The sequence below is a fragment of the Polyangium spumosum genome (assembly GCF_009649845.1).
Taxonomy (GTDB): Bacteria; Myxococcota_A; Polyangia; order Polyangiales; family Polyangiaceae; genus Polyangium; species Polyangium spumosum.
In genome coordinates, this window is record NZ_WJIE01000010.1 from 171,501 (window position 1) to 284,869 (window position 113,369).

At 69.6% G+C, this 113,369-nt stretch carries 98 protein-coding genes (2 of these 98 cut by a window edge); 54 read left to right on the plus strand and 44 right to left on the minus strand.

Annotated features, from left to right (window positions below; all coding sequences use genetic code 11):
• Nucleotides 1-529, minus strand: the 5' portion of a protein-coding gene (locus GF068_RS30090) for a hypothetical protein (protein WP_153822938.1). The gene continues 236 nt to the left of window position 1, outside the view; 529 of the gene's 765 nt are visible here — the first part of the coding sequence; the start codon lies at nt 527-529; the stop codon falls past the left edge of the window.
• A 114-nt stretch (nt 530-643) separates the two neighbouring features.
• Between GF068_RS30090 and GF068_RS47185 the strand changes: the two genes are divergently transcribed.
• Both GF068_RS47185 and GF068_RS30100 read left to right on the plus strand, forming a co-directional pair.
• Nucleotides 644-1,363 carry a VOC family protein gene (locus GF068_RS47185; protein ID WP_153822939.1) on the plus strand — a complete coding sequence of 240 codons (720 nt, stop codon included), beginning with the start codon at nt 644-646 and terminating at the stop codon, nt 1,361-1,363.
• A gap of 69 nt (nt 1,364-1,432) precedes the next feature.
• Nucleotides 1,433-1,801, plus strand: a complete 369-nt coding sequence (locus GF068_RS30100; RefSeq protein ID WP_153822940.1) for a copper-binding protein — start codon at nt 1,433-1,435, stop codon at nt 1,799-1,801.
• 14 nt (nt 1,802-1,815) lie between these two features.
• Here GF068_RS30100 and GF068_RS30105 read toward each other — a convergent pair whose 3' ends face one another.
• Complete coding sequence (locus tag GF068_RS30105; RefSeq protein WP_153822941.1) at nt 1,816-2,871, minus strand: C2 domain-containing protein; 1,056 nt, start codon at nt 2,869-2,871, stop codon at nt 1,816-1,818.
• 46 nt (nt 2,872-2,917) lie between these two features.
• The gene (locus GF068_RS30110; protein ID WP_153822942.1) at nt 2,918-4,825 is read right to left on the minus strand and encodes a multicopper oxidase family protein; all 1,908 of its coding nucleotides are present in this window, start codon (nt 4,823-4,825) and stop codon (nt 2,918-2,920) included.
• Between the two features lie 291 nt (nt 4,826-5,116).
• Between GF068_RS30110 and GF068_RS30115 the strand changes: the two genes are divergently transcribed.
• On the plus strand, nt 5,117-5,485 hold the full coding sequence (locus tag GF068_RS30115; RefSeq protein WP_153822943.1) for a hypothetical protein: 369 nt from the start codon (nt 5,117-5,119) through the stop codon (nt 5,483-5,485).
• A gap of 150 nt (nt 5,486-5,635) precedes the next feature.
• Here the strand turns inward: GF068_RS30115 and GF068_RS30120 are convergent, their stop codons facing one another.
• Nucleotides 5,636-6,331, minus strand: coding sequence for a LamB/YcsF family protein (locus GF068_RS30120; protein WP_170319750.1), 696 nt, complete (start codon nt 6,329-6,331; stop codon nt 5,636-5,638).
• A gap of 107 nt (nt 6,332-6,438) precedes the next feature.
• Here GF068_RS30120 and GF068_RS47435 point away from each other — a divergent pair, with 107 nt between their 5' ends.
• Together GF068_RS47435 and GF068_RS30130 are read left to right on the plus strand one after the other, a co-directional pair.
• Nucleotides 6,439-6,579 (plus strand): NAD-dependent epimerase/dehydratase family protein, encoded by a 141-nt coding sequence (locus GF068_RS47435; RefSeq protein ID WP_153822945.1) that lies wholly within the window; start codon nt 6,439-6,441, stop codon nt 6,577-6,579.
• A 93-nt stretch (nt 6,580-6,672) separates the two neighbouring features.
• On the plus strand, nt 6,673-7,437 hold the full coding sequence (locus GF068_RS30130) for an SDR family NAD(P)-dependent oxidoreductase (RefSeq protein WP_153822946.1): 765 nt from the start codon (nt 6,673-6,675) through the stop codon (nt 7,435-7,437).
• A 34-nt stretch (nt 7,438-7,471) separates the two neighbouring features.
• Here GF068_RS30130 and GF068_RS30135 read toward each other — a convergent pair whose 3' ends face one another.
• The 3 genes from GF068_RS30135 to GF068_RS30145 all read right to left on the minus strand — a co-directional run bounded on the left by GF068_RS30135 (nt 7,472) and on the right by GF068_RS30145 (nt 10,298).
• Entirely contained in the window at nt 7,472-8,164 is a 693-nt protein-coding gene (locus GF068_RS30135) for an amino acid ABC transporter ATP-binding protein (protein ID WP_153822947.1), read from the minus strand.
• Between the two features lie 11 nt (nt 8,165-8,175).
• Nucleotides 8,176-9,765, minus strand: a complete 1,590-nt coding sequence (locus GF068_RS30140; RefSeq protein WP_153822948.1) for an ABC transporter substrate-binding protein/permease — start codon at nt 9,763-9,765, stop codon at nt 8,176-8,178.
• Between the two features lie 92 nt (nt 9,766-9,857).
• Nucleotides 9,858-10,298, minus strand: a complete 441-nt coding sequence (locus tag GF068_RS30145; RefSeq protein WP_153822949.1) for an acyl-CoA thioesterase — start codon at nt 10,296-10,298, stop codon at nt 9,858-9,860.
• A 313-nt stretch (nt 10,299-10,611) separates the two neighbouring features.
• Between GF068_RS30145 and GF068_RS30150 the strand changes: the two genes are divergently transcribed.
• From GF068_RS30150 to GF068_RS30160, 3 genes are all read left to right on the plus strand, one after another.
• Nucleotides 10,612-10,836 (plus strand): hypothetical protein, encoded by a 225-nt coding sequence (locus GF068_RS30150; protein ID WP_153822950.1) that lies wholly within the window; start codon nt 10,612-10,614, stop codon nt 10,834-10,836.
• Between the two features lie 112 nt (nt 10,837-10,948).
• Nucleotides 10,949-11,887, plus strand: a complete 939-nt coding sequence (locus GF068_RS30155) for a DODA-type extradiol aromatic ring-opening family dioxygenase (protein ID WP_240807596.1) — start codon at nt 10,949-10,951, stop codon at nt 11,885-11,887.
• 122 nt (nt 11,888-12,009) lie between these two features.
• The gene (locus GF068_RS30160) at nt 12,010-16,989 is read left to right on the plus strand and encodes an AAA family ATPase (protein WP_153822951.1); all 4,980 of its coding nucleotides are present in this window, start codon (nt 12,010-12,012) and stop codon (nt 16,987-16,989) included.
• Nucleotides 16,990-17,135: 146 nt separating this feature from the next.
• On the opposite strand, the gene GF068_RS30165 is transcribed toward GF068_RS30160, so the two are convergent.
• Nucleotides 17,136-19,184, minus strand: coding sequence for a serine hydrolase domain-containing protein (locus GF068_RS30165; protein WP_153822952.1), 2,049 nt, complete (start codon nt 19,182-19,184; stop codon nt 17,136-17,138).
• A 132-nt stretch (nt 19,185-19,316) separates the two neighbouring features.
• Here GF068_RS30165 and GF068_RS30170 point away from each other — a divergent pair, with 132 nt between their 5' ends.
• The gene (locus tag GF068_RS30170; protein ID WP_153822953.1) at nt 19,317-19,865 is read left to right on the plus strand and encodes a hypothetical protein; all 549 of its coding nucleotides are present in this window, start codon (nt 19,317-19,319) and stop codon (nt 19,863-19,865) included.
• A 9-nt stretch (nt 19,866-19,874) separates the two neighbouring features.
• Here the strand turns inward: GF068_RS30170 and GF068_RS30175 are convergent, their stop codons facing one another.
• A complete protein-coding gene (locus GF068_RS30175) occupies nt 19,875-21,428 on the minus strand; it encodes a vWA domain-containing protein (RefSeq protein ID WP_170319751.1) in 1,554 nt (517 codons plus the stop codon).
• Nucleotides 21,429-21,612: 184 nt separating this feature from the next.
• Here GF068_RS30175 and GF068_RS30180 point away from each other — a divergent pair, with 184 nt between their 5' ends.
• The 5 genes from GF068_RS30180 (at nt 21,613) to GF068_RS30200 (ending at nt 28,271) form a co-directional block, all read left to right on the plus strand.
• Nucleotides 21,613-23,748 carry a monovalent cation:proton antiporter family protein gene (locus GF068_RS30180; protein ID WP_153822955.1) on the plus strand — a complete coding sequence of 712 codons (2,136 nt, stop codon included), beginning with the start codon at nt 21,613-21,615 and terminating at the stop codon, nt 23,746-23,748.
• A 16-nt stretch (nt 23,749-23,764) separates the two neighbouring features.
• On the plus strand, nt 23,765-24,895 hold the full coding sequence (locus GF068_RS30185) for a hypothetical protein (protein ID WP_153822956.1): 1,131 nt from the start codon (nt 23,765-23,767) through the stop codon (nt 24,893-24,895).
• Nucleotides 24,896-24,987: 92 nt separating this feature from the next.
• The gene (locus GF068_RS30190) at nt 24,988-25,581 is read left to right on the plus strand and encodes an SRPBCC family protein (protein WP_153822957.1); all 594 of its coding nucleotides are present in this window, start codon (nt 24,988-24,990) and stop codon (nt 25,579-25,581) included.
• 130 nt (nt 25,582-25,711) lie between these two features.
• Nucleotides 25,712-26,878 carry an alcohol dehydrogenase-like regulatory protein ErcA gene (gene ercA / locus GF068_RS30195; protein ID WP_153822958.1) on the plus strand — a complete coding sequence of 389 codons (1,167 nt, stop codon included), beginning with the start codon at nt 25,712-25,714 and terminating at the stop codon, nt 26,876-26,878.
• Nucleotides 26,862-28,271, plus strand: a complete 1,410-nt coding sequence (locus tag GF068_RS30200; RefSeq protein WP_153822959.1) for a GAF domain-containing sensor histidine kinase — start codon at nt 26,862-26,864, stop codon at nt 28,269-28,271. Before ercA ends, GF068_RS30200 begins: the two co-directional genes overlap by 17 nt.
• Here the strand turns inward: GF068_RS30200 and GF068_RS45525 are convergent.
• From GF068_RS45525 to GF068_RS30225, 5 genes are all read right to left on the minus strand, one after another.
• A complete protein-coding gene (locus GF068_RS45525) occupies nt 28,268-29,788 on the minus strand; it encodes an EGF domain-containing protein (RefSeq protein WP_170319752.1) in 1,521 nt (506 codons plus the stop codon). The genes GF068_RS30200 and GF068_RS45525 overlap by 4 nt on opposite strands.
• Before the next feature lie 81 nt (nt 29,789-29,869).
• On the minus strand, nt 29,870-30,355 hold the full coding sequence (locus GF068_RS30210) for a hypothetical protein (protein ID WP_153822960.1): 486 nt from the start codon (nt 30,353-30,355) through the stop codon (nt 29,870-29,872).
• 71 nt (nt 30,356-30,426) lie between these two features.
• On the minus strand, nt 30,427-31,734 hold the full coding sequence (locus GF068_RS30215; protein WP_153822961.1) for a hydroxyacid-oxoacid transhydrogenase: 1,308 nt from the start codon (nt 31,732-31,734) through the stop codon (nt 30,427-30,429).
• Nucleotides 31,735-31,738: 4 nt separating this feature from the next.
• On the minus strand, nt 31,739-32,737 hold the full coding sequence (locus GF068_RS30220; protein WP_170319753.1) for an NAD-dependent epimerase/dehydratase family protein: 999 nt from the start codon (nt 32,735-32,737) through the stop codon (nt 31,739-31,741).
• Between the two features lie 530 nt (nt 32,738-33,267).
• Nucleotides 33,268-33,870, minus strand: a complete 603-nt coding sequence (locus tag GF068_RS30225; protein ID WP_153822963.1) for a glutathione S-transferase family protein — start codon at nt 33,868-33,870, stop codon at nt 33,268-33,270.
• Nucleotides 33,871-33,973: 103 nt separating this feature from the next.
• Here GF068_RS30225 and GF068_RS30230 point away from each other — a divergent pair, with 103 nt between their 5' ends.
• Nucleotides 33,974-34,720: a hypothetical protein gene (locus tag GF068_RS30230; RefSeq protein WP_153822964.1), complete on the plus strand. Its 747-nt coding sequence runs from the start codon at nt 33,974-33,976 to the stop codon at nt 34,718-34,720.
• A gap of 9 nt (nt 34,721-34,729) precedes the next feature.
• On the opposite strand, the gene GF068_RS30235 is transcribed toward GF068_RS30230, so the two are convergent.
• Entirely contained in the window at nt 34,730-35,506 is a 777-nt protein-coding gene (locus GF068_RS30235; RefSeq protein ID WP_153822965.1) for a crotonase/enoyl-CoA hydratase family protein, read from the minus strand.
• A 174-nt stretch (nt 35,507-35,680) separates the two neighbouring features.
• Between GF068_RS30235 and GF068_RS30240 the strand changes: the two genes are divergently transcribed.
• On the plus strand, nt 35,681-38,128 hold the full coding sequence (locus tag GF068_RS30240; protein WP_153822966.1) for a hypothetical protein: 2,448 nt from the start codon (nt 35,681-35,683) through the stop codon (nt 38,126-38,128).
• Between the two features lie 361 nt (nt 38,129-38,489).
• Entirely contained in the window at nt 38,490-38,855 is a 366-nt protein-coding gene (locus tag GF068_RS30245; protein ID WP_153822967.1) for a response regulator, read from the plus strand.
• A gap of 74 nt (nt 38,856-38,929) precedes the next feature.
• Here the strand turns inward: GF068_RS30245 and GF068_RS30250 are convergent, their stop codons facing one another.
• A complete protein-coding gene (locus GF068_RS30250) occupies nt 38,930-40,171 on the minus strand; it encodes a serine/threonine-protein kinase (RefSeq protein ID WP_170319754.1) in 1,242 nt (413 codons plus the stop codon).
• A gap of 143 nt (nt 40,172-40,314) precedes the next feature.
• Between GF068_RS30250 and GF068_RS30255 the strand changes: the two genes are divergently transcribed.
• Nucleotides 40,315-41,076 carry a glucose 1-dehydrogenase gene (locus GF068_RS30255; RefSeq protein ID WP_153822969.1) on the plus strand — a complete coding sequence of 254 codons (762 nt, stop codon included), beginning with the start codon at nt 40,315-40,317 and terminating at the stop codon, nt 41,074-41,076.
• Nucleotides 41,077-41,078: 2 nt separating this feature from the next.
• Here GF068_RS30255 and GF068_RS30260 read toward each other — a convergent pair whose 3' ends face one another.
• From GF068_RS30260 to GF068_RS45530, 5 genes are read right to left on the minus strand one after another with little or no spacing between them, the layout of a single operon-like run.
• Nucleotides 41,079-41,489, minus strand: coding sequence for a SpoIIAA family protein (locus GF068_RS30260; protein WP_170319755.1), 411 nt, complete (start codon nt 41,487-41,489; stop codon nt 41,079-41,081).
• Between the two features lie 34 nt (nt 41,490-41,523).
• Nucleotides 41,524-44,103: a hypothetical protein gene (locus tag GF068_RS30265; protein WP_153822971.1), complete on the minus strand. Its 2,580-nt coding sequence runs from the start codon at nt 44,101-44,103 to the stop codon at nt 41,524-41,526.
• A complete protein-coding gene (locus GF068_RS30270; protein ID WP_153822972.1) occupies nt 44,103-45,404 on the minus strand; it encodes a tetratricopeptide repeat protein in 1,302 nt (433 codons plus the stop codon). Before GF068_RS30270 ends, GF068_RS30265 begins: the two co-directional genes overlap by 1 nt.
• 17 nt (nt 45,405-45,421) lie before the next feature.
• Nucleotides 45,422-47,146, minus strand: coding sequence for an SBBP repeat-containing protein (locus GF068_RS30275; RefSeq protein WP_153822973.1), 1,725 nt, complete (start codon nt 47,144-47,146; stop codon nt 45,422-45,424).
• A 9-nt stretch (nt 47,147-47,155) separates the two neighbouring features.
• On the minus strand, nt 47,156-48,652 hold the full coding sequence (locus GF068_RS45530) for a serine/threonine protein kinase (RefSeq protein ID WP_338046641.1): 1,497 nt from the start codon (nt 48,650-48,652) through the stop codon (nt 47,156-47,158).
• 494 nt (nt 48,653-49,146) lie between these two features.
• Between GF068_RS45530 and GF068_RS30285 the strand changes: the two genes are divergently transcribed.
• Nucleotides 49,147-52,761, plus strand: a complete 3,615-nt coding sequence (locus tag GF068_RS30285) for an amino acid adenylation domain-containing protein (protein WP_153822974.1) — start codon at nt 49,147-49,149, stop codon at nt 52,759-52,761.
• On the opposite strand, the gene GF068_RS30290 is transcribed toward GF068_RS30285, so the two are convergent.
• Both GF068_RS30290 and GF068_RS30295 read right to left on the minus strand, forming a co-directional pair.
• The gene (locus tag GF068_RS30290) at nt 52,713-53,594 is read right to left on the minus strand and encodes an aldo/keto reductase (RefSeq protein ID WP_153822975.1); all 882 of its coding nucleotides are present in this window, start codon (nt 53,592-53,594) and stop codon (nt 52,713-52,715) included. The genes GF068_RS30285 and GF068_RS30290 overlap by 49 nt on opposite strands.
• Nucleotides 53,595-54,086: 492 nt before the next feature.
• Complete coding sequence (locus tag GF068_RS30295; RefSeq protein ID WP_153822976.1) at nt 54,087-54,668, minus strand: RICIN domain-containing protein; 582 nt, start codon at nt 54,666-54,668, stop codon at nt 54,087-54,089.
• A 111-nt stretch (nt 54,669-54,779) separates the two neighbouring features.
• Here GF068_RS30295 and GF068_RS30300 point away from each other — a divergent pair, with 111 nt between their 5' ends.
• Nucleotides 54,780-55,682, plus strand: a complete 903-nt coding sequence (locus tag GF068_RS30300) for a DUF6687 family protein (protein ID WP_153822977.1) — start codon at nt 54,780-54,782, stop codon at nt 55,680-55,682.
• Here GF068_RS30300 and GF068_RS30305 read toward each other — a convergent pair whose 3' ends face one another.
• Both GF068_RS30305 and GF068_RS30310 read right to left on the minus strand, forming a co-directional pair.
• A complete protein-coding gene (locus GF068_RS30305; protein WP_153822978.1) occupies nt 55,683-56,777 on the minus strand; it encodes a quinone-dependent dihydroorotate dehydrogenase in 1,095 nt (364 codons plus the stop codon).
• Nucleotides 56,778-57,165: 388 nt separating this feature from the next.
• Nucleotides 57,166-57,888 (minus strand): methyltransferase, encoded by a 723-nt coding sequence (locus GF068_RS30310; protein WP_153822979.1) that lies wholly within the window; start codon nt 57,886-57,888, stop codon nt 57,166-57,168.
• 66 nt (nt 57,889-57,954) lie between these two features.
• Here GF068_RS30310 and GF068_RS30315 point away from each other — a divergent pair, with 66 nt between their 5' ends.
• Both GF068_RS30315 and GF068_RS30320 read left to right on the plus strand, forming a co-directional pair.
• Nucleotides 57,955-58,782 (plus strand): lysophospholipid acyltransferase family protein, encoded by an 828-nt coding sequence (locus tag GF068_RS30315; protein ID WP_153822980.1) that lies wholly within the window; start codon nt 57,955-57,957, stop codon nt 58,780-58,782.
• Nucleotides 58,783-58,842: 60 nt separating this feature from the next.
• Nucleotides 58,843-59,460, plus strand: coding sequence for a hypothetical protein (locus GF068_RS30320; RefSeq protein ID WP_170319756.1), 618 nt, complete (start codon nt 58,843-58,845; stop codon nt 59,458-59,460).
• 104 nt (nt 59,461-59,564) lie between these two features.
• On the opposite strand, the gene GF068_RS30325 is transcribed toward GF068_RS30320, so the two are convergent.
• Both GF068_RS30325 and GF068_RS30330 read right to left on the minus strand, forming a co-directional pair.
• Nucleotides 59,565-61,127 carry a GMC family oxidoreductase N-terminal domain-containing protein gene (locus GF068_RS30325; RefSeq protein WP_153822982.1) on the minus strand — a complete coding sequence of 521 codons (1,563 nt, stop codon included), beginning with the start codon at nt 61,125-61,127 and terminating at the stop codon, nt 59,565-59,567.
• Entirely contained in the window at nt 61,124-61,633 is a 510-nt protein-coding gene (locus GF068_RS30330; RefSeq protein WP_153822983.1) for a hypothetical protein, read from the minus strand. Before GF068_RS30330 ends, GF068_RS30325 begins: the two co-directional genes overlap by 4 nt.
• Before the next feature lie 177 nt (nt 61,634-61,810).
• On the opposite strand from GF068_RS30330, the gene GF068_RS30335 reads away from it, so the two are divergent.
• The 4 genes from GF068_RS30335 to GF068_RS30350 all read left to right on the plus strand — a co-directional run bounded on the left by GF068_RS30335 (nt 61,811) and on the right by GF068_RS30350 (nt 65,126).
• Nucleotides 61,811-62,392: a superoxide dismutase gene (locus tag GF068_RS30335; protein ID WP_153822984.1), complete on the plus strand. Its 582-nt coding sequence runs from the start codon at nt 61,811-61,813 to the stop codon at nt 62,390-62,392.
• Nucleotides 62,393-62,787: 395 nt separating this feature from the next.
• Complete coding sequence (locus GF068_RS30340; RefSeq protein WP_153822985.1) at nt 62,788-64,071, plus strand: AAA family ATPase; 1,284 nt, start codon at nt 62,788-62,790, stop codon at nt 64,069-64,071.
• Nucleotides 64,072-64,074: 3 nt separating this feature from the next.
• On the plus strand, nt 64,075-64,404 hold the full coding sequence (locus GF068_RS30345) for a hypothetical protein (RefSeq protein WP_153822986.1): 330 nt from the start codon (nt 64,075-64,077) through the stop codon (nt 64,402-64,404).
• A 38-nt stretch (nt 64,405-64,442) separates the two neighbouring features.
• Nucleotides 64,443-65,126 carry a hypothetical protein gene (locus tag GF068_RS30350; protein ID WP_153822987.1) on the plus strand — a complete coding sequence of 228 codons (684 nt, stop codon included), beginning with the start codon at nt 64,443-64,445 and terminating at the stop codon, nt 65,124-65,126.
• 6 nt (nt 65,127-65,132) lie between these two features.
• On the opposite strand, the gene GF068_RS30355 is transcribed toward GF068_RS30350, so the two are convergent.
• A complete protein-coding gene (locus GF068_RS30355) occupies nt 65,133-65,876 on the minus strand; it encodes a class I SAM-dependent methyltransferase (RefSeq protein ID WP_170319757.1) in 744 nt (247 codons plus the stop codon).
• A gap of 114 nt (nt 65,877-65,990) precedes the next feature.
• Here GF068_RS30355 and GF068_RS30360 point away from each other — a divergent pair, with 114 nt between their 5' ends.
• From GF068_RS30360 to GF068_RS30370, 3 genes are read left to right on the plus strand one after another with little or no spacing between them, the layout of a single operon-like run.
• Complete coding sequence (locus tag GF068_RS30360; protein WP_153822989.1) at nt 65,991-66,305, plus strand: hypothetical protein; 315 nt, start codon at nt 65,991-65,993, stop codon at nt 66,303-66,305.
• A 48-nt stretch (nt 66,306-66,353) separates the two neighbouring features.
• Nucleotides 66,354-67,331: an aldo/keto reductase gene (locus tag GF068_RS30365; protein ID WP_153822990.1), complete on the plus strand. Its 978-nt coding sequence runs from the start codon at nt 66,354-66,356 to the stop codon at nt 67,329-67,331.
• A complete protein-coding gene (locus GF068_RS30370; protein WP_153822991.1) occupies nt 67,328-68,122 on the plus strand; it encodes a phytanoyl-CoA dioxygenase family protein in 795 nt (264 codons plus the stop codon). Before GF068_RS30365 ends, GF068_RS30370 begins: the two co-directional genes overlap by 4 nt.
• 40 nt (nt 68,123-68,162) lie before the next feature.
• Here the strand turns inward: GF068_RS30370 and GF068_RS30375 are convergent, their stop codons facing one another.
• From GF068_RS30375 to GF068_RS30390, 4 genes are all read right to left on the minus strand, one after another.
• Complete coding sequence (locus GF068_RS30375) at nt 68,163-68,636, minus strand: hypothetical protein (RefSeq protein ID WP_153822992.1); 474 nt, start codon at nt 68,634-68,636, stop codon at nt 68,163-68,165.
• A 66-nt stretch (nt 68,637-68,702) separates the two neighbouring features.
• Nucleotides 68,703-69,917, minus strand: coding sequence for an alanine racemase (locus GF068_RS30380; protein WP_153822993.1), 1,215 nt, complete (start codon nt 69,915-69,917; stop codon nt 68,703-68,705).
• A 5-nt stretch (nt 69,918-69,922) separates the two neighbouring features.
• Entirely contained in the window at nt 69,923-71,965 is a 2,043-nt protein-coding gene (locus GF068_RS30385; RefSeq protein WP_153822994.1) for a hypothetical protein, read from the minus strand.
• Between the two features lie 40 nt (nt 71,966-72,005).
• Entirely contained in the window at nt 72,006-73,760 is a 1,755-nt protein-coding gene (locus GF068_RS30390) for a DEAD/DEAH box helicase (protein WP_153822995.1), read from the minus strand.
• Between the two features lie 233 nt (nt 73,761-73,993).
• Here GF068_RS30390 and GF068_RS30395 point away from each other — a divergent pair, with 233 nt between their 5' ends.
• A complete protein-coding gene (locus GF068_RS30395) occupies nt 73,994-75,181 on the plus strand; it encodes a type 1 glutamine amidotransferase domain-containing protein (protein WP_240807599.1) in 1,188 nt (395 codons plus the stop codon).
• Here GF068_RS30395 and GF068_RS46530 read toward each other — a convergent pair.
• Complete coding sequence (locus GF068_RS46530) at nt 75,134-76,405, minus strand: ferritin-like domain-containing protein (RefSeq protein ID WP_153822996.1); 1,272 nt, start codon at nt 76,403-76,405, stop codon at nt 75,134-75,136. The genes GF068_RS30395 and GF068_RS46530 overlap by 48 nt on opposite strands.
• Before the next feature lie 411 nt (nt 76,406-76,816).
• On the opposite strand from GF068_RS46530, the gene GF068_RS30405 reads away from it, so the two are divergent.
• From GF068_RS30405 to GF068_RS30425, 5 genes are read left to right on the plus strand one after another with little or no spacing between them, the layout of a single operon-like run.
• Nucleotides 76,817-78,001 (plus strand): imelysin family protein, encoded by a 1,185-nt coding sequence (locus tag GF068_RS30405; RefSeq protein WP_240807601.1) that lies wholly within the window; start codon nt 76,817-76,819, stop codon nt 77,999-78,001.
• Nucleotides 78,002-78,006: 5 nt separating this feature from the next.
• Nucleotides 78,007-79,398: a di-heme oxidoreductase family protein gene (locus GF068_RS30410; protein ID WP_153822997.1), complete on the plus strand. Its 1,392-nt coding sequence runs from the start codon at nt 78,007-78,009 to the stop codon at nt 79,396-79,398.
• A 35-nt stretch (nt 79,399-79,433) separates the two neighbouring features.
• Complete coding sequence (locus GF068_RS30415; protein ID WP_170319758.1) at nt 79,434-80,522, plus strand: imelysin family protein; 1,089 nt, start codon at nt 79,434-79,436, stop codon at nt 80,520-80,522.
• Nucleotides 80,509-81,918 carry an HTTM domain-containing protein gene (locus tag GF068_RS30420; protein ID WP_153822999.1) on the plus strand — a complete coding sequence of 470 codons (1,410 nt, stop codon included), beginning with the start codon at nt 80,509-80,511 and terminating at the stop codon, nt 81,916-81,918. The genes GF068_RS30415 and GF068_RS30420 overlap by 14 nt, the downstream gene beginning before the upstream one ends.
• 39 nt (nt 81,919-81,957) lie before the next feature.
• The gene (locus GF068_RS30425) at nt 81,958-83,025 is read left to right on the plus strand and encodes a M28 family peptidase (protein WP_153823000.1); all 1,068 of its coding nucleotides are present in this window, start codon (nt 81,958-81,960) and stop codon (nt 83,023-83,025) included.
• Between the two features lie 4 nt (nt 83,026-83,029).
• Here the strand turns inward: GF068_RS30425 and GF068_RS30430 are convergent, their stop codons facing one another.
• Both GF068_RS30430 and GF068_RS30435 read right to left on the minus strand, forming a co-directional pair.
• Nucleotides 83,030-84,328 (minus strand): hypothetical protein, encoded by a 1,299-nt coding sequence (locus GF068_RS30430; RefSeq protein WP_170319759.1) that lies wholly within the window; start codon nt 84,326-84,328, stop codon nt 83,030-83,032.
• Between the two features lie 11 nt (nt 84,329-84,339).
• Nucleotides 84,340-84,687 (minus strand): hypothetical protein, encoded by a 348-nt coding sequence (locus GF068_RS30435; protein ID WP_153823002.1) that lies wholly within the window; start codon nt 84,685-84,687, stop codon nt 84,340-84,342.
• 112 nt (nt 84,688-84,799) lie between these two features.
• Here GF068_RS30435 and GF068_RS30440 point away from each other — a divergent pair, with 112 nt between their 5' ends.
• From GF068_RS30440 to GF068_RS30480, 8 genes are all read left to right on the plus strand, one after another.
• A complete protein-coding gene (locus GF068_RS30440) occupies nt 84,800-86,188 on the plus strand; it encodes an APC family permease (protein ID WP_153823003.1) in 1,389 nt (462 codons plus the stop codon).
• 47 nt (nt 86,189-86,235) lie between these two features.
• Entirely contained in the window at nt 86,236-87,096 is an 861-nt protein-coding gene (locus tag GF068_RS30445; protein ID WP_153823004.1) for a class I SAM-dependent methyltransferase, read from the plus strand.
• A 161-nt stretch (nt 87,097-87,257) separates the two neighbouring features.
• The gene (locus GF068_RS30450) at nt 87,258-88,427 is read left to right on the plus strand and encodes a cytochrome-c peroxidase (protein WP_153823005.1); all 1,170 of its coding nucleotides are present in this window, start codon (nt 87,258-87,260) and stop codon (nt 88,425-88,427) included.
• 43 nt (nt 88,428-88,470) lie between these two features.
• Nucleotides 88,471-89,919: an adenylate/guanylate cyclase domain-containing protein gene (locus tag GF068_RS30455; protein WP_153823006.1), complete on the plus strand. Its 1,449-nt coding sequence runs from the start codon at nt 88,471-88,473 to the stop codon at nt 89,917-89,919.
• An 83-nt stretch (nt 89,920-90,002) separates the two neighbouring features.
• On the plus strand, nt 90,003-91,604 hold the full coding sequence (locus GF068_RS30460) for a right-handed parallel beta-helix repeat-containing protein (protein ID WP_170319760.1): 1,602 nt from the start codon (nt 90,003-90,005) through the stop codon (nt 91,602-91,604).
• A 166-nt stretch (nt 91,605-91,770) separates the two neighbouring features.
• Nucleotides 91,771-92,172: a hypothetical protein gene (locus GF068_RS30465; protein ID WP_153823008.1), complete on the plus strand. Its 402-nt coding sequence runs from the start codon at nt 91,771-91,773 to the stop codon at nt 92,170-92,172.
• Nucleotides 92,173-92,282: 110 nt separating this feature from the next.
• Complete coding sequence (locus GF068_RS30470; RefSeq protein WP_240807603.1) at nt 92,283-93,212, plus strand: SDR family NAD(P)-dependent oxidoreductase; 930 nt, start codon at nt 92,283-92,285, stop codon at nt 93,210-93,212.
• A gap of 556 nt (nt 93,213-93,768) precedes the next feature.
• A complete protein-coding gene (locus tag GF068_RS30480) occupies nt 93,769-94,329 on the plus strand; it encodes a hypothetical protein (protein WP_206079583.1) in 561 nt (186 codons plus the stop codon).
• Nucleotides 94,330-94,362: 33 nt separating this feature from the next.
• Here GF068_RS30480 and GF068_RS30485 read toward each other — a convergent pair whose 3' ends face one another.
• Genes GF068_RS30485 through GF068_RS43800 form a run of 4 tightly spaced genes read right to left on the minus strand, consistent with a single transcriptional unit; the run spans nt 94,363 to nt 96,871 of the window.
• Nucleotides 94,363-94,995, minus strand: coding sequence for a hypothetical protein (locus GF068_RS30485; protein ID WP_153823011.1), 633 nt, complete (start codon nt 94,993-94,995; stop codon nt 94,363-94,365).
• Nucleotides 94,992-95,600 carry a hypothetical protein gene (locus GF068_RS30490; RefSeq protein ID WP_153823012.1) on the minus strand — a complete coding sequence of 203 codons (609 nt, stop codon included), beginning with the start codon at nt 95,598-95,600 and terminating at the stop codon, nt 94,992-94,994. Before GF068_RS30490 ends, GF068_RS30485 begins: the two co-directional genes overlap by 4 nt.
• Before the next feature lie 26 nt (nt 95,601-95,626).
• Nucleotides 95,627-96,229 carry a hypothetical protein gene (locus tag GF068_RS30495; protein WP_153823013.1) on the minus strand — a complete coding sequence of 201 codons (603 nt, stop codon included), beginning with the start codon at nt 96,227-96,229 and terminating at the stop codon, nt 95,627-95,629.
• 57 nt (nt 96,230-96,286) lie between these two features.
• Nucleotides 96,287-96,871 carry a hypothetical protein gene (locus GF068_RS43800; RefSeq protein ID WP_170319761.1) on the minus strand — a complete coding sequence of 195 codons (585 nt, stop codon included), beginning with the start codon at nt 96,869-96,871 and terminating at the stop codon, nt 96,287-96,289.
• Nucleotides 96,872-97,047: 176 nt separating this feature from the next.
• On the opposite strand from GF068_RS43800, the gene GF068_RS43805 reads away from it, so the two are divergent.
• The gene (locus tag GF068_RS43805) at nt 97,048-97,587 is read left to right on the plus strand and encodes a DUF4142 domain-containing protein (protein ID WP_170319762.1); all 540 of its coding nucleotides are present in this window, start codon (nt 97,048-97,050) and stop codon (nt 97,585-97,587) included.
• A gap of 31 nt (nt 97,588-97,618) precedes the next feature.
• On the opposite strand, the gene GF068_RS30510 is transcribed toward GF068_RS43805, so the two are convergent.
• Nucleotides 97,619-98,392 (minus strand): VOC family protein, encoded by a 774-nt coding sequence (locus GF068_RS30510; RefSeq protein ID WP_153823016.1) that lies wholly within the window; start codon nt 98,390-98,392, stop codon nt 97,619-97,621.
• 150 nt (nt 98,393-98,542) lie between these two features.
• On the opposite strand from GF068_RS30510, the gene GF068_RS30515 reads away from it, so the two are divergent.
• From GF068_RS30515 to GF068_RS43810, 4 genes are all read left to right on the plus strand, one after another.
• A complete protein-coding gene (locus tag GF068_RS30515) occupies nt 98,543-99,610 on the plus strand; it encodes a prephenate dehydrogenase/arogenate dehydrogenase family protein (RefSeq protein WP_153823017.1) in 1,068 nt (355 codons plus the stop codon).
• 66 nt (nt 99,611-99,676) lie between these two features.
• Nucleotides 99,677-100,810, plus strand: a complete 1,134-nt coding sequence (locus GF068_RS30520) for a 3-deoxy-7-phosphoheptulonate synthase (protein ID WP_153823018.1) — start codon at nt 99,677-99,679, stop codon at nt 100,808-100,810.
• Nucleotides 100,807-101,649 (plus strand): prephenate dehydratase, encoded by an 843-nt coding sequence (gene pheA, locus GF068_RS30525; RefSeq protein WP_153823019.1) that lies wholly within the window; start codon nt 100,807-100,809, stop codon nt 101,647-101,649. The genes GF068_RS30520 and pheA overlap by 4 nt, the downstream gene beginning before the upstream one ends.
• Nucleotides 101,650-101,694: 45 nt before the next feature.
• Nucleotides 101,695-103,143: a lamin tail domain-containing protein gene (locus tag GF068_RS43810; protein WP_170319763.1), complete on the plus strand. Its 1,449-nt coding sequence runs from the start codon at nt 101,695-101,697 to the stop codon at nt 103,141-103,143.
• A gap of 7 nt (nt 103,144-103,150) precedes the next feature.
• Here the strand turns inward: GF068_RS43810 and GF068_RS30535 are convergent, their stop codons facing one another.
• Nucleotides 103,151-104,086, minus strand: a complete 936-nt coding sequence (locus GF068_RS30535; RefSeq protein ID WP_170319742.1) for a sigma-70 family RNA polymerase sigma factor — start codon at nt 104,084-104,086, stop codon at nt 103,151-103,153.
• Entirely contained in the window at nt 104,083-105,411 is a 1,329-nt protein-coding gene (locus GF068_RS30540) for a phytoene desaturase family protein (protein WP_153823020.1), read from the minus strand. Before GF068_RS30540 ends, GF068_RS30535 begins: the two co-directional genes overlap by 4 nt.
• Nucleotides 105,412-105,637: 226 nt before the next feature.
• Here GF068_RS30540 and GF068_RS30545 point away from each other — a divergent pair, with 226 nt between their 5' ends.
• A complete protein-coding gene (locus GF068_RS30545) occupies nt 105,638-106,678 on the plus strand; it encodes a hypothetical protein (protein ID WP_153823021.1) in 1,041 nt (346 codons plus the stop codon).
• 35 nt (nt 106,679-106,713) lie between these two features.
• On the opposite strand, the gene GF068_RS30550 is transcribed toward GF068_RS30545, so the two are convergent.
• On the minus strand, nt 106,714-107,001 hold the full coding sequence (locus GF068_RS30550; RefSeq protein ID WP_153823022.1) for a hypothetical protein: 288 nt from the start codon (nt 106,999-107,001) through the stop codon (nt 106,714-106,716).
• A 107-nt stretch (nt 107,002-107,108) separates the two neighbouring features.
• Here GF068_RS30550 and GF068_RS30555 point away from each other — a divergent pair, with 107 nt between their 5' ends.
• The 5 genes from GF068_RS30555 to GF068_RS47190 all read left to right on the plus strand — a co-directional run bounded on the left by GF068_RS30555 (nt 107,109) and on the right by GF068_RS47190 (nt 112,067).
• The gene (locus tag GF068_RS30555; RefSeq protein WP_153823023.1) at nt 107,109-108,281 is read left to right on the plus strand and encodes a hypothetical protein; all 1,173 of its coding nucleotides are present in this window, start codon (nt 107,109-107,111) and stop codon (nt 108,279-108,281) included.
• Entirely contained in the window at nt 108,278-108,682 is a 405-nt protein-coding gene (locus GF068_RS30560; protein ID WP_153823024.1) for a hypothetical protein, read from the plus strand. The genes GF068_RS30555 and GF068_RS30560 overlap by 4 nt, the downstream gene beginning before the upstream one ends.
• A 572-nt stretch (nt 108,683-109,254) precedes the next feature.
• On the plus strand, nt 109,255-109,962 hold the full coding sequence (locus GF068_RS30565; RefSeq protein ID WP_153823025.1) for a hypothetical protein: 708 nt from the start codon (nt 109,255-109,257) through the stop codon (nt 109,960-109,962).
• Between the two features lie 246 nt (nt 109,963-110,208).
• Nucleotides 110,209-111,369, plus strand: coding sequence for an FIST signal transduction protein (locus tag GF068_RS30570; RefSeq protein ID WP_153823026.1), 1,161 nt, complete (start codon nt 110,209-110,211; stop codon nt 111,367-111,369).
• Nucleotides 111,370-111,371: 2 nt separating this feature from the next.
• Nucleotides 111,372-112,067 (plus strand): STAS domain-containing protein, encoded by a 696-nt coding sequence (locus tag GF068_RS47190; RefSeq protein WP_153823027.1) that lies wholly within the window; start codon nt 111,372-111,374, stop codon nt 112,065-112,067.
• On the opposite strand, the gene GF068_RS30580 is transcribed toward GF068_RS47190, so the two are convergent.
• A protein-coding gene (locus tag GF068_RS30580; protein WP_153823028.1) for an ATP-binding cassette domain-containing protein crosses the window boundary here: on the minus strand, nt 112,036-113,369 show its 3' portion. The gene runs 187 nt beyond the window's last position; 1,334 of the gene's 1,521 nt are visible here — the last part of the coding sequence; its start codon lies off the right edge, out of view — the gene reads right to left on this strand; the stop codon is at nt 112,036-112,038. The genes GF068_RS47190 and GF068_RS30580 overlap by 32 nt on opposite strands.

A 113,369-nucleotide genomic window follows, 5' to 3' on the forward strand; every position in this document is an offset into this window, starting at 1 on the left:
GCACCTGATCCGGCGCGTCCTTGCTCTTGCCCGCGGTTTTTCCCTTTTTCCCCCACGAGAGGATGTCGTCGTCGTCGTCGTCGTCGTCCTCGCCGTCGAAGCCGGGCAGGCCCTTCTTGTCCTCGATGCGGGCGAGCATCTCCTCGACGGGGACGAGGGGCACGGCGTCCGGGAAGAGGAGCGCGCCTTCCCCGACGCGCGGCAGGAGGTAACGCAGGGTCGAGACGACGCCGCGGCACGGGCCGGCCTCAAGGTCGGCGACGTGCTCGAGGGTGATGACGGACTTGCAGGCGCGGTACCGCGCGAGCAGAGGCTTGGGGAGCGGGCGCTTGGCGAGCGCGTACGCGGCCTGGAGCTCGGCGACGGGCGGGACTTCGCCGCCGGCCACGACATCGGGGACGGTCTCGTCCTCGTCGATGCGCTCGACGTTCTCGTCGATGTACGCCTCGAGGTGACGCTCGTACTCGTCGGCGAGCGCGGAGATCGCGCGGGGCGAGAGGGGGCTGTAGAGGAACCAGGTGGCGCTCACGGAGCCGTCCCATACCACGTGGCGACGTTCGTGCGAGCGGAAGCGGGCGCGGAAGCACGAGGCGGCGGCGGCGCAGTTCTTGCGATGCCCCCGCGTCCCGCGTAGCCTGCGCGCGTGAAGACGGCGAACGGCGCGTTTGGCGGGTACGAGCTCCGGACCACGAACCCGGGCGCAGCGGTGGACTTTTATGCCGACGTGCTCGGGTCTCAGGTCGGGAACACGCCGGGCCTCGGCGTCTCGCCATTGCCGGAGCGCGCCGCGGCCCTGGGGGCGCCGGCGCATTGGCTCGGGCACATCGCCGTGGCGGACGTGGACGGGGCGGCGCGTCGGATCCTCGAACAGGGCGGCGAGCAACGCGGGCCAACACGAACCACGAGCGACGGCCAGGCCACGCGCGTGATCCTGCGGGACCCGTTTGGCGCGATCGTGGCGGTCGCCGCGGAACGGGACGAGCCGAGCGGCGCCGTCGCCTGGCACGAGCTCCACGTGCGGGACCACGCGCGTGCCTGGGCCCTGTACGGCGAGATGTTCGGCTGGAGGAAGACCGAGGCGCTGGATCTCGGTCCGGCGCTGGGCTCGTACGAGATGTTCTCGTTTGGCGAAGGTGGCCCGAGCGTGGGGGGCATGGTCAGCAGCGCGCGGATGCCCCAGGTCCACACGCACTGGCTCTTCTACTTCCGGGTCGACGACCTCGACGCGGCCCTCACCAGGGTCCGGGCGCGTGGTGGCAACGTCCTCGAGCCGAGGCGGCTGCCAAGCGGTGATCGTCTGGCCCCGTGCGAGGACCCGCAGGGCGCGGCGTTTGGCCTGTATTCGTCCGCGGCGCGTGCCTAGCGTCGTCCGCCCCCGCTGCCGCTGCTGCTTCCGCTCCCGCTCCCGGCTCCGTGGTGGTACAGCATCCCCATGCGCGTGATTTTCAGTCATCGAACGAGCCCGGCGGTCCTCATGACGATCGCGGCGCTCTTGCTCGCGGCCGCGCCTGCCTGCTCGCGCTCGCAGGAGCCCACCGGCGGCGGGGCCATCCCGACGGCGGCCCCGAGCGCGACGTACACGACACGCGGCAAGGTGCGCGCGATCGGGGAGAAGAAGGACAACATCACGATCGCCCACGAGGAGATCCCCGGGTACATGAAGGCGATGACGATGATGTTCGAGGTCGCCAAGCCCGACCTCCTCCGCGACGTGAAGATCGGCGACGAGGTGTCGTTCACGTTCTCGGATCGGGACGGGCGCCTGTTCGTCGAGTCGATCGCGCCGGCGCCTCCGAAGTAGCGGTCACATCTCGCTCACGGAAACGACCCGCACGGCGTCGTCGTCTTCCCCTCGGCCCACTCCGCGGCGAGTGGCCCGGCCACCTTCACGGTGAACGTCGCGCTCCCCTCGTTGTTGCGTGGCTCCGCGTCGTTCAGCCCCACCCACACGAGCCCCGGCGTGCGGGCCACGAGCCGCGCGCAGGGCGCGACGATCGCCCCCATCCGCGCGTCCCCGCCGCCGACCGCGGCGATGCCCGCTCCGTGGGGCGCCGATCGGAACGGCTCGTTGTCGAAGTTCGGATCGTGCGCCTCCTTCTCGAAATACCCGCGTGGATCGATCCACGCGCCGCGCCCCGTCCCGATCCGGTATTGCCCGCGCGCCGAGATCTCGACCACCTCCCCGGCGCGGATCGGCCTCATCGGCACGAGCGCGCCGCCCATCGCGGCGGTCACCGGCACCTCGACCGTCTCCATCGCCTCGGTGTAGGGCATCACGGCGAAATCCATTCGTGTCACGCCTCCGCCGCGCCTCGAGAACACGGGCTGCGTCGCTTGTGCTGCGAGCAGCTCCTGCCTCCCGAGCTTCACCCCGCCGATGACCTCCGCCCCGTCCCCGTCCCGATCCACCACGGCCAGCGTGATCCCCTCCGGCGGGATCGAATTCGTCGGGATCACGAATTCACCGTTGAACGTGGCCTGCATGGCGTCGTGCGCGGTCGGCGTCTGGTAATGGGCGGCGCTGCCCACGCCGAGCAGGACCACGAGATCGGGCAGGCGCGGATCGGCGTTTTGGGGCCTCGGACGGGGATCGACGGCGCAGAGGGACTCGGCGCCTTTGCCCGTGATCGGATCGGTCGTGGCCATCACGCGGCCGAGCATGCCGCACGCCGCGCCGTCGGTCGGCTGCGGCTCGATGTCGTCCCACGGCACCTGCGTGCCCGGGCGGAGCGGCGTGACCTCCACGGCGTCGACACGAAGGACGAGCCATGGCGGCTCCTTCCACGTGCTCGGGGTCCCGGGCTCTCCCATCGGCTCGGCGCAGGCCGCGGCGAAAAGGAGCACGAGCGAGGCGAATCCGATCCGGCGCATGCCCCACCGTACGCCAGAACGAGCGGGAAGGGTAGGGAACGCTTGATTACGGCCCGCAGAGCGCGGGGTTCGGCGCCGGCGGGAGCGGGAAGGCGTCCGTGGCCTCCTTCGCGAACTGGCACTGCAGATCCTCGGCCTTGCACCCGGCCTGGCTGATGCAATTGCCCTCGGCGTCCGTGCCCTGGCAGAGGCAGGAGGTGTCTCCCGCGGGGCAGATCTCGACGAGCTCCATCATGCCCATGTCCTCGTGGTTCAGCTTGTGGCAATGCAGCACGAACTGGCCCGAGAACTTGCGGAAGTTCGTCAGGATCTGCCGCGGCCCGTCCTCCGCCTGCACCCAGAACGTGTCACGCCAGTGCGGGAAGTTCGGCTCCTTGTTCGAATCGTTCGCGCAGACGAGGTACGGGTTGATGTGAATGTGGAACGGGTGCCCGTCGAACGCGCGGATCTCCCATTTTTCGGTCGTGTCCACCTCCATCACCCGGTCGCTGCGGTACCCCCAGGCGCGCCGATCGTCGAAGCGGCGGCAGCTTATGTTCGGCGCGGGGCAAATACACGTGGGCGCGTCGGGATCGACGCCGTGCATGTGGTCGCCCGGGTTGCACGAGCCGAGCTCGGACGGCTTCATCGGATCGGGTTCTTCTCCCGGCGTGGGGACGAGCAGCGCCACCTTTTGATGGATCTTCTCCACCGACTCGCAGCTCACCTCCTGCATTTGCCCGTCGACCTTGCCCACCCACGTCGTGGGGGGCGCGATCGCCGCGAGGGCCGACTCTGCCGGCATGTTCGTCTCCGTGGGCTCGCCATTTTCGGGATCCACGTCGAAGATCGCCACGACGCTCCCGAGCGGATCGGCCGGGCGCCGCCCCACGAGGCATAACGTCGTCTTCTCGGCCGGCATCTTCACGAGCGCCTCGATGCGATACCCCGGCGAGACCCACATCGTGTCGCTCACGTAAAACTGCGGCAGCGTGAGGCCGTCGCGCGCGATCTGCGTGATCTCCATCGGGCGGAGCACGTCGAACGTGCCGCACGTCGGGTCGTCCGAGGGGTGGATCTTCATCCCGAGCTCGTTCGGGGTGCCGGCGTGCACGATCCGGAGGCGCTCGACCTGGTTCGGCGAGGTCTTGATGTGCGGCCGGAGCTTTCCATTCACGAGCGTCGGCTTCGACTCGCTCTCCGCGCCCTCGAAATCGTTCGCCGAGAGCGTATCCTCGGTGCACGCCTCGCCGTCCGCGAGCGGCCGCGTCGTCTCCACGCCGATGGGCACGCCCCCGAGCACCAGGATGCGCTCCTTTGCGAGGGCGACGCCGGGGACCTCGTCGAGATCACCCTCGATGATCAGCGCGCCCGCGGCGCCGTTCGTCACCTGGACCGCCGTCGAGCCGTGGATATGCGGGTGATACCAGTTGAAGCCCGCGTGGTGGTGCCCGTCCTCGTCGAGGTCGAAGCGATATTGCGCCATCTCGCCGGGCGGGACCTCGTGGAGCACGTCGTCGCCGTGATATCGCGTATCCGGCCCGCAGCCGTTCCCCTCGCAGGGATCCCCCGCGACGGGCGTCGCGTAGTTGGGCTGGACGTGCAAGCCGTGCGCGTGCAGGTTCGTCAGGTTGAAATCGTGGCACGTGACCGCCGACGTGTTCGCCGCCCCCGCCACCAGGCGATAATCGGACCGCTCGAAATCGTTGTGCAGATCGACCCGCACCTTGCGATCGCTGCCCGCCGGCACGCGGATCGTCGGCCCCGGGATCGATCCATTGTAGGTCCGCAGGCAATACCGCTTCCCGCCGATCGTGACCTCGCTCGGCGCGAGGCGGAGCTCGTGGACCCCCTCTGCGTTCGGAATGGACTCCCGCGGATTCTCGAACACCTCCGGCGGCCCCGCCGGCGCCTCGGCTCCGTCCGAGCAACCGGCGAGCGCCGCGCCCAGCAATACAAGGATCCCGTACCTCATCATTCCCTCCACCCCCCGGAGATCCCTGTCTCCGGGGCGAACGAGGACGAGTGTACAGGGGCCACGCGCCGCTTGGTTGGCCAAAGCTGGGCCGTGGTTGGACGGGATCTGGACATCGAGGCGGAGCGGGCGCGGCCCTCTCGTTTTACCCCTTGATGGAAAATCGGGCCCACCGTGCCGGCGCCTCGAGCGCTCCTCCCTCCGCGCCCAGCTACCGATCGCGACACGAGAGCGTACATTTCGATCCACCGATGGCCCCACGATGGCGTCCATTTGACAGGAGGTTCTCGTATGAATATCAAATTTTCTCTCGTGCTCAGCGCGGCGCTGTCCATGCTCGCGCTCTCCGCCACCGCGTCCGCCGCCGCGCCCTGCACTGGAATCTGGCGACTGGATGCCAACAACCACCTTTTCGACCTCGTCCTCGTTCGGGCCGCCGGCAGCACCGATATCCAGGGGGGCTTCCTGCAACGTGACTCCGGCCGGACGGAAGGCGGGGTGATCGGGGCTTGCAATGGCGAGTCCATCACGTTCACGCGAGGCAACCAGCAGTACACCGGGATCGCAGACGGGAACAACTGGCGCGGCACCTTCGTCAGTCGCGGGGTCTCTTATTCCTGGAAAACCGCCGCCTTCATCGCTCCACAATGCTCGCAGTAAGCGCGCGGCACCTCGCGGCGCCACCGCTGTCCGACGGGAGCGGGCGACTGTTCACCGCGACGCGACCGCTGTCGGTCGTGACCCAACCGCTGCAGGTCGCGACACGACCGCTGTACCTCGCGAAGCGACCGCTGCAGCTCGCGAACCGACCTACCGCGAGAGCAACCCCTGACTCTCCAGCGCCGTGCGCACCGTCCCCGCGATCTCCACCGCGAGCGGACCTTCGCCGCGCACCCCGATCACGTCGAACCGGCTCGTCCTCGCCAGCTTGAGCGCGTTCTCCGCCGCCTCCGCCGCGCTCGCGACCTGCGCGCCCGGCTCGCCCTCCGGGATCAACGTCACGTCCGCGCGGTAGCCCCGATCCGCGTACGCCTCCCGCAGATAGTCCAGGCCGCCCGTGCGCACGTAGTCGAGCATCGGCCCCTCGAACGGGCCGATGAAGGGCACGTCCATCGAGAGCCCCTCGAACGCGCCGTCCAGGATCGCGTCGGCGATCTGCCGGTTCGCCGTCCCCGCGGCGAGCAGCGGATCCGTCGCCTTCACCGCGAAGATCCGCGCGCCTTGCCACTCGGCCACACGGAGCATCGCCGTGCACTGATCACGCACGACGTTCCGCACGTCCTCCGGCTCCACGTTCGGAGGGATCGGCCCGCCGTGCGCAGGGAACGAGACCAGCGCGACGATCTTCGCCCACGACTCCTTCGCCTGCTGGATCGCGCGCTTGATCGAACGCTCGTCGACGCCGGGGCCCCCGCAGGTGATGCTCGCCATCGTGGCGAACTTGTAGAGCTCCCGTGGTTCGTCCGGCCGATGGCCCACGGGGATGTTGAGGCTGACCGCGCGCATGAGGACGACCATCGTAACGCAGGGCGCCGCCGCCTGGATAGTCTCATCACGCGCCGCCACGCGAGCGCGCGCTTGACGCCGCCGGCCCGGCGTGGTTTCCGCGGCACATGCATCCGAGCGGCGCCCGCGCCCGTGCCCTCGTCCTCGGCGCGACAGGGCACATCGGACAGGCGATGGTGCGCGAGCTGCTCACGCACGGTTACCACGTCACCGCGGCCACACGCCGAAGAGGGCGTCCGCCCGCTTGACGAAACGTCGCGGGATGCGATTGCGTGGTACCGCTCGCAGCGCGGTTTTTCGAGGTCGGGGTGGGTGGATTCGCAACGAAGGAGATCGTCCCCATGGGTCGGGTAGAGGGCAAGGTCGCGCTCGTCACGGGCGCGACGGGCGGGATTGGCAGGGCAACGATGGAGAGGTTCGTGCGAGAAGGCGCGCGTGTATTCGCGTTCGCTCGCCAGGAAGCGCCGCTGCGCGACGCCGTGGCGCAGTACGGCGCCTCGGTCGCCTACGCGACGGGCGACGTGACCGAGGAGGCGGACGTGGCGCGCGCGGTCGCGTCGTGCCTGGAAGCATTCGGGCGGATCGACGTCGTGTTCGCCAATGCCGGCGTCGAGGGCGTGGTCAAGCCGCTCACGGACGTCACGGCGGAGGAGCTCGACGAGGTCTATCGCGTCAACGTGCGCGGGACGTTCTTCACGTTGAAGCACAGCGCTCCCCCGATGGTGAAGCAGGGCAAGGGCAGCATCATCGTCAACTCGTCGATCCTCGGGATCACGGGGATGGCCGGGCTCAGCGTCTATGCGATGAGCAAGCACGCGGTGACCGGGCTCATGCGCACGGCGGCGCTCGAGCTCGCGCCCCAGGGCGTGCGCGTGAACTCGATTCACCCGGCCCCGATCGACAACCGCATGATGCGCTCGATCGAGCGAATGGCGGCCCCGGACGCGCCGGACGCCGTGCGGGACAAGTTCACGAGCTTCATCCCGATGGGTCGTTATGGCACGAACGAGGAGATCGCGGATCTCGTGCTTTTCCTCGGGAGCGACGAGTCCTCGTTCTGCAGCGGCGCGACGTTCGCGGCCGACGGGGCGTTCGGCGCGTTCTGATGGTTTTCACGCCCCGGGCAGGGGACGAGAATGGTCACGCGGCCTCGGCGATCACCTCTTCCGGCGGGCCGAAGGCCGCGACGCGCCCCCTGTCGAGCACGAAGACGAGATCCGAGGACTCGCGCGCGACGGGCAGATCGTGCGTCACCACGATCTGCGTGACGCCCGTGCCGGCCACGCGGCGCAGCGTCCGGCCGACCTCGTGTTTCAGCGCCGGATCCAGCGCGCTCGTCGGCTCGTCGTACAGCAAGACCGAAGGCTCCATCGCGAGGGCGCGGGCGATCGCCACGCGTTGCTTCTGCCCGCCCGAGAGCGCCTCGGGGTAGGCCTTCGCCTTGTCCTCGATGCCGAGCTCCCGGAGCAGATCCTTCACCCGCGCCTCCGCGCGCGAGCGCGCCTCGCCCCGCACGACGCGCGGCGCGAGCGTGCAGTTGTCGAGCACCGAGAGGTGCGGGAAGAGCTCGAACGTCTGGAAGACGAGCCCGATCTTCCCGCCGAAGGAGCCGTGCTTCGCGCCCGCGCCGAAGGTCACGCCCGAGACCTCGATCGTCCCGCCGTCGAAGGGATCGAGCCCCGACAAACACCGCAGCAGCGTGGTTTTCCCCGCGCCGCTGCGGCCGAGGACGCTGGCGATCTTGCCCGTCGGCACCTCCATGCAGAGCCCCGCGAGCGCCGGCGCCGCGGCGCCGGGGTGTCGCTTGACCAGATCGGTGACGCAGATCGACATCGTTCCCTCCTTCAAGCGGAAGCCGGGCGCCGGACCTTGGATCCGAGCCGCTCCTCCACGCTGCGCGACAGGCGCGCGAACGGGAGGCTCAAGCCGAGGTAAAAGAGCGCCACCACGAGCCCGAGGCCGAGGTGATCTCGCATGGCGCTCGCGAGGCTCGTGTACGTCTTCGTGAGCTCGGTCAACGTGACGACCGAGATGAGCGAGCTGTCCTTCAGCAGCGCGATGAAATCGTTCGTCGTCGGCGGCAGCGCCACGCGGATCGCCTGCGGCAGCGCCACGTGCCGGAGCGCCTCGAGCTTCGAGAGCCCGAGCGTCCGCGCCGCATCCATCTGCCCCGCCGGCACGCTGCCGAGCCCGGCCCGGTAGTTCTCCGCCTCGGCCGCCGCGTAGTTCAGCCCGAGCGCGATCACGCCCGCGACGAAGGGCGAGAGCGTCACGCCGAGCTCGGGCAGGCCGAAGTACACCATCGTGAGCTGCACGAGCAGCGGCGTGCCGCGGAAGAGCTCGATGTACCCCACGGCGAGCCATCGCAGCGGCTTCGGCCCGTAGACCCGCGAGAGCGCGAGGACCATGCCGAGCGTGACGGCCACGGCCATCGCGAGGATCGAGACCACGAGCGAGAGGGCCGCGCCACGCGCGAAGAGGCCGAGCGTCTGCGGGTAACGCTCCGTCACGCGTGACCAGAAGGGCAGGGGTTTGCCCACGGCGGCGCGCCACGCGTCGTGCGCCTCGGCGACGGTCGTGGAGGGAGGCTTCGGTCCGCCGAGGAGCTTCTCCGTTGGCTCGTTCCACAGGCCCCAGCGCGCGTAGAGCGTGGCGAGCGTGCCGTCCTTCGCGAGCTCCTCGATCGCTCCGTTCACCGCGGCCCGCGTCTCCTCGTCTCCCTTCGGCACGCCCACGGCGTACGAGACTTCGCCGAACGAGCCGTCGACGACCTCGAGTTCGGGATCGATCGCCCCGTAGTAGAGCGTGATGGGATCGTCGAGCAGCACCGCGTCGGTGCGCCCGATCCGGAGGTCGTCGTAGATGTCGTTTTGCCCGCCGTCGTACGTCTTCACCTCGGCGCCCGCGCGCTCGGACAGACGCGCGGCGAGGGAGCCGGGCAAGGTGCCGACCTTTCGCGCGCGCAGGGCTTCGAGCGTGCGCGGCGCGGCGGCGTCGCCCTTGCGCACCGTGAGGCGCATGGGGGCGACGTAATAGGGGCGGGAGAGCTCCGCGATGCGCTTCTTCTCCTCGGCGACCTCGATCCCGTTGATGACCACGTCGAAATCGCCACGCGCGAGCAGCGCGAGCAGCCCGTCCCACGGCCCCTGCACGGGCCTCGCGCGCACGCCGAGCTTCTTCGCGAGCGCGGCGGCGAAGTCCACCTCGAAGCCGATGAGGTGGTTCGGATCCATCGGATCCTGGAAGACGTACGGCGCGCCTCCTTGCGAATCGTTGCCCCATCGCAGCTCGCCGCGCGCGCGGGCCTCGGCGACGGCGCTCCTCGCCGGCGCGGGATCCGTCGTGGGCTCCTCGGCGAGCGCCCTCGTCGGGGCTACGAGCGCGAGGAGCGGGAGCAAGAGAAGAAGCGCGACCACGAGGCGACGCTTGTGCATCTTTTTCTTCGAGCACCTCCTACCGGGAAGGATCCCGAACGAGCGCGAAGGATGCGGGACGGGCCGGACGAACGCAAGACCTTTGGCCGGTCTCACACCGAGGAGGGCACGACGAGCCGCTCGAGCGCCGCGCGGATCCGATCCGGGATCGGCGTGGGCTTGCGCGTGGCGCGATCCACGAAGACGTGGACGAAATATCCCTCCGCGGCCACGAGGGCCTCGCCGCGCGGGAAGAGGCCGATCTCGTACCGCACGCTGGAGCGGCCGAGCTTGCCCACGCGGAGCCCCGCGTCGATGTCCGTCGGGAACGACACCCCGCGCAGGTACCGACAATGCGACTCCGCCGCCACGCCGATCACGTCGCCGCGCTCGATGTCGAGCCCGCCTTCGCCGATGAGCCAGCGATTGATGACGGTGTCGAAATACGAGTAATACACGACGTTGTTGACGTGGCCGTAGATGTCGTTGTCCATCCACCGCGTGGGAATGACCAGGAAATGCGGGTAACCGTCGCGCGAGGCCGTTTCGCTCATGGCGAACTCATACACGAAACGGGCGCGGATGCGAGCCGGCTCGGCGCCGGGAGGTTCTCTGCGGCACATTGGCGCGCCGGGATCTCCATCGCCGTGAGGCCCGGCGCCTCCGCGCGGATCGATCCCGCGGAAAAACCTGTGCGTCGCGCGCTTTGTCCTTGAATTTCGGCCCGCCCCGCCGCTAGAACGTAGGAGCTCCAATGATCGGCGCACCCTCTTTCCCCCCCGGCGTCACCGGTGCCCGCCGCGCGAAGCGGCTGGGAGGGGCTCGTCGCTCGTCGCGCTCGTATTTGCATGGGTTCGGAGTGGGACATTGCACGTGATCGTTCAGATCGATGGTTTGACCGTTCGTTGTCCGGAGGACGAGGTCGAGCGGGTGCGCTCGCTCGTACGCGCAGCCGACGGGACCGGTGAGGTCCCCGCGAAGGTCCTCGTCCTTTTGTTCTCATGGCATCGGGAGCGCCACCGGACGACGTCCCTCACGACCGCGCTTGGCTGGCTCGGGGCCGAGATCGTCACGGAGGGTCCTGCCGGCTGATTGTCGCTGCGGGCAGAACAGTGTGTCTCTCCCGCGTGGGCTTTCACGAACGACGGAAAACGCGCATCCTTGGGAGGCGTCTTCGTCGAGTCCCACGCGAGGAGAGAGAGTCATGAGCGAACGAGAAGAGGGCCTCACGCGCCGCCAGGCGATGGTCGCGGGCCTCGCCGGAGCAGCCACGATCGCGGCGATTCCGGCCGCCCTCGGCGGCGCCGCCGATCCATCGGAGCGCGGGCGCCCCGAGGATCCGGTCCCGGGGCGCTTGCCCGTGGTGTTCTTGCCGCACGGCGGCGGGCCGTGGCCGTTCGTCGATGTGGGGATGCGCCCCGCGGAGCACGCGGAGCTCGCGGGGTACCTGCGCTCGATCCGGGAGCTCCCGAAGGCGCCCCCCCGAGCCTTGCTCGTGATCTCGGCGCACTGGGAGGAGCCGGTGCCGACGGTCATGACGGCCGAGCGGCCGCCGATGTATTACGATTATCACGGCTTCCCGCGGGAGTCGTACACGATTCAATGGCCAGCGCCCGGGGCCCCGGAGCTCGCGGCGCGCGTGCGCGAGCTGCTCGGCGCGGCGGGCTTCCCGACGGCGGCGGACCCGAAGCGGGGCTTCGATCACGGCACGTTCGTCCCGCTCATGCTCACGTACCCGGACGCGGACGTGAAGACGATCCAGCTCTCGTTGAAGCTCGGCCTCGACCCGTCAACGCACCTCGCGATGGGCCGCGCGCTCGCGCCGCTCCGGGACGAGGGGGTCTTCATCGTCGGCAGCGGGATGACGTACCACAACATGCGCGGCTTTCGGGATCCGAATGCGCGTCCGATCGCGGAGACGTTCGACGCGTGGCTTCGCGAGACGATGACGCTCGAAGCAAAGGCGCGGGACGAGCGGCTCATCGCGTGGGCAAACGCGCCCGCCGCGCGGCTCTCGCATCCAAGGGAGGAGCACCTGCTCCCGCTGATGGTGGTGGCCGGCGCAGCAGGGGCCGACCGGGGGACGACGGCCTACAATGGTTCGGCCTGGGGGATACGTTTGTCGGCCTATCACTTCGGGTGAGAAGGCGGCCATTTCGTCGATACGGAACCATTGTCATGCGCGCCCGTGCCGGAGGGCACGGATGCGCGCAAAACACGATCACGCTTGGCATCCGCCGGGAAGCCGTGTTTTGCTGATACGTTATGGTCTACCGGATCGTCGGGCCCCCCATTCACGAAGGATCGAATACTGTCATCTATCGTGGAGAGAGGGATGACGGTCAGAACCAGGTCGTCATCAAGCTCCCTCGCGGCGACGTCGCCCCGCGGGACATCGACCGTCTCCGGCACGAGTATGCGATCCTGAAAGCCATCGACGCGCCCGGCGTCGTGAAGGCCCTGGCCCTCGAGCCCTCCGAGCGGGGCGTCGCGCTGGTGTTGGAGGCCCTCCCGGGTGAGACGCTCGCCGCGCTCCTCCGCGCGCGGCGCCTCGACGTGCCGGCGGCGCTGACGATCGCCCGGAGCATCGCGGGCATTCTCGGGGGTGTCCACCGGCTCGGGATCGTCCACGGGGACGTGAAGCCACAGAACATCCTTTATCGACCGGAGACGGGCAGCGTCCACCTCATCGACTTCGGTCTGGCCAGGCGGATGTCGGCGAAACCCGAGCGCGTCGCGCCGGACGCGATCGAGGGGACCCTCGCGTACATCGCGCCCGAACAGACCGGCCGCATGAACCGGCCCGTCGACCACCGCGCCGATCTCTACTCCTTCGGCGTCACGCTGTACCAGATGCTCACCGCGGCCCTGCCGTTTTCGACCACCGACGCCGTCGAGCTCGTGTTTAGCCACATCGCCCGCGTCCCCGCCGCGCCGCGGGAGGTCGACGGGCGTATCCCCGACCTGGTCTCGGCGCTCGTCATGAAGCTGCTCGCCAAGGCGCCCGAGGATCGATACCAGACGGCCCGGGGCGTCGAGCTCGACCTCGACGCGTGCCTCCGGCAGATCGAGGCCACGGGCACCACGTCCGAGCTCACGCTCGGGCGGCACGACGCGGCCGGCGTCCTGCGCCTCCCGGATCGTCTTTATGGTCGAGCGGGGGAGGGGCGGACGCTCCGCGACGCATTCGAGCGGCTGCGCCGAGGGGCCGCGGAGCTCGTCCTCGTCGCGGGCCCGTCCGGCGTCGGCAAATCGGCGCTCGTCCACGAGCTCCGCCGGGGCCTCGCGCGGGACGAGGCGCGCTTCATCGCCGGGAAGTTCGATCTCCTGAGCCGCAGCGTCCCGTACGGCCCCCTGATTCACGCCTTTCGTGAGCTCTTGCAGCAGCTCCTCGGCGAGAGCGCGGCCGAGCTCGAGGACCATCGGGCGCGCCTCTCGCACGCGCTCGGCGGCAATGGGCAGGTGATCGTGGAGCTCGTCCCCGAGGCCAGACGCCTGCTCGGCGAGCAGCACCCGCTCCCGGCCGTCGGGCCGACCGAATCGCAGAACCGCATGAACCTCGCGCTGAAGAGCTTCGTGCAGGTGTTCGCGAGCGCGACGCGGCCGCTCGTCCTGTTCCTCGACGATCTGCAATGGGCCGACGCGGGCTCCCTCAAGCTCCTCGAGGTCTTGCTCGTGGGTCGGGATTGCCCCGGCCTCGTGATCCTCGGCGCGTACCGCGACAACGAGGTCGACGCGGCGCATCCGCTGACGGCGACCCTCGCCGCGCTGCGGAAGGAAGGCGTCGTGGTGAGCGAGATCGGCCTCGTCCCGCTCGGCGCCGCGGAGCTCGGCGATTGGCTCGCCGACGCGCTCGTGGTGGACGCCGCCCGCGTGGCCCCCCTGGCCCGGGCGATCCACGCGAAGACGCAGGGAAACCCGTTCTTCGTGGGCCAGTTCCTCCACGCATTACACGAAGGGCAGCTCCTCCGGTTCGACGCCGAAGCGAGCGCCTGGTGCTGGGACATCGCGGCCATCGAGGCGCGCGAGGTCACCGACAACGTGGTCGATCTGATCGTCAAGAACATCACGATCCTGGCTCCGGAGACGCGGCGCGTCCTCCTGCTCGCCTCGTGTATCGGGCACGAGTTCACGCTGCAAACCCTCGCGACCATCGACGCGTCGACGTTAGATCAGGTCGAAGGCGCGCTCCTCCCCGCGGCGCGGGAGGGGCTCGTGGCGCCGGGCGAGCGAGGCGGCGTGTACCGATTCCTGCACGACCGCGTGCAGCAGGCCGCGTACGCGCTGATCGAGGACGCGGACCGGGCCGCGACGCACCTGCGTATCGGCCGGCTCCTCCTCGCAGGTACGGAGGCGCGTGACGAGGCCCTCTTCGAGATCGTCGAGCACCTCAATCGCGGCGAGGCGCTGATGACGGATCCCGCCGAGAGGATCGAGCTCGCCGAGCGGAACCTCCTTTCGGGCCGGAAGGCGAAGGCATCGAATGCGTACGACGCAGCGGCGCACCATTTCCGCGTCGGCACGACCCTCCTCCCGGAGTCGGCCTGGGCAGACCTCTACCCGCTCACCTTCGCGCTGCACCAGGAGCTCGCCGAGTGTGATTACCTCTGCGGCCGCTTCGAGCAGGCCGAGGCGCTCTTCGAGCGTCTCGCGGAGCGGGCGCGATCCAGGGTCGATCTCGCGAACGTGTTCGCCATGGAGCTCCGGCTCTACCAGGTCGCGGGGAGGTACGCCGAGGCCGTCGATCTCGGCTTCCGGGCATTGCGGCGGTTCGGCGTCGAGTCGCCCGAGACCGACGAGGCCGTCCAGGCGGCGACGAGGCGCGAAATGGAAGGGATCCAGGCGCTCCTCGGAGACAGGCCCATCGAGTCGCTCGTCGAAGCGCCCGTGATGGCCGATCCCGAGCACAACGCGCTGATGGGCATCCTGAACGAGCTCCTGTCCTGCTCGTACATCGGCAGGCCCGCGGTGTTCCCGCTCAGCGCCATGCGGGCCGTCTCCTATTCGCTTCGCCACGGCAACTCCCCCGAGTCCTGCTTCTCGTATAGCTGCTACGCCATCCTCCTCGTGGCGTTTGGCCAGATCCCGACGGCCGTCGCGATCTCCGAGCTCGCGCTGGCGGTGAACGAGCGCTTCGGCGACGCCGCGACGAGGGGCCGCCTGCTCCACGTGCACGGCAATCACATCCAGTTCTGGCGCAAGCATTACCGCGCGTGTTTCCCCGTCATCGAACGCGCGTTCGAGGCCTGCCTCGCCGTCGGGGACTTCGTCCACGCGGGCTTCATCTCCCACGCGATCACGTGGCTCTCCGTGGAGCGTGGTGAATCACCCGCCGACGTCCTCCGGACTTGCGAGCGCTTCGCGGCGTTCGCGAGGCAGAGCCGGAACGAGCCTATCTTGCTGGGGATCCGGACGGTGCAGCAGTTCGTGAAGAGCCTCGAGCGGCACGCGCACCCGGAGAGGCCCCTCGACGACGAGCAGTTTCGCGGCGAGGATTGCCTCGCGGCCCTCGGGCGCGCGGGCTTCGGCCCCGGCGTCGCGTTTTATCACATCATGGTGCTCGTCCTGCATTACATGGCCGGGCGCCACGACGAGGCGCTGGCCTCCGCCGAACGCGCGCGAGAGATCCTCGGCTGCGTGATGACCTTGCCCATCGAGGTCACCTTTCATCTGCACGAGGCGCTCGCCCTGCTCGCGCGGGGCCCCGCCGCGGATCCGGAGGCCGCTCGCCGGGAGCAGCAGCGGATCGACGAGAGCCTCGACAAACTCGCGCGGTGGGCCGAGCACGGCCCCGAGAACTACGAGCACAAGCATTGCCTCCTGCGCGCGGAGGCGGCGCGCGTCGCCGGGCGCCACCTCGAGGCCGACGACCTCTACGATCGGGCGATCGTGTCCGCGCGGGAAGGTGGCTTCACGCAATACGAGGCCCTCGCGAACGAGCTCGCCGGCAAGGCCCTCCTCGCGCGCGGCAGGCGACACCTCGCGCCGGTGTACCTGCGCGCGGCGCACGCGGCCTACGTTCGATGGGGCGCGGCGCAGAAGGCCGAGCGCCTGGCGGAGGCGTATCCACAGATCGTCCCCGCCGGTCCCCTGCAATCGCCTGCGACGTTGCAATCCTCGACCGCCGCGAGTGGCTCGGGGGCCCGTGGGATGAGCGGCGTCGTCGACACCGCCACCGTCCTGCGCCTCGGGCAGGCCCTCGCCGGGGAGACAGAGCTGCCGAAGGTGATCGAGCAGCTCATGCGGATCGTGCTCCACAATGCGGGCGCCTCGCGGGGATGTCTGCTCCTCGACAGGGGCGGCGTGCTCCGGATCGAGGCGACGATCGCGGTCAGCCCGGACGTCGTCACAATCCGCGACGGCGGCCCGATGGAGGAGAGCGCCGATTGGCCCGTCTCCGTGCTCCGGTATGCGGCGCGCACCCGGGAGGTCGTGGTGGTGGGCGACGCGGCGGCCGATCCGCGCTTCACGAAGGAAAGATCCTCGCCCGGCCGCGGGCTCCTCTCGATTCTTTGTGTCCCGCTCGTGCATCGGCGCCGCCTCGTGGGCTTGCTTCATCTCGAGAACGGCCTCGCCCGTGACGCCTTCGGCGCCGAACGGATCGAGTTTCTGGAGCTGCTCTGCGGGCAGGCCGCGACGGCGCTGGAAAATGCGCTCCTCTTCGGGCGCCTTCAGGAGACGAGCGACGCGCTCCGGCGATCGAACGAGCGGCTGGAGGCCGACGTCGCAAAGCGGACCCAGGATCTGCGCGAGGTCAATACGCGGCTCACGGAGGAGCTCGAGGAGCGAGCCCGCGCCGAGCACGAGCGCGCGGCTCTTCAGGAGGAGATCATCCGCGTGCAGACCGATCTCCTCGCCGAGCTCTCCACGCCGCTCATCCCCATCACGGACGACATCCTGGTGATGCCGCTCGTCGGCGCGATGGACGCGCGGCGCGCGGAGCGGGTGATGGATACGGTGCTCGTCGGGGCGTCCACGAGCGGGGCAAAGGTGGTGATCATGGACATCACGGGGATGAAGACGGTCGACGACGAGGCCGCGTCCGCGCTGATCCGCGCGGCCTCCGCGCTGCGCCTGCTCGGCATGCAGGCGTGGCTCACGGGCGTGCGAAAGGAGGTCGCCCAGACGCTCATCGAGCTGGGGATCGACCTCGGCGACATCCTCACGTTCGGGAGCCTGAAACGAGGCGTCGCGCACGCCGCGCGCCTCGCGCGGGAGAACCCGCGGGGGAGGGGGGCGCGCTGAGAGGGTATTCCACAGGCTGCTGCGCGGCGCGATGCGTCGGTCGGACTCGCTCAGCGTACAAAGTACGCCTCGCTCGCCCTCCCTAGCCTCGCGCCGCTCGCGACGCCTGTGGAACACCCTCTGAGGACGCGCCCCTCCTCGGGGGCTCACTTCTCGTCGAACACGTATTCGTGCTGCGCGTCGCGGATCGTCAGCGTCCGCTTCTTCTCGCCGCTGCCCACCACGAACTCCAGGCCCGTCATCCCCGGCGTGATCGTGAGGAACGAGATCGAGCCGTCCGGGTTCTTCCGCGACGCGACCTCGCCCTTCCATTCACCGAAATCGAACGTCGTCGCTCCGCCTGCCCGCGAAACCTTCACGTCGCCGAGCGCCGCGTTCGTGTAATGGGCCGCGAGCTTCGCGGATTCGGCGGCGTCGGCGGGGATGGTGAGCAGCTTGCGGTCGGCCGCGAGCTGGTCGAAGAACATCTTGCCCATCGTCGTGATCTCCGCGTCGGCCTCGGGGCGGCCATTGAAGAGCACCTCGAGCAGCTTGCGCTGGAAGATGGTGCGGATGAGCCAGCCGGGGTCGCCGTTCGTCAGCACCACCGCGCCGACGCCGTGCTCGGGCAGCCACATCATGTCGCTGTGAAAGCCGATCATGTCGCCGCCGTGGTGCACCACGGTCACGCCCCATTTCTTGTCGACCATCAGGCCCATGCCGTAACTCGCGTCCCGGTTCAGCGCGACCTGCGGCGCGCGGCGCGCGAGCAGCGGCTCCTTCGAGATGTATTGCTTGCCGTCCGGCAGCTTGCCCTCGGCGAGCTCCATCTGGACGTATCTGAGCACGTCGTTCACCGTGCTCCAGGCGCCGCCCGCCGGGCGCACCGGGATCACGGCCTCGTTCACCACGCCCACCGCCTTCGCCGGCTTGCCGTCGACGTCCGGCGCGTGCGCGACCGCGTAGTTGCCCGTCTGCCCGCGCTTGAAATCGAAGGTCGCCGACTTCATGCCGAGCGGCTCGAAGACCAGCGTGCGCATCGCCTCGTCATACGCCCGGCCGAGGTCGAGCTTCGGGAACACGACGTGCCCGCCGATGAAGCCCGCCGCGGCGGCGAGCGGGTTCGAATACTGGAAGAGCTCGCCGAACTTGCTCGTCGGTTGCATCGTCCCGAGCGTCGTCATCGCGCCCTCGGGCGTCACGCCTCTCCACTGGAAGAGCCATTCGAGGTCCTGCCGCGGCAGCCCCGTGCACGCGCAGATCAAATGCTTCACGAGCACCCGGCTCGTCGTGTCCGCGTCCCCGAGCTTGAACGAAGGCAAGAGGCTCGTCGCCGTCGTCTCCCAGCCGAGCTTCTTCTCGTCGACGAGCTTGGCGAGCATGAGCGTCGTCAATGCCTTCGTGTTCGACGCGATGATGTATTTCGTGTCCGCGTCGACGGGCGTCTTCTTGCCGAGCTCCCGCACGCCGAAGCCGCCCGCGAAGACCACCTTGCCGCCCTGGACGAGGCCGATCGAGACGCCGGGCACGCCGAGCTTCTGCTGCGCCGCCTCGACGAACTTGCCGAGCTCCGCGATACGCGCCTGATCGAGCGGGTTCGCCGTCTTGCCCGCGAACGACTCGCGCTCGCGCCCCTTGGGCAAGAGGCGGCCGTAGATCAGCCCGGTCTGCGAGGCGCGTTTCTCGCCGACGGCCTGCGCCATGTCGTAGATGATCACGGTCCACATGTCGTTCGCGAACCGGACATTGACCCCGACGTCGCGCTTCTCGTTCGGCGACGTCTGGTAGTCGTAGAAACGAATGCGGGTCCAGCCGTCCTTGTCGGGCGCGTCGAGCGTCGTCTTGAGCGGCCATTTCGGCTCCTGACCATAAGCCGCCCACGCGAGCGCGAGGGCGGCGTCCGCGTCCTTGGCCTTCACGTCGACGAGCACAATGTGGTTGCCCGCCTCGGGCGCCTCCAGGATCGTCGCCTGGCCCCGCACCGTCATCGTCCAGCCGGAGGGCGCGATGAACGTGTTGCCTGCGGCGGTGGTCTTCGGCGTATCGGCGGCGAGTTTTTCGCTCGCGAGCGCGGCCGGCGAGGGGGCGGGGGACGTGGTGGGCGCGGCGGTCGCGGCGGGCGAGCCGGTGGGCGCCGGCGATGCGGTCGGAGCCGGCTGCGGCGAGGATGAACAAGCGGCGACGGTGACGAGGGCGAGTGGCAGGAACGAGCGCATGGCGCGCAATCTACACGCGCTTGGTCCCGGGGCAAATCCGACCTGGGGACGCTCGCCGAGACCGTGCTTGCTTCGTAGCCCGAACGAGCGGATCATGCGCCTGTCGAGTCGAGCTCACCAGGAGAGATGAAGATGGCACAGAGGGCGATGTACAGCTTCAGGGGAGATACCCGCGACGACGCGACGGTCCGGGATCATGGCGGCTTCGCTCCGAAGTTCATGCTGGAGAAGCACGCCGGTGGGTTCGACGGTTACGTCGCGTGCGGGAACAAGACCGCGCGAAGACTCGGCTGCAACTGCCCGGGCACGACCGAGGCGGATCTGTTGCGAGGGGGGCGCAACGAGTTCCTGAAGATCATGGAGAAGCCCATCAACCTCCAGGCCCACGTGATGTTCAACAAGGCCGGGTACATCTCGACCGCGCTCAACGCGGACGAGACCTACGCCGGCCATCAATACAGGATGGGCGGCCTGATGTACGAGTATTCGATCCAGGAGGCCGCCGCGCGGTTCCGCATCGCGGCGAAGATCCCGGGGCTCGTCAACGGCTGGAGGGTGTACCTCGACCACGTGAACATCGGGCAATCCGAGCTCATCGCCATCACGCCGCGCGGCGGGGTGGAGTTGACCTTCATCTCGCCGGTGCCGTACAGGTACATCACGCACGTCGGGTTCAAGTGAGCGCCCCGCTCACTCGTGGTGGGCCCGGGGCAGCTCGTATTCGAGCAGGATGGCGCCGCCGGCCTCCGTGAAGAACAGCGTCTTCAGATCGATCAGCGCCCGCGCCGGCTGCGCGCCGCCCTCCGTCGTGACGCCGTAGGCGCGCACGAGCTCCGCGCCGATCCCCTGCACGACCACGCCGACGTTGAAATCGTAGGCCACGGGCGTCACCAGGTAATCGAACGCCTGGAAGTACCGGAGCATGTCCTCGCCCGACTGCACGAACAGGTAATTGCCGCCGCGGCTGCTCGAGATCGCGTGGATCACCGATTGATGGAAATTCTCGCCGACGCCGAGCGCGGTCAGGCCGACGCGGCGACGCGCCTGCTCCTGCACGAGCCGCTCGAGCGAGGTGGTGTCCGTCACGCCCGTGTTGAGGCCCGCGTCCGAGATGAGGATCACGCGGTGCTCGTAGCCGGGCAGGCGGTCCACGTTCTCCCGCACGAGCGTGAACCCGTCGCGCAGGCCGGCCTCGAGGTTCGTCGAGCCACGCGTCTGGAGCGCCCGCACCTTCGTGATGAGCGCCTCCTTGTCGCCGACGGGCGCGGGCCGGACGAGGATCTCGCTGTTCGTTTCGAAGAGGACGATGGAGAGGACGTCCTCCTCGTCGAGCTCCTCGATCGTCCGGACGAGCGCGTCCTTGGCCCATTCGAGCCGCGATTTCTCGGTGCCGTCGTCGGCGCTCATCGAGCCGCTGACGTCGAGCACGACCGAGAGGTTCAGCGGATCGCGCTCGAAGAGCGCGGCGGTCATGGCGGAGCTCATGCCGAGCTGCACGTAAAGCCGTCGTTTCTCGGCATCCACCGCCACGGCGGGATTCACGCACACGAGGGCGCGGCAATCCGCGGCGCGGGTGAGGGGGAGGGAGAATTCGCGCAAGAACCCCTCGATGGTGAGCACCTCGGCTTTGGGCACGTGCTGGTCGCGCACGAGCTTTCGGAAATACCCGAAGCCCTGCGCCCCGCCGCCGGTCACGGCGAGCCCCCCCGCGGGCGCAGCCGCCAGGAAGAACCCACCACCACCCCACGTGCGCAGGCGCGTGGGTTGCGTGTATCCGCCGACGGGATCCCGGGCCTGCTCCATGTTCGCGGCGAGGGCGCGCACGAGGTCCATGACCTCCGCGATGTCGCGATCGGCGCGGAGGCGCGAGTTTTGAAGGATTTGCGTGTTCAGGGTCCGTATCTCGTTCTGCAACGAGGAGGCGACGGCCTTGCGGGGCGCGGCGCAGCCGGTCGTGATGTGATCCCAGGGGAGATGGATGGGGCGCGGGCAGGCCTTTTCGTATCGGCCGAGGAAATCCACGACGGTCTGGGCCGTCTGCGCCAGGAAAATCGTCTTCTCGATGCCAGGATCGGTGGCGACGAGGCCGGGAGGCCCGAGCGGAGGGATATTGACGAAGCGGGTCTCGGATTCGACGCGTGCAGTATCTGCGCGCTCGTAGCGGTAGGTCACGTCGACGCGAGGTTCGGCGAGCGCAGGCTGCGCGAAGAGGACGAGCGTCGCGAGGAACAAGATGATTTGCATGGACACCTCCTTGCCGGGCTGGGCCCGTTGGAGAGGAGGAGGCAAGAGAGGCGCCCCGGGGCAGGGGCGCGTGCCCGCCGCCGCAGCCCGGCGACGCGCTCCGGTCGGCCGTTGGGGCACAAAGTTCTCGCCCAGGGCCATGCCCCCTTGATGTCCCCGGCGCGTGGGCGCTACGTCCCGAGGGATGCATGACGTGCACGAGTTCCTCAAGACCCTCGCCATCGTGCTCGGGGTTGCGGCCATCACGACGGTCGTCTTCCAGCGAATCCGCAAGCCCGTCATCCTCGGCTACCTCATCGCCGGGCTGATCGTCGGGCCCCACCTGCCCTTGCCGCTGAACGCGGACCCCACGACGGTCCGTACCCTCTCGGAGCTCGGCGTCATCCTGCTCATGTTCGCGATCGGCCTCGAGCTCAACATCGCGAAGCTCGTGCGTGTCGCGCCCACGGCGGGGGTCATCGGCGTCCTGCAGGTCGCGCTGATGATGTTCGCCGGGGTCGCCGTGGGCCGCGCCTTCGGCTGGACCCAGATCGAGAGCATCTTCGCCGGGGCCGCGATCGCGATGTCGAGCACGACGATCATCGCCAAGGTCTTCGAGGAGCTGAAGGTCGCCCCCGCGCTCCGGGAGCTCGTCTACGGCGTCCTCATCGTCGAGGACATCCTCGCGATCCTGCTGCTCGCCGTGATGACCACCGTCGCGAGCGGCAGCGGGCTCGACGCGACCACGCTCGCCGTCACGACCGGCAAGCTCGTCGCGTTCCTCGTGGGGATGGTCGTCGTCGGCCTGCTCATCGTGCCGAAGCTGATGCGCGCGGTCGTGAAGATGGGCAGGCCCGAGACCACCGTCGTCACGAGCATCGGGCTCTGCTTCGGCCTCGCGCACGCATGCGCGGCCATGCATTACTCCGTGGCGCTCGGCGCCTTCGTCGCCGGGGTCCTCATCTCGGAGTCGGGCGAGGGGCACACCGTCGAGCACCTGATCGTCCCCATCCGCGACATGTTCGCGGCGATCTTCTTCGTGTCCGTCGGCATGCTGATCGACCCGGCGCTCGCGCTCCAGAACTGGGCCGCGGTGCTCGTGCTGACGGTCGTCGTCATCGTGGGCAAGGTCATCGGCGTGGGGCTCGGCGGCATCGTGACGGGCTGCGGGGTCCGGACGAGCGTGCAAGCGGGCCTCGGCCTCTCGCAGATCGGCGAGTTCTCGTTCATCATCGTTGGCCTCGGCGCGACCCTCGAGGTCACGCGGCCCTTCCTGTTCCCCGTCGCCGTCGCGGTCTCCGCGATCACGACGCTGACGACGCCGGCGCTCGTCAAGCGCTCCGAGGCCGCCGCGAAGTACGTGGACGACCGCGTCCCCCGCAGGATCGGCGCGTTCATTTCGCTCTACAGCGCGTGGGTCGAGCGGGTGCGGAAGGCGCCGCGGTCGTCGACGACGGGCGCGCGGCTCCGCAGGCTCGCCGTGTTGCTCGTCCTCGACGCCGCGGCGCTCGTGGCGCTCCTCGTCGGCGGCGGGATGTTACGCGGGCGCATCGAGCAGGCGGCCGCCGCGTATTTTGGCCTCGGCCCGCGCGCCGCGCAGCTCCTCGTCTTCACGGCGGCGGCGCTCGTCGCGCTGCCGTTCGTCTTCGGGGTCGTCCGGTTGACGCGTGGGATCGGCCTCGCCGTCGCGGGCGTCGATCGCGCGGCAGCCCGGCCCATCGCGCTCGTCGTGCAGCTCGGGCTGCTCGTGGCGGTCGCGACCGTCTCGATCACGGCCGTCGAGCCCTTCGTGCCGGCGGGCCTCGGCTTCTTGCTGCTCGTGGTGCTCGTCGGCCTCGCCGTCGTCGCGTTCGTCCGGACCGCCCGGCAATTCGAGGTCGAGGTGCAAGCCGGGGGGGGCCTGGTGCTCGACCTGCTCAAATCGAAGCTCGGGGGCGAGGGAGCGGCGCGGGCGGCGCATGCGGAGGGCCACGCCGCTCTCGGGTCGGCCGGGGCGAACGAAGCTCCCGCGTTGCTCCTCGGGCTCGGCGCGCCGCGCCTCCTGCGTATCGTCGAGGGCAGCTCGGCCGTCGGGCGCACGCTGGGTGAGCTCAACCTGCGCGCGACGACGGGCGCCGCCGTCCTCGCCATCGTCCGCGACGGCCAGGCCTCGATGATGCCCGGCCCCACGGATCGACTGGAGGTCGGCGACGTCGTCGCGGCCGTCGGCTCCGAGGAGGCGCTCTCGAGCGCGGAGGCGCTCTTCAGCGCGACGGAGCCGGAGCCGGAGCCGTATGCAGACGCGGCGGAGTCGGGGACACGGCCACGCGCGACGACGAAGGACGATCCGCAGCCTGCGTGATACCGTCGGCTCCCTCATGCCCCGCCTGCCGTCTCTCCCGCTGCTCCTTCTGCTCGCGAGTTGCGCCGCCGCGCCGCTGCCTGCGGAACCTCCGCTGCTCGTGAACCCTCCGCCGCCCGTCGCCGCCGCGCCGCCGGCGGATCCTGCGCCCCCGCCTGCGCCGCCTCCGCCTCCGGAGACACCCCTCCCTCCGCTCGTCGCGCTCGACGCCCCGATCGCCTGCACCTTCGACGCGCCCCGATGGAGAGGCGCCACGGACATCGCCGAGCTCGCGCTTCGCCTCGGCGGCAAACCTTTTGTACGTATCACGGGCGGCGCGGCGCGGCTCTCGGTCCCCGTCGGGCCGGCTGGCGACACCGTTTTGCAGATTCAGGACGCGGGCTTCACCGTCCAGGGCCACCTCCCGGCCTCGGCCTCCTCGCTCGGCCCGAACGAACCTTTCGTCCTGAATGGTTTTGCCATTCCCACGATATTCGCCCGCCTCGCCTGGTCCGAGGGCAAGGACGCGTCGCTCGCCGTGACACACGCCGGATCCGACGATCTCGAGGTGCTCGATCCGCCGCTCCGCGCGACGCGGCCCTGCGCGGACGTGGGCCTCGACGGGCGCTCCTTTGTCGCGGACGAGGCCGTCCCAGGCGGGGGAGAATCGAAGAAGCAGGACGTCAAGGCCTTCTTGCCGGGCAGCCGCGTGGCGATCGCCGTCGAGCCGAAGGGAAAACCCGTCGCTCGGATCGCCGTGAAGGAAGCGACGCACGTGACGGTATTCGAATCGCGGGGCGGCATGTCCCGCGTGTCCTTGCCGGTGGGCACGCTCGTCGTGTTCGGCTGGGTGAAGACGTCGGACCTGAAGCCGGCCGGTTCGCTCAGCGGATATGGCACCGGTAGCGGCAGGAGGGGCCTCCGGCCGCCCGAGGTCGTCGTGAAGGAGCGACTGCGCTGCGAGCACGACGTGCCGCTCGTGGCGGAGGTCGAGGGCGAGCGGCGGACGGTGGGGGCGATCGGGAAAACGACGCCCATCGAAGTGCTGGAGCGCGTGGGCGACGAGGCGCGCGTGCGGGTGTGGACGAAGGCGATCCACGCGGCGGCGGGCGCGCTCTTTCTGGTGAGGGCCTTCGATCTGCACGGGTGCGCGGCCGTCCAGGGCTGAGCTACGGCTCGCCTTCCCGAGAAGAGAGATCGCCTTGACGCGCCCGTGCTGCCGCCGTAGCAAGGTTTGTCCCTACACTCGGGAGGTCTCGTTTGAAAAAGATCGCCATCCGCGTCGGCATCGGCCTCGGCGCCGTGATCGTGGTGCTCCTGGTCCTGATCCTGCTCCAGCCCTCCACGTACCGCGTCGAGCGTCACGCCACCGTCGCGGCGCCCGTGGACGTCGTGTTCGACCAGGTCGAGGATTTTCGAAAATGGGGCCCGTGGTTGCCCTGGGCCAAGCTCGATCCGCAGATGAAGACGACCTTCGGCGGCACGCAAGGCGCGGTCGGCGCGACGTACGCGTGGGAGGGCAATGACGACGTCGGCTCGGGCCGGATGACCGTCACCGCCATCAAGCCGAACGAGCGCATCGACATCGAGCTCGCGTTCATCGAGCCCTTCGCGTCCAAGGCCGACAACGGGTTCACGGTCGAGGCCGCGGGCCAGGAGACGAAGATCACCTGGTTCATGGCCGGAACGAACGATTTCATGGGGAAGGCGTTTTGCCTTTTCATGGACATGGATGCGATGATCGGAAAGGACTTCGAGAAGGGCCTCGCCGACCTGAAGAGGGTCGCGGAAGAGGCCGCGAAGGCGCCGAAGCCTGCGGACGCAGGCACGGTGAACGCCGCCGCGCCCCAGTGATCCCCGCCTGCGCCTCCCCGCCACGCTTGCGCTGATCCCCGACGGGCCCCAGATGCCGGTGTCGGTGGGGATCTCTCCCGAAGTGAGGCCGGGCTCGCTCGGCGGGGGGCCCGCCTGGGCGAGGTGCCTCATGAGAGAGCGGGTCGGCCACGAGCTGCGCAAGTTCGTGAGTCCTGAGTTGATCTTCGGCGTCGACGCCCGCCTGAGCGCGGGCCGCGCTTGTCGGAACCTCGGCGCGCGGCGGGTCCTCGTGGTCACCGATGTCGGCGTCATGGCCGTCGGGTGGGCGGCCGACGTCATCACTTCCATCGAAGAGGCCGGCTTCGAATGCTCCATTTATTCGGACGTCTCGTGTAATCCACGCGCCGAGGAGGTCATGGCCGGGGCCGAGTTCTACCGGACCGAGGGCTGTGACGTCATCGTCGCCGTCGGGGGCGGCAGCGTCATCGATTGCGCCAAGGGCATCGGCATCGTCAGCTCGAATCGACGGCACATCCTGGAGTTCGTCGGCGCCGACAGGGTCCCCGCGCCCATGCCCCCGCTCGTCTGCGTGCCGACCACGGGCGGCACCTCGGCGGATCTCTCGCAGTTCGCCATCTTCACCGATCTGCACGCCCGCACCAAGGTCACCATCGTCAGCAAGGCCGTCGTGCCCGACGTCTCGCTCGTCGACCCGCGGACGCTCACGACCATGGATCCCTACCTGACGGCCTGCACCGGAATGGACGCCCTCGTCCACGCCATCGAGGCCTTCGCCTCGAACGCACACTCGCCGCTGACCGACGTGCACGCCCTCGAGGCCATCCGCCTCATCCGCACGAGCCTCCCTGCCTGCATGCGGGACTCCGCGGACATCGAGGCGCGCACCGGGATGATGCTCGCGAGCCTGGAGGCGGGCCTCGCCTTCTCGAATGCAAGCCTCGGCGCCGTACACGCCATGGCGCACAGCCTCGGCGGCGCGCTCGATCTGCCGCACGGGGAGTGCAATTCGATCCTGCTCGCCCACGTGGTCGCCTTCAATTTCCCGGCGGCGAGCGAGCGATATGATCGTATCGGCGAGGCCCTCGGGCTCGACTGGCGTGGCCTCGGCGTGAAGGAGAAGGCGGCCCGGCTCGTCGCCGCCGTCGACCACCTGCGCGCCGAGGTCGGCATTCACGCGACGCTCGGACAGCGCGGCGTCCGTCGCGTTGACATCCCCGATCTCACGCGCAAAGCGTTGCAGGACGTCTGCATCGTCACCAACCCTCGCCGGGCCAGCCAGCGCGACGTCGAGCTGGTGTATGAAGAAGCCCTCTGATCCACCGGACGCGGCCGAGCCCTCCGACGAGCTGCGCGCGAAAATCATGGGCCTCGGCGAGCGCTCGGCCCGGAAGAGTTACTGGCCCGAGCTGCGCGTCCGCCTCGAGGAGCTCGAGCGCGCCCAGCGCGCCCTGCAGTTCCTCGCCGACGCGGGGGCCGCCGTGTCGAGCTCGCTCGATCTCGAGACCACGCTCGCGAACCTCGAGAAGGTCGCGCTGCCGGAGCTCGGGGATGTCTGCGTGGTGTACCAGCGGGGGCACTCCGGCGCGATCCGCAGGCTCGCCGTCAAACACGCGGGCGCGCGGGGGGAGGCCGCCGCGCGCGGGCTCGCCGAGCACGCCGAGCAGGGCGGCCACGTCGCGCACGTCGTCACGCGGGTCCTTTCGCGCGGGCAAGGGGAGCTCCTTTCGGACGGCGAAGGGCTGCGCGAGCTCGGCCTCGTGTCGCTCCTCTGCGTGCCTTACGACGCGGGGCCGCGCACCGCCGGCGCGTTGCTCTTCGCCGCGGCCGTGGGCTCGCGGCGGCGTCATGACGCGCTCGATCTCGAGGTCGCGCGCCAGCTCGCCGAGCGCGTGGCGATGGCCCTCGAGCACGCCCGGCTCTACAACGAGGCCCAGGAGGCGAGCCGGCTCAAGGACGATTTCCTGGCGATCGTCTCGCACGAGCTCTGCACGCCGCTCACGGCCATCCTGGGGTGGTCGAACCGGCTCGCGTCGGGCCGGCTCGGAGAGATGTCCATCCCGCGGGCCGCGTCCTCCATCGAGCGGAATGCGCGCGCGCTCGGCGCGATCATCGACAACCTGCTCGACGTCTCGCGCATGGCCGCCAACCAGCTCGACGTGGTGCTCGCGCCGATGGCGCTCCCGCCCGTCGTCCAGGCCGCCGCGGACGCGGCGAGGCCGGCCGCCCTGGCGAAGCAGCTCGATTTCGAGGTGTCGATCACGCGGAGCCTGCCGCCGATCCTGGGGCACGCGTGGAGGTTGTCGCAGGTCGTGACGAACCTGCTCGGCAACGCCATCAAGTTCACCCCGCCGGGCGGGCGGGTCGAGCTCGTCCTCACGCGGGGCGAGGAGGGGGCCGAGCTGCTCGTGCGGGACACGGGCTGCGGCATCCGGCCCGATTTTTTGCCCCACATCTTCGAGCGGTTCCGCCAGACGCAGGGCGTCGTCGACCGCGGGCGCGCCGGGCTCGGCCTGGGGCTCGCGATCGTGCGCCACATCGTCGAGCTGCACGACGGCGAGGTGCACGCGTCGAGCCCCGGCGAGGGCCTCGGCGCATGTTTTCGGGTGGTTTTACCTTATGCCCGGAGCGAGGCGCTCACCGGCCGTTGTGGCGTGACGTGTCACGAATGCCTGGCGTGTCCGGCGGCGGCGGCCGAGGCCGAGGACTAGCGGCTGGTGTTGCGGGACGATCGGCGGCGCAGGGCGACGGCGAGCGAGAGCAGGCCCGCGGCGAACGCGAGGTCGCCGCCGCTGTCACGTGATCCCGGGACGCTGCACGCGCAGCTCCCCTCTGCGATCGGATCGTCCGCGCATTGCCCGTCCGGGCAGGGGTTCGTGGGGGTGCAGGTGCTCGGCACGCCGGAGCAGGCGAACCCCTCCTCGACCACACACGTGCTGGAGCAGCCATCTTCGCTCGTGGCATTGCCGTCGTCGCAGCCCTCGACGCCGGCGAGGATGCCGTCGCCGCACGCGCCGGCCTCGCAGACCGAGGGTGCTCCGCCGCAGGTCCAGCCGCCTTCGACGACACACATCGCGTGGCAGCCGTCGCCGCTCGTGGTGTTACCGTCATCACACGCCTCGTTCGCCGCGACGATACCGTCGCCGCACAGCGAGGCGCAGGAGACGCCGTTACCTTCGAACCCCGCGTTGCAGGTGCAGGTGAACGAGCCGGGCGTGTTCGTGCACGTGGCGTCCTCGTCGCAATCGTCCGTGCCTTGCGTGCATTCGTCGATGTCCGCGCACGTGACGCCGTCGCCCTCGTAGCCCGGGTTGCAGGTGCACGTGAACGAGCCGGGCGTGTTCTCGCATCGCGCGTCATCGTGGCAGTTGGCGAGCTCGAGGCTGCATTCGTCGAGGTCCACGCACGGCATGCCGGACACCTCGCACGTGTATCCGGGCTCGAGCTCGCACGTGATCGAGCAGCCGTCGCCGGGGGTCGTGTTGCCGTCGTCGCAGGCCTCGCCCATCTCCAGCACGCCATTGCCGCAGACCACGAGGGGTTCGCATCCGGGCGCGTCGCTCGGCGCGTACGAGCACGTGGGCGCGTTGCACGTGTCGGTCGTGCACGGATTGCCGTCATTGCAGTCGGCGTTGGTCACGCACTGCGCCGCCCCGCTGGGCACGCCGGCCATGGTCAGGTCGAACTCGCAAGATCCGGTCGCGATGTTGCCGCCGACGCGCACCCTCTGTGTCGTCGCGCCGAGCGGCAACCCGAACCGGCTGAGATCAACCGGGACCAGGGCGAGCGTGTTGCCGCCGCAACCCGTCCCCGCCCCGAGCGGCGTCTGCTCGTTGACCGCCCACGTGTCGTAGTTCGTCCATACGCCCGGCGCGCTCTCGACGGCGATCGACGCCGCGTCGATGGAGAAACGCGAGTCGAACACGACGAGGTCGACGCCCGGGCCGTTCGTGATGAAGGTGTTGCCGAAGAACAGCTCCACGTAGGTGCCGGGAGCGCACTGGAGGTTCGCCGCGCAGACCGAGGGCGAGTGGCCCACGACATTCTGGGCGCAGTCCCCGTTCGGGTACGGGTAACAGGATCCGGCATCTCCGACCGCCGAGGCCGACGTGACCCAGCTATTCGCGTCGAAGGTGTACGGCCCGTACGTCTGCGCCTGCGCCACGCGCGGCGCGCCGAGCGCGACGAGGGTTGCGACGACGAGGCCCGATCGAAGAGGGAAGCGCATGGGACTCCTTTTGCGGCCGAGGTTATCAGCCTGGAGTCCGCGACGGCGAAAAAAAGCGGGAGAGACGAAAAGGAGGGGAGGCTAAAGCGCCTTCGGCGCCAGCGTGCGGCACAACTTCGCGACCGAGTCCCTGTCCTCGGCCTTCGCTGCCTTGATGTTGCAATGCAGCCAGCTCTCCTTGCTGATCGGATAGGCGTATTCGGCCACGAAGAAGCTCTGGACGCTGGTCTTGTACGAGCCCTCGCGCGCGGCGGAGCCGTCGGGGTTCTTCTCGTCCTTGTCGACCTTCACGTCGCTCGAGCCGGGGGGCGCGAGGTCGCCCATCGGGCCCACGGGCGTCATGGAGATGAGCATCCCGTCGAGCTTCGCGTTTTTGCCCTTCTCGACGATCCAGAACCCGGACGCCTTCGCGTCGACGATCTCCATGTTCGCCGGGATCGCGACCTCACACTTCGCCTCGGGCACCTTCACCCGCACGAGCTCCGCGGAGCCCTCCCCCTTGTTGCAGCCCACGAGGGCGAGGGCCACGACGAACAACGACCCGATGGCATACCTGGATGTCTTCATGAGGCGGCCTCCTACCAGACACCGAGATGCAAGGAAACAGGAATTTTGTAGGCGTCCTCGACCCGCGCCCCTCACCAATAGGTAAACGCCCCCCGAAACAGCGCCCGCAGCCCCTCCTCGTCGACCCCACACGGCGCGTTTGCCACGAGCCGCGCCTGCACGATCGTCCCCGCCGCCAGCGCCTCCACGTCCGCCTCGCCGTATCCCACCCCGGCGAGGCCATTCGGCACGCCCGCCGCGCGCATCATCCCCGATAGATGCGTCGCCAGCACCTCGCCGGCGTCCTCCGGCCCGGCGCCTCGTGTCTCCGCGCCGAGCATCGCCGCCGCTTCGAGGTGCCGCGATGGGTTCGTCTTCGCGAGCGCTCGGAACACCGAGGGCGCATTCACCACCACCGAGACCCCGTGCGGCACGAGCGGCTCGCCCTCGGGATACCCCGGCATCGTGAAGGAACGGCAGAGCCCCGAGACCGCGTACGACATCGCGTGTGGCAGGTGCACGCCCGCATTGCCAAACGCGATCCCCGCGAGCGTCGCCGCCCATGCCATTGCTTCGAGCGCCTCCTCGTCCTCCGCGTCCGCCACCGCGCGCAGCAGATACCGGCCCGCGAGATCCAGCGCGCTCTTGCAGCCCATGTCGCTCCACGGGTTCGCCCCCTGGCTCATCGGCCGCTGGTTCGCCGCGCTCGCCCGCGGCCGCGTCGAGAACGGCCGCGCCGTGTACGACTCGAGCGCGTGGCTCACGACGTCGAAGCCGCTCGCCGCGACCACGCTCCTCGGCATCGTCCGCGTGGCCGAAGGGTCGACGAGGGCCCGCGTCGGCCGGAGCCTGCGCGAGGCGATGCCCGTCTTGGCCTTGCGGCGCGTGTCGTCGAAGACCGCGATCCCCGTGCACTCCGCGCCCGTGCCCGTCGTCGTCGGGCAGGCGACGTGCGGGGGCAAGGGGCCCGGCACCTCGCGCCCCTCGCCGATCGGTCGATTGACGTACGCATCAAAATCGGCCGGATACGTGGCGTAGAGCAGCGCCGCCTTGCACGTGTCGATGACCGACCCGCCGCCCACCGACACATACCCGTCGAACCGGCCCTCCGCGGCGAACCGCGCCGCCTCCACGAAGGAACGATCCGTCGGCTCGATGTGCACCTCGTCGTACACGACGACGTCAATGCCTGCGCGTTCGAGCGAGCGGCGCGCCTCGTCCACGGGCGGGAGTTTTCCGATCCGCGCGTCCGTGAAGAGGGCGACCCTCCGCAGGCCGAGCGAAGTGGCCTCCGCGCCGACCTCGGCGAGCGCGCCCGGGCCGAACGTGACGGCCGAGGCGTCCATCGAGAACGCCGCGTCGCCGCCCTCGATCAGCGCGTAGCCGAGGCAATATCCCATCGCTTCAGACCCACTTCTCGCGCCGGTACCATTCGAGCGCGAGGCGCACGCCCTCGCCGAGCCGCACCTTCGAGCTCCAGCCGACGGCCTCGCGCAGCGCGTCGCTCTTGCACGTCCACGCCTCCTGCGCGCCCATCTTGGCCTTCTGCCGGTTGAACAGGCGTGGCTTCTTGTCGAAGCGCGTCGCGATCTCGCCGCCGAACGCCGCCACGTCGACGAGCATCTCCGGCAGATCCACGGTGAGCACGCGCCGGCCGCTGGCCTCGACGATCGCGCCCTGGAACCGCTCCCAGGTCATGGGGTCGTTGTCGCAGACGAAAAACGCGCGGCCCTTCGCGCCCTCGTGTGTGGCCGAGGCGAGCGTCGCCGCGACGAAATCGTCGACGTAGATGCCCGAGAACCAGCGCTTCTTGTTGCCGAAGAACACGTTCCGGCCGCGCTCGACCTCGCGGAACAGGTTGAAGTAGTCGACGTCCCCCGGGCCGTACACGCCGCCGGGGCGCAGGATCGTCCAGGGGATCACGTCGCCGGCGCGCTCGACGACGCGCTCGGCTTCGAGCTTGCTTTGCCCGTAGAACTCGATGGGGCGCGGCGCGTCGGTCTCGACGTGCGGGCGCGTGGCGCTCGAAGGGCCGTAACTCGCGAGGGAGCTGACGAGCACGAAGCGGCGCACCTCGGGGTGCTTCTTGCGCAGCGCCTCGAGCAGGTTCTCGGTGGGCATCACGTTCGCGCGGCGGAAGTCGTCGTACGCGACGCCCTTCGTCGCGCCCGCGACGTGCAGCACGTAGTCGGGCTTCTCCTCTTCGATCAAGCGCTCGAGGCCGGCGCGGTCGTCGTACTCGACCTCGACCGATCGGCCCCGCTTCGCGGGCGGCGAGCCGCGGCGCCGGAGCGAAACGACGTCGACGCCACGATCGACGAGGGCACTTTGCAAGCGCCCGCCGATGAAGCCACTCGCGCCGGTGAGAAGGACCTTTCCCGCTGCAATTCCGTGCTCTTCCACGTCGCCGCTTTGCCTCAACCGGGGCGGGGCGGCAAGAGCTCATCCGAGGGGGCGAGCCGTCATGGGGGTGTCGAGGCTCGATGCAGGTGGTGGGTCGAGCCTGAGGGAGGGTCGTTCAACGAGATGGATGTCGTCGATCGAGCCGGGTGGAAGGTCGATCAACGAGATGGATGTCGTCGATCGAGCCGGGTGGAGGGTCGATCGACGAGATGGATGTCGTCGATCGAGCCGGGTGGAGGGTCGATCAACGAGATGGATGTCGTCGATCGAGCCTGGCAGAGGCTCGATCGACGCGATGGATGTCGTTGTTCGAGCCTTCGGGAAGCTCGATCGACGCGATGGATGTCGTCGATCGAGCCTTCGGGAGGCTCGATCGGCTCGATGGATGTCGTTGATCGAACCTGGCAGAGGCTCGATCGACGCGATGGATGTCGTTGAACGACCCTTTTGGAGGCTCAGGCGACTCGATGGATGTCGTTGAACGACCCTGATGGAGGCTCAGGCGGCTCGATGCAGGTCGTTTCGACGTCTCAGCCCCGCTTCGCGAGGTACGAAGCGACGCTCGGCAGGGCCCGGAAGCGGTCCGCGAGGGCGCGGAGCTTGGGGAAGTCCGCGAGGCAGTCGGCCTTGAGGCCGACGTGGCTGTCGAGGGTGTCGAACGCGAGCACGTCCGCGAACGTCGGCGCGTCGCCGCCGCCGAACCACTTCGTGTCGCCGAGCAGGCCCTCGACCGTGCGCAACATCCCCGGCAGATCCGACCAGTACTTGTCGATCACGGCCTGCTCGGTGTTCATGAACGCGGCGAAGACCACGGGCGCGAACCGGCTGCGCCAGTCGTTGATCGTCTCGGCCGCGACGTCGGCCTTCGTCTTCTCGACCTCGTCCTTGCCGTCGAGGCCGAAGCTCCGCGCGAGGTGGCGGATGATCGCCATGCTCTGCGGGATCTGGCGCTCGCCGGACTCGCTCCGCTCGACGAGGACGGGGAGCTGGCCGAGGGGCGTCTTCGGCTTGAGGTCGGGCCAGTTCGTCACGCCCGTGTTGGTGAAGGCGACGTTCGCCAGGGCGAAGGTGAGCCGGATGGGCTCCGCGCGGCCACGGAGCGGGAAGTAGAGCAGTTCGTAGGAGGTGGACATGGCCCGAGCTTCTACCAGGAAGCGGGGAGGCCGAGAAGCCTCCCGATTTTCCCGGTGCGAAGCCCCACGAGTTCTTCTACCGTTCGCCGCTCGGAGGACACGTATGAGCGACGAGGACACGGACGATCTCGAGGGCGAGGACGAAGGGCACGAGGACGACGAGGGCGAAGGCGAGGAGGAGGAGAGCGAGCACGAGGTGCTGTTCGACGAGGAGACCGAAGGGGTGCTCGTCGCGGGCAAGCGCTTCAGCGCGAGCGGGATGACGCGCAGGCAGCTCGGCGAGCTCGCGTCGCACGTCGAGAAGGTCGCCGAAAAGACGGGGATCGCGCTGACGGTCGTGCCCGGCGGCGACTACACGGACACGGGGCCGTCGCCGGACGATACGGTCTACACGGAGGTGGTCGTCGGCCTCGAAGGCGGGCGCGGCGGGACGTACGGCCCCGATACGATCGCGCGGGACATGGCGCTACGCGCGCTCGAGAAGGCGAAGGTGATCCCGGCCGAGGTGTGGGCGGAGATCAGCGAGAAGCTCGAAGGGCGCGAGCGGCAAGGCCTGAGCGAGGCGGAGGTGCGTATGCACTTCGTGTGCGTCGGGCCCCTCGCGGCCGCGACGCTCGCATTCGGCGTGCTCGGGACGGAGGACGCCCCAGGGCCCGGCAAGTACATGCGCGGCGTGGACATGGAGCAGATGCCACACACAGAAGGCGTCTGGGGCCTGCGCGTCGCGTACGTGCAGTACGAGGGGCCCGAGAGCGAGGAGGTCGATCTCGGCGAAGGCGCGCACGCCGAACGCGTGAAGGAGCTCGGCGCCGCGGACGCGCGGTATTTCATCCTCGCGCGTTACGATTGACGGTCGGCGTCAGCGGCCGGAGAACCGGCCCGCGCGCCTCTCCACGAACGATCGCATCCCCTCGGCCGCGTCCTCGGTCTTCATGAGGACGCGGGCCCGCGCTTCGAGGCGCTTCGCCTCCACGTCGGGGCCTTCGATCATCGCAGCACGGCAAGACGCGAGCGTCTCGCGGACGGCGATGGGCGCCTGCGCGGCGACACGCTCGCAGAGCCACGCGGCGCGATCGAGGAGCTCGCTCGCGGGGACGACCTCCTGCACGAGCCCGATCCGATACGCCTCCTTCGCGTCGAAGACGTCCCCCGTGAGCAGCCATCGCATGGCATTGCCGTGCCCCGCGAGCGCCGGGAAGCGGAGCGTGGCGCCGCCGAACGGGAAGATGCCGCGCTGGACCTCGAGCTGCGAGAATCGTGTATCCTCGGCCGCGACGCGGATGTCGGCGGCGAGCGCGAGCTCGATCCCGATCGTGAAGCAATACCCCGAGACGGCCACGACCATCGGCTTCGTGAGGCGCCGCGCCCCGATCGCGAGCGGATCCACGCTGCCCGGCGGGTAAAGCGCGCGGCCCGCGGCGACGGCGGGGCCGACCTCCACGAGATCGAGCCCGCCCGTGAAATGGCCGCCGTGGGCGAACAGGAGGCCACAGCGGAGCCCCTCGTCCTCCTCGTACGCCGTGTAGGCCTGCGCGAGCTCGTCGAGCATGGCCAGATCGAATGCGTTTCGTTTCTCCGGTCTGTTCAGGCCGATGCGGACCGTACGACCGAGGCGCTCCACCGTGACACGTGCCATGGGCGGACCTTACCACACCCGAGGGCCCGTCCGGGCCGTGAACCTGCGCTCCCCGGACATCACGAACCTTCGCCCGGGGCGCCGTGGTCTGTCACCATTGAACAATGAAATATTTTCGTTACCAGGATCGGCGCGCCCCGGGATTTCAATTCGTACATTGCTATGCTGAAGAGCATGGAATGGAGCACGTATTTTTCCGGTCACGCTTCCATCCGTCGTGTCCTCGTGGTCCCTCTGCTCGCGTTCGTCATCGCTTTGACGCTGGCCTGCGCGCCTGCGGACACGGAGAAGCCGGCAGGCGCGAGCGTGGGCGGCGCGAGCGTGGGCGGCGGAGGCGGGACGGCGGGCAGCGGAGGCGGGACGGTCGACGAACGGCCGTTCGTGTTCCGCGCGGGCGAACATGGCTTCGAGCTCCGCGTGAGGGGCCGGGCGTTCGAGCCGTTCTGGCCGATCGGCGTCAATTACAGCCACGCGATCCCCGGCACGTCCCCGGGCGAATTCGTGGCGACGCGCGAGCAGATCGCCGAGTGGATCGAGGCCATCGCGGAGCTCGGCGTCAATGCGGTGCGCGTCTACACGGTGCAATCGCCGATCTTCTACGAGGAGCTCCTCCATTACAACACGAAGCACCCCGAGCGTCCCCTCTTCCTCTTGCAGGGCGCCTGGCTGAAGGAGCCCGAGGAGGACCCCGATTTCCACGGCATCCCCGACTACCTCGACCCTTCGATCCGGGACTGGTTCCGCGACGAGATCGAGAAGGTCGTCGACGTGGTCCACGGCAATCGCGAGATCCCCCACGGATCACCCGAGATCCCGATGAACTACGGCCGCGCCTTCGGCAGCTTCACGGCGGACGTCTCCCCGTGGCTGCTCGGCTGGCTCGTCGGCCGCGAGGTCGAGCCGCTCACCATCGTGAGCTCGCACCAGAAATACTACGACGAGAACTGCCACGGCTTTCCGTGCAAGGTCTCCTACGCAGGCACGTGGTTCTCCATCGAGGGCGCGTCGCCCATCGAGGCGTTCGTGACCGAGTACCTCGATTACCTCACGACGTACGAGGAGGAGGGGTACGGCGAGAAGCACCCCATCGGCTTCTCGAACTGGCCCACGCTCGACCCCATCGACCACGTGGTCGAGTACGAGTTTCCGGAGTCCGTCGACGACATGGAGCAGCTCGATCTGCTGAAGATCGAGGTCTCACCGAGCTTCACCCCGGGGCTCTTTTTCTCGTACCACGCCTACCCGTATTACCCCGAGTTCATCCTCCACGAGCCGCAATACGACATCAAAGACGACTTCGGGCCGAACTCGTACCTCGGCTACCTCCGTCACCTCCGGGAGGTCTACGCCGGCCACACCCTCATCATCGGCGAGATCGGGCATCCTTCGAGCCAGGGAACCGGGCATTACGCGAAGTCGGGCCTGCACCACGGCGATCTCGACGAGGTCCAGCAGGCCGAGGCCATCAAGCGATCGCTGCGGACGATCGACGAAGCCGAGCTGGATGGCGCGTTCCTCTTCGCGATGATCGACGAATGGTTCAAGCGCGCCTGGGTGGTCGATCGCGTGGAGCTGCCGGCGGACCGGCGGCGGGTCTGGTACAACGCGATGAACCCGGAGCAGAACTTCGGCCTCATCGCGATGCGACCCGGCGCGGAGGGGGTCCACCACGTGCTCGACGGGAAAGGGGACGATTTCCTGGTCGTCCCGACCGCCTGGCAAGAGGGCCCGGCGCTCGCCCCGCAAGGCGACGGGCACGACGCGGCCCGCACCCTGCGCACGATCAAGGTGGACCACGACGAGGGATTTTTACATATCCTGCTCGAGGTCGAGTCGCTCGATCCGGACGGCAACGGAGAGGTCGACTGGGATCACGTGGATTACCTCGTCGGCATCGACACGTACCTGCCCGAGGCGGGGGACGCTTGCCTCGACGAAGCGTGTTCGCTGCGCACCGAGCGGCGTATCGAGTTCCTCCTTCGTATCGAGTCGGAGGACGACGTCGCCCTCCACGTCGACGAGCCTTACGATCTTTATGGCCTCTGGCACAGAAATCGGGAGGATTGGCAGCTCTACCGTACGGCCCCCAACGACGACGGCCTGTTCAACCTGGTCCAGACCATCACCAACAACTCGTTCTGGCACAAAGGGGAGATGCTCGCCCCGATCATCGCGCAGAAGACGGGGCAGTTCCGGACCGGCACGGAGGCGATGCGCTCGACGAGCAATTTCTGGTATTCGATCGCGGACGGGACGCTCGAGGTCCGCATCCCCTGGAACCTGCTCAACGTGACCGACCCCTCCCAGCGCCTGGTGGTCGACGATCACGTGCCCGGCGTGAAGACCAAGGAGGTCGAGCTCACCGTCACGAAGACCCCCGAGCTCGCGATCCTGGCGGTCGCACTCGGAGGCGCCGCCGAGGCGGAGACCGCAGTCGTCGACACGTTGCCTCGCGCCCATCAGGTCGGCGGCACCTGGGTCATCCCCGCGGACGGGGTCGCGAGGTACACCTGGGCCGAATGGGAAATTCCGACCTACCACTCGTACCGCAAGCGCTCTTACAACATCGTGAAAGCGGCGCTGCCGAAGATCGTCCCGGAGAGCGCAAACGTTTCGCCCTGAAGCGCACCACGCGCCTGCCGCGATCGCCGCGTCGTCCCGGCACCTGCAGCGCGACCCTTCATGAAGACCTTGCAAGGCCGAGGATGCCAGGGCCTTCCGAGAATCAACACGAGGTCCTTCGAGGAACCACCCGATCTCCAAGGCATTTGGGGTGTAGCTGGGATCCCGCACGACTCCCCATCCGCCCCCGCCGCCCGCGTGGCGGAACCTGCGGTCCACGCGACTCGGGCTGAGGTCCAGACTCCGCAGGGAGAACACCTCCTCGTACGCGTGGTGGCGTACGTCTCGTCGCACTTCGGAGGGCCACACGACGGCATGACGATTGCAATCAGGTCGGCGCTACTACGAGAGGTGCGGACTCATGGCGCGTGTCCTGCTCATCGACGACGATCACGACCGGACGGAGATCATCGCCCGCGGATTGCGAGCGGAAGGGCTCGAGGTGGTGCACGTCGGCACCCGGCGCGAAGCCTTCGTCGCGCTCGACGGCCCGGGTCGGTTCGACGCCGCGCTCGTCGTGCTGGCGCTCCCGACGGGCGACCGCTTGGAGCTCGCCAGGGAGCTCCACGCGCGGTTCCCGGGCCTGCAGGTGGGCCTGGCGCGGGGGCACAAGCTCTCCGTGCGTCCGAATGAACATACGAGCGAGCGCACCCTGCGCTTCGAACCCGTCCCCGAGGACGGCCAGAAGCTCGCGCGCGCCCTGCGGTCGCGGCTCATCGCGGCCTGACCCAGCTCGCCCCGCGTGTCAGTTGCCTGGCACGTGTGTCAGCACGTGCCCGGCACACGTGCCACCTTCGTACGCTACGTAACGATCATCCAGACGAGCTGCACGAAGGCGAGGATCACCGTCAGGAAGGTCCCCACGAGGGCGCCGAGCATCAGTCGGGGGTGCGTGTCCACGGTCCGCGCCGCCTCGCGCAGGAACCGCTTGGTCATCGTGCGGGAGCAGGACACGTCCATCCGGCCCTCGAGGATCTTCTGCAGGAGCTCGATCATGCGCGCCGCGGACGGGTATCGCCGCTCCGGATCCTTGGCGAGCCCGCCCACGGCGAAATAGACGAGCTCGGGCGGGTGCCCTTCCTGCGAGCGGTGGCACGAGTGCACGTACGTCCTGGGGTCGATCTCGTGATCCATTACACCTGACAGGATGTCACCGAGCGTCTGCTTGTCTGCCAGGTAGTGCCGGAGCGTGACGAACTCGTGGAAGAGGACACTCGCGCTGTAGAGGTCGCTTCGCGTATCGACCTTGTCCACCTCGCCGCGCGCTTGCTCGGGGGACATGTACGCGGGGGTGCCGACGAGCGCGCCGACGTGCGTCATGAACATCCGTCCGCGGTCGCTCTCGCCCAGCGTCGCGTCCGTGCCCCGGGCGAGGTCGCGCTCGGCGGTGATGGGCTTGGCGATGCCCCAATCCATGAGGACGACCTCGCCGTAGCGGCCCACCATCACGTTCGCGGGCTTCACGTCGCGGTGCACGACGCCGTTCGCGTGGGCGTAGGCGAGCGCGGAGAGGACGGCGATGAAGATCTCGACGCGGCGTTCGAAGGTGTACTTGCGGTGATACGCGGGATCACCATCGGCGAGCCTTTGGATGATGGTCTCGAGGGTCTCGCCTTCGACATACTTCATCACGAAGAAGTACCGGCCGAGCTCGTCGACGCCGACGTCGTGGATGGGGACGATGTTCGGGTGCTCGAGGCGGCCGACGGTGCGGATCTCGTCCACGAAGCGGGCGAGCATCACCGGGTCGCTCGCCTCGGGCAACAAGCGTTTGACCGCGACCTTGCGGGCGATGTCCTGATCGTGCACGAGCACGACCTCGCCCATGCCGCCCGCGCCGAGCGTCTTGATGGGCTCGTAGCGTGATTTCTCTTCGGTCACGAGCCGGACCTCGGCGCCTTCCCCTTCGACACGCGGGAGCACGGTCGTGCGCAGAACGGCGGAGGGAGGCGGCAGGGAGGAGACCGGCGCACCGGTCGGCAGGGCGGTCTTGGCCAGAGCGAGCCCAGCGTCGCCGGGGGCGAGCAGGGTCGCGGCGTTCATGGTGGCGAGGGGGGTCATGGCGAGGTCGGCGGAGCGTAACCACGCAGGTCGGGCACGCAAAGGCGTTTGCCCGTCCGGACCTTGCGTAGCGTCACTTGCGGCGATCTTGACACGGAGCGGGCGGCTCCGCTCTCCTCCGGGCCATGCAGCGATTCGAGGGGAAAGTAGCGCTCATCACGGGGGCCGCGTCGGGGCTGGGGGCGGCGGCGGCGCGGCGGCTGCACGCGGAGGGGGCGCGTGTGGTGATCACGGACCGGGTGCGCGAGGGAGGTGAGGCGCTCGCGGCGGAGCTCGGGGAGCGGGCGGAGTTTCACGTGCTCGATGTGACGCAGGAGGGCGCGTGGATCGAGGTGATTGACGCGGTCGTGGCGAGGCACGGGCGGCTCGACGCGCTGGTGAACAACGCGGGGGTGGGCGTCGTGGGTGACGTGGAGTCGACGACGCTGGAGCAATGGCGTTTCGTGCACGCGGTGAACACGGAGGGCGTGTTCCTCGGCTGCAAGCACGCGATCCGGGTGATGAAGGAGCGCGGGGGCGGGGCGATCGTGAATGTGTCGAGCGTGGCGGGGATGATCGGCGCGCCGAACCTCGCGGCGTATTGCTCGAGCAAGGGCGCGGTGCGTACGTTCACGAAATCGGCGGCGATGCATTGCGCGCGGAGCGGGTACGGGATCCGGGTGAACTCGGTGCATCCGGCGTTCATCGACACGCCGATGGTGGACGCGATGGTGCAGAAGGCGGAGGATCCGGCGAAGGCCAAGGCGAACCTGGCGAAGGGGATCCCGATGGGGAGGATCGGGGAGCCCGCGGACGTGGCGGCGGCGGTGGCGTACCTGGCGTCGGACGACGCGAAGTTCGTGACCGGGACGGAGCTTTTGGTGGACGGGGGGATGCTGGCGATTTGAGGTCAGCGTAGGTCGCGGCGGAGGTCGTCGATCCAGGCGCGGGCTTCGGATTCGGTGTCGAAGAACTGGATGGGGACCGCGTGCGCGGGGTTCAGGAGGGCGGAGGCGCGGCTGACCATGATGCCGAGGACGCGGAGGTGGAAGCTCGCGCCGACGACGGCATTGGCGCGGACGGGCAGGACGATCTTCCCGTCGTGCGGCCCCTGCGCGGCGATACGTCGCGCCTCGGGGGCAAAATGGCCCAGCCGGTGGACGTCGATGAGGACGAAGGCGTGGGATCTGCCTTCGCAGAAGCGCACCTGCGCGTCGTAGAGGTGGCGGATGTCGTCGGCGGAGACGTGCCCGACGAGGCGCCAGACGATGAGGTCGGGTTCCTCGTTGGTGGCGAAGCTTTCGCCGGGAGCGGGGGGCATCGGCGGGGAGGGTAAGGGGGCGGGGAGGAGGGGGTCAGGGGTCCTTGCACTGGTCCGGGCCCGGGTGGCAATAATTGCTCGCGCACTCGTTGTTGTTCGTGCACGCCTGGTCATTGTCGAGCTTGCACGCGCCGGACCCGTCGCAGCTCATGTTGCCGGTGCAGGTATTCGCGGGGAAGGTGTCCTCCACCTTCTGCGCGACTTCCACGCAAGCACCGACGCTGCCAGACTTGTTGCACTGGTAGCACGTGGCCGTGCAGGCGGTGTCGCAGCAGACGCCGTCGACGCAATTGCCGCTCTCACACTCGGAGCCCGCGGAGCACACAGCGCCGTCGTCCTTCTTGCATGCGCCATTGCCATCGCAGGACTGCGTGGGTCCGGTGCACATCATCGCACCGTTATCGTCGTCCTGGCCCGCGGGCACGTTGATGCACTTGCCTTCGTCTCCGGACACGTTGCAGGCCATGCAAGTGCCCGTGCAGGCATTCTCGCAGCAGACATTGTCGGCGCAGGTCCCGCTCAGGCAATCCGACTGCATCGCCGGGCAGGTCTCGCCGTTCTTGGTCTTGCAAACCCCACCAGCACACGCCTGCGTGCCCGAGCAAGCGCCATCCTCCTGCCCCGTCGGGACGTTCACGCACATCCCGAGGCTCCCCGCGACGTTGCACGCCTGGCACGTGCCGTTGCAACCGTTGGCGCAGCAGACGCCGTCGACGCAGAACCCGCTCACGCATTCGTTGTTGTTGCCGCCGCACCCCTGGCCGGTGGCCCTCTTGCAGGTACCGCTGCCGTCGCACTGGTTCGCGCCCGAACACGCGTTCGCCGGCACATTATCCGTCTGCCCAGCAGGCACATTCACGCATTTCCCGACGTTCTCCGCCACGTTGCACGCCTTGCACGTGCCCGTGCACGAATTCTCGCAGCAAACGCCGTCGACGCAGCTCCCGGACAGGCACTCGTTGTTCGCCGAGCAACTGACGCCCTGCTCCTTCCTGCACTGACCATTCCCGTTGCAGGAGTTCGACGCGCCCGTGCACGTCGGCGCATCGTCCTGCCCCAACGGCACGCTCGTGCACGTCCCGAGGCTGCCGGACACGTTGCAAGCCTGGCACGAGTTGCCGCACGTGCTGTTGCAACAGACCGCGTCGGCGCAGATGTTCGCCGCGCACTCGCCGTTCGCCGAGCAGTTCTTCCCGTTCGACTTCTTGCACTGGCCATTGCCGTTGCAGATGTCGCCGCCGTTCACGTTGCAGGTGAAGCCGAAGCTCTCGTTCGGGTACGAGCTGTTGCCCTGCGCCGTGCACTGGTTCTTCGTGCACGGGTTGCCGTCGTCGCCGGCGTCCATCGTATCAGGCCGGATCACGAAATTGCCCGCGCCATCGCAGACCTGGACCTTACAATCGCCCGTCGTCTGCCCGCTCGGCGTCTGCGTGCCGTCGGCCTTGTAGTTGAACCCGCAGACCCCACCGTTGCAGGTGCGCGTCTTGCAGAAATCGTCGGTGCCAGGGCACTGGCCCGCGCTGGTGCACCCGACGCATTGCCCCTCCCCGTTGCACACGTTCGAGCCGCCGCAATTCGTGTTCAGGGCGGCAGGATCGGAGTCGGCCTGGCCGTTCGTGCAGAAATCGATCGTGCAGGGGTTGTTGTCGTTCGGCTTGTCGTTGTCGTCGTTGACCAGCACGGTGCCGCCGTCGACCCCGTTGCAGACGGCCCGCTTGCAATCCCCCGGCAACTGCGAGGCCGGCCCCGCGGTCGTCTCGTTGCCGAGGTACGTCACGACGCACTGGTTGTTCACGCAGGCTCGCTTCGCGCAATCGGTCTCGACGATGCCGGTGCAATGCTCGGCCAACGTGCACTGGACGCACGCCCCATTGCCGTCGCAAACCTCGGGCATGCCCGGCGCGCAATACGTGCCGGAGGCCGTGTTCGGGTTCGACGGCACGCCGCTCGTGCAGACGTTGTCCGTACAGGGGTTCACGTCGACGGGCACGTCCGTGTCGTCCGTGACGTCCGTGTCCTTGCCGCTCACGCAGAGCTTCTGCTTGCAATCACCCGGGTTCTGCGTGACGCCCGGGGTGGGCAGGCTGTCGAGGTTCGTGAAGACGCACGTGCTCGTGCCGAAGTTGCAGAAGTCGTCCGTGCAGGGGTTGTCGTCGTCGCACGGGGTCTGCGCGTCGCACGTGATCTGACAGACGCCCGCCTCGCACCTGCCGCTCTGGTTGCCCCGCTGGCACGCGCTGCCGTCGGCCACGGGTATATTACTCGCCGCGCCGGACACGCAGGCGTCGACCGTGCAGGGCTCGTTGTCGTCGGGGATGTCGTCGGCGTCGTTGACGAGGACCTCCTCGCCGCCCGCGCAATCCAGCCGCTTGCAATCACCCGCGGTCTGGGCCGGGTTCGGCCCGTCCGCGATCGGCGTGAAGACACAAATCTTCAGGTCGCCGCACGTATCGACGGTGCAAGCTCTCCCGTCATCGCAACTCGCCGCCGTCTCGCACGGCACCTCGGCCCCGGGCAAACCATCCACGCTGTAGGGATTGTCCCCCTCGAGGATCTGCACACAACTCGCCGCCGTGACCAGCATCCCGACCCAGAAGAGCTTCCACGTTCGCATCAGAACGCCCCTTCCACGCCCAGATACCCGGCCCCCGGCCCCGCCAGGCCCCGCACCCGCACCGTCGCGTCCTTCTGCGCGTTTGCCTTCGGCGCCAGCACGAAGAGCGTCACGCCCGTCGCCAGCACCACGCCCCCCACGATGAACGTCGCCGTGCTCGCATTGCCGAGCGCCCAGAATCGCTCCACCGTCTTCATCCCCTCGACGCCACACGCATATCGCGCGTCACACGCCGCGTCGACCTCCCCCTTCGCCCCCATCGCGAGCCCGCCGAGCACGCTGCCCGCGACGATCCCCGCGCCGCCCAGGCCCATCGCCGCGATTCCGCCGATCTTCCACGGATGCATCCCAGGCTCCCGCGGCTCGACCGGCTGCGCCGGCTTCGGCGCGAGCTCCTTCGGCAAGGGCTGCACCTCGTCCTTCGCCTCCTGCGTCGCGCCCGGCGTCAGCTCGAGGATCTTCCGATCCCCCTTCGCCAGCCGCACCTTTCGCTCGTGCAGCGCCCGCCCCGGGACCTCCACCATGAATGCGTATTCCCCCGGATCCATCGGCATCGATGTGCCCAGGTCCTTCGAATCGAACGGCGTGGTCCCCCGCGAGATCACGGTCCCCTCGGGCACCTCGCCCGCCCAGACGAGCTTGAGCCGCGGCACCTCTGCGTCGAGCTTCTTCCGTTGCACCTCGGCGATCCGCGCGCGCTCGGCGTGGCGCTCGCGCAGCGGGCTCCTCATCGCCGCATATTGCGCGAGGTACGCCGTGTAATGCCCGAGCGCCGTCGCGATCCGGCCTCGCGTCGACTCACACTCGGCGAGCGAATACACGGTCCCCGGCGTCGGATCGATCCGCTGGCTCTCCTCGAGCGCGGCGCAGGCCTCGGCGAGCCGGCCCGCTTCCCGGTGCGCGACGGCCTGGTTGAAGAGGATCTCCGCCTGGATCTTCTTCACCTGCTCCTCGGCGCTCCGCGCGCGCGCCTCGTGTTTCTCGCGCAGCGGGCTCTTCATCGCCGCGTAGAGCGTGAGGTACTCCTTGTAATGCGCGAGCGCTTGATCGAGCTTCTGGATGTTCACCTCGCACTCGGCGAGGGCGTGCAAGGTCCCGGGGGTCGGATCCAGCACGTTGCTTTGTTCGAGCAGCGGACACGCCTCGGCATAACGGCCGGCTTGCACCTCGGCGACGGCCGCGTCGAAGAGCCGGCCCGCCGCGGCGACCTGCGCGGGCGTGGGCGCCGCCGAGGACGTGGCAGCGGGGAGGATGAGGGCTGCGGAGGAGAGCGCCACGAGGAGCCAGCGTGCGGAAAACATGTCGTTTCTACCTTTGCTCACGGGGAGAGCCGGACGGCAAAGAGATCGGCGCCGCCGGTGCTCGTGACGATTGGGAGGGGAGCGCCGACGACGAGCTGGTCGTAGAACCCGCCTCCCACGACGGCATTTCCCTTCGCGTCGATCGCCATGTTCCAGCCGAACTGGTTGCCCTGTCCGCCAAGCTGCCTGGTCCAGAGATGGGTCCAGTTCTCTGGCGAGAACTTCGCGACGAAGACGTCCCATCCGCTGGCCGTGACCACGGCGCCGCCGAAATCGACCGTCCCGTCGAAATGACCAACCACCACCACGTTCCCGGCGTCGTCCGCGGCGATCGCGGTGCCGCGCGTCGTTCCGGTGATCCCGAAGCGCCTGCTGCGCAAGTGGCCGCCGTCCGCTGCGGCGAGCTCGGCGACGTACATGCTCGTCGTACCCATGGGGGCCATCATCGCGCCGCCGCCGAAATCGATCGCCTCCGAGAAGCGGCCCGTGACGAGGACATTGCCATTCGGCGCGAAGGCGACGCTCCCATAACGCTGGTCGCCGTTCCCGCCGAAGAGCTTGCTCCACGCGTGAGTGCCGTCTGCGCCGTTGTACACGCCGACCACGACATCCTCGCCCATTCCGTCGGGCATCTCGCCGCCTCCGAGGTTGGTGTCGTCGTCCGTCGCGCCGATGATCGCCACCCGGCTGCCATCGGGCGTGACCACGATGCGCCGCCCGCGCTGCTCGCCATTGTTGACGAAGATGTGGCTCCAGCGGTGGTTGCCCGTCGGGCCGTAGCTCGCCACGAACACGTCGTCGTAGAAGGGATCCACGGTCGCGCCGCCGAGGCTCACGGGATCGGCGTAGACCCCTCCCGTGATGTACACGTTCCCAGCGTCGTCTACCGCCACGTCTTGCCCTGATTGCGTACCGGTCGCGCCGTACCGCTCACTCCAGACGTGCGCACCTGCGGCGTCGAGCTTTACCAGGAAGATGTCGCCGGACTGATCGGGCGTCACGAGATCATTCCCGCCGAAATTGACCGTTCCGGTGAACTCGCCAAGGAGGACGACATCTCCCGTGTTGCTGACGGCGACGCCGCGGGCGATGGCGACGGTGCTCGGAAAGTCCTTCTCCCATACGAGCGCGCCGTCGGCGCCGATCTTCGCGACGTACGCGGCGCCGCCGGTCAGCCCGAAGAAATCCCCTCCGAGCGCGGTCTTGACCACGCCCGCGACCACGTACCCGCCGTCGGGCGTGATCGCCACGTCGTAGATCGCCTCGTCCATCGAGCCCATGGTCTCGCCGGCCGGCGTGAACGCCTCGAGCGGCGCGCCCGTACACCCATCGATGCCGTCACAATCCTCGTCCCCGACGATCGCGCAATCCTCAACGGGCTCCGGCATGACCTCGTTCGCGCAGATGCCCCACGCCATGCCGTCGTCCCCGCAAGTCTCCACGCCGGCTTTGCAGTTGCCGACGCCCTCCGTGCCCGCGGGCCCCGCATAACACGGCCTCGTCTCGCCCGGGGTGCACGACACGCCGCCCCCACCCGCGCCGCCGCCCCCTCCGGTCGAGCTCGAAGACGAACCTCCCGCATACCCCCCGGCGCCGCCCGTGCCGCCCGATCCCACCGCGCTGGCCATCCCCCCGGCGCCCCCCGGCTCTTCTTCGTTATACGGATTGTCCCCGCCGAGCACCTGCACGCAACTCGCCGCGCTCGTCAACACCACGACAAGGAGTGACTTCCACGCTCGCATCCGCGCACCTCAATCCCTGCTCCACGTCGTCTTCGGCCTCGGCGCCTTCACCGTGGGCTTCACGCTCGTCGACTTCGGAGCCTCTTTCACCGCCGCCGCCGTCGCCGTCGCCGTCGCGCTCACCACCGGCGCCGCGCTCGCCGACGCCGTCGGCGCCGCCTCCACCACCGCCGCCGCCGCCGCCTCCACCGTCGCCTCCGGCTCCACCACCGGCGCCGCGCTCGCAACCGGCTCCTCCGTCGGCGCCGCCGTCACCGCCGCCGCCGGCGCCGCCGCCTCCTCGCCGCCCGAGAGCACCACGAAGAGCACCACCGCCACCAGCAAACACGCGAGCCCCGCGCCCGCCGCGATGAGCCCCACCGGCGACTTTCGCCCCGCCGGGACCGCGGTCATCCCGCTCCCGAGCGGCGTCAGCACCGGGCCCATCGGCGTCCCGGCCTGCCCCACCGGCGTCTGCATACCAAACTCCGCCCCGCTCCCCATCGGCGCGCGCCGCGGCGCCATCGGCACCGTCGCCTGCGTGTCGAGCGTCCCTATCACCACCTCCGCCGGCTGCGACGCGAACGTCGGCCGCGGAATCGATCCCGGCGGCAGGATCCCCGATCCGAGCATACCCGGCTGCGGCAATCCGAGCGCCTCGGCCAGCGCCTTCACCGCGCTCGAGGCCGAAGGAAACCGCTCCCCAGGCGCCTTCGCCGTCGCGCGGGCGAACCACCCGTCGAACGTGGGCGGCAACGTCGCGCCGAGCCGCGCCGCCCGCGCCGTCGCCGGCTCCCGCGGCCCGAGCGCCGCATGCGCCGCGAACGCGAAGACGTTCGGGCCCCCGCGCGACTCCTCGAACCAGTAAGGTTTGCCCACGAGCAGCGTGAATGTGATCATCCCCAGCGCAAAGATGTCCGTCGCGGGGGAGACCGACGAATCCATCAAGAATTGCTCGGGCGCCATGTAGAGCGGCGTCCCGAGTGATTGCGTCGCGCCCGCCCCCGTCGCGCCTGCGGCCACGATCTTCGCGATGCCGAAATCGAGGACCTTGACGCGTGGGGGGCCGTCCTCGCGCTCGCAGAGGAAGAGGTTGTCGGGCTTGAGATCGCGGTGGACGATCTGCGCGCGGTGCGTCTTGTCGAGCGCGAGCGAGGTCTGGTGCAGGTGCGAGAGCACCTCCTCCGGCGGCAAGGGGCCCACGCGGCGCAGGCGCTTGCCGAGCTCCTCGCCGCGGAGCAGCTCCATGACCAGGAAGGGCATCCCGCTCGTGTCGTCGATGCCCGCGTCGAAGACGTCGACGATGTACTCGCTCTCGATCTCCGCGGCGACACGCGCCTCTTGCCGGAAGCGGCCGCGCAGGTCGTCGCTCTGCACGAAGTTCGCGTGCATCACCTTGAGCGCGCGGCGGCGGTTCGTCTCGAGGTGGACGACCTCGTACACGGCCCCCATGCCCCCCGACGCGATACGACGCTCGACGCGATAACGCCCGGCGAAAATGGCCCCGACTGCCAGATCTGACGACACGATCCGCTCCCTCGACAAGGATCCCGCCACAGCTTGTTTGCCTGCAAACGGTTCTCCGTCGCAGTAAACGACCAGTCGCGGGCGGAGTCAAGCATGCCGCGGACAGGGTCGATCGACGGTGCGGGCGGCTTCCTCGATGCCGCGGACAGGGTCGATCGATGGTGCGGGCAGGGTCGATCGATGGTGCGGGCAGGGTCGATCGATGGTGCGGGCAGGGTCGATCGATGGTGCGGGCGGCCTCCTCGATGCCGCGGGCAGGGTCGATCGATGGTGCGGGCGGCCTCCTCGATGCCGCGGGCAGGGTCGATCGATGGTGCGGGCGCCTTCCTCGATGCCGCGGGCAGGGTCGATCGATGGTGCGGGCGCCTTCCTCGATGCCGCGGGCAGGGTCGATCGATGGTGCGGGCGGCCTCCTCGATGCCGCGGGCAGGGTCGATCGATGGTGCGGGCGGCTTTCTCGATGCCGCGGAATCAGGTAGATCCTGACGTCAACGATGAACATCACCTCGAAGCACCAGGAAGAGCTACCACGCGATCAGCCCAATGACCGGGCGGTGACGGTCTGGGGGATGATCACGAAGCAGGCGAGGGCGCATCCGGAGCGGACGGCAATCATTGATGGTGTGACGGAGATCGATTACGAACGCCTGACGAATCGGGCGAACGCGATTGCAGGCGAGCTCGTGGCGCGGGGCGTGGAGCCGGGGTCGCTGGTCGGCGTGTGCATGCGCCGCACGTGGGAGCTCGTGGCGACGCTTGTCGGGGTATTACGAGCGGGGTGTACGTACGTGCCGCTGGATCCGGCGTATCCGCGGGAGCGTGTGCGCTACATGCTGGAGCACGCCCGTGCAAGGGGCGCCATCGTGGACCACGCGGAGATGGCAGCGCTCTGCGAGGGGGTGCCCGAGCTCGTACGGCTCGAGGAAATCGGGGAGCGGACGGCGGACGGCGTGGCTGGGCCTTCGGCGCGGGACCTCGCGTATGTCATCTACACCTCGGGCTCGACAGGGCGACCGAAGGGGGTCGCCGTCGAGCATCGAAGCGTCGTCGCGATGAGCCGGTCCATGCGCGAATTGCTGGATGACGAGGAGCTCTCGGGTGTGCTCGCGGCGACCTCCATCTGCTTCGATCCCTCGGTCATGGAGATCCTGGGCACGTTGTCGCTCGGCGGGACGGTGGTGCTTTCGGAGAACGTGCTGAAGCTCCTGGAGTTGCCGTCGGCGAACCGGGTGAGGACGTGTATCATGGTGCCGTCGGCGATGCAGGTTTTGCTCGCGACCGGACGGCTGCCCGAGGGAATCCGGTGCCTCGTCTTTGGAGGCGAAGTGCTGAAACGGTCGCTGGTGGAGAAGCTCCACGCGCTCGCGCCGCGGCCGCGGGTGGTGAACGTCTATGGGCCGACCGAGGGGACGGTCTATGCGACGGCGACCGAGGTCTCCGCAGGCGTGGAGACGATCACGATTGGCCATTCGATCGCGAGCGCTCGGTCCTACATCCTGAACGATTCCATGCAGCGGGTTCCCGCCGGGGTCCCGGGAGAGCTGTATCTGGGGGGAGACCAGCTCGCGCGTGGGTACCTGCACGACGAGGAGCTCACGAAGGAGCGGTTCATCGAGGTGAATCCGGCCGGGCCCATCCCGGAGGAGCGGCTGTACAGGACAGGAGATCTATGCCGGTGGAGGGAAGACGGCGAGATCGAGTTCCTGGGCCGGGTCGACCAGCAGGTGAAGATCCGAGGCTTCCGGGTGGAGCTCGAAGAGATCGAGTCGACGCTGGAGTCGATGGAAGGCGTGAGCGGCGCAGCGGCGGCGGTCGTGGACGGGGGAGGCGACCAGAAGATACTCGTGGTGTATGTCGTGACGCGGGACGAGGCGGTGACGCGTGAGGCGGCGCGAGCGTACCTGGCCGAGCGGCTGCCCAGGTACATGTTGCCTCAGGTCGTGATGCACCTCGACGAGCTGCCCCGGTTGCCGAGCGGCAAGCTCGACCGCAAAGAGCTCCCGAAACCGGAGGTCCGTTGCGCCGGCGCCGACGTCACGAGCGACGCCGGCGGCCTGGCGCGCCGTCTGGCGGGTCTTTCGAGGGACGAGAGGCATGCGGCCCTGTTATCGATCATCCGGGGCGAAATCGCCTCTCTCCTCCGTCTTCGTGCGCCCGAGCAAGTACCGCCGGACCGCCCCCTCGACGAGCTGGGCCTCGACTCGTTGATCGCGGTGGAGCTCAGCAATCGGCTCGCCGCGATCACAGGTCAAAAGATGCCGGCGTCCGCGGTCATCGAGCGCTCGACGCCCGCGGGCCTGGCCAATGACGTCCTCGATTCGATGGGGAGCGCCACGGAGCAAACGTCGACGAAGAAGGCACGAGCTGGAGCCGCCGATACACTCGGTCGATTTCAGGCGCAGCTTCAGTCCAGCCACCCGCCCTTCCTGGCCGCGAAGGCGCCCTCCTGGTCCGCGACCGACAAGGCCACGCTCGTCCGGGAGCTCAAGCGCCTGGTCGGCCGTGCCGGCCGCGACCCCTACAGCAAGCTGCTACGTACGGGGAGCGCGCACAGAGGTATCGTCGCCCATGCAGACACCGGGGAAGAGCGCGAGGCCATCATCTGGACCACCAACCTGTACCTCGGCCTGAACCGTGATCCGGAGGTCATCCAGGAGGCCAGGGCTGCCCTGGAGCGCTTTGGCGCCGGAATGGGGACATCCGCAGCGGCATCCGGCCTGACCGATCTCCATCTGGAGTTCGAACGAGCCTTTGCCGAGCTGGTGGGCAAACCTGCCGCATGCCTGTTTCCCACGGGGTTCACCGCGAATGTCGGCGTCGTCGCGAGCCTGCTCGGCGAAAACGATGTCATCGTGATGGATCAGCTCTGCCACGCCTCCATCGTCGACGGCGCTCGGCTCTGCGGCGCGACGATGAGGACGTTCCAGCACAACAATCCATCCGACCTGGAGTCGGTCCTCGCGGCCGTCGCGTCGCCCTACCGAACGGTCCTCGTCGTCCTCGAGAGCGTGTACAGCATGGGCGAGGGGACAGCGCCGGTATCGGACATCGTGCGCGTGGCGAAAAAATACGATGCGCTCGTCCTCGTGGACGAAGCCCATTCCTTCGGTTTTTATGGCCCACGAGGCGCCGGCCTTTGCGCGGATCGAGGTGTCACCGACGAGGTGGACTTCATCATGACGACCCTCAGCAAGTCGCTCGGGAGCCTCGGGGGTGTCGTCGCCGCCCGGGAGGAGCACATCGCCCTGCTGAAGTCGTCCGCGAGATCCTATATCTTCCAGGCGTCCGCCAGCCCTGCCGATATCGCGGCGGCGCTCGCCGCCTTGCGCCGCCTCCGCGCGGACGACACGCTGCGAGAGCGCCTGTGGGGGACGACCACCTACATGCGGAGGCGGTTCTCCGAGGCTGGGTATGATCTCGGGACGGGAGACGGCCCCATCGTCACTCCGCATTTTGCCGATAAAGACAAGCTCTATGCGATCGTCCACGGCCTGTACGCGCGTGGTGTTCACACGGCGGCTGTCACGTACCCCATCGTGGAGAGCGGACGTGGTCGCCTGAGGTTCATCTGCTCGGCTTCGCACACACGAGAGGACGTCGACAGGACGCTCGAGGCCCTCATCGATGCGGAGCGCGAAGTCGAGGCGGGCCTATCGGGTGGAAGTCGTCACGTCGCTCGTGCGGCTGGCCAGCGAGCCGGAGATGGGTCGAGGCGAGCCGACGTGGAGGCATGGGCCAAAGCCTTTTCTGCCTACGTGAAGGAGACGCTGGCCAGGGCCCCTGGCCCGACGCCGGATCTCGCCGTGTCCGTCGGGCTTCCCGATCAAAACACGCCGATCACGATCGTGATCCATGCGCGAGACGTCACGCTGCGTGATCCCGGGACAACGGCGTTGCCGCTCTGCACATTGCTCCCCGTGGACAACCAGGCGGTCTCGAGCTTGTGCTCGTCCGATGTGCAGGGACTTCTTCACGACATTTGCAAGGGCACATGCGTGCTGAGCGGCCAGGTCGAGCCGTTCATCTGGCTCATGGGGCGAATGGTCGACTGGCAACGTGATCAGCCGTCACCGAGCTCCGTCGTGGTGCGGAACCCGAAGCCCGAGTAGAGGTTGATCAGCCGGTCCGCGATGCCCATCCCGCCGGCCTGGAGCTTCGCCTTGTCGCGCACCACGGCGCCGATACGCCGCATCCACGCGAGCTCCTCCTCGCTCATCGGCCCCTCTTCCAGCGCCTTCAGCGCCTCGTCGATCTGCGCCTTGTCCTTCGGCCCCGCCCAGCAGGCGCCGATGTTCGGGCTCGTGAGCGCGAATCGGTAACAGTCCGCGGCGCGCGGCAGGCGCTCGCCTGCGGGGACGAGCTTGCGATTGAGGAGCTGGCCCCACGAGGTCGAGGTGTAGGTGACGACTCCAGGTCGCGGATCGGTCAAATGCGGGAACACGTCCCTGTCCGCGCCGGGGTGGGCCGCGTTGTAGCGGAGCATCAAAAGGTCGATGCGGGAATCACGGGCGAGGTGCTTGAAGGCGGGGCGGTTGTGGCAGGAGACCATCACCTTGCGCGCGCGGCCGCGGCGCACGAGATCAGCGGCGGCGTCGAGGATCGCGTCCTTCGGCGGCAGGTTCCACCAGCCGAGCAAGAGGACGTCCGCGTAGTCCGTCTCCAGCTTGCGGAGCGCCTTTTCGAGGGATTTGCCGATCCCGGTCGGCGAGCGCGAGTAGCTCTGGACGACGAGCTTCATCCGCTCGCGGCTACGCTTTCCGATGCGCTTCAGGCCCTCGCCGAAATCAGGCGCGCGGGTCGAGCCCCAGTAGTAGAAATCGATCCCACGCTCGAAGGCGTACTCCACGTCGCGACCACTGGCGCCGTAACTCGCCGCGATTCCGAGGGGCACGACTTCGAGGTCGCTGCGACCAAGGCGGACCGGGGTAAAGGATGCAGGCATGCAAAGATCCTCCGGCGGCGAAGGTGGCACGGAGGAGCGGAGCTGTAAAGGCAGGTCTCGCCCGCGCCTCCGGCCTCCAGATCCTCCGCGGGGCGCGCCGATCTCGGGAGGGACGACCTCAGGGCCTGAGCATTGGTCTCATCCTGGAGGCGTGGGAGCCGGGGCGCCGCCCCGGACCCCGCGGGGGCTACGCGCCCCTCGACCCGCGCCAGGGCAAGCCCTGGACCGGGGGTTGAAAAACTGCGCTCCGCGCAGTTTTTCAAACGGGCCGACGAAGAGGCCGGGTTGCCAGCAGAACCAGCAGCGCGGCTGTCTCGGCTGGCAGGGTCGTTGTTGGTCTTGACTGCGGCTGTTCGATGAACTGCGCGGAGCGCAGTTCATCGACAAAAGGTCCAGCGCCTGCGCTGGTCCGGGTCCAGGGGCGGATAGCCCCGGTGGGGCCTGGGGCAAAGCCCCAGCGAAGCGCCTGCACGATGAGACCCATGCTCAGCCTCAGGGCAGGTCCTGCCAGAGCTGGTTCACGCCGGCGCCGACGAGCTGCACCCGGGCGGGCGTCCCTGCGGCGCCTCCATGCAAGCAGAGCAAGGGGCTATGATTCGCGATGTACATCCGACGCGGGGCCGCGGTGGCCATCCTCCAGCGACGGGCGCCCGGCGCGCCGCAGGGGCCCATGAATGCGATCGACCCGGGCCGGATCGTCTCGCCGGCGACGGTGAGACATCTGCCGAGCTGCTGGGGGTTGCGCGAACGGATGATGTGCAGACCATTTGCGAGCTGGATGATGTCCCACCGGTGGGTGGGCGCGACGCTGCAATTCGTGTATCGGGCGATGGGCTCGGAGCCGCTCGTGGACAGGCAGAGGCCCGTCCCGACGTTCCTCAACCGGCGGTTGAATGCGTTCAGAGGCTGCCCGGTCTCCGCGATTTCGTCGCTGTCCTCCGCGTCCTCCAGCGCGAGCAGCGCCTCGGCGTCCTCCTCGGGCTCGGGCGCCTCGGCGAGGGCCGGGGCACCGAAGAGCAGCGCAGCGGCGCTCGCCGCGGCCACGAACAAAGCACGGGTCCAATCCTTTTTCATCGGTCCTCGCTCTCCCCGCGCAAGCGCGCGGATTCGTCGAGCAGGTTGTCGAGCCAGCGGACGCGGCCGTCAATCCGGCGCGGACGGGACGCACGTGCTAGGCTTTCGAACATGGCTGCACGTGATTTCCAGTTCGTTCCCATGGGCGAGCGCGCGCCCGAATGCGCCATCTCCTGCGACGGGCTCGTGGCAGGCGCCGCCATCGATCTGAGCCACTGGGCGAAGAACCGGACGCCGTCGGCCTTCAAGGCCGACACCTCCGTCGAGATTGCGCTCCGGTTCGTCCACGAGGCCTCGCCCGCGGATGCGCCGTCCATCGTCGTGAACAACCATTTCGACGCGGATGGCGTGCTCGCCGTCTGGTCGCTGCTCGAACCGGAGCTCGCCATGGCGCACGCGGGGCTCATCGTCGCGGCGGCCGAGGCGGGGGATTTCGACGAGTGGCCGGCCGATGTCCGCGGCATCTGGCTGAACATCGCGATCCGGCGGATGGTCACGCTGAAGCCGGAGGCGAGCGCCTATCCGATCGCGCTCGGCGCGCTCGGCGAGCTCGTGCGCACCCTCGAGTCGCGCGAGGATCTCTGGGGGACGTCGTTCTCCGCGATCTGCGAGGCCGAACGGCGCGCGCAGGCCGGGGACGTGGCGGCGTATTCCGTCGGCCCGATCCGCGTCTTCCACCACGGCCCGGGCGTGCCCGAGGTGCCGGGCGCCGTGCTCGCGAAGCTCGGATCCACCGCGGAGGGCGTGAAGCGGCTCCTGCTCGCGTTCGAGGAGCCGGATGGCTCGTTCCGTTATCGGTACGAGCTGCCGCGCTGGGCCTGGGCCGATACGGTCGTGCGGCCCGTGATCCGCGCCCCGAGCCGCCATGTCCTCGCCGCGGGGCTCGGGCCGGAATGGGCGATGAAGGGCGTCGATTTCGGGATGACCGCGCTCCTGCGCACGACGTCACCGCTCCACGAGGGGCCCCGCGAGATGGCCGAGCGGCTGCGCACGATCGATCCGTTCCCGGCCTGATCAGCGCGCGTCCCGGCCGACGAGCTCCGCGATCGAGCCGAGCCCCTCGGCCTGCATCCGCGCGACGATTCCCTCGTGGATCCGCCGCGCGAACGTGGGCCCTTCATACACGAACGCCGTGTACGCCTGCACCAGCGTCGCTCCCGCGGCGATACGCTCCCACGCGTCGTCCGCGTCCTCCACGCCGCCTGCGGCCACGAGCACGAGCGAATCCCCCACGCGGGCGCGGAGCCTGCGCAGCACCACGAGCGCCCGTGCCTTGACGGGCTTGCCCGAGAGGCCACCCGCGCCGATCTCCGAGACCCGCGCCGGATCCGTCACGAGTCCGTCGCGGCGGATCGTGGTGTTCGTGGCGATGATGCCGTCGAGCCCGAGCTCCCGCGCGAGATCACCGATCGCGTCGATGTCCTCGTCGGCGAGGTCGGGCGCGATCTTCACGAGCAGCGGCACGCGGCGGGCAGGGCAGGCGCGATCGAGCGCGGCGCGCACCTCCACGAGGATGGGGCGGAGCTTCTCCGTGGATTGCAGGTCCCGCAGGCCCGGCGTATTCGGCGAGCTCACGTTGACGACGAGGTAATCGGCGTGCGCGGCGAGGCGCTCGGCGCTCGCCACGTAATCGGCGGCGGCCTCGGATTCGGGCACGACCTTGGTCTTGCCGATGTTCACGCCCACGACCACGCCGCCCGGCTTGCGCTTCTCCAGCCGCTCGGCCGCGCGGCGCGAGCCTTCGTTGTTGAAGCCCATGCGGTTGACGAGCGCCCGATCCTGCTCCAGCCGAAACAGCCGCGGCCTGGGGTTTCCGCTCTGGGCCTCGCCCGTCACCGTCCCGATCTCCACGAACGCGAACCCGAGCGCGCCGAGCGCCTCGAAGCCCCGCGCGTCCTTGTCGAACCCCGCGGCGAGCCCGAGCGGCCCCGGGAAATCGAGGCCGAAGGCCCGCACCGAGAGGCGCGGATCCCGCGGGCCGAGGAGCCGCTTCGCCAGGGCGCGCACGCCCGGGATCGCCATCAGGAAGCGCAACAAGCCGAAGCCGAGGTGGTGGGCGGTCTCGGCGGACAGGCGGCGGAGGAGCAGGCGGAACAGGAGGCGGTACATCGGCGGCGGGGCGACGGCATACGCCGCGGAGGGCGTGCGTCAAGGCTGGAGAACGGAGCGGGGCGCTGCCCCACACCCCGGGAGGGGGCTGTCCGCCCCCTCCACCCCGGACCAGGCACGGCCTGGACCGAAGGTGGATGAACTGCGCGATGCGCAGTTCATCCAACGGGCCCGTGGCAAGACCACGCCGGAGTTGCCCGTGGAGACGGCGACGCTGCACGTCCCTCAGCCGAGGCGGCAGCGCTGGGCAAGGTCGTCTGCGGTCTTGCATCGGGCCTGTTGCGTAAACCGCGCGGAGCGCGGTTTTCGCACCTTCGGTCCAGGCCGTGCCTGGTCCGGGTCCAGGGGTGGACAACCCCTGGTCGGGGTCCGGGGTGAAACCCCGGCGCTACGCCCTCAGCCGCTCGAGCCGCGCCGCGGCCTCGCGCATGCGCCCAGGCTCGCGCACGCGCCGCGCGCGAAAGAGCAAGTTGTGCGGGGTCACGGTGGGGGGGACGAAGGCCGTGATCGTCACCTCGTACCCCGCCGCTTCGAGCCGCAGCGCGCGTTCCGCGTCGACCAGCGACATCACGAACCGCCGCCGCACCTCGGCTTGCCGCGGGATCCCGACGGCTTCGGCCTTCGCCTCGGCTGCCGCCGCGAACGGCACGCTCGCCGCGTAACAACACGGCACCACGTACATCCACCTGGCCCCCGCGTGGCTCGCCGCGTCGAGGATCGTGTCCGTCGCCGGGCCACAAGCGTGCAGCGCGACCACGACGTCCGGCGCCTCGGGCCAGAGCGACGCGTCGCCGACGTCGCCTGCCGCGAGCCGGAGCTCGATCTTCCTTCCGAGCCGCGCGGCCGCGGCCTCGCATGCTGCGATGCGCGAGGCCTCGCGCTCGATCACGTGGACCCGGGAGAACCCGAGCAGCGCGGCGCCGACGAGCCCCACGTACGCCTTGCCCGCGGCCGCGTCCACGACGAGGGCATCTTTGTGGTGACGCTCGATCTCGCCGAGCAACGCGGCCACCTCGATGGACTTCTTCTGGTCCTCGCGCCGGAGCTTCGTGCCTGCTGCGGCGATGAAGAGCTCGTGCAGGGCTCGCTCGACGGCATCTGGCGTGATCATGACGCAATCCTAACGTTCGTTCGTGGTACGGTGCGGACGTTTCCCAGCCTGGAGATCCGCTTCTTCATGTCGGACCATGATTCCTCGTCGGGGCGAACATCCCTCGCCGCGCTCTCCTCGGCCGTTCGGTTCGTCGTCGGCTTCACGCTCGTCGCGGTGGCGTCGACGCTGACCCTGCTGCTCGCGCTCCTCCTCCTGCCGTTCCGCGTCCTTCGCATCAAGCTTTGCAATTATTACGGCAAGATCGTCGGGTATTCGATCACGCGAATCGCGGGCGTCACGCCCGTCCTCCACCACGGCGAGCGAATCAAGCAGGCGCACCCCGCCATTTACGTCGCGAATCACACCTCCACGCTCGACGCGTTCCTCTCGATCTGGCTCTGCCCGGTGGGCGGGTGTGGCGTGATGAAAAAGGAGGTCCTCCGGATCCCCTTCTTCGGCCAGCTCTACCTGCTCTCGGGGCACCTGTGGCTCGATCGGGCGAACAAGGGCTCGGCCATCGCGGCGATGTCCGGCATCGCGAGGACGGTGAAGAAACACGGGCTTTCCATCTGGATCATGCCCGAGGGCACGCGCAGCCGCGACGGGCGGCTCCGGCCGCTCAAGCTCGGCTTCGTGCACCTCGCGATCGCCACGGGCCTGCCCGTCGTGCCGGTCGTCCTGCACGGCGTGCACAAGAACTGGGTGAAACACACGCTCTACGTGCAGCCCACCACCGTGGACATCGAGGTCCTGCCGCCGATCGACACGTCCGCATGGCGCGCGGAGTCGGCGCGGGAGCACGCCGCCGAGGTGTTCGAGGTCTTCGTGGAGAAGCTGCGCGAGGATCAGAAGCCGCTGCCGGGCGTGCCGGCGGTGGCGGAGAAGGAGAGGGGCGAGCCGGCCGCGGCTTGATCCGCTCCCAAAGGTTGCCGACGCCGGCGGCCCGTGAGAGCATCTCGCTCGGGGAGGCTCATGTCCCGGGCGCTCGCGCGAACCATGTTGATGACCGTGGCTGCGAGCTCGCTCCTGCTCGCGGCGTGTAGCAGCCACGTCACGATCCCGCCCTCCGAGCTGCCCGGGCTCTCGAACGCCTCGCCCGGCCCCGCCGGGCCCTTTCCCGCCGTCACCACCAAGGGCGGCCCGCGGAAGGTCGTCTACGGCCACCTCGAGACCGTCACCCTGAAGCGCAAATCCGGCGCGGACCTCGTCTATGCCGCGCCGATCCGCTCCATCGTCTCCGGCGAGCGGCTCGTCGTGCGCACGCGGGACGATGAACGCGACATCCCGCTCGGCGAGATCACCGAGGTGCACGTCTCCTACGACGATTACCTCGTGCGGGATCGGGTCGCGGGCGGGGTGCTGCTCGGGACGGGGGCGCCGATCTTCGTGGGGGGCGTGATGATGGCCGCGCTCGGCTTGACCGAGGACCTGGGCGGCGGCGCGGGGGCCGGGCTCTCGCTCGCGGGGCTCGGCTTCGTGGGCCTCGGCGTCCTGATGATGATGCCCGGCATGGTGCTCGCGAAGAGCGGGCCGAAGAAGCCGGACGCCGCCGTGTCCATCGGGCCCGGCGGGATCCAGGGCAGCTTCTAGAGCGCCTTGCGCTCTGCGAGGTCGCGCAGCGAGCTCGCCTCTAGGGGGTGAATCGGCCGGGCTTTGCCTGGCCGAGAGGGGGACGCGAGGCGTCCCCCTCGGGACTAAGACACGAGGTTCTCCGCCCACACCGACGCGAGCGCCATGATCGTGTGTTGTGGGTTCACGCCGATCGTCGTCGGGATCGCCGACGCATCCGCGACGTACAGCCCCTCGTAGCCGTGGACCTTGCCGTGCTCGTCGACCACGCCTTGCCGCGGGTCCGCGCTCATCGGGCAGCCGCCGAAGAGGTGCGAGAGGATCGCGACGTAGCAGCGGGGATCGGTCGGGCCCTCCTCGATGAGGTGGATCTGGTCCGGGCCGATCTTGTACGGCAGCCCGAAGATCCCCGGGATGACCTCACGCGCGCCGGCCTCGAAATGCATACGCGTCACCATCGACAGCCCCTTGCGCAGCTTGCGCATGTCGGCCTCGTCGAGCTGGTATTTCACCACCGGGCCGCCGCCGAACAGGCTCGGCTTCACCGTGCCCACGGACTCCGCGCGCACCGCCGCGACCCACATCGCCACGTGTCGATATTCGCGGAACCGGCGGATCAGCTCCTTCCCGCCGCCCGGCAGGCGCCCCGCCACCATCTCCGGCGGGATGGCGAGTGTCTCCAGCTTCAGCCCCGGATCCTGCCGGAAATGCGTCGACGCCCAGCCCTGCGTCGCGCCGATGTTCTGATCGACCGGCTCGTCGTACACCCCGAACACCCCGGTGCCCGGGTGCGCCCGGAAGAGCGTGCCGAGCGCGCGGCTCTTCACCCCGCTCTTCGCGAGCAGGACCGGCGTCTGCGTCGCGCTCGCCGCCACGAACACGGCCTTGCGCGCCCGAACGGTGAAGCGCGCGCCGGACCTGCGCGTCTCCGGGTCCTGAAAGCGCCCCGTCACGCCGAGCACGCGGCGCCCTTCGAAGAGCAGGCCCGACACCGGCGCGGTCGAGAGCACGTAGCCGCCGCGCTCCAGCACCTCGGGGATGTAATTGACGTTCGTGCTCTGCTTGCGCCCCTTGCGGCAGCCCTGGAGGCACTGGCCCGAGCCCTCGCAGTCCTTCGCGTACCGCACCATGTAATGCGACGACCAGCCGAGCTTCTCCGCCGCGTCCATCGCCAGCGTGTTCAGGAGGCCCCGCGCGTCGGGCGGCACCACCGTCGCCGAGAGCTCGTCCTCGATGCGGTCCTGGTGCTGCCAGACGCGCTTCTCCAGGGCGCGGCCGTCGATGCCGTACTCGCGCTCCCAGCGCGTGAAGACGTCGCCCGGCGTGCGGACCACGATGGCGCTGTTGATGACCGTGCTGCCGCCGACGCAGGAGGCCTGGACGATCGGCCAGAGGGCGCGGCTCTGCGTGACGAGCGAGCCCCAATCGGGGAAGAGGTCGCGGATCGTGCCGTAGGTCGTCCACGGATAATCTTCCGGCGCGCGCCAGGGCCCGGCCTCGACGACCGCGACCTTGTACCCGGCCCGCGCGAGCACGACGGCCGCCGCGGCGCCGCCCGCGCCGCTGCCGACGACCACGAAGTCGACCTCGCAGTCGAGCCCCGGATCCGCGAACGAGGTGAACGTCGCGTGCCGGCCCCGGGCGACGTCCGAGAGCTTCGGGCGAGAGCTTGTCTGCGCGCTGTTCATGCGTGGAGTCCTTTGCCGCGATCCTTGTCGCGCCCGCGCTCGCGCTCCTTCTTGCCGAGCGCCACGAGCTTGTCCGTCGGCGCGCCGGGAAGCGGCCCTTGCTGCGGCACGAACGCCTCGAGCCTGCGCGTGCCCGGGTCTTCGGGGTAAGGCGCGAGCTCGAGGGAGGCGCGGACCTCGGGGGATTGCCCCCAGAAGATGCCGCCGACGAGCTTGATGAGGAACGTCACCTGTCGGACGAGGTAGGCCGGGTGGGTGGCCATCTCGTGCGCGTGCCGGTCGAGCTCCTCCTCGGAGAGCCAGGACGCGAGCAGCGGCCTTCGGAGCGTGAGCAGCGGCGCGATCTGGAAGGCGACCGACGCGGCGACGATGCCGGTCCAGAAGAGCAGGGTGGACTCGCGGCGCAGGCGCTGGATCTTCTCGTCCACGCCGAGCTCGGCGAGGCCGGGCAGATCGTCCACGCGGGGGTAATACGCCGTGAGCGCGAAGCGGACGAGCTCGTTCACGGCAGCGAACCCTAGGAGGTGCAGGGGGGCAGGGGCAAGGGAAAGTGTGTCCGGGGCACGCGTGATGAAAGTTCAGGCCTTCCGAACTCTCTGACTTCCCCGGGCCCTTCCGTATCGGTAGAGTCTCGCCGCCTGCCGGGCACCCGGCGAACCGAAACCACGAGAGGACACGCGACCATGGCCTTCACGCTCCCCGAACTCCCGTACAAGAAGGACGCCCTCGCGCCGCACATCAGCGCCGAGACGCTCGAGTATCACCACGGCAAGCACCACAACGCCTACGTCACGAACCTCAACAAGCTCGTCGACGGCAAGCCCGAGGCGTCGCTGTCGCTGGAGGAGATCATCCTCCGCTCGGACGGCGGCGTGTTCAACAACGCCGCGCAGGTCTGGAACCACACGTTCTACTGGCATTGCATGAAGCCGGGCGGCGGCGGGGAGCCCACGGGCGACCTGGCCGACGCGATCAAGCGCGACTTCGGCTCGTTCGAGAAGTTCAAGGAGGAGTTCTCGACCGCCGCGGCGACGCAGTTCGGCTCGGGCTGGGCGTGGCTCGTCGTGAAGGACGGCAAGCTCGCCGTGACGAAGACGGGCAACGCGGACCTGCCGATGAAGCACGGCCAGAAGGCGCTGCTCACGATCGACGTGTGGGAGCACGCGTACTACATCGACTACCGGAACCTGCGCCCCAAGTACATCGAGACGTTCATGACGAGCCTCGTGAACTGGGACTTCGTCGCGAAGAATCTGAGGGGCTGAGGCGCTCTCAGCCTTCGCTCCCGGGCGCTTTCCCTCACCCCCAAACCCCCTCTCCCGCCCGCGGGAGAGGGGGCTTTTTTGTGCTGCAGAGGGGCAACTCGGGCGCCCAGGTGGCGCTCTGCTACTTGGCAGAGAGACGACTCGGGCGCCGAGTTGGCGCCGAGCAAGGTTGCAGAGAGGCGACTCGGGTGCCCAGGCGGCGCTGAGCAAGGTTGCATGACGGCAACTCGGCTGCCCAGGTGGCGCTGTGCAAAGTTGCATGACGGCGACTCGGGCGACGAGGTGGCCTTGCGCAAGGTTGCATGACGGCGACTCGGGTGCCTCGTTGGCGCTCTGCCGAGCACGCACTTGCCCGCGTGGGAGGCGGCGAGTAGCCTCGCCACGAGGAGCAACGGATGCGCTTCCGCGTCGAAAACCTGGGTCCCCTGCGCGAGGCCGAAGTCGACCTCGGGAAGGACCTCATCGTCCTGACCGGGCCGAACAACACCGGCAAGACGTACCTCGCGTGGACGGTGTACGGGCTCCATCGCCTCGGGAAGGACAAGGGGCCAGCGTTGCTCGAGGACCCTGCGTTCGAAGCGTTCGTACGCTCGGATCGGCAAGAGCTCGACCTCGCCGCCGCGCGCCCGGATTGGGACGCCATTCTGGGCCGGATCGCGCGGGCGTGTGCGTCCTCGCTTCCCCGCGTCTTCGCGTCCGCTCCCGAGCCGTTCGAAAAGGCAGATGTCTCGTTGTCCGGGCAGAAGGAGCTCGGCGCGCGCCCCAGAGAGCAAGCGATCCTGGATCTGCGCGCGAGGCTCTCGCAGCTCTACGACCCCGCCGATGGTCCGCATGTCTTGCAGATGGTCCGGCGGACCGTATTCGTCTGGTTGCTCTGGGAATGGCTGTTCCCTCGTTGCATCCTCTTCCCCGCGGAGCGGATCGCCGTGAACATGTTCGCCAAGGAGCTCGCTCTCAACCGGACCGAGCTCGTGAGCGAGCTGCTCGAGATCGACGCAGGCACGGATCCGGCGGATGTGCTCCGGCGCCGCGCGGGCCGTTATGCCTGGCCCATCCGCGACAGCCTCCAGGTCGCCAACGATCTGCCCAACATCGCGAGGAACACGACCCCCTTCGCGGATCTCGCCGACGACCTCGAACGCGCCGTCCTCGGAGGCAGGGTCACCGTCTCCGACCTGGGGGAGCTCGTCTTCGCCCACGACAAGGCCGGCGACAGGCCGCTGCCCGTCCACCTCACGGCCTCCGTGGTGAAGTCCCTCGCGAGCCTCGTCTTTTACTTCCGCCACATGGCGAAGCCGGGCGACTTCCTCATCATCGACGAGCCCGAGCTGAACCTCCACCCCGACAACCAGCGCAAGATCACGCGCGTGCTCGCCAAGGCGGTCAACCGGGGCTTCAAGATCATGATGAGCACCCACAGCGACTACGTCCTGCGGGAGCTCAACCACCTCGTCATGCTCTCCGACCCCAAGGAGGCGGTCTCCCAGGTGATTGGCGAGCTCGGTTACGACCGCGCCTCCATCCTCCCGCCGGAAAAGCTCGGGGTGTACCTGTTCAAGGACGAAACTGCGCAACTCGTGCCCGTCTCCGTCGATGGATTCGAAGTGGAGACCATCGAACACGAGATCGCCGCCCTCAACGCCGACGCCCAAGCCATCTACGCCGCGCGCTTCGGTTGAGCCATGGCCCTGTCGCCGCTCCTCCAGGCCCTGTGCGACGTCGTGCGCCCGGAGCTCGGGGCCGTCCCGGCCGTCATCCGGCTCGAGGAGGCCGATCCAGGCAGCGCCTGCCCGCCCGCCATCCATCACCGCCTGCACCAGGCGCCGCCGCGTATCCTGTACCGCGGCCTCATCTTCCGCGGGAAGGGCGTCGCGGAGCCACGCGGCGGGCAGATGCGCGCCGTCTGCCCTTACAGGCAACACCCCGTCTGGCGAGACCTCGGCATGGCGACGCTCCCGGCCATCCCCGAGCGCGACATCTCCTACTTCTGCGCTGGCATCACGCCCGCGTAGTTTCCGGCGTGGGCACACCCCGTGCTAAACGCCGCCGCATGTTCCGAACCACGCTTGCCCTCTCCGTTTCCCTCGCGGCGCTCCTCGTGGCCGAGGCCGCGTCGGCGCAGACCGTCGACCCTCCCGCCGCAGGGAGGCCCGTGAACAGCGGCTTCGCGCTCCAGACGAGCCTCATCAGCACGCCGCTCCTCATCGGGGACGACGATCTGCTCGGGTTCCCGTCCTTCGAGGGCGGATTGACCGTCGGGTACAAGTTCGATCGTTTCGTGATCGGCATCGGCTTCGATTTCTCGAACTGGAGCGATACCTCCACGTTCCAGAGCGTGGACCCGAACACGGGGCAGGAGATCGAGGCCACCCGGACGCGGCGGCTGTATTCGTTCGTCGTGGCCCCGGAGTTCCAGTTCGCCCTCGCCCGGTCGAGTGATCGGCGCGCGGAGCTCTTCGGCGCGGTCTCGGTGGGCCTCGGGACGTGGGACGCGGTGACGACGCGGGATCCCGAGCCGGCGCCCGGGCCCGTGCCCAACGACGATCTGCGCCTGCGCGTGCGCTGGCGCGCGGCGCCCGGCGTGCGGTACTGGGTCCATCCACACGTCGCGATGAGCCTCGTGACCGGCATCTCCGGCAACTACATGATCACCGAGCCCGACTCCGGCCCCGGCGGTGACACAATCGGGCTCACTGCGCTGTATACGCAGATCGGGTTGCTCGGCGTGTTCTGAGGGGGTTCACCCCCGCTTGACCGCCGTCACGAGCGGGCGATCCTCCTCCGGATCGAGGTCCGCGAGCTCCCACTTCGCGACCTCCGGCTCGAACCCCGCCTCGCGCATGGCCGCGAGCATATCGTCGAGGTGATAAAGCCCGACCCGGTGGGTGTCGGTCTCCACGGTGACGCGGTCGCCGTCGCGGATCAAAAACACGAACGTGCTCTCGAACCAGGTGTCCGTGGGGTCCGGATCGTGATCGACGTACATCGTGGAGACCGTCCGAGCGCCGCGGGTATACGTGGAGCAGGTGGTGCGATTCTGATGGAAGCACCGCCGGATCTCCTCGGGGAGCGTGACCATCACGCCGCCGGGCCGGAGGTGCGCGGCGGCGGTGCGATACGCGGCGAGCAGCTCATCGAGGGAGATCATGTACGCGGAGGCGTCGTGCAAGAGGACGGCGTCGAAGGTGCGGCCGAGGCGCAGGTCGCGAATGTCGCCGTGCAGATACTCGACCTCGGGGTTCAGCTCGGCTGCGTGGGCGCGCATGTTCGGGCTGAGGTCGACGCCGGTGACGCGGTAATGCTGTTTCAGGTGCACGTCGATCGAGCCACCGCCGGAGCCGAGGTGGAGGAGGGTGGCGCCGTCGGAGACGCCCTTTTGCTGGAACCGGCGCCGGAAGGTGGCGACCTCCTCGGGATATTCTTCGGGCGGGCTGACGAAGGGCCAAACCCAGGCGAGATCGTCGTAGAGGCGAGGGGAGGACATGGCGGGACATGATGGACCGCGCGGGCGCGGAGGGGCCATACAAAAGCAAGAACGAGTGAACACGCCGTTGACGGCGGCCGGCCAGGCCCGAGGTATTTCGAGGGGAGGTGGCCGATGAAAGCACGTCAATGGGCGAGGATCCTGGCCTGCGTGGCGGGAGCGGTGTGCCTGGGCGCGGCGAGCGAGGCGCGCGCGGAGGAGGCGGAGGACGTCGACATCGAGGAGGAGAGCGCGGCGCTCGACGAGGCGGCGGATGCGCTCGTCGCGCAGGGGATCTGCGAGGTCTGCAGGAGGACGTGCGCGCGGGGGAGGTGCTTGCCGATCTGCGCGCGGATCCGGTGCGCGGCGCCGGATTGGCTTCGGCGGGACGTGGTGGATCCGCCGCCGTGGCGGTGGAGGGATAGGTGGCCGCGGACGCTGCCGAGGTGAAGAGCTCGCGCTACCCTCCGCGCCGCTCCTGCGCTACGCCTCCGCGCCATGTCCTCCCTGCTCGCGCCCTGGACCCGCCCGCGGGATCCCGCCGGAAAACCCCTGCTCGCCGTCGGCACCATGAACTTCGGCAAGCGTACGCCCGAGCCCGAGAGCATCCGGCTCGTGCATCACGCGCTCGACCGTGGGCTCACGCTCTTCGATACGGCCAACGCTTACGTCGACGGCAACGCCGAGCGCATCCTCGGCAAGGCGCTCGCAGGTAGGCGCGAGCGGGCGGTCGTCGCGACCAAGGTCGGGTTCGGGAGGATCGCGGGCAAGCCGGAGGGGCTCGGGCGGGCGCGGGTGCTCGCGGCCCTCGACGAGAGCCTCACGCGCCTCGGGATGGAGTTCGTCGACGTGTATTATCTCCACGTCCCGGACCACGCGACGCCCATCGAGGAGACCCTCGACGCCGTGCAGACGCTGCTCGAATCCGGGAAGATTCGATCGTGGGCCGTGTCGAATTACGCGTCCTGGCAGATCCTCGAGATGCGGTACATCGCCGAGAGGCGCGGCATGCCGAGGCCCGTGATGTCGCAGGTGCTGTACAACGTGCTCATCCGGCAGCTCGATCTCGAGTATTTCAAGTTCACGAAGAAGTACGGCGTGCATTCGACCGTGTACAACCCCCTCGCGGGCGGGCTGCTCTCGGGCAGGCACGCGCCCTCGGCCGAGCCGCCGAAGGGATCGAGGTTCGAGAAGAATCCGCTGTACCAGCGGCGGTACTGGACGGACCGGTTCTTCGCGCTCGCCGCTGCCTATCGTGAGGTCGCCGAGGCCGAGGGGATGACGCTCGTTGATCTCGCTTATGCGTACGTCGCGAGCACGCCGGGCGTGGACTCGATCCTCGTCGGGCCGGGCACGATCGCGCACGTCGACGCCGCGATCGACGCCTGCGCGAAGGAGATCTCGCCCGAGGCGCGGCGGCGCATCGACGAGCTGTACCGCGATTTCCAGGGGACCGACGCGAGTTACGCGCGATGAATTTCCTCGCGGAGCAGGCCTCGGCCCTCGACGTGAAGGCGGCCCTCGCCGCGCTCGCGGAGAGCGGGTTCGCGCGGCTCGGGCGCGTGCTTTCGGACGAGGGGATCACCACGCTCGCCGCGCGGGCCGAGGATCTCATGCTCGGGCGCGTCGTGCACGAGGGGCTGTTTTTTCAGCACGACGCGGAGAGCGGGCGGTACGAGGATCTCGAGCGCGGCAAAGGGTGGGTCGGGCCGTCGATCCATTATCGGAAGCTCGAGAAGCTGGAGAAGGATCCCATCTTCCGCGCTTTCCTCGGCAATCCGTTGTTCGAGCGGATCACGCGGGCCCTCTCGGACGGGGCCATCACGCTGTATCGCGCGGTCCTGTTCAACAAGGCGGCGCAGGCCGGGACGGCGCTGCCCTGGCATCAGGACGGGGGGAGTTTTTGGGGGCTCGATCGGGCGCCGCTCGTGCAGATATGGACGGCGCTCGACGACGCGCCGGTCGAGGCGGGGTGCGTGGAGATCGTGCCGCGCTCGCATCACGGCGGGCTCGCGACGCCACTCGGCGGGGTGATCCCGGCGGAGGTCGTGCGCGCGGCCGAGGCCGAGGCGCGTTCGGTGCTCGTCCCCGCGCGGGCAGGGGACGCGCTGCTCATCCACAACGACGTCTGGCACAGGTCCGGGATCAACACGACAGGCAAGCCCCGGCGCGCCGTCACCGTGTGTTACCTGCACGGCGAGACGCGGTGCGTGCGCAAGCGGAGGGCGCCGCGGAGGTTCGAGACGGTCTTCGAGGCGCCGCGTTAGCCGCGGCGGGGATGGACGTTTTTACTGAATGGCGGGGGCGTTATCGGAGAAGCGCGGGGGAAGCGGCTTCGAGAGCCCTCGCGAGCTCGTCGGGCCTCGCCGAGCCGTGAACACGCCACGGCTCGTTTCGTGAATCCCGCTTGAGCATGAACGGGACCTGCTTGCCGTTCGTGTTCCAGTCCTCCGGGACCGAATAATGCTTCGGCCTGGAGGCTCCACACGGCTTGACGAGGAACACGTCCAGAAGCCGCATCCCTGGCTTCGAAAAGAGCCCCTTGTGATCGTACTCGACGCTGCAGGCGTCGAGAGCACGCAGGGCAGCCGCCGCCCGGGCGAGGCGCGGCGACGCGTTCACGTCGACGAGCGTGTCCCGCTCTTCGAGCCATTCACGGAGCCGCCCCAGAACAAAGACGAAGGAGACGCTCCCGACGAGCAAGAGCAAGATCCCGACGACGTGAACCGCCTTCAGGGGACGCGAGGCGCCACGCCTGACAGCCCTGGATCTACGCGCCATGTGCAGAACTCCTCACGTGAACCTCCCTGGTTCCGGGGATGTCGATATCACGCGAAACTCGCCCCCTCAATGAAAACACTCGCCCGCGCCGCGGTAGGTAAGCGCGCGGGACTCGACGTGGTCGCCGCGGACGAGGAGGTAGTCGCGGAAGAAGGTGGCGAGCTCGCCGGCCTTGGCGTGGCGGAAGAAGACGGGGTCGCCGAGGGCGAGGGTCACGTCGGGGGGGACGGCGAGCGGGGTCTGGACCTCGCCGGCGCCTTCGAGATCGAGCAAGGAGAGGCACTCGGGGAGCCAAGGGATCGGGAGGCGATCAGGGCCGGCGGCGCCGGAGGCAATGAGGCCGCCGCCCTGGCAGGTGACGAAGCCGGGGGCGGGGCGGCGCGTGACCTGGAGGGCGAAGAAGGCGGCGGGCTCGGGGCGGAAATCGTCGTAATGGTCGAAGAGGTGGCTGCCGAGGAAGCCGGAGCCGACGGTGATCTCGGTGAGCGTGGCGTCGCCGAGGGAAAACGCGACGCTGCCGGTGCCGCCGCCGTTGAAGAGGGGGATCGGGAGGCGACGGCGTTCGAATTCGGAGGTGATCTCGCGGCGGAGCGTGGTGACCGCGGCGCAGGCGAGGCGCTTCATGGCGCGCTTCGCGCCGGGCGGGAGAGGGCCGAGCGGGGTCCGGTCGGGGAGGCCCGCGATATGCGCCTCGTAGCCGAGGAGGCCGGCGAACTCGAGGTGCGGGGACGAGGCGATACGCTCGGCGAAATCGGCGACGTCGCGGGCCTCGTGGAGCGGGCTCCTGCGGACGCCGAGGTGGACGCGGCCGCCGAGGCGGCGGAGCGAGACGTCGATGTCGACGACGACCGGAATACGGACGCCGCGGGGAGCGGCGGCGGCTTCGAGGATCGTGAGGTGGATGGGCTCCTCGACGGTGATGGAGATACGTTTGCCTTCGTGGTTGGCCTCGGCGAGCAGGCGCGCGTCGGCGGGCTGGGCCGTGGGGTAAGCGACGAGGATGTCGTCGAAGCCCTGGGCCGCGAGGTAACGGGCCTCGGCGGGGGCGTACGCCAGGAGGCCGCGGAACGAGGGGCCGGCGCGGCGCAGGATGTGGCGGACGAGATCGACCGATCGAATGGATTTCGTGCCGATCCGGAGCGTCTTCCCGCTGCCGTGGAGGCGCGAGACGACGGCGTCGACGTTGGCGTCGAGGGCGTCGAGATCGACGAGGGCCGTGGGCAGAGGTTCGCCGGCGATGGCCTCGCGATAACGATCGTAGCGGGCTCTTCGGGTCTCCATGGCATTCACTCGCAGGGCGCGGAGACAGGGGCGGACGTCGGGACGCGCGGGAGGCCTTTGGCAAGACTCTCGAGGAAACACTGCATCTGGTGCTTCGGGCCTTCGGTCTGGAAGACGACCTCGTGGCCATCCTCGACGCCGTCCTCCGCGTGTTGCACCACGACCGCCGTGGAGCCATTAAAATTGCCGGCGGCGGGCAGGGGGATCTCGGCGCGCCCGCCGAGCGAGAGGAGCGCGGAGAGCGGGGTGTAGGCGGCGAGCTCGGGGTGCGAGGCGTCGAGCGCGGGGCCGGCGAGGTCGAGGCCGAGCGAGAGGCTCATGGGGTTGGCGATGGGCGGCAAGATGTAATGGTCGACGATGCCCTGCATCATGAGGACGTGCCGCGGCGCGCCCTCGTTTTCACGCAGGACACGCGAAGCATAAGGCTGGACGTCGGCGGGCTCGCCCGCCCACTGGAGGAGGTTCAGGAGCGGATCGACCTCGGTGAGGGAATACCCCGTGCCGCTCACGCCGACGAGGGACTCGGCGAGCGGGCGCGTGGCGAGGGGTTTTTGCTTGTGGACGATGTTCGCGAGGAAGCTCGCGCCCGCGCCGCTCAGGAGCAAGGCGCGGACGCGAGGCTCGAAGGCCGCGGTGAGCGGGACGATCGAGGCGCCCATGGAATGGCCCATGAGGGCGAGGGTGTTCGTGTCGAATCGAGCTTTCCCATCGGCCGAGGTGGCGCCGGGGCAATCGGCGACGTCGATGTCGATCGCGCCGAGGACATGCGCGAGCAGGCCGAGCTCGGCGGCGGATTGGCGGATGTTGTCGCGCAAGGCGACGGGGTTTCCCACGTTGAAGACGAGGAACTGCTCGTCGCCGCCGGTCTTGTTGCGCAAGCCGCCGTGGGGGCCGTCGACGCTCCCGCCCGCGAAGCCCGCGCGCGCGAAGGTGAGCGCAGGGCCGGCGCCAGGCTCGATCGCAGGGCCGCCGGGCTCGGCGCGGACGCCACGATCGACGAGCGGCCGCTCGCCGCCCGCGCCGGTGCGCGAGAAGAGGACGATGGGGTATCCCGCGGGAGGCATCGGGCGGCGCGGGACCGTGATGACGAAGTTGGCCTCTTCGTGTCGTTGCAGCACGGGTTTGCCCGCGGCGTCGAACGCCCAGCCTCCGCCCGCCGAGGTGTACGGGGGTTCGCCGCTTTGATAGACGGGCATGCCGATCGTCGTCTCGTACACGCAATAATCGTCGAAGACCTCGTTCCGGACGAACGGCGTCGTCGGGGCGGGGAGCGGCAGGGCGAGCATGGCCTCGGCCACCTTCGCGTAATCGTCCGTGGGCGTGGCCGTGGTGAAGACCGTGAGCGCGGCGATTTCATCGGCGGAGATGCCCGCCTCGGCGAGCGCGCCGAGCGCCTTCGTGTACACGGCGAGCACCTCCGCGCTCATGCCGGCCGGCGCCTTACCAGCCCGAAGATCGGCCATCGCCGGGGAGACGCCGATCGGGGCGCCGTCACGATCCAGGAGCGAGGTCCGGACGACGGCGGCATACGTGGTGTTCGGGCGGAGCGGGACGCCTTGCACGGGGAGGAGGGCGAGCAGGTGGGGCGCGCCGTACGGGCCGCCGTCCTCGAGGAAAGACGCGGAGATGGGGTGACGGCGGAGGGAATCCGGGGCCGAAGCGGAGACGTCGATCAGCAGGGCAGGGGATTCGGGGGAGAGGCTCTCCGCCGGGCCGAGGAGGTTTCCCGCCGGCAAGGCGCCGTCGAGCCCGAAGTAAATGGCCGTCGTGGTGCCGAAGCCGCGGACCTCGGCAGCGAGGTCGATCATCTGCGCGGCGATGCCGTTGTTCGACGGGTTCGGGAAAGCCGAGAGGTCGGCCGTGCCGCTCGTCGTGAGGCGCGCGTCACTCGGGAAGGGCGCGCCGAAGAAGCCGCGCTCGCCGGTGAGATCGTGGAGAATTTGCGTGCGTTTCGGGTCCGGAGGGTCCGTCCCCGAAGGGCCGCAGCCGGCGGCGGCGAGGAGCAGGGCGGCGACGCAGCGGCGTGTGCAGGCGAACGGGCGCGGCATGAAGGCCACTTTCGCCGTGGCCGGCGCCCGTGTCCAGGGACTAGCGCGTGAGAGACTGGTTGCGGAAGCGACGCGGGCGCTCGTCGGCGCCAAGGGGCCCGCGGCCGTGGGGGCGCGGCGCGGGGCGGGCCGGGGCCGCGCCGTTCGCCTCGGGCATGGGCCGGATACGAACACGCGGATCCCGCTCGTCCGGGCGCGCCGCCGAGCGCGCGAAGTCCGAGGCGACGGGCATCGCGACCTCCACGCTCGACGAGAAGTCGCCGACGTGGATGGCGCCCACCTGATCGCTACGAATCCCGCCGCGCCGGCACACGAGCGCGAGCAGGCGACGCGGATCGGCGCCGTGACGGCCACCCCAGCTCACCTGGAAGGGGACAAACGCGCCCGCGTTCGGCGCAGCCCGATCCCGCGAGGCGCGAGGCTCCGGGGGACGACGCGGGAGCGGCTCGTGCGGGACGAGCGCGGTGACGGGCAGCGGCGCCGAGGGGCCGGTGTGCCGGGACCGGGCGAGCAACGTGGTGACGAGCGCAGCCGGATCCATGTCGGCGAGCAGCGACGCGGCGAGGGCCTGGAGCCGCGGATCGGCAGGCTCGGCCGCGGGGGCGCGTAGCTCGGCGGCGAGGCGGGCGTCGGCCTCGCGCAGGACGTCGTCGGGCGAAGGCGCCGGCGACCAGGTGGCGCGGATGCCGCCGCTGCGGAAGAGGCGAGCCACGTAGTCGCGGGCCTGCGGCGGGACGAGCATCACGCTCGTGCCCTTGCGCCCCGCGCGGCCGGTGCGGCCGCTCCGGTGGGTGAAGGTCTCCGGGTCGCTCGGGGGATCGGCGTGGATGACGCGACCCACGTCGGGGATGTCGAGCCCGCGGGCAGCCACGTCGGTGGCCACGAGCGTGGTCACGGCGCCCGAGCGGAAGGCCGCGAGGGTGCGGGTGCGCTCGCGTTGCTCGAGCTCGCCGGAGAGCGCGCGCGCCGAAAAACCGGCCTGCCCGAGGCGCTCGGCGAGCTCGGCGGCGCCGTCGCGGGTGCGGACGAAGACGAGCGCGCGGTCGGCGGGCGCGAGCAGGAGCAGGTTGATGACGGCGGCGTCACGCTCGTCGGGCTTCACGAGGTGGGCGACGTGCGTGATGTCCTGGTTCGCCTCGCCGAGGCTCGTGCCCTCGACGGCGACGGCGTCCCGCTGGTAGCGGTTCGCCAGGGCCGAGACCTCGCGCGAGAACGTGGCCGCGACGAGGTGGGTGCGGCGCTCCTCGGGCATCTTGCCGAGGATGGTCTCGAGCTCCTCGCGAAAGCCCATGTCGAGCATCTGATCGGCCTCGTCGAGCACGGCCGCGCAGACGCGTGAGGGATCGATGGCGCCACGCTCGAGGTGGTCGACGAGCCGGCCGGGCGTGCCGACGACGACGAGCGGTCCCTGCCGGAGGTTGTAGAGCTCTTGCGGGATGCTGGTCCCGCCGGTGACGGCGCAGACGCTCGCGCCGAGGGGGCGGAAGAGCCACGAGAGCTCACGAGCGAGCTGCGCGGCGAGCTCGCGGGTCGGAGCGATCACGATCGTGGCAGGCGTCGCGCACGCGCCGGGCGTCTCGGTCGCGCTCGCCCGCTCCGCGAGGATACGCTCGAGGTCGGGGGCGAGGACGAGGCCGATGGCGACGGTTTTTCCCGAGCCGGTCTGGGAGAAGAGGCGCAGGTCGCGCCCCGCGTGGCTCGGGTCGAGGACGGCTTCCTGGATGGGCGTGAGGGAGGAGTAACCGCGGCTCTGGAAGGCAGCCGCGAGCGCAGGCGAAAGGGAGTCGATTGTCATCGGGTCGGGAAACGAGGAACGGGGGTAGAGCTCGGTTCGTCCGAGCAGCGCCCCCGCGTGCGTGACGGAAGGCGCGCACCCTAGCAGGTCGGATGACCGATTGCCCGGAGTTTCGTCCGAAGCACGGCGCCCCTCGCCCCGGGGCCCGCCGAGAGCGCCCGCCTGCGCGGCTCCGTGGCATTCGTGATGCAATCCGCGGCTCTCCCCGTGTGTACGACGCGAGAGGAGAGACCATGCGAGCAATCGTGAGGCGAGGACTGTGGACGGGCGCCGCGCTGACGGCGGCGACCGCGACGGCCATGATGAGCTCTTCGACGATCGAACGGGGCTCGCCCTGGGCCGGCCTGAACGCGATGGCGACGGCGGCCGTGCCGACGCGGCGCGCCACCATCCTGTTCCAGCGCGACATCACGCCCCTCGGGTTCCTGCTGCTCACGGGCGGCCTGCTCGGCTGGGGGCTCGCCTACCAGAGCGTGCTCGAGCGCGCCCGGCCGCAGCGCACCCGGGCCAAGCTGCTCGCGGGCGCGCTCTCGGCCCTCGGCGGGTATGCCATCGACGCCCTCGTCCTGCCGGACCGCCTCGTCCCGAACTTCCGCCGCGCCATGGGCAACTCCGGTACGCTCGCCAAGTATCTCGCCCTGGGCGTCGCGAGTTTCCTCTCGGCCAAGCCGGCGCGACGGAAGAGGCTCGTCGGCCGGAAGGTCGCGGTGCTCGCGGCGGACGGGTTCGAGCAGGTGGAGCTCTTCGGCCCGGCGAAGGCGATCCACGACGAGGGCGGCGAGGTCGAGGTGCTCTCGCTCCGGCCCGGGAAGATCGTGGGGATGAACGTGGACGTCCCGGGGCGGAGGGTGCGCGTGGCGCGGACGATCCGGGAGGCGAACCCGGGCGAGTACGACGCGCTCTTCGTGCCAGGCGGCTTCATCGGGCCGGATTTCCTGCGGCAGAGTCAGGAGGTGCGGGAGTTCGTCCGGGCCTTCGACGCGACGGGCAAGCCCATCGCCGCGATCTGCCACGGGCCGTGGGTGCTCGCGTCGGCCGGCGTCTTGCGGGGCCGTCACATCACGTCGTGGCCCGGGATCCGGGACGATCTCGTGAACGCGGGGGCGACCTGGCGGGACGAGGCGGTGGTGCGGGACGGCAACATCATCTCGAGCCGCGGGCCGCAGGACTTGCCGGTGTTCACCGACGCGCTCGTCGACTTCTTCACGGGGACGAAGCCGACCCCCGAGCGGCCGTGGGCCCCGGCGGCGTCGTCGCCGCAGCGCAGCGCGCCGCCGGCCCTGGCGCTCGCGGGCGCGGCGCACCTGCCGAAGGTGGAACAGGCGCGCCACGCGCTCGGCCTCACGGCGGCGTTCGTGGTGGGCGTCGCGGCGCTACCCGTGCTGCGCTCGCTCGCCGCGTTCGCGAGCCGGCGCAGCTAGGCTGCAGTTGCCCAGCAGGGCCGCCGCGGCCGGACGCACCACCTCGTCCATCGCTCGTTTCATGGACGCGCGCAACACGGCTGCATCCGGCCGCCCGTGCGCCTCGAGCGCCCCGGCTCCGCCGGCCGAGACCTCGAGCCCGGCGCCCGCGGCGAGCGCCTCCGCGAAGGCCGCCTCGACGGCCTGCGTGACGGCCGCGTCCCCGCTCCGCAGGGCCCACGCCACCGCCCGCCACGCGAGCTCCGCGTGCCTCGCCTCGTCCTCGGCGATGGCGGCGAGCGCCGCGCGTACGGCGGGATCCGTGGCCCGCGCGGCTTGTTCGGCCGCGAGCAGGCTGGCGAGCGTCTCGCCGATGCAGCCTTCGCGTACGGCGCGCGCGGCGACGTCCGCGAGGTCCGCGCTCACGGAGAGCGAGCTCCCGCGGAAGGGGAAGGCGCCCGGCCCGACGGGCTCACCCGCGTAGGCCGAGGCCAGCGCGAAGGCGAGGCGGGCGTGCCGGACCTCGTCGAGCGCCGCCTGATGCGCGCGTTCGACGAGCTCGGCCGGCGCCCCCACGGCGAGCAGCTCCAGCGCGAAGCGGCCGAACGAGGCGATCGACGCGTGTTCGAGCAGGCCGTCGCGGGCCCAGGCCGCGGCGAGCAGGGCGCGCTCGTCGGGGGACAGACCGGTGAGATCGGGCGCGGGCAGCGAGGTCTCCATCCAGCTCGAGGAGCCCGGCGCGAGGGCTGCCGTGACGGCGCGCCCTTCCTCGAGGAAGGGCCGACCGGCGACGCCGCAGGTCTCGTATTGCACGTCGTAGCAGCACTGACCGTCCTGGAAGGCCCCCTCGGTCAGCACCGTGATGCTGCAAAAACCGGGGGCGGAGGCGTCCTGCACGTACATCAACGCGTCTGTTTTGGCCGGGCAAGCGGGCGCCATCGATCCCCCTGCGCCGCCGCTGCCGCCGGCGCCGCCGCTGCCGCCGGCGCCGCCGCTGCCGCTCGAACCGACGGTGCCCGTCTGCGGCCACGCGAAGCACTCCGTCTCCGTGACGAAGTTCGACCCGGAGCCTCCGAAGCCTCCCATGCCGCCTCCTCCACCGACGCCGCCCTGACCTCCCTCACCCTCCGGCGTCGTGACGTCACTGCCGCAGCCCTGTGCTGCCGCGCCCGCGCCGATGCCTGCGAGCGCCACGCCGAGCAACCGCGCCCCCAGCCGGCGCCGAAACTGGAACGATCGATCCATGACTTCTCCTTCGCGCGCCGATGCAGCCGCGATACGGGACGGATATCACGAGTCTTCGTCGGGACGGACGCGTGGCTCGCGAACACGCGCGAGAGCTCCGTTCTCATATTTGCGAATGCGCCTCGGCGTTCCCCCGTCGCCTTCGCAACCCTTGCGAACGCGAGTTGCCACACAATCGCCTCCCTGGAGACCCTTGCGAACGCGAGTTGCCACACAATCGCCTCCCTGGAGACCCTTGCGAACGCGCCTGGGGGCTCCTGCGTCGCCTTCGCAACCCTTGCGAACACGCCTGGCAGCTCCGTCCTCGCGTCCGCAACCCTCGCGGACACGAGCGAACGGGCTGGTTGTGCCTTGACAAGGCTCGCGCACCTGTGGCAATTGAAAGTCACTTTCAACTATGGAGTTCCCTACATGATGAAGCCCACCGCCTTGCGAACTGCAGCCCTTGCCGCCGCCGTGGCCGGCCTGCTCACGGGCTGCGGGTCCGAGGAGCCTGCGTCGGGGCCCCGGCCCCTCTCCGAGACCGCGCCGCCCGTCATCGAGGGCTACGCGGACCTCGTCTACCGCACGTACGGCGAGGCCGCCGGCGAGGCCGCCTCGCTCAACGCCTCGCTCGGCGCCTTCGTGGCGGAGCCGTCCCAGACCCGGTTCGACGTCGCGCGGGAGCAGTGGCTGCTCGCGCGAAACCCCTACGGCCTGACCGAGGCGTTCCGCTTCTACGGCGGCCCGATCGACGACGACGACGGGCCCGAGGGGCAGATCAACGCCTGGCCGATGGACGAGGCCTACGTCGATTACGTGGCGAGTGATGCGAACGCGGGCATCATCAACGATCCGGCGACGTACCCGATGATCGACGAGGCCACGATCGCCTCGCTGAACGAGAAGGACGGCGAGAAGAACATCTCGACCGGGTATCACGCGATCGAGTTCTTGCTCTGGGGGCAGGACATGAACGCCGACGGCCCCGGGCAGCGGCCGTTCACCGATTACGTGGTCGACACGGGGACCGCGGCGAACCAGGCGCGGCGCGGGCAATACCTGACCGCGGCGGGGAAGCTCCTGGTCCAGGACATCAGCGCCGTCGCCTCGGAGTGGGCGCCGGATGGCGGCGCGTATCGCGCCACGTTCGTCGCGCTCCCGCCCGAGGAGGCGCTGCGCCGGATCCTGCTCGGTATCGGCAGCCTGAGCGGCGCCGAGCTCGCCGGGGAGCGGATGCAGGTCGCTTACGACACGAAGGAGCAGGAAGACGAGCATTCGTGCTTCAGCGACAACACGCACATGGACTTCCTGCAGAACGCGCGCGGCATCCAGAACGTCTACCTCGGCAAGCGTGGCCAGGTTGACGGCCCGGGGCTCGACGATCTCGTGCGCGAGCGGGATCCGGCGCTCGACGCGCGGCTCCAGGCCGAGATGCAGGCGAGCATCGAGGCGATCGAGGCGATCGGAAAACCCTTCGACCAGAAGATCCTCGGCGACGACACGGCGCTCGGGCGGATCCAGGTGAAGAAGGCGATCGACGCGCTCCGGAAGCAGACGGCGACGATCGTCGAGGTCGCGACGCTGCTCGGCATCTCGCTCAACATCGAGGAGTGATCGCCATGCGATGGCTCGTGTTTCCTTTCGTGATCGGGTTCCTCGGCTGCGGCGCGGAGCCGCCGCCGGGCGAGGCGGGGCCTTCGGCCGAGCCGGGGGAGGAGCTCTCCGGCGGGGAGACCACCGTCTTCGACACCTCGAAGAACGCCTATTCGCTCTCGGCGCGTAACATGACGCCCGAGCGGCGCAGCGCGTTCTTCGTGGGAAACTCGTTTTTCAAGGAAAACTGGGTCATCGCCCCCGCTTCGACCGAGGGCCGGGACGGGCTCGGGCCGCTGTTCAACGCGCGCTCGTGCTCGTCCTGCCACCTGCTCGACGGCCGCGGCAGCCCGCCTCTGGACACGGCCGATCCGCTCGTCTCGGTGCTGATCCGCCTCAGCGTGCCCGGCGCGGACGCGCACGGCGGACCCGCCCCCGAGCCCACGTACGGCGGCCAGCTCCAGCCGCGCGCGATCCCCGGCGTCCTGCCCGAGGGGGACGCGTTCGTCACGTACGAAGAAATGCCCGGCGCCTTCCCGGACGGCGAGACGTACAGCCTGCGAAAACCCGTCTATTCGATGGCGAGCGCCCGCGGCGACATGCAGCCGGACGTGATGACCTCGCCGCGCGTCGCGCCCGCGATGATCGGCCTCGGGCTCCTCGAGGCCATCCCCGAGGAGGACCTCCTGCGCGCCGAGGACCCGGACGATACCGACGGGGACGGCATTTCGGGGCGGGCGAACCGGGTCTGGGACGCCGTCCGCGGGGCCACTTCGTTCGGTCGATTCGGCTGGAAGGCCAACCAGCCGACGCTCGTGCAGCAGACGGCGGGCGCGTTCCTCGGGGACATGGGCCTCACCACGCCGATGTTCCCGGCCGAGGATTGCACCGACGTGCAGGCCGATTGCAAGGCCGCGCCGACGGGCGGCGTGCCCGAGGTGAGCCCCGAGATCCTCGATCGCGTGACGTTTTATTCGGCGACCCTCGCCGTCCCCGCGCGCCGCGACGTCGACGACCCCGTGGTCCTCGCCGGCAAGCGCCTCTTCCTCGAGATTGGCTGCGGCAAGTGCCACACGCCTTTGCTGCGCACGGGCACGCTCGAGGGGTACCCCGAGCTCTCGGGCCAGACGATCCGGCCGTTCACCGACCTGCTCTTGCACGACATGGGCGAGGCGCTCGCGGACGGTCGGCCCGATTTCGAGGCGGACGGGCGCGAGTGGCGGACGCCGCCGCTCTGGGGGCTCGGGCTGCAGGAGGCCGTCAATGGTCACGAAAATCTGCTACACGATGGCCGCGCGCGTGGCTTCGTCGAGGCCGTGCTCTGGCACGGCGGCGAGGCGGAGAGCTCCCGGGAGGCGTTCCGCGCCCTCCCGGCCGAGGATCGCGGCGCGCTCGTCCGTTTCCTGGAGTCGTTATGAGCCCATTTCCTTCACGCTCCACGTTTCTCCTCGCCATGGCGCTCTCCCTCGCGGCGTCCTCGTGCGAGACGCCCACCGCCGACGATACGGCCCAGCGCGCGGTGATGCGCGACCTCGCCTACGAGGTGATGCTGCCCATTTACGAGGAGCTCGAACAGGAGGCGCTCCCGCTGCCTGCCTCGGTCGGGGCGTTTTGTGACGCGCCGACGGAGGAGACGCTCTCCGCCGCGCAGGCCGCCTGGCGCGCGGCGCGTGTGCCCTGGAAACACGCCGAGGCATTCCGGTTCGGGCCCGTCGAGGACCTCCGCCTCGGCACGGCCCTCGATTTCTGGCCGGCGCGCGTCGACTCGATCGAGGCCGCGATCGCCGCCGCGCCCGAGACCGTCCCCGTCGCGCACATCACCTCGCTCGGCGTGAGCACGAAGGGCCTGCCTGCGCTCGAATACCTGCTCTTCGATCCGGCGGGCGGCAATGCCGCGGTCCTCGCGTCCCTCGGGAGCGCGGATGCCGTGGGGAAGAAGCGCTGCAGTTATGCGCGCGCCCTCGCCGAGGCGATCGCCGCGAATGCGACCGCCGCCGAGGACGCGTGGAGCCTCGAAGGAGGCGCGTTCGTGGATCAGGTCGCGAAGGCGGGCACGGGCAGCGTGGTCTTCCCGACGGGGCAGGATGGTATCGCGCGGGTCGTCAACCTGCTCATCGCGACGATGCAGGCGGTGAACGAGAACCGCGTCTCCGAGCCGCTCGGCGTGGTGAGCGGCGCGGGGCCGGATCCGAGCCTCGTCGAGTCGCGCTTCAGCGACGACTCCATCGACGATCTGCTGAACATCCTCCGCGGCGTGGAGGACGTTTACCTCGGCCGCCACGGCGAACGCGGCGGGCGTGGCATCACCGAGCTCGTCGCCGCGCGTAGCCCCGCGATCGACGCCGCCGTCCGGAAGGCGTTTTCCGATGCAATGGCCGCGTCCGCGGCGATCCCGCCGCCCCTCCGCGAGGCGATCAGCAAGGATCCCGCGGCCGTCACGAAGGCGCACGACGCGCTCCGTGTCTTGCGCCGGCTGCTCTCCACCGACGTGGCGAGTGTCCTCGGCGTCAGCGTCACCTTGAGCGACAATGACGGCGACTGAGAAAAACGGCCGGGAGAGCCTCCTCGCGAGGTTCTTCCGGCCCGTCGACATCGCCTCGCTCGCCGCGTTCCGGATCCTCTTCGGCGCGCTCTTGCTGGTGAGCGTCGTCCGGTTCTGGGCGAACGGCTGGATCCGCGATTTTTACATCACGCCCTCGCTCCACTTCCATTACTTCGGCTTCTCGTGGGTCTCGCCCTGGCCGTCGTGGGGCATGTACGCCCATTTCGTGGTCCTCGGCCTCGCGAGCGCCCTCGTGATGGTCGGCCTCTTTTACCGGGCCGCGGCGGTGGTCGTCTTCGTCGCCTTCACGTACGTCGAGCTGCTCGAGAAGGCGACGTACCTCAATCATTATTACCTCATCAGCATCCTCTCGTTCTTGATGATCTTCTTGCCGCTCCACCGGGCGGCGTCGATCGACGCATGGAGAAACCCGGCGCTCGCGAGCCAGACGGCGCCGGCCTGGGCGCCTTTTCTTTTGCGTTTCCAGATCGGGGTCGTGTACGTGTTCGCGGGGATCGCGAAGCTCGGGCCGGATTGGCTCCTGCGCGGCGAGCCGCTCGGGATCTGGCTCTCGGCGCACACGGACATCCCGCTCGTCGGGCCGCTGCTCGCCGAACGCTGGGTCGCGCGCGCGGCGAGTCTTGCCGGCGCGGCGTTCGACCTCACCGTGGTGTTTTTCCTGCTGCACGGTCGCACGCGGCGCTTCGCGTATGCCGCGGTGCTCGGCTTTCATTTCGTCACGGGGATGCTCTTCCCGATCGGCGTGTTCCCCTGGATCATGTCCGCGTCCGCGTTGATCTTCTTCCCGCCGCGCTGGCCGCGTGATCTACTGGCGCGGCTCTCGCGCCGGTTCGCCGCGCCGAACGTCGAGGCCGTCGTCTCCTCATTGTCGCCGCGGCCGATCGGGCGATGGCAGCGGATCGGGATGGCCTTGCTCGCGGCGCACGTGATCGTGCAGATTGCGCTCCCCCTCAGGCATTTCTTGTACCCGGGGAACACGGCCTGGACCGAGGAGGGGTTTCGGTTCGCCTGGAGGGTCATGCTCGTGGAAAAGCTCGGCTTCGTCGAGCTCCGCGTGCACGATCACGAGACGGGCCGCACGATCCGCGTCGAGCCTTCTCGATGGCTCACGCCGCTCCAGGCGAAGATGATGGCCCAGAGCCCGGACATGATCCTCGAGCTCGCGCACCACGTCGCCGCCGAGCACGCCCGGCGGGGCAAACACGTGGCCGTGTACGCGGATGCGTGGGTCACCATGAATGGTCGCCCGAGCCGGCGGATCATCGATCCCTCGGTCGATCTCACCACGGTCCAGGATTCCCTGCGGCCCAAGCCCTGGATCCTGCCCCTCGACGACGGATCCGCGCCGGATACGACCGCCTCCGCGTCGTATTGATCTGGTGAATCGGCCCCGGCCCGGCGTACCCTCGCGCCGATGCCGCGCCTCCCGCTCGCCCTCGCGCTCGTCCTCGCCTCGTGTGCCGCGCCCGCGGCGCCCATTGCGACGCCTCCCGCGCCTCCTGCTCCCTCTGCGGCTGCCACGACACCTCCGCCCGCCGCGCCTCCGCCCGTCGTGCCCGCATGCTCCCTCGCGGCCGATCTCCCGCCGCTCCACGCGCCGCGCCTCGACCTCCGCGCGCCCGCGCCTTCCCGGGAGAACCTCCGCGCGTGGGTCGACCTCCTCGCCGATCCCGCCCTGCACGGCCGCGCCGCCGGCTCCCCCGAGACTCGCCGCGTCGCCGATCTGCTCGCGCGCGCCCTCCTCTCCTTCGGTTTTTCGCCGCCCGAGGGCCACGACCCTTGTGTCCCCTTCGAGCGCGACGGCGTCCGGGATCAGAACGTCATCGTCCATCTCCGCGGGAAAAAAAGCCCAGGCGGCCCCGTCGTCCTCGTCGGCGCCCATTACGATGCGCAGGGCGAGCGAGGCGGCGAGGTCTATCCCGGCGCCGACGACAATGCCTCCGGCGTCGCCGCCTTGCTCGAAATCGCGCGCGTCCACGCGTCACGTGGCAGCGAGCTCGACCTCGTCGTCGTCGCGTTTGGCGCGGAGGAGCGCGGCGTCCTCGGGGCGGAGGCCTTCGTCGCGGCGCCCACGGTGCCGCTCGCGCGCCTCGCGCTCATGGTGAACCTCGACATGGTGGGGCGGCCCTTGCTCGACGGATCGCCGCTCCGGCTCGTCGTCCCCGGCGCGGACGAGGCGCTCGGGTTCATCGTCGGCGCGCGGGACGGCGCGCGGACCCGCGCCCTGCTGGATCGCGCCGCCGCGCGTGAAGACACGTCGCTTTATGGGATCCCGGAGGCCGCGTTGACCCGCCTCGGATACGCCTCCGACAGCGTCCCGTTCGGCCCCCACGCGCCCACGATTTTCCTCTCGGACGGCGCCCTCGCCGATTACCACAAACCCACGGACACGCCCGACCGGGTCGACCTCGACCAGATCAGCAGGGCCGCGCGCCTCACGCTCTCGATCCTCGACGAGGTGCGGAACGAGCGGCGCGAATGAGGGATCACGGAGCCCGCCACTCCAGAGAGACCCGCACCCTCGCGTCATTTCCGTCGCCCGTGCAGAGGAACGCGCCGCGGCCGAGGGCCCTTTCGATGCAGGTGACGAGCTCGCGGTCGGACGTCCCGGAGACGACCTTGCCGGCGGTCGGCGCGCCGTCTTCGCGGACCTGGATGTCGGCGACGATCACGCTGCCGGCGGGCGCGGCGCAACGCGCGAGCGGCGCGGCGAGCGCGTCCACGTTGTCGACCACGAGCCGCCGGACGGATCGATATTGTTTTTTCCCCGCGACGACCTGCTCCATCGAGTGCCAGTCTTCGTCGCTGTGCAGGTTCGTCGTGGCCTCGACCACGCGGATCTCCGGCCGGACCTTCCCCGCGAGCTCCGGGGCCTCGTACCGCACGCGCACCGTGCGCCGCCCCGGCCGTTTGCCCATGCCCGCCGAGGCGACGAGCGCCTGGCATACACACGCCTCCCGCGCGCCCTCGCGGCCCTCCCGCGCGTCGAGGTTCTCGAACTCGCAATATCGCGCGCCGCCGTCGCCTTGCACGAGCACGTCGCGTGTCACTTCGTCCTCGCCGGCGAAGCAGGCCTCGACGCCGCGCGTGCTGTCCTTCCAGTCGATCGAGCCGGGATCACACGAGCCGAAGAGTCTCTCCTCGCATATCGTGACCGGCCCCTCGACGAGCGCGTCCACGTTGCTCCCCCGCGCCCCGAGGCCGCCGAGTATGCCCGCGTCCTCCTTGCGGACGAGCGACGCAAACGCCGCGCGATAACGATCCACGAGCCCGAGCTTCGGATCCCAGGGCCCTTCGAAGGTCACGTCGTCGCGGTTTCCGCGCGACAAGAGCCGGATCCAGAGCACCTCGCCCTTGCCTCGACCGAGCCCGACATGCATCACGTCGGTCGTCATGAGGCCCTCGTCCCACGCGCGCCGCGAGAGGGGCTCTCCCTCGTAGGCGCAGCGGTGCCCGGTCTTCTCGGAGACGGGCTTCAATTTCGGGTCGACCATGGCCGGCGCCAGGATCGTGTGATCGGGCGCGACCCGCGCGAGGTGCGCCGCGAGCTCGGCGCGCAGGGCCGCGCGTTCGGCCCGGAAGAGCCGGCTGTCCTCGATCGGCAGCACGGCGACCTCGGGCCTGTGCTCCGGCGCGGCAGGTGCCTCGGGAGGCGCCTGGGGCGCCTGGGGCGCGGGGGCGACCATCTGCGGATCGGAGACGACCGTCGAATGAAGCGGCTGGTAGACGGTGCACGAGGCGCCGAGCAGCACGCTCAGGGCGGGGAGGAGCGAGGTGATTCGCATGGGAGAACGCATCAATCGATCGTCATCGTCAACGTTTGTCCGATGACGTGACACTCATCGGCGGTGACCGTGACGCTCGCCGTCTTCGTCGATGCGTCCCGGTTCGCGGTGATCACGAAATCGCCCGCCTCTTCGGTGCCGCAATCGTAGCTGTTCTCGAACACCTGCTCGCAGGGCTTGGAGGGCCCGCCATTCACCGTGTACGTGAGATCCGCGTCGGTGACGGGGGCGCCCGTACCGTCGACGACCTCGACGGTCACCGAGACGGTCGCGATCAAAGTGCAGGCGACCTCGCCGGAGCTGCAGGCCGCGAGCGGAATCAGGCAAAACCCAAGGGTGTACACGAGGAACGAGCGCATGCCCGTTCGCCTTTACCGAGCGCCCGCCCTGCGGGGCAAATTCTCGGCGGAGGCCGCGCGCCGGTCCGGGGCGGCTGGCCTGGCTCCTGCACGCCATTCTCTCCCGGGGACGATGAGACGCTTCTTCGCGACCACCCGCGGGCGAGCGGCTTCGGCCGGGGCGAGCGCTCCGGGGCTCTCGGTGGGCGACGCCGTCGCTTTCGTCGTCGGCGTCGTCGTCGGCGCGGGCATCTTCAAGACGCCCTCGCTCGTCGCGGCGAACGCGACGAGCGAGACGACCGCCATGCTCGCCTGGGTCCTCGGCGGCGTGGCCTCCCTGCTCGGCGCGCTCTGTTATGCCGAGCTCGCCTCGACCTACCCGCACAAGGGCGGCGATTACCACTATCTCACGCGGTCGTTCGGCGGCGCCGTGGGTTTTCTGTTCGCCTGGTCGCGCATGGCCGTCATCCAGACGGGCTCGATCACCATGCAGGCCTTCCTCATCGGTGATTACGCCTCCCAGGTGGCCTCGTTCGGCCCGCACTCCGCCTCGATATGGGCCGCCCTCGTCATCGCCCTCTTGACGGGCGCGAACATCGCCGGCCTCGAGCATTGCCGCCTCCTCCAGCGTGTGCTCACGGCCGCGCTCGTGCTCGGCCTCGTGCTCGTGGTCCTCGCCGGGCTCGTCCTCGATCCGGCGCCCGCCGCGGCCGCGGCCGCGGATAACGCGGCGACCGCGCCGAGCCCCGCCTTCGGGATGGCCATGGTCTTCGTGCTCCTCACGTATGGCGGATGGAACGAGGCGGCCTACCTCTCGGCCGAGCTGCGCGGCGGGCGGCGCGCGGTCGTGCGCGTGCTGGCCATCGGCCTCGGCCTCATCACGGCGATATACCTGGCCATCAACCTGATCTTCCTGCGCGCCCTCGGCTTCTCCGCGGTCGCCGGCTCCGACGCGGTCGCGGCCGACCTCATGCGCCGGGCCGTCGGGCCGTATGGCGTCCCGCTCATCAGCGTCCTCGTTTCGCTCGCGGCGCTGAGCACGATGAACGCGACCATCTTCACGGGGGCGCGCACCACGTACGCGCTCGGCCAGAGCTTCGCGCCCTTCCGCCGCCTCGGCCGCTGGCACGACGGCGCCGGCGCGCCGCGGAGCGCGCTCGTCGCGCAGGGCGCCATTGCGCTCGCGCTCGTCCTGCTCGGCGACGTGACGCGGGGCGGATTCGTGACGATGGTCGAGTACACGGCCCCCGTCTTCTGGGGTTTCTTCTTGCTCGTGGGCATCTCGCTCTTCGTGCTCCGCAAGAAGGATCCCGACGTCGCGCGCCCCTTCCGCGTGCCCCTCTATCCGGTCGTGCCCATCCTCTTTTGCATCATCTGCCTGCACATGCTGCGCTCGAGCCTGGCGTACACGGGTATCGGGGCGCTCGTCGGCGTGGGTGTGCTCCTTGCTGGTGTGCCGGTGCTGCTCCTTCCGCGCGCGCGAGGGCTCGCGCGGCGGCGGGCGGCGGCGGCTCGTCGGTGAACGAAGTCGCCCGCGAATCGCGAAATCGATCACGAGGAGAGGAGCTCATGCCGAAGCGAATGCTCGTTCCGTACCTCGCCCTTTGCCTTTTGCCCGCGGCTGCGCACGCCGAGGGGGCGCGCGAGCCCGACGTGGTCCGGGTCGGGCAACAGGAGACCGTCCAGAAGGACGTCCCCTTCGTGCCCACGCGCGAGGAGACCGTGAAACGAATGCTCGGGATGGCCGGGGTGACCAAGGACGACGTCGTCTACGACCTCGGCAGCGGCGACGGGCGTATCGTGGTCATGGCGGCGCAGAAGATGGGCGCGCGCGCCGTCGGCGTCGACATCGACCCCGAGCGTATCCGCGAGGCCAACGACAACGCCAGGAGGGCCGGCGTCACCAGCCGCGTGGAGTTCCGGCAGCAGAGCCTCTTCGACGCGGAGATCAAGGACGCGACCGTGGTGACGCTTTACCTCTTGCCCTCGGTCAACCTGAAGATCCGGTACAAGCTGCTCACCGAGCTGAAACCAGGCACGCGGATCGTCTCCCACGATTTCGACATGGGAGATTGGCGGCCCGATCGAAAGGAGTCGGTAGGCGACGACACGGTCTACCTGTGGATCGTCCCGGCCAGCGTGGAGGGCACCTACGGCTTGACGGTCCCCACGGCGCGAGGCGAGACGCCGGCCACGTTGACGCTCCGCCAGGAGTTCCAGGACGTGAGCGGCACGCTGAAGCTCAATGGCAAGAGCTTGCCCCTCGCGGAGTTGATCCTCCAGGGCGACGCCATCAGCTTCCGCACGGCCGAGGGCCCCGAGCTGCATTTCCGCGGCCGGGTCGAGGGGACGCGGATCCACGGGAACGTGATGCCGAGCGGCGGGCAATCGCGCGCCTTCACGGCGACGCGGAATGGGTCGGGCTCCTGAACGGAGCGCGTGGATAAGGAAGGGGACATGGCGGCGCGGATGCGCCTGCCTCCCCGTTGGCACCTCTCTTGCTGAGCCTCGCCGCCGAGTTTTCCCCTGGCGACGACGAGAGGTGCCTTGTGCGCGAGACGACGACGATTGGCTTGATCACCTTGACCTGCATGGCAGCCCTTGCCGCTTGTGAGGGCCCCGCGGCCGAGACGCCGGATCCCGTCGATCCCCCGGTGATCACCGAGGACGGCCTCGCCCTGCCCGAGACCCCGTACAACTACGCCGCGATCGATCTGCCCGCGCATTTCCAGGGGCAACTCGCGGCGGATCAGGACAACACGCCTGCCGGAAACCCCATCACCGACGACGGCGCGACCCTCGGCCGTGTGCTCTTCTACGACGTGGCGCTCTCGAAAAACGGCACCATCGCCTGCGCTTCGTGCCACCAGCAGGAGAGCGCGTTCTCCGACACGGCGCGCCGGAGCCTCGGCTTCGAGGGCGGCGAGACCGGGCGCAACTCCATGACCGTCGCCGATGCCCGCTACTATCGCAATGGCCGGTTCTTCTGGGACGAGCGCGCCGCGACGCTCGAGGATCAGGTGCTCAGGCCGATCCAGGATCCCGTCGAGATGGGCCTCACCCTCGACGAGCTCGTCGCCAACGTCTCGGCGCAGAGCTACTACCCGAAGCTCTTCGAAAAAGCCTTCGGCGACCCTGCGATCACCGCGGATCGTATCTCCCGCGCCCTCGCGCAGTTCGTCCGCTCGATCGTCTCCTACCGCTCGCGCTTCGACGAGGGGATCGAGGCGGCCGGCGGCGACATCAACGCGCCTTTCCCCGGCTTCACCGCCGAGGAGAACGCGGGCAAGGGCCTCTTCCTCGGCCCCGCGGGCGGCTGCGCCGTTTGCCACCTCGACGACGGCCCGCCCCACCCGCCGCCGCGCCGCAACAACGCGTTTTTCTACATCGCCGTCCCCACGAACAACGGCCTCGACGCCACCACCGACGTGGACGACAACGGCCTCGGCGAGATCACGGGCAACCCCGCGGACATGGGCCGCTTCAAGTCGCCCTCGCTCCGCAACGTGGCGCTCACCGGCCCGTACATGCACGACGGGCGCTTCGAAACGCTCGAAGAGGTCGTCGAGCATTACGACTCCGGCGTGCAGCCGCACCCGAACCTCGACCCGCGGCTCCGCGTCCCCGGCACGCCCGAGCCTCGCAAGCTGAACCTCTCGCCCGAACAAAAAGCCTCACTCGTCGCCTTCTTGAAGACGCTCACCGACGAGAAGCTGCTCGTTGATCCGATGTACGCCGATCCCTTCGTGAAGGAGCCCTGAGCGCCCTCGCCGCGCTCCGGGGAGGTGGTAGGGTTTTGGCCGCATGACGCCCTCCGACCTCTCCCTCCGGCTCGACGCCCTCCGCCACAAAGAGCGCTTCTCCGCGCGCACCCTCGACGATTTCGCCGCGCACGTCGAGGGCGCGCGGGACGAGGAGCTCTTCCGCATGAGCCCCCTCCGGTACGCGGCGAGCCACGGCCTCGACGAGCAGGAGGGCATCGAGCTTTTCCTCCACGCCACGCACGTCGGCATCCTCGACTTCGCCTGGGGCATGCTTTGCCCCGGCTGCATGGCCTTCCTCACGACGGCCGGCGGCCTGCGCTCGCTCCAGTCGAAGCACTGCAACTTCTGCAACCTCGACCTCGAGGGCAGCATCGACGAGCGCGTCGAGGTCGCCTTCACCGTGGCGCCCTCCGTGCGTCGGATCCGCTTCCACGCGCCGGAGACCGTCGATCTGCGCGAGGACGCGATCCGCCTCTATTTCTCGTCGAGCGTCGCTCCCGGATCGAGCCCGCATCGGGCGCTCGGGGAGAGCATCCTCGCCGCGGGCCAGGCGCCACCCGGACAAACCCATCGGATCACCGTCACCTTCGACGAGGCGGGGCAGTTCGTCCTGCTCGCGCCCGCGGGCCACCTCGCCGTGTACATCCGCGTGCGCGAGGGCGGCCCGCGCGAGGCTTCGTTCGATCTGCTCGAAGGCCAGGCGATCCCCGGCGTCCTCGACGCCGCCCCCGGGCCCGTCGAGCTCCGCATGTTGAACCGCACGACCCACGCGGTGGGGTTCTTCGTCGCGCCCGTCGGCAGCACCTGGCCCGACCCGGCCGAGCCCGGAAGACCTCTCACGCACCCGCTGCTCCCGTACCTCACGGGGGCGCGCCTCGTCGCGTCGCAGTCGTTCCGCGACCTCTTCCGCGCCGAGAGCATCCCCTCCGAGGGCGGGCTCGAGCTCAAGCGCGTGACCGTGCTCTTCACCGACCTCACCGGCTCGACGGCCCTCTACGAGCGCGTCGGCGACCTTCGCGCCTACGACCTCGTGCGCAAGCACTTCGCCGTGCTCCGCTCCATCGCGGCGGCCCAGGGCGGCGCCATCGTCAAGACCATCGGCGACGCGGTCATGGCGAGCTTCGCCGAGCCGATCCACGCGATGCGCGCGGCGATCCTCATGAACCGTGCGATCGCCGAGCTCCGGGAGGCCGATCTCCTGCTCAAGATCGGCCTGCACACCGGCCCGTGTATCGCGGTCGAGCTGAACGAGCGGCTCGATTACTTCGGCCGGACGGTCAACATCGCGGCGCGCGTGCAGGGCCTCGCCAGGGCCGGGGAGGTCGTGTGCACGGCCGAGGTGTTCGAATCCCCCGGCGTCGCGAGCGCCGTCGCCGCGGCCGAGCTCGACGCGACGCGCGCGAAGGCGCCGCTCAAGGGGATCGCGGGGGAGGTGCCCGTCGTGCGGATGGTCCGGGCCGGCGTGGAGGCGCCACCGTCGATCACGTAACGGAATCGAGGGGTTACGCTGCGGCATGGAGGTTCCGGCCTCCAGGGATGGAGGCTGGAACCTCCATCCGATACGATGCGGGCATGCCTTCCTCGATCCACGCCCGCACCTCCCTCGTACTCTTCGCCTGCGCCTCCCTCTCGCTCTTGCTCCTCGCGCCTGCGCCCGCGTGGGCCGCCGAGTGCGGCTGCACGCACGAGATCATGCCCGGCACCACCGCGGTGAACGGCGCCGATCTCGGCGTGAAGCCGGGCGACGTCGTCTGCGTCATGGCCGGCGATTACGAGTTCATCCGCTTCCGCGAGATCCGCGGCACCGAGGAGGCGCCGGTCGTCGTGAAGAACTGCGGCGGCGTGGTGAACGTGCGCAACCTCGATCGGGCCTACGCCGTCGATTTCCAGGGCAGCTCCCACCATTTCCGCCTCACTGGCACCGGCGAGCCGGGCGTGGAGTACGGCTTCCGCGTCAGCGCGCCCGACAAGGAGCCTTATCCCGGCGTCGGCCTCTGGTTCCTCGACAAGAGCACCAACTACGAGGTCGATCACGTCGAGGTCTACGAGACCGGCTTCGCGGGCGTGATGTCGAAGACCGATCCGCTCTGCGACGGGAGCGCCGATCAGGACGTGTTCATCCAGAAGAACGTGCACCTGCACCACCTCTGGATCCACGACACCGGCGGGGAGGGGTTTTACGTGGGGAGCACCCAGGGGGCCGGCCACACCATCACCTGCAATGGCCAGCAGGAGGTGCACATGCCGCATTTCCTGGAGGGCATCGAGATCGACCACTGCCTCGTGGAGGACACGGGCTGGGACGGCGCGCAGATCGGCATGGCCCGCGAGGGCTGCAGCTTTCACGACAACGTGATCCGCCGCGTCGGCAGCGAGATGGTGCAATACCAGTGGATGGGCCTGCAGATCGGCGGCCCCTCGCGGTGCGACATCCGCCGGAACATCATCTCCGACGGCCCGGTGAATGGCATCTTCGTGTTCGGCGCCAACGACACCACCGTCGCCGACAACGTCGTGATGCGGTTCGGCGAGACGAACATCTACGCGAACATCCAGAACAACCCGGGCCCCGTCGCGTATCGCATCGCCCACAACACGCTGCTCGATTTTGGCGAGGCCGCCGTGCAGGTCTTCGGCGACGCGATCGAGGGCGCGTTCGCCTACAACAACCTCGTCGTGGGGCCGAGCTCGGCCCTCGGGGCAGGCAACGACGTGGGCTTCTCCGCGGAGGGTAACCTCTTCGTGCCCACGGTCGCCGAGGCCGGCTTCGTCGCGCCGGACGCGGACGATTACCATCTCACGCAGAGCTCGCCCGCCCGCGGCGCCGGCGTCGATCACAGCGCGGAGGGTTTTACCGTGGACCTCGACGGGTTGCTCCGGGCCAAACCCCCTTCGGTCGGCGCCTACGAGCTCGTCATGGATTCGCCCACGGGCGGCGCGGGCGGCGGATCGAGCGCCTCGGGGACCGGCGGCGGCGGCGGCGCGGGCGCCTCGGGCGGCGCGGGCCCGGTCGGCGCGGGCGGCGCGGCGCCGGGAGAACCCGAGGACGAGGCCGGCTGCGGTTGCCGCGTGGCCGGCGGTGCCGAGGACGCGGGCGACCTCGGCGGCCTCTTCCTCGTGGCCGGCGCCTGGCTCTCGACCCGTATTCGACGCCATTTGCGCCCCTCGCGCTGAAGCCGCTTGCTCCCGGCGTGCCCATTTCCTGGAGATCCTCGAAAAATCGGGACAATGAGCGCGCGGACAGCACCCGAAATCACGCTCCCCCTGTGGACGTCCGGCCGTCCGGGCCCGACGTAGAGCTTGCCTGCCCGGGGGTGTCCCGGGCGATCCAAAGGGGGACATGATGAACGCCATCAAGTCGTTGTTCTTCGCCGTGTTGTCGCTGGGTATCGTGGGGACCACGAGCGTGGCCCGCGCCGAGGAGCCGGTGGAGGAAGCCACCGAGCTCGAGGTCGCGCGCGCCGACGAGGAGGCCACCGAGGAGCGCGACATCACGAACTCCGACCAGGCGGCGCTGTCGAGCCAGTTCGACCACCGACCCTTCGATTACAGGGACTTCCGCCGTCGTGGCGGGCGCCGCGAGTGCCGCGAGTTCTGCCAGGACGAGTACTTCCGGTGCGAGCGGTTCGACGATCGCTTCAGGCGCCACGGTTATGACCGCGACCGCTTCCGCCGCCGCGGCCGCTGCCAGCGCGAGTTCAACTTCTGCATCCGGCGCGTCTGTCGCGGGGGTCGCTTCTAAAAACGCCAAGACGCTCGTCTTTCCTTTGCCCGGCCCTCGCTCCCCGCGCCACGCCTCGGGAGCGGGGGCCGGGTCCATCCGGTCGGCGGGGCTCGACCTCGCAGGAGGGCATGGATATGGCGGGTTCGAGCGCGAACCATGGGTCTGTCGTGGTCATCACCGGCGCGTCGAGTGGCATCGGGCTCGCGACGGCCCTGGCCTTCGCCCGTCGCGGGGCGCAGCTTGTGCTCGCGGCGCGCCAGGCCGGACCCCTCGTGGAGGCGGCGCGCGCGTGCGAGGCGCTCGGGGCCGAGGCGCTCGGGATCCCGACCGACGTGACCGACGAGGCCTCCGTGCAGGCCCTCGCGCGGGCTGCGGTCTCGCGGTTCGGCCGCATCGACGTGTGGGTGAACAACGCGGCCGTCCTGCTCTTCGGCGCGGTCGCCGACACGCCGACCGAGGTCTGGAAGCATGTCGTCGAGACGAACCTCTACGGGTATCTCCACGGCGCGCGGGCCGTCCTGCCCGTGTTCCTGTCGCAGGGACGGGGCATCCTCATCAACAACGCCTCCGGCTGGGGCCTCGTGGGCGCGCCCTTCGTCAGCTCGTACGTGTCGAGCAAGTTCGCGATCCTCGGCCTCTCGGAGAGCCTGCGCCTGGAGCTCGAGCCCTACCCCGACATCCACGTGTGCGCCGTCCTCCCGCCCTCGGTGAACACGCCGATCTACCTGCGCGCCGGGAACATGACCGGCCACGAGGTCGGGCCGGTGCCGGGGGTCTACGACCCGGCGCAGGTCGCGGAGATCATGGTGGATCTCGCCGAGCGACCGCGCGCCCGGCGGAGCGTCGGCGCGGCGGGCATGCTCCTCAGCGTGCTCGCCCGTCTCTCGCCGGAGCTCGCGGCGCGCCTCATGAATACGCTCACGCGCCGATTCTCGATCCGGCCCGCGCTCGCGCCCGTGACGCTCGGCAACCTCTTCGAGCCGAAGCCGCCCCACGCGTCGCGAGGCGGCTATCACTGGCTCGGGATCCGGCGCGGGGGGAGGGGGACGCGTCTCTGAAAGGTTCTCCCGCGGACGCCTCTACAGGCACCTCTCGCAGGCTCGACCTGCGCGGCCGAACCTCGCGAGGCACGCGGCGCATGCTGGCGTAACTCTGAGTAAGCAGGCGGCCGAGCACGCCGCGAGAGCAAAACGGCACCCGATCCTTTGCCGCCGAGAGCATTGCGTCGCCAGCGCGGACGCGTCCTCGTCGACGGCTTCCTCGAGAGCTTCCTCGGACTCGTCGATATCCGACCCATCTTCGTCGACGGCCAAGGCTTCGGTCGATGTTGCAGCGTCGTTCTCCTCCTCGGCCATCGCGGCCGGCGCCGCGCCCATCATCAAAAGCAGAAACGCCGACGCCAGAAGAATACATGAGAATCTCATGACCCACCCTCTTGCTTCCACGCCGCGCTCGCCCCCTCACCATGAGTGGTTTTGCTCGGCCGTTACGTTCTCAATGGAGCGGCGACGCGAACGGTCAAGCACGTGCACGAGACGGCATCCATGAAAAGCCGACTTCCACGGTCGAGGGTTCCGTGGTTCCATGTTCGCGTTACCCGAGGGGAGGAATCTCATGGCCACGACGACGACGGAGACGATGGGCACGAGCGAGCGCGGCGGGCGCGCCGCGGGCGTACGAAACCTGGATGATCTTGCGAAGCTCTCGAGCGCCGAGCTCGAGCGGCTCTACCGCGAGGCCCCCGCGCCCACGGGCGTCGAGCGCCTGGTCGGGACGCCGAAGGGCCGCATGCTCGCCGTCCGCGGCACCGACGGCACGAAGCTCTTCTCGCTCCTCGGGCTCCTCGCGTCCCGCAGGCGCTTTCCCTGGGATGGAAAGAGCTTCGGCGCGCTCAGCCCGAGCGAGGGCACCGGCATCAACCGGATCAAGCTGCTCCCGCTGCGCTTCGACTTGTTCCCGTTCCGCACGCGGATCGAGCCCTCCGCGGTCGACGGCCGCCCCTGCGTCTACCTCGACTACGAGCAACCGAAGAACCCCTTCTTCATCGCCCGGATCCGCGACGAGATCCGCGAGGTCGCGCCGGATCTCTGGCTCGGCCCTGCCATGGCGAAGACGAAGAAGGGCGCCGTCCACGTCCTCTGGTTCGCCGTCGACTTCGGGCAACCGTCCTCCTGAGGCCGCCGTCTGCCTCGAGCGGGCGGGCGCGCCTCAATCGTAGCTGCACTGCTCGCCGCGGGCCTCCGCCCACGCGGACGAAAACGCCCCCTCCGTGTAGGCCTTGCAGCTCTGCCCCTCGTCGCTCGTGTAATTTCGCGTGAATTCGGAGAACCGCGCGTCGCAGCAGGCCTGGAAGGACGCGCCGCAGAACGCCTGTGCCGGGCGCGGGAGGTATTCGCCGGCGTCCACGCCTCCGAGGTCGATCGACAGATCACAATAAAGCTGGCCCGTGATCTCCGCGATGATCTCCCCCTCGCGGCAGCAGGACGCGCCGCAACGCGCCCAGATGCCGTGGAGCTCCTCGATCACGCCGGAGACGCTCCCGGCGTGCTTGCAGGCTGCGCCGCGGCCTCGACCCATCCGGCGCGGGGGACGGTTTCGGCGCGCGCGCCGGAGGATACGCTCGGCGACCTGCTCGAGGTGCGCGCAACGCGCCTCGCCCGCGGCCCCTCGCGCCATCGCGCGACCGGGCCCGCGCCCCTCCTCGAATGCGGCGCGCTCCTGCGCCCCCTGGCAGGCCCGAGGAGGCTGCCCCGGCTCTGCCGAGGCGTCCCCCCCGAGCCCCACGAAGCCCATCACGAAGAGACCGAGGGCCCATTTCATGATCGCGGCGCTCGCCTTCATTGCCGGTAGCTGCACACGCTGTTCCGCGATTGCGTCCACGTCGCGCGGAACCTGCCTTGCGTGTACGGCCTGCACGAGCCGAAGAGGCCCTGGTACGCCGGCGTGACGCTCTGGAACGTGTCCCGGCAACACGCCTGCGCCGTGGCCCCGCAGAAGCCCATGGGCCGCTGCACCAGGAAATTCGTCAACCGCACCCCGCCGAGCGCGATCGAGAGATCACAGTAGAGCTTGCCCATGATCCACCCGACGAGCTCCCCCTCGTCACAACACGCGATCGCGCACAGGGTCCAGGTCTCGTCGACCTGCTCCACGGCGCCCACGAGCGTGCCCACCGTGCGGCATACGACGTAATCGTCGGAGCCGGGCGGCAGGGTGACGTTTTGCAGGGTCTCCATGACCACGGACGAGAACCGCTCCAGGTTCCCGCACGAGGCCACCGAGTTCCATGCCTGCTGCACGAGGGAGCGGCCGGACAGGAGGCCAGCCTCGAAGGCCCGCGTGTCGCGTGGCGCGCTGCACCCGAGCGGCACCTCTTGCGCCGCGGCATTGCCGGAGAGCCCGAGCAGGGCCATCAGAACCCCGAACATCGAAGCTTCGCGTCTCATCGGAAACCTCCTCCTCGCCTTCGGCTTCACGGGGCGGGGTTGTAGGTGCACTGGTTGTTGCGCGTCTGGTGCCACACCGGCGTGAACGAGTCCCTCGTGTACGCGCCGCACATCGGGTAATTTTGCGTGTAACCCATGAACTCGGCGTCGCAGCCGATCTGGAAAGCCAGCCCGCAGGTCCGCACCGGGAACCGGATGATGTCCTGCGCGAGGCCGAGGCCGCCGAGGCTGATGGACAGATCGCAGTACATCTTGCCGCCGATGCGCGCGATGAGCTCACCCTCCTTCCGGCATTCCCAGTCGCAGCGATTCCACGTCTGGTCGACCACCGCCTCGGCGCCTTGCACGATCCCGGCCACGCGGCAGAGGACGTAGGTGCTCGACTCCTGCGGGATCTCGACGTCGTCGATATTTCGCATCACCAGGTTCGCGAAGTCCTCGATGCGGTCGCAATCGTTCACCGCGTTCCAGGCCGACTCGATGAGGCTCTCGCCGGACTGCACCCCTGCGTGGAAGGCCCGCCGGTCCCGGGGCCTCGAACAAAGCGCGGGTGGCACCACCGCGAGCGCCTCGCCGGCGATACAGAGCCCCACGAGAAGCACGCCCAGCGACATTCCGTTCACCTTCATGGATCCCCCCTCTCGCTCTTTCCCCTCGTCCTTCATCCCCGCGCGGACGCGTGGCCTTCAGCGGCCCATGCAGATCTCCGCCTCGATCAGGTCCAGAAACCGCGTATACATCGTCACTTCCATCCCGAGCACCTCGCGCTCCGCGCTCTCGACCTCCGCCCTGCAGGCGCGCGACTCGAGGCGCCCGAGAAAACCGTAATCGATGTCGAACACGGCCCTCGTGTTCGAAGTGGTGACGAGGCCGCCGCCCGTGTCGAGCATGGCGACGAAGGTGGCCATGGCGATCCGGGAGACCGTCCCCAGCGAGGGCGCCTGGAATGCCGGGTCGTCGCATTGCGCATAATCCCGCCGGAGCCGCTCGACGGCGTTCTCGTAGATCCCCTCGTAATAACACCGCTTCATGTCGGCGGTCCCGGTCCAGGTCGCGGCGAGGTTCGAGAGCGCCGCCACGAGGGCGTCCTCCGCCCCCGGGAGCTCGTCCGCATTGCAATTCACGCGCGCCATCACCTGGCCCACGGCGATCTCGCTCGTATTTCGGCCGAAGTTGCGCGCGTCGGTGCACGTCTGGAAAGGTTGCGCGAGCCCGATCGCGGATATCGCCATGCATGCCGCCGCCGCAGCGGCGCCCACGAGCTTCTTCATCACCATCCTCCAATCCGCCGTTCCGTGCGCCGTTCCGAGTGCAGACGTCATGCCCGGAACGATGCGCGGCCGGGTGCCAGGAGGCATTGCAGCACTCCCGGAGGACGGCCCACGGTCGCAGGCTTCATTCAGGACATCCGGCGCTCCGTTCGAGAGCCGGGGGAGGGGAGTTCACCATGAAGAAGCTGGTCATGGCGGCGATGCTCGCCGCGATGGGTATGTCGTCCATTCCGGTCCTGGCCGAGGAGCCGGTCGAGGAAGTGGCCTCCGAGCTCTCGGCGGCGCACGACGACAAGAAGTTCGTGCAGGTCATGGCGCACGAGAACCTCATCGCGGTGCGGGCCGCGAGGATCGCCGTGCGGAAGGCGCGGAACAGCAAGGTCGAGGCGCTCGCCCTGCAGGAGCTCGCCGAGCACGCCGACGTGAACGAGGAGCTCGAGGCGCTCGCGAAGAAACACGGCGTGCAGATGCCGACCGCGCTCCATCCTGTGGTCGCGGATCTGCTCCAGCGCCTCGCGAACCTCCAGGGAAATCGGTTCGACAGGGCCTACCTGCACATCGTGATCGAGGGGCACCAGTTCGACGTGGCGATCCTCTCGCAGGCATTGCTCTCCCAGGATGAGGACGTGAAGGCGTTCGCCGCGAAGAACCTGCCCATCCTGCGGCGGCACCTGCAAGCGGCGCAGGAGATCCTCCGCGCCTTGCCGGCGGAGTGAACGAGGGGCCCCGGGCCCGCGCCCTCTCGGATCAGCGGCGCCGCTCTGCGTATACCGAGAACGTCGCGCCCTGCGGGTCTGCGAGCACGGCGATCGTCCCTGTCACGCCGATGTCCCGCGGCGGCATGTAGACCTTGGCGCCGAGCGCCTTCGCGCGGGTCACCGCGTCCTCCGCGTTCTCCACCGTGAAATACGAGCCCCAGTTCGGCGGCACCGGCCCCCAGCTCGGGTCGATCTTCAGCATCCCGCCCACGTGCTCGCCGTTCACGATCCACTCCGTGTACGACGCGTCGCCGCCGGTCGACCAGCCGAAGAGCGCCGTGTAAAACGCTTTTGCGCGCTCCGGATCGGTGGTCTGGAGCTCGAACCAGGAGGGCGCGCCGACCTCGCCCCACAACGTCGCGCCGATGTGTTTCCCCGGCTGCCACAGGAAAAACACGGCGCCCAGGGGATCGGCGAGGATCACCATACGCCCGGAGTCGTTCACGTCGAATGCGGGCGCGAGGATCGTCGCTCCCAGCGAGGCGGCCTTCTCCGCGGCGGCGCTCGCGTCGGCCACGGAGACGTACACGTTCCAGTGCGGCGGGATCCCGCGCGACGCCTCCTCGGGCGGCTGCCCGCCGAGCCCCGCGACGTCGTGCTCGCCCTTCCGGAGCATCGTGTACACGCCGGCGTGGTTGTACGGCATGTCCGCGGCGCTCCAGCCGAAGAGCGCCGTGTAAAACGCCTTGGCCGCCGCGGGATCCGTGGTCATCAGGTCCGTCCAGCAGAACTGGCCGGGTGCGTACGAGCTCTTGATCGTCATCGTTTGTCCCTCCGTCGGGGCGGCATTCTACACAACGCGGACGTCGTGTCACCTGTCCTTGACGGATCCATTTTCTCGCGCGGCGACCCCTCGCGCACCGGCCTGTCCATCCGCTATGCTTCGCGTGGGGATACGGCCAGAGGACGCGTCATGACGACCGTGGCACTGCTCGGATTCGGCCGCTTCGGCGCGGCCATCGCCTCGCTCCTCCGGGACGCGGACATCGACGTGCGCGCCTTCGACTTTCGATCCCCCGTGCCGGACGAAATGCGCGCCGATTCTCTCCCGGATCTCGTCCGGGGCCGCGACGTCGTCGTCGTCGCCGTCCCGGTCACCGCCATGCGCGGCGCGTTCGAATCGATGCGCCCGCTGCTCTCGCCCTCGCAGATCGTCGTGGACGTCGGCAGCGTCAAGCTCGGCCCCTCCGCCGCCATGGCGCAGGTCTTCGGCGCCGAGATCCCGTGGGTCGCGACGCACCCCATGTTCGGCCCGATCAGCCTCTCCCGGGGGGAGCGCCCGCTCGTCGCGGTGGTATGTCCGAGCGAGGCGCACCCGAGGGCCGTCGAGCGGGTCGTCCGGCTTTACGAGCGAATCGGGTGCACGGTCGTGCTCGAGGACGAGGCCACGCACGATCGCGGCATGGCCTGGACACACGCGCTCGCCTTCTTCGTGGCCAAGGGCATGCTCGACGCGGGCGCGCCGCTCGACATCCCCTACGCGCCGCCCTCCTTCCAGGCGCTCGCGCGCACGGTGGAGGCGGCGCGCTCCGACGCGGGGCACCTCTATGCCGCCCTGCACCGCGAGAACCCTTATGCCGCCGAGGCGCGCCGGAAGCTGCTCGAGGCCCTGCTCGCGGCCGATCACAACCTCTCCGGCACGGACGGCCCGCCGCCGCCATCGTCCTCGCTCATTTTATTGCCCTCCAAGGGTGGACCCGAGGCCTTGCGCGAGACGCGGGAGCTCATCGACGAGCTCGATCGGGAGCTCGTCGACCTCCTCGGCCGCAGGGCCCAGCTCGCGCGGCGCGCGGCGCGCGAGAAGGCGCGGCTCGGCCGCCCCGTGCGGGATCCCGAGCGCGAGGCGGAGCTCTTCGCCGCGCGCATGCGCTGGGCGGCCGAGCTCGGGCTCGATCCGGCCTCGGTGCACGACATCTTCGACGCCATTCTCCAGTTTTCTCGGCGCTTGCAGCACGAATCACCTGCCGGGGAAGCGGGCTGATCTTTTTTCGGTCCTGCCGGGGCCGCTCCGGCATCGAACAGCCAAGGGACTTCAGGGGGAACTTCAATGATTGTCACGCTCGAGCCCGACGCGCCCGAGTCGCGCGCCGAGGCTGTCATCCGCCTCGCGGCCCGATATCCGGGGGTCTCCGTCCAGAAATTCGTCTTCAGGGGCGAGTCCACCTCGATCACCGAGGTGCACCTCATCGGCTCCACGCGCGCCGTGCCGACCGAGCCCTTCGAAAGCCTGCCCGGCGTGCGCAAGGTCATCCGGGTCTCCCGGAAATACCGCCTCATCGGCCGGCACCACGTGGACGCCGAGACGCACGGGTTCGAGTACAACGGCGTCTCCTTCGACGAGAAACGCGTCCACGTCTTCGCGGGCCTCTGCGCCGTCGACACCCGCGAGCACGTGGCCCAGATGATGGCCACGCTGAAGCAGGCCGGCATCCAGACGACCCGCATGGGCGCGTACAAGCCGCGCACGAGCCCCTACGATTTCCAGGGCCTCGGCAAGGCTTGTTTGCCCTGGGTCTTCGAGCTCGCGGGCAAGCACGACATCAAGGTGATCGCCATGGAGGTCACCGACGCGCGCCACATCGACGAGATCAACGCGGCCCTCGCCCTCGCGGGTGATCCGACCGGCGTCATGCTCCAGATCGGCACGCGCAACACCCAGAACTTCGAGCTCTTGAAGCAGGTCGGCCAGCAGCGTCGATTCCCGGTGCTCTTCAAGCGTGGCATGGGCATCTCGCTCGAGGAGTCGCTGAACGCCTGCGAATACGTGGCGAGCGAGGGGAACCCGAACATCGTCTTCTGCTTGCGCGGCGTGAAGACGCACCTCGGCGATCCTCATCGGAACCTCGTCGACTTCTCGCACGTGCCCGTCGTCCGCCGCCAGACGCGCCTGCCGGTGTGTATCGATCCCTCGCACGCCGTGGGCCGCCTGGACAACGCGCCCGACGGCATCCCGGACATCTTCCACGTCGTGGGGCAGGGGATCATCGCGGGCGCTTCCATGGTGCTCGTCGATTTCCACCCGCGGCCCGACGAGGCCCTCTGCGACGGCCCACAGGCCCTCGATCCCTCGTCATTGCCGCGTTTCGCGCGGTACGTGGAGAGCGCGCGGCTGGCCTACGAGGGGCTCGTCCGGGCCTACGGCGTGGGCCAGGCCGCGCCGGCGGAGCCACACGCCGCTTGATCGAGGCGCGCGGCGACGTGGACGGGATCTCGGTCGCCTGCCTCGGCCCCTCGGGCACCTTCAGCGAAGAGGCGGCCTCGCGCCATTTCGGCGAGGCCGCCTCGCCTCTCTTCTGCACCTCGATCGACGACATCTTCGACGTGGTGGAGGCCCGCGTGGCCACCTTCGGCGTCGTGCCCGTCGAGAACTCCCTCGAAGGCGCGATTGGCCATACCCTCGATCGCCTCGTCGCGTCGCCGAGCCGCATCTCCGGCGAGGTCGCGCTCCCCATCCGGCAGAACCTCCTCCGGCGCGCGTCGACCTTCGAGGGGATCACGCGCGTCTACGGGCACGCGCAATCCCTCGCGCAATGCCAGCGATTCTTGAAGGAGACCCTCCCTCTGGCCGAGCGCGTCGCGGTCTCCAGCAACGCCGAGGCGGCGCGGCTGGCCGCGCGCGAGCCGTGGGCCGCGGCGCTCGCGGGCCAACGCGCGGCGGCGATCCACGCGCTCGAGCTGCTCGCCGAGGGGGTCGAGGACGACCCGACGAACACCACGCGCTTTCTGGTGATCGGCGACACGAGCCCCGCGCCCTCGGGCCGCGACAAAACCTCGCTCGTCATGTCCGCGCCGAACCGCCCCGGCTCGATGGTCGCGCTCCTGCGTCCATTCTCGCGGCACGGGGTCAGCATGACCAAGCTCGAATCACGCCCCTCGCGGCGCGGGCTCTGGGACTACCTGTTTTTCGTGGACGTCGAGGGCCACGCCGAGGATGCCGCGGTGCGGCGCGCGCTCCTCGATCTCGACAAACGTGCTGGATTTTTGAAGCTGCTCGGCTCGTACCCGATGGCGCGTCCCTGAGAGAAACTTCGCCTTCCTCCCGGCTCCTCGCGTACCATGGAATCCATGGAATACGCGCACGGTTGGTCCAGGCTCGTCGTTCTCGCTTGTACGTTCGCGCTCGCCGCGACGCCCGCGTGTATGGCGCCTGCGGGCGACGAAGACGAATCGATCGCAGAGGAGTCGTTCGCCTATACCGTCCCGGCCAGGGGCACGGCGGCCACGCTCGACGTGGCGGGCTGGAACCTCGAGTGGTTCGGCGATTCGAGCCGCGGCCCCTCGAACGACACGCTCCAGCGGCAGAATGCGTACGACGTCATCCGCGGCGCGGACATGGACCTCTGGGGCGTCCAGGAGATCGTCAGCGTCTCGCAGTGGAACACGCTCAAATCGCAGCTCACCGGTTATGCGGGGTTCCTGTCGAACGACCCGATCGTGACGAGCGGCTCCTCGTATTACACCTCGTCCGAGCAGAAGCTCGGTTTCCTCTACAAAACCTCGGTCGCCTCCCTGAAGAGCGCGCGCCTCATCCTCACGGCGAACAACTACGATTTCGCCGGCCGTCCTCCGCTCGAGGTCAAGCTCTCGGTCACGCTGAACGGCAAGGGCGAGGATCTGGTCGTCATCGTCCTCCACATGAAGGCGATGAGTGATTCCACGAGCTACCAGCGGAGGCTCGCGGCCTCGAACGCGCTGAAATCGTACCTCGACGCGACGTACCCGACGCAGAAGGTGATCGTCGTCGGTGATTTCAACGACGACCTCGACAAGTCCATCTCGGGCAATACCACGCCCTACACGAACTTCCTGAACGACGCGGCCGACTACCAGTTCCCGACGAAGCTGCTCACGGACGCGAACATCTCCTCGACGTCGAGCGGCGGCGCGACGGTTGATCACCACCTCGCAACGAACGAGCTCGCCGCGGCCCTCGTCCCGGGCTCCGTCGAGGCCTACAAGCTCGGCGCCTACATCTCGAGTTACTCCTCCACCACGAGCGACCATTACCCCATCCTGAGCCGCTACACCTGGGCCGCGGCCACGCCCGCGCAGATCCTCGTCAACGAGATCTGCGCGAACGAGCCCGGGAGCAGCACCACGGGCGAGTTCGTCGAGCTCGTCAACATCGGCGGCTCCCCGGCGGACCTCGAGGGCTGGACGATCTCGGACTCCGCCTCGGTGCGTCACACGTTCGCCCCGGGCACGACGCTCGGGCCTGGCAAGAGCCTGGTCGTCTTCGGCGCGGCCGCGGGCATCCCCGCGGGCACGCCGAACGCCCTCGCGAGCTCGACGAACAACCTCGGCCTCGCGAACGCCGGCGACGCGGTGTACCTGCGGGACGCGACGGGCACGACGAAGGACTCGTTCAGCTACCCCTCGTCCCTCGCCGGGACCGACGGCGTCTCCATGAACCGCAGCCCCGACGCCGCCGAGAGCGCCACGTTCGTCCTGCACACGACCCTCGCGGGCACGGCGCGCTCGCCGGGGGTGCGGGCGGATGGAGGTTCATTCTGACCGAACCTCACCCCTCGACCGCCCGCACCGCCGTCAATTTCTTCGTCGCCAGCACCCAATAAACCGCGCGGATCGCGCCATCCTCCCCGATCTCGCATTGCAGAATGGATCGCGGCGCGATCTTCCGCATCGGCGGCCGCTCCAGCACGGCCGCGGGCATCCCGTTCACCATCCGGAACGAGACCCGCGCCCCGGCGTCCACCCGCTTCGCGAGCCCCACCATCAAGCGCCCCACCCGATCCCGCCCCACGATGGGCCTGCGCGCCGCGAAGAACTCGCCGCCGCCGTCGCTCAGGTGCCGGACCTCCGCGTGCAGCATCGATTCGAGCGCCGCGCCATCCCCGCTCCCGAGCGCCGCGAGGAACCGCCCGAGCGCCACGCGTGTCTTCTCCACGAGCTCGGGCGTGCGCCGCGTCCGGCTCGACTCGTAGTCCGAGAGCGCCCGCCGCGCCCGGTGGTGCATCGTCTTCACGGCCGTCTCCGTCATCCCCAGCGCCTCGGCCGCCTCCCGTACCGACCAGTCGAACACGTCGCAGAGCAGCACGATCGCCCGCTGCCGCGGCGTCAGCGCCTCCAGCGCCACCAGAAACGCCATCGACACGCTCTCCAGGAGGTCGTACCGACCCTCGGTCTCGACCGGCTCGATCCCGATCTCCTGCGCCGCGTCCTCCGCCGTCTCGACCGGCGACGGCAACCACGGCCCGTCGTACACGCGTCGTCGCCGCGCGCGCAACCGGTCGATCCCGAGGTTCACCGCCACCCGCGTCAGCCAGGGCCGCACGGGCTCGTCCGCGCGGGCCGGCGGGCGCTCGAGCGCGCGGAGGAGCGTCTCCTGCACGAGATCCTCCGCGTCCGCCGCCGACCCGGTCAATCGATAACAGAGCCCCCACAGGTAACGCCGGTGCTCCCGCGCGAGCTCATCGCCGTCCACGACCACGTTCACGCCCTCGCATCCAAGACCTTCCGCCCCGCGTCGCCAAGCACATTCGCCTCGCGCCGCGTGGCCACGAGCGCCGCCTCCCTCCCGCTCGCGAGGCTCGCGTCGGCGAGCATGCCCGCGGGCCCGACCCAGTCGCCCGCCACGAAGACCCCGGGCGCGCCCGGCACCGCGGGCCCGGGCCTGCCCCGCGCGCCTCCACGCGCCGCCTGCGGGAAATCGTGCGCCACCGTGATCGAAGGCAAGAACCGCCGCTCGACCACGAGCTCTCTCGCGCCCGGCTGCAGGCGCTCGAGCACGTCCTCGAGCTCGCGCTCCGCCTCCCGCGGATCCTCCTTCGCGCCGTACCGCGCCACGTGCACCACGGCGCCGCCCTCGGGCGCGAGCCGCGCGGACGCCGAGTGCACCGAGAAATAAAGCGGCCGATCGATCCCCAGCGCGAACGTGTTCCGCGGCGCCGGCAGCCGCGAGAGCGCGACGTCGAGGCAAGCCGCCGTGACGGGGATGGCCGCCGACGCCCACGCCGCGAGGGCCGGGACGTCCGGCAGGAGCGAGGACGCGAGGGTCGGGCTCGCGGCGATGATCACCACGTCCGCCGGGATCTCCCCCCCGTCCGCGAGCCGCACCGCCCGCACGCGCCCCGCCTCCCGCACGACGGACACGGCCTTCGCGCCCGCGACGAACTCCGCCCCTTGGGCCCGCGCGACCGCCGCGAGTCCCCGCACCATCGTCTGCCAGCCCTCGTGGATGTAGAGGACGCCGCGGGTCGTGGCGATCTGGAACTGCGCGATCGCCGCGTCCGTGGAGAGCCGCTCGAGGTCCGACGTGTACGTCGAGAGCCGGATGAGGGCGCGGATCACGTCCCGCGCCTCGGGCGTGCGGACCCTCTCGGCGAGGAAGGCCTCGAAGCTCGTCTGCGCGAGGCTCGTGAGGTCGAGCGAATCGAAGCGGGCGAGCAGCCGCGCGACCTCGATCTTCCCGGCGAGCGGCAGGAGCGACGACGTGAGCAGCGAGACCGGCCCGGTCGGCAGGGCCCGGAGCGCGTCGCCATCGAGCGCGTACGCGCCCCCGTTCAGCGTCGGCGCGGCCCCGTGGGTCTCGACGCCGAGCTCGGCGAGCACGTGTTCGGCCTCGCCGCCGCGGTAGAGCGCGTGGGGCCCGATGTTGAGCGCGTACCCCTTCTTCTCGTGGGTCGCCGCGCGCCCCCCGAGCTCCGTCGCCTTCTCCAGCACGGTCACCCTCCTGCCGGCCCGCGCCGCATACGCCGCCGCCGCGAGCCCCGCGAGCCCGCCGCCGATGACCACCACCCGAGCTGCCGTGTTCGTCGTCATGATCGCACCTCTCAGAGGAGGCACGATCGGGCCTGGCGAAAGGTTACGCGGAATCGTCCCCGCGCCCGCCGCAGGTGTAACCCACCGCCGTGTTTACCGTCCCAGCCTTCCATGGTAACTGCGGGCTCCATGTTGTCCTGTCGTGACGTTGCATGATCTCGCTCCCGTGGTGAGGTCGCGCCCGCGACGGCAGGGCGACGACGCAACAAGAAGGAGCTCGTACGAAATGCGAATCGCACATGTTCACGGCCTGCTGATGCTCTCGGCCGTGACGCTCGTGGGCGCTGGTTGTCAGAACTCGTCCAAGGAAGCGCCCCCGGCGCCCTCTGCGGCCCCGGCGAAGCCGAGCGCGGCGGCGCCGACTGCGGCGCAGACCCAGGCGGCGCCCGCGGCGCCCGCGCCTCCGGAGACGAAGGCCGGCGACACCTCGCACGCCACCAAGAAGCTCGGCAAGCCGCGCGCCAAGCTCGCGGGCAAGACCCTCAAGGTCGAGGCCTGCGGCCTCGGCGAGCATCTCGGCAACGCCCACATGCGAAAGGCGCACGTCGACGGCAATGGAGCCGCCTACATCTTCACGGACGACTCCACCGCGCGCCAGGTCGTCCCCACGGAGACGGGCTGCGGCCTCGCGGCGGGCGCCGTCATCCGGGGCAACCCCATGGCGCTGACGGCCGACGGGGTGGTGGTCACGACGGACGCGCCCAAGGGGGATTGCATGACCACGTCGTTCCACCCCTCGTTCTGGAAGGGGACGTTCCTCGGGAACAACGCCTACCTCGAGGACGGCGGCAAGCTCGTCGTGGAGACGCTCGGCGAGGGCGGCTGCAAGGTCGCGCCCTTCAAGGGCGAGAAGCCCGGGGGCCGGATCGCGAGCCTGGCGGCGACCGACCAGCACCTCCTGATGTTCGCGTTCCGCGGGAGCGGCAACGACGAGAACGCCGTGTGGCGGTTCAAGCACGACGGCACGCTCGTCGACAAGATCGGCCTCAAGGGCGACAAGACGTTGCTCGGCTGGGCGGAGAACGTCACCCCCTGCGGCGACGGCGTCTGCGTCGACTCGCTGGACAGCAAGCAGGTCTTCGTCTTCGACGCGAAGGGCGCGCACGTCGCCACGCACAAGCTCGCGGACGTGCCGGGTGGCGAGAAGCTCAAGCGCCTCGTCGACATCTTCGAGATCCCGGGCCACGGCGTGTACGTGCTCGCGCAGATGAAAGACGGAGCGAACGGCCGCGACATCCTCCGGCTGGACGGCATGTACACGAAGTAAAAAGCGGCAAACGCCGCGTGTGGTCTCGCCTGCCTCTACCGGCGGGCGAGCCACTCGAGGAGGGCGACGAGGACGGCGAGCCCGGCGATCGGGAGCGCGATCCAGCCGAGGAAGGTGATCCAGCGGTTGCGGAGGGAGCGACCGCCGCGGTCTTCGCAGGCGAGGCAGATGGCCCAGACGCGGGCGCCGCCCTCGGTGAGGACGCAACAATCGCCGCAGACGGGGGCGTGACAACGAGCGCAGGGGCCGGCGGCGACGGCGCCGCAGCGGGCGCAACGGGCGACGGGGGGGCCGTCGTCGTGGTGGATCAGGCCGCCGGGCATGGGGGGAGTGTAGCGCAGGTGTCGTGTGAGGCGACCCGCGGGGCACGGCGCCGGCCCGTTGATCTGGCGATTCGGGTGGCAGTTGAGCTAACGTCCCGCAGGTCGAGATGATCCACGAACGCATCCCATTCGTGCGGCCCGTGTTCCGCGGAGCCCGCTTCGAGGGCCACGCACTCCCCGTGGAGGTGCTGGGCGAGCTCGTCGCCTACCGGGACCTCGTCGTGGAGCTCGCGCGGCACCTGTTCCTGACGAGTACGCCGGGGCGCGCACGAGTCCCTCGAGGTTTTTTCGAGTCGTTTCAGATCGCCATTACCGGCATTGGCGAAGGGAGCACGATTCCCGAGGTCGACCGCATTCGACCCCCGCGCGACCAGACGCCGCCCGTGCTACCGGAGACACCGGACTATTTCGACGAGGCTCGGGATCTCGTGGAGCTTGTGATCGCATGCGCGAGCCGACGCGAGCCGGTCCCGCCAGCCTTCCCCTTCACGCTGATGCCGCGCTTGCAGCGGATGGGCCGCTCGCTCCGACCGGATGAATCCATCGAGCTCCGAGCTCCGGGCAAACCGTCCGGGCCACGCCTCGACCGCACGATCCGCAGGCGGCTCATGCTGCAAGAGGAGACGAGCATCGAGGACGACTTCGACGTCATCGGCGAGATCGTGGGAGGGCACAAGGATCGGCGCCTCTTGTTCGTGCGGCTCGACGACGGGCACGAGATCGAAATCACCCGCGAACCAGGCGATGTTCAGAAGCTCCTCACATTCAGCGGGCGACGTGTTCGCGTGGTCGGAGAGGGATTGTTCAATCGCGAGGAGCGGCTGGAGCGCGTGCTCCGGGTCGAGGACCTGGACGTGGTCGGCGTCGAGCATGCCGACGCGGAGGATCCGCCGGCCGAGCGCCCGTCGCCCATTGATGATCAGATCGACGATCTTCGCGCGCTCCCCCCGGACTGGTACGAGCAAGGCACGCCGGCGCTCGATCCGGAGGGACTGGAGCGACTCCGGCGGTTCTTGCACAAGGTGGTCGAAGGCGTCGCGGTGCCACGGCCCTATCTCTACCCCACACCCGAGGGTGGAGCGCGCGCAGAGTGGTCCCTGGGTGGCTGGGACGTGAGCGCCACCTTCGATCTTCGCGCCGGACTCGCCGAGCTACACGCGGCCGAGCTCGCTGGTGAGGGGATGGCGGAGGAGCAGCTGTCCCTCGGGGAGCCAGATGCCGCGGTCTACATGCGTCGATTTTTACAAAGATTCATCGCTCTCGGAGGCTCCGCACGATGAGTTTCGAACCGGACAGGCGGCTTGCGGATCCGGATGAGTTGCTCCATCGGCAGGTGCATCCGACCTTCCTTCGTGATGGCCGAGTCACGAGCCAGGCGTTCGGCCCCACGCCAAAGGACGAGGGAGGGCTCTCCGTATCGCGGGACGCGCGTGCCTCTGCGGAGGAGGCGTACCGGCGCCACACGGAGCAGAAACAACTGAAGTCGGCGGGCGTCTGGAGCGTGACCGTCGGGGAATGCAACGGAATCGAGCTGAATGCGTACGAGGACGCGAAGCCCGAGGACGACGCGCACGCGCTGGTCGACTTCCGAGGCCTGTCCAAGGGGATGGTGGAGAAGAAGGCGAAGCAACTCGCGGAGATCGCGCGGCAGCGCGGGCGAACGTTTCCAGGCTCCCGTTGACGATCCATGCCCCCATGTCCGCCTGGGTCCCGGACCCAGGCCATGCAGACGCGAGCGTTTGCAGTCCCGTTCCTCCCTCGGCATCCCGCGTCAGATTCTCGTCAGACCTCGCTCCACTGCCTCGCAACGCTCGCGGAGCCGCTCCCCTTCCGGTTCCCCTTTCTCGGAACGCCTCCCGCCCTCGCGTCCGCGTCGGTTCCCCCTTCCCGGAACGCTCACCGATCCACCTCCAAGATCGTCTCCACTCTCTCGAAGCGCCCCCGTCCGCGCGTCCTGTCCGGTTCCCCTTGGTAGCAACGCCGATCGAAGCCGCACCCCGGACCGTTCCCCCGTCGTAAAACGTCTCAGGATCCGCTTCCGGGCGCGTTCCCATCTCTCGGACGCCCGCTCGGCCGTACCTCGCGGCTCTCTCCGCCGTTCTGGAACACGCGTTGCTCCGTTCCCGGGGGGCCTCCCGACATTTTCGTGCTCGGAGGATTCCGCCTGGTCACAAATGATCCGTTTCGATCGTCCAACACGCGAACCCGAGAGACCCCGCCGCCGTTTGCGAGGGGTAGGGGAAGAGAGGATCCATGCGCCACCTTCGTGAGACAGATGGAAGCCCCGTTCACCGCCGCCACATCAACTTTCACGCCACCATGTGCAAGGGCGTGAGCCCGCTCCACGACACGCTGCACATCGAGGCGACCGCCGGGGCCGCGAAGTTGCGGAGCAGCCAGCGCGCCCGCGAGGATGCCGAGGACATGGCCACCGCCGCGTACGCCGGGCTCATGCGCACGGAGGTGATGGTCGAGAATGCGATCCGCGAGGTCGACGCAGCCGCCCGGAAGCTCGACCGCAAGGATCCCGCCCTCGCGGCCCGACGTACCATCTTCCCCAAGGGCATGAGCCGGGTGATCAAGCCCGACGGCCAGGCGCAGCTCGACGTCTTGCCCGCCCTGCGCATCCGGATGGCGCCGTTCGTGGACAAGGGCGACATGGACGACGCCCTCGCCAGCCTCGATCACGCGGAGATGCTCCACCGCGCCGCCCTCGAGACCGTGCACCTGGCAAACGCCGAGGTCGACCTGCGGTTCGCCGAGGAGCGCGAGGCGCGGCGCCTGGTGCGCGAGCAACTCGCCAGCGCCCACGGCCGCCTGCGTGACCATTACAAGGCAACCCCGGCCGCCGCCGAGGCGTTTTTCCTCCGCGAGAAGTCCCCCGCGCGGTCGAAGCCCAAAGCGCCCACGAACCCCACCCCCCAGCCGAGCGTCCCCGCCACGCCATTGACGCCGGCCTGATCCCACCCCGCCTCTCCCTCCTCATTTTCCCCACCCCAATCAGGCCCACCCCGCGTACCTCGGGTCACCACCGCTGGATCGCGGTGCCACCGGCCCCTGGGACGAATCACAGCCTCACGTGACGCGCGCCGTCACGTGGAATCCTGCTTGAATGCCGATCGCGGCTCGTGGCAGGTTGGCTCTTCTCGGGTCCGCTCCTTTGCTTTCGCCCCCCTGCCGCGGGCCCGAAAACGGAAGGAGCGACCCATGCGAGCAGCGACCGCGAGTATCGTGCACGAGGACGCGGAGCGGGCCGGGAGAGAGGTCATCGCCGAGCTGCTCGACGAGCTCGGCGGCAAGCCCGATCTCGTCCTCGTCTTCGCTTCGGCGCGTTACGAGCCAGAGGCCCTGCTCCGCGGGATCTGGAGCCGCTTGCCCGAGGGCGTCGAGCTCGCCGGCTGCTCGAGCTGCGCCGAGATCGGCGCGGAGGAGGCGCTCAGCGGCTCGGTCACCGTGATGGGGATCCAGCTCGGCTCGGTTTCGTGCGCCACGCTCGTCGTCGAGCATATCCAGGGCCGGAGCCGCGAGGCCGGGCGCGAGCTCGGGGAGCGCGCACGGAGCTTCGAGCCAGGGCTGCTCATCGTGCTGCCCGACGGCATCGGGACCAACGGCGCGCAGTTGCTCGAAGGCCTGCAGGAGGTGGTCGGACGCCGCTTCCCCATCGTCGGCGGCGTCGCCGCGGACGAGCTCAGGTTCCAGAGGACCTGGGAGCTCCGCGGGCGGGAGGTCCTCCACGGCGGCGCGGTCGCGGTCGCGCTCAAGGGCGACATTTCGTTTTTCTCGGCCGCCAAGGGGGGATGGCAGCCGGTCGGCGCCGCGCGGACGTGCACGCGCGTGGAGAACGGAACGCTGCTCCTCGAGCTCGATGGGAGACCCGCGCTCGGCATTTACAAGGATTTCCTCGGCGAGCGCGCGGCGAACCTGGAGACCGCCGGGATCGAGTTCCCGCTCGGCGTGGTGGGCGGGATGCCCGGCGATTATCAGATGTCCGACGAGCAGATCCTGGTGGTGCGCGCGGTGCAGGGCGTGGACGAGGCGCGGCAGGGGCTCTTGCTCAGCGGCGAGATCCAGGAAGGGGCGCGGGTGCGGCTCACGCGCGGGACGAAGGAGGACCTCATCCAGAGCGCCGCGGGCGCCGTCGAGGAGGCCACGCGCGCGCTGCCGGGGGCGAGCCTCGCGCTCTTCTTCGATTGTGCAGGCCGGAAGGTGGTGCTCGGGCCGCGGTACAAGGACGAGGTCGAGGCGGCGTTCGCGCGGCTCGGGGACGTGCCGAGGATCGGGTTCTACACGTACGGCGAGCTCTCGCCCGTGCAGGGCGTGACCTTGCACCACGACGAGACGTTCACGATGATGCTCCTGAGGGCATAGGAGTGCGCTGCAGCCAGTGCGTGTTCGAGCGGGAAGGCGCAGGGGCGCCGCCGCTCCCGGAGTTCCTGGATCAATTCGCGTCGTGTGACGGCTGCCCGAAGCTCGCGGGGGCCGATCCGGTCGTCCTCTCGCTGTCGCAGCGGCTCCGCGAGGCCGGCCGGGCGCTGCGGAGAGCCGAGAGCCGGCTCCGGCAGCGAGAGCAGGAGCTCGCCGAGGAGCGCACGGCCCACGGCCGGTACGAGGCCCGCATGGCCGAGCTGGAGAGCCTCCACAAAGCGAGCACGACCGAGCTCGAAGCGCAGATCGCGCTCGCCGAGCGCCAGCGGGCCCAGATCGAGGAGCTGTCCACGCCGATGATCGACGTGGACGAAGGGGTCCTGGCGTTGCCGATCATCGGGGCGCTCGACGCGTGGCGCACGGCGAGCCTGACGGACGCGCTGCTCGCCGAGGTGCAGGCGCGGCGGGTGCGGCACGTGGTGCTCGATCTGACGGGGCTCCGGGAGGTGGACGCGGAGACGGCGGCGCTGCTCGTGCAGGTCTGCGCGGCCGTGCGCCTGCTCGGGGCCGAGGCGTGGCTGAGCGGGGTCCGCGGCGCCGTGGCGCAGGCCCTCGTCGAGATGGCAGGGGATCTGTCGGCGTTTTCGACGGTGCGGAGCGTGAAGGAGGTTATCCGGCGGTCTCGCGGGCTCGGTCGGTGAGGAGGACCCGGCCTCCCTCGATGCGCCACACCGTATTCGTCGCGCGCCGAGCGAACGAGGCGTCGTGGCTGACCATCACGATCGCCCCCGGATACCCTTCCAGGGCGCGCTCCAGCCGCTCCAGCGAGGGCAGGTCGAGGTGGTTCTCGGGCTCGTCGAGCAGGAGCGCCGAGGCCCTCCGGCCGAGGCCGAGCGCGATGGCGAGCTTGCGCGCCTCGCCCGGAGAAGGCTCGGCGGAGGCGAGCAGCCGCTCCGGATCCGTGCCCAGCGTGGCCACGAGCGAGAGGGCGCGCCCGCGCGCCTCGGGGCCGAGGGCGCGGACCTCCTCGAGCAGCGCCCGACGCGCGTCGGCCGGGAGATCCTGCGGCAGGTAGAGGACCTTTTCGCGCGGAACCTGGGCTCGGGACGAGAGCGCGCGGAGGAGCGTGCTCTTGCCCGCGCCATTCCGGCCCTCGATCCGGATGCGGCCGTCCCGCGGGACGGAGAGGCGCACGTCGCGGAGCAGCTCGGCCTCGCCCGCGCGAAGGACGGGCAGATCGAGGAGGAAGGGCCAGGCCTGCGTCGGGCGCTCCCAGCCGACGTAGATGTCGCCGCCGAGCTCCTTCTCGACGTGGTGCCGCTGGAGCTCGGCGACCGCCCGCTCGTGCTCGCCCCGCGCCACGCCGACCGTGCGCCCGGCGCGTTTCTCCGCGGAGCCGATCGCGAACTTCCGGAGCATGCCCCGGGCGTCGTGATCGTTCTTGTCCTTCATCTGCGTGCGCATGCTCCGCGCCGCGTCGATGGAGGCGTGCTCTCGCCGCGCCTCGGCGAGCTTACGCGCGGCGCGCCGCTCCTCGCCTTTCGCCGCCTCGCGCTCGCCCCGCGCGTGGGCCGCCTCCGCCTCCCAGGCGGCGCGCGCGTCGGCATATCGGCCGCGGTAGACGTGCACGCGGCGCTGATGAATCCGCAGCGTGGTCGTGGTGAGCGCGTCGAGCAGATGCCGATCGTGCGAGACCAGGACACCGACGCCGTCGAAGCGGCGCAGGGCCCCGAGCAAGAGCTTCTTGGCCTCGGCATCGAGGTGGTTCGCCGGCTCGTCGAGCAGGAGGATCTCCGGCGCCTCGGCGAGCGCCGCGCCGATCTGCCAGCGCTTGCGTTCGCCGGGCGAGAGCGTCGGCCAGCGCTCGAGGTCCTCGGCCGAGAGCTCGAGCCGCGCGCGCAGGGCGGCGGCCTCGCCGTCGGGATCCTCGGCGAAACGAAGGATCACGTCGGAGAGCGCGTCGACGGTCTGCGGGCAGAGGACCACGCGCGCGCCCGGCGGAT

Excerpts from the sequence above, each read along its gene's own strand:
- GF068_RS30545 (WP_153823021.1), top strand. The coding sequence starts at position 105,638 with ATGCGAATCGCACATGTTCACGGCCTGCTGATGCTCTCGGCCGTGACG.
- GF068_RS30270 (WP_153822972.1), bottom strand. The coding sequence starts at position 45,404 with ATGTTTTCCGCACGCTGGCTCCTCGTGGCGCTCTCCTCCGCAGCCCTC.
- GF068_RS30145 (WP_153822949.1), bottom strand. The coding sequence starts at position 10,298 with ATGAGCGAAACGGCCTCGCGCGACGGTTACCCGCATTTCCTGGTCATT.
- GF068_RS30255 (WP_153822969.1), top strand. The coding sequence starts at position 40,315 with ATGCAGCGATTCGAGGGGAAAGTAGCGCTCATCACGGGGGCCGCGTCG.
- GF068_RS45525 (WP_170319752.1), bottom strand. The coding sequence starts at position 29,788 with ATGCGCTTCCCTCTTCGATCGGGCCTCGTCGTCGCAACCCTCGTCGCG.
- GF068_RS43805 (WP_170319762.1), top strand. The coding sequence starts at position 97,048 with ATGAAGAAGCTGGTCATGGCGGCGATGCTCGCCGCGATGGGTATGTCG.
- GF068_RS30390 (WP_153822995.1), bottom strand. The coding sequence starts at position 73,760 with ATGACAATCGACTCCCTTTCGCCTGCGCTCGCGGCTGCCTTCCAGAGC.
- GF068_RS30325 (WP_153822982.1), bottom strand. The coding sequence starts at position 61,127 with ATGAACAGCGCGCAGACAAGCTCTCGCCCGAAGCTCTCGGACGTCGCC.
- GF068_RS30450 (WP_153823005.1), top strand. The coding sequence starts at position 87,258 with ATGGCAGCCCTTGCCGCTTGTGAGGGCCCCGCGGCCGAGACGCCGGAT.
- GF068_RS30465 (WP_153823008.1), top strand. The coding sequence starts at position 91,771 with ATGATGAACGCCATCAAGTCGTTGTTCTTCGCCGTGTTGTCGCTGGGT.
- GF068_RS30355 (WP_170319757.1), bottom strand. The coding sequence starts at position 65,876 with ATGTCCTCCCCTCGCCTCTACGACGATCTCGCCTGGGTTTGGCCCTTC.
- GF068_RS30445 (WP_153823004.1), top strand. The coding sequence starts at position 86,236 with ATGCCGAAGCGAATGCTCGTTCCGTACCTCGCCCTTTGCCTTTTGCCC.
- GF068_RS30385 (WP_153822994.1), bottom strand. The coding sequence starts at position 71,965 with ATGCCGCGCCCGTTCGCCTGCACACGCCGCTGCGTCGCCGCCCTGCTC.
- GF068_RS30570 (WP_153823026.1), top strand. The coding sequence starts at position 110,209 with ATGCGAGCAGCGACCGCGAGTATCGTGCACGAGGACGCGGAGCGGGCC.
- GF068_RS43800 (WP_170319761.1), bottom strand. The coding sequence starts at position 96,871 with ATGAAGAAGCTCGTGGGCGCCGCTGCGGCGGCGGCATGCATGGCGATA.
- GF068_RS30425 (WP_153823000.1), top strand. The coding sequence starts at position 81,958 with ATGCCGCGCCTCCCGCTCGCCCTCGCGCTCGTCCTCGCCTCGTGTGCC.
- GF068_RS46530 (WP_153822996.1), bottom strand. The coding sequence starts at position 76,405 with ATGGATCGATCGTTCCAGTTTCGGCGCCGGCTGGGGGCGCGGTTGCTC.
- GF068_RS30310 (WP_153822979.1), bottom strand. The coding sequence starts at position 57,888 with ATGATCACGCCAGATGCCGTCGAGCGAGCCCTGCACGAGCTCTTCATC.
- GF068_RS30375 (WP_153822992.1), bottom strand. The coding sequence starts at position 68,636 with ATGGCGCGTAGATCCAGGGCTGTCAGGCGTGGCGCCTCGCGTCCCCTG.
- GF068_RS30225 (WP_153822963.1), bottom strand. The coding sequence starts at position 33,870 with ATGTCCACCTCCTACGAACTGCTCTACTTCCCGCTCCGTGGCCGCGCG.
- GF068_RS30360 (WP_153822989.1), top strand. The coding sequence starts at position 65,991 with ATGAAAGCACGTCAATGGGCGAGGATCCTGGCCTGCGTGGCGGGAGCG.
- GF068_RS30315 (WP_153822980.1), top strand. The coding sequence starts at position 57,955 with ATGTCGGACCATGATTCCTCGTCGGGGCGAACATCCCTCGCCGCGCTC.
- GF068_RS30175 (WP_170319751.1), bottom strand. The coding sequence starts at position 21,428 with ATGCAAATCATCTTGTTCCTCGCGACGCTCGTCCTCTTCGCGCAGCCT.
- GF068_RS30230 (WP_153822964.1), top strand. The coding sequence starts at position 33,974 with ATGAGCGACGAGGACACGGACGATCTCGAGGGCGAGGACGAAGGGCAC.
- GF068_RS30180 (WP_153822955.1), top strand. The coding sequence starts at position 21,613 with ATGCATGACGTGCACGAGTTCCTCAAGACCCTCGCCATCGTGCTCGGG.
- GF068_RS30165 (WP_153822952.1), bottom strand. The coding sequence starts at position 19,184 with ATGCGCTCGTTCCTGCCACTCGCCCTCGTCACCGTCGCCGCTTGTTCA.
- GF068_RS30515 (WP_153823017.1), top strand. The coding sequence starts at position 98,543 with ATGACGACCGTGGCACTGCTCGGATTCGGCCGCTTCGGCGCGGCCATC.
- GF068_RS30495 (WP_153823013.1), bottom strand. The coding sequence starts at position 96,229 with ATGAAGGTGAACGGAATGTCGCTGGGCGTGCTTCTCGTGGGGCTCTGT.
- GF068_RS30415 (WP_170319758.1), top strand. The coding sequence starts at position 79,434 with ATGGCGCTCTCCCTCGCGGCGTCCTCGTGCGAGACGCCCACCGCCGAC.
- GF068_RS30520 (WP_153823018.1), top strand. The coding sequence starts at position 99,677 with ATGATTGTCACGCTCGAGCCCGACGCGCCCGAGTCGCGCGCCGAGGCT.
- GF068_RS30460 (WP_170319760.1), top strand. The coding sequence starts at position 90,003 with ATGCCTTCCTCGATCCACGCCCGCACCTCCCTCGTACTCTTCGCCTGC.
- GF068_RS30410 (WP_153822997.1), top strand. The coding sequence starts at position 78,007 with ATGCGATGGCTCGTGTTTCCTTTCGTGATCGGGTTCCTCGGCTGCGGC.
- GF068_RS30300 (WP_153822977.1), top strand. The coding sequence starts at position 54,780 with ATGGCTGCACGTGATTTCCAGTTCGTTCCCATGGGCGAGCGCGCGCCC.
- GF068_RS30200 (WP_153822959.1), top strand. The coding sequence starts at position 26,862 with ATGAAGAAGCCCTCTGATCCACCGGACGCGGCCGAGCCCTCCGACGAG.
- GF068_RS30160 (WP_153822951.1), top strand. The coding sequence starts at position 12,010 with ATGGTCTACCGGATCGTCGGGCCCCCCATTCACGAAGGATCGAATACT.
- GF068_RS30170 (WP_153822953.1), top strand. The coding sequence starts at position 19,317 with ATGGCACAGAGGGCGATGTACAGCTTCAGGGGAGATACCCGCGACGAC.
- GF068_RS30565 (WP_153823025.1), top strand. The coding sequence starts at position 109,255 with ATGCGCCACCTTCGTGAGACAGATGGAAGCCCCGTTCACCGCCGCCAC.
- GF068_RS30250 (WP_170319754.1), bottom strand. The coding sequence starts at position 40,171 with ATGAACGCCGCGACCCTGCTCGCCCCCGGCGACGCTGGGCTCGCTCTG.
- GF068_RS30540 (WP_153823020.1), bottom strand. The coding sequence starts at position 105,411 with ATGACGACGAACACGGCAGCTCGGGTGGTGGTCATCGGCGGCGGGCTC.
- GF068_RS30510 (WP_153823016.1), bottom strand. The coding sequence starts at position 98,392 with ATGACGATCAAGAGCTCGTACGCACCCGGCCAGTTCTGCTGGACGGAC.
- GF068_RS30265 (WP_153822971.1), bottom strand. The coding sequence starts at position 44,103 with ATGCGAACGTGGAAGCTCTTCTGGGTCGGGATGCTGGTCACGGCGGCG.
- GF068_RS30105 (WP_153822941.1), bottom strand. The coding sequence starts at position 2,871 with ATGCGCCGGATCGGATTCGCCTCGCTCGTGCTCCTTTTCGCCGCGGCC.
- GF068_RS30435 (WP_153823002.1), bottom strand. The coding sequence starts at position 84,687 with ATGCGCTCGTTCCTCGTGTACACCCTTGGGTTTTGCCTGATTCCGCTC.
- GF068_RS30335 (WP_153822984.1), top strand. The coding sequence starts at position 61,811 with ATGGCCTTCACGCTCCCCGAACTCCCGTACAAGAAGGACGCCCTCGCG.
- GF068_RS30120 (WP_170319750.1), bottom strand. The coding sequence starts at position 6,331 with ATGCGCGCGGTCAGCCTCAACATCCCCGTGGGCCATCGGCCGGACGAA.
- GF068_RS43810 (WP_170319763.1), top strand. The coding sequence starts at position 101,695 with ATGGAATACGCGCACGGTTGGTCCAGGCTCGTCGTTCTCGCTTGTACG.
- GF068_RS30305 (WP_153822978.1), bottom strand. The coding sequence starts at position 56,777 with ATGTACCGCCTCCTGTTCCGCCTGCTCCTCCGCCGCCTGTCCGCCGAG.
- GF068_RS30135 (WP_153822947.1), bottom strand. The coding sequence starts at position 8,164 with ATGTCGATCTGCGTCACCGATCTGGTCAAGCGACACCCCGGCGCCGCG.
- GF068_RS30420 (WP_153822999.1), top strand. The coding sequence starts at position 80,509 with ATGACGGCGACTGAGAAAAACGGCCGGGAGAGCCTCCTCGCGAGGTTC.
- GF068_RS30130 (WP_153822946.1), top strand. The coding sequence starts at position 6,673 with ATGGGTCGGGTAGAGGGCAAGGTCGCGCTCGTCACGGGCGCGACGGGC.
- GF068_RS30395 (WP_240807599.1), top strand. The coding sequence starts at position 73,994 with ATGCGAGCAATCGTGAGGCGAGGACTGTGGACGGGCGCCGCGCTGACG.
- GF068_RS47435 (WP_153822945.1), top strand. The coding sequence starts at position 6,439 with ATGCATCCGAGCGGCGCCCGCGCCCGTGCCCTCGTCCTCGGCGCGACA.
- GF068_RS30340 (WP_153822985.1), top strand. The coding sequence starts at position 62,788 with ATGCGCTTCCGCGTCGAAAACCTGGGTCCCCTGCGCGAGGCCGAAGTC.
- GF068_RS30115 (WP_153822943.1), top strand. The coding sequence starts at position 5,117 with ATGAATATCAAATTTTCTCTCGTGCTCAGCGCGGCGCTGTCCATGCTC.
- GF068_RS30100 (WP_153822940.1), top strand. The coding sequence starts at position 1,433 with ATGCGCGTGATTTTCAGTCATCGAACGAGCCCGGCGGTCCTCATGACG.
- GF068_RS30140 (WP_153822948.1), bottom strand. The coding sequence starts at position 9,765 with ATGCACAAGCGTCGCCTCGTGGTCGCGCTTCTTCTCTTGCTCCCGCTC.
- GF068_RS30260 (WP_170319755.1), bottom strand. The coding sequence starts at position 41,489 with ATGCCCCCCGCTCCCGGCGAAAGCTTCGCCACCAACGAGGAACCCGAC.
- GF068_RS30550 (WP_153823022.1), bottom strand. The coding sequence starts at position 107,001 with ATGCCCGGCGGCCTGATCCACCACGACGACGGCCCCCCCGTCGCCCGT.
- GF068_RS30365 (WP_153822990.1), top strand. The coding sequence starts at position 66,354 with ATGTCCTCCCTGCTCGCGCCCTGGACCCGCCCGCGGGATCCCGCCGGA.
- GF068_RS30215 (WP_153822961.1), bottom strand. The coding sequence starts at position 31,734 with ATGGGATATTGCCTCGGCTACGCGCTGATCGAGGGCGGCGACGCGGCG.
- GF068_RS30480 (WP_206079583.1), top strand. The coding sequence starts at position 93,769 with ATGGCCACGACGACGACGGAGACGATGGGCACGAGCGAGCGCGGCGGG.
- GF068_RS30470 (WP_240807603.1), top strand. The coding sequence starts at position 92,283 with ATGGATATGGCGGGTTCGAGCGCGAACCATGGGTCTGTCGTGGTCATC.
- GF068_RS30455 (WP_153823006.1), top strand. The coding sequence starts at position 88,471 with ATGACGCCCTCCGACCTCTCCCTCCGGCTCGACGCCCTCCGCCACAAA.
- GF068_RS30345 (WP_153822986.1), top strand. The coding sequence starts at position 64,075 with ATGGCCCTGTCGCCGCTCCTCCAGGCCCTGTGCGACGTCGTGCGCCCG.
- GF068_RS30210 (WP_153822960.1), bottom strand. The coding sequence starts at position 30,355 with ATGAAGACATCCAGGTATGCCATCGGGTCGTTGTTCGTCGTGGCCCTC.
- GF068_RS30155 (WP_240807596.1), top strand. The coding sequence starts at position 10,949 with ATGAGCGAACGAGAAGAGGGCCTCACGCGCCGCCAGGCGATGGTCGCG.
- GF068_RS30285 (WP_153822974.1), top strand. The coding sequence starts at position 49,147 with ATGAACATCACCTCGAAGCACCAGGAAGAGCTACCACGCGATCAGCCC.
- GF068_RS30490 (WP_153823012.1), bottom strand. The coding sequence starts at position 95,600 with ATGAGACGCGAAGCTTCGATGTTCGGGGTTCTGATGGCCCTGCTCGGG.
- GF068_RS30555 (WP_153823023.1), top strand. The coding sequence starts at position 107,109 with ATGATCCACGAACGCATCCCATTCGTGCGGCCCGTGTTCCGCGGAGCC.
- ercA (WP_153822958.1), top strand. The coding sequence starts at position 25,712 with ATGAGAGAGCGGGTCGGCCACGAGCTGCGCAAGTTCGTGAGTCCTGAG.
- GF068_RS30430 (WP_170319759.1), bottom strand. The coding sequence starts at position 84,328 with ATGCGAATCACCTCGCTCCTCCCCGCCCTGAGCGTGCTGCTCGGCGCC.
- GF068_RS30370 (WP_153822991.1), top strand. The coding sequence starts at position 67,328 with ATGAATTTCCTCGCGGAGCAGGCCTCGGCCCTCGACGTGAAGGCGGCC.
- GF068_RS30405 (WP_240807601.1), top strand. The coding sequence starts at position 76,817 with ATGATGAAGCCCACCGCCTTGCGAACTGCAGCCCTTGCCGCCGCCGTG.
- GF068_RS30560 (WP_153823024.1), top strand. The coding sequence starts at position 108,278 with ATGAGTTTCGAACCGGACAGGCGGCTTGCGGATCCGGATGAGTTGCTC.
- GF068_RS30275 (WP_153822973.1), bottom strand. The coding sequence starts at position 47,146 with ATGCGAGCGTGGAAGTCACTCCTTGTCGTGGTGTTGACGAGCGCGGCG.
- GF068_RS30185 (WP_153822956.1), top strand. The coding sequence starts at position 23,765 with ATGCCCCGCCTGCCGTCTCTCCCGCTGCTCCTTCTGCTCGCGAGTTGC.
- GF068_RS30295 (WP_153822976.1), bottom strand. The coding sequence starts at position 54,668 with ATGAAAAAGGATTGGACCCGTGCTTTGTTCGTGGCCGCGGCGAGCGCC.
- GF068_RS30380 (WP_153822993.1), bottom strand. The coding sequence starts at position 69,917 with ATGGAGACCCGAAGAGCCCGCTACGATCGTTATCGCGAGGCCATCGCC.
- GF068_RS30245 (WP_153822967.1), top strand. The coding sequence starts at position 38,490 with ATGGCGCGTGTCCTGCTCATCGACGACGATCACGACCGGACGGAGATC.
- GF068_RS30240 (WP_153822966.1), top strand. The coding sequence starts at position 35,681 with ATGGAATGGAGCACGTATTTTTCCGGTCACGCTTCCATCCGTCGTGTC.
- GF068_RS30485 (WP_153823011.1), bottom strand. The coding sequence starts at position 94,995 with ATGAAGGCGAGCGCCGCGATCATGAAATGGGCCCTCGGTCTCTTCGTG.
- GF068_RS30440 (WP_153823003.1), top strand. The coding sequence starts at position 84,800 with ATGAGACGCTTCTTCGCGACCACCCGCGGGCGAGCGGCTTCGGCCGGG.
- GF068_RS30320 (WP_170319756.1), top strand. The coding sequence starts at position 58,843 with ATGTCCCGGGCGCTCGCGCGAACCATGTTGATGACCGTGGCTGCGAGC.
- GF068_RS30290 (WP_153822975.1), bottom strand. The coding sequence starts at position 53,594 with ATGCCTGCATCCTTTACCCCGGTCCGCCTTGGTCGCAGCGACCTCGAA.
- GF068_RS30350 (WP_153822987.1), top strand. The coding sequence starts at position 64,443 with ATGTTCCGAACCACGCTTGCCCTCTCCGTTTCCCTCGCGGCGCTCCTC.
- GF068_RS30110 (WP_153822942.1), bottom strand. The coding sequence starts at position 4,825 with ATGAGGTACGGGATCCTTGTATTGCTGGGCGCGGCGCTCGCCGGTTGC.
- GF068_RS30235 (WP_153822965.1), bottom strand. The coding sequence starts at position 35,506 with ATGGCACGTGTCACGGTGGAGCGCCTCGGTCGTACGGTCCGCATCGGC.